Source organism: Paraeggerthella sp. LCP19S3_G8 (assembly GCF_052119225.1).
GTDB classification, from domain to species: domain Bacteria; phylum Actinomycetota; class Coriobacteriia; order Coriobacteriales; family Eggerthellaceae; genus Paraeggerthella; species Paraeggerthella hominis.
This window is the reverse complement of record NZ_JBQKFQ010000001.1, coordinates 56,911-172,253: the sequence shown is the minus strand read 5'-3', so window position 1 is coordinate 172,253 and position 115,343 is coordinate 56,911. Positions and strand designations below refer to the sequence as shown.

94 protein-coding genes, 7 tRNA genes and 1 riboswitch (2 of these 102 only partly in view) are annotated in these 115,343 nt (G+C 63.8%); of the genes, 27 read left to right on the top strand and 74 right to left on the bottom strand.

Going from position 1 to position 115,343, the window contains the following annotated elements:
- Positions 1-569: the 3' portion of an NAD(P)H-hydrate epimerase gene (locus ACTQZK_RS00770; protein ID WP_216528606.1), read on the top strand. It extends 1,468 nt beyond the left edge of the window; the window shows 569 of its 2,037 coding nt (coding positions 1,469-2,037); its start codon lies off the left edge, out of view; the stop codon is at positions 567-569.
- Here ACTQZK_RS00770 and ACTQZK_RS00765 read toward each other — a convergent pair.
- The 8 genes from ACTQZK_RS00765 to ACTQZK_RS00730 form a co-directional block, all read right to left on the bottom strand.
- The gene (locus ACTQZK_RS00765) at positions 559-1,014 is read right to left on the bottom strand and encodes a DUF3887 domain-containing protein (protein ID WP_216528607.1); all 456 of its coding nucleotides are present in this window, start codon (positions 1,012-1,014) and stop codon (positions 559-561) included. The two genes, ACTQZK_RS00770 and ACTQZK_RS00765, sit on opposite strands and share 11 nt — an antisense overlap.
- Positions 1,015-1,388: 374 nt before the next feature.
- Entirely contained in the window at positions 1,389-2,390 is a 1,002-nt protein-coding gene (locus ACTQZK_RS00760; RefSeq protein ID WP_114565840.1) for an NAD(P)H-dependent glycerol-3-phosphate dehydrogenase, read from the bottom strand.
- 86 nt (positions 2,391-2,476) lie between these two features.
- Entirely contained in the window at positions 2,477-3,136 is a 660-nt protein-coding gene (gene plsY, locus ACTQZK_RS00755) for a glycerol-3-phosphate 1-O-acyltransferase PlsY (RefSeq protein WP_216528608.1), read from the bottom strand.
- Positions 3,137-3,143: 7 nt separating this feature from the next.
- Positions 3,144-4,457, bottom strand: coding sequence for a ribosome biogenesis GTPase Der (gene der / locus ACTQZK_RS00750; RefSeq protein WP_114565842.1), 1,314 nt, complete (start codon positions 4,455-4,457; stop codon positions 3,144-3,146).
- Between the two features lie 24 nt (positions 4,458-4,481).
- Positions 4,482-5,819 carry a DUF512 domain-containing protein gene (locus tag ACTQZK_RS00745; RefSeq protein ID WP_441898218.1) on the bottom strand — a complete coding sequence of 446 codons (1,338 nt, stop codon included), beginning with the start codon at positions 5,817-5,819 and terminating at the stop codon, positions 4,482-4,484.
- A gap of 489 nt (positions 5,820-6,308) precedes the next feature.
- Positions 6,309-7,454, bottom strand: coding sequence for an Mbeg1-like protein (locus ACTQZK_RS00740; RefSeq protein ID WP_441897975.1), 1,146 nt, complete (start codon positions 7,452-7,454; stop codon positions 6,309-6,311).
- A gap of 408 nt (positions 7,455-7,862) precedes the next feature.
- Entirely contained in the window at positions 7,863-8,264 is a 402-nt protein-coding gene (locus ACTQZK_RS00735) for a hypothetical protein (RefSeq protein ID WP_225749290.1), read from the bottom strand.
- A 2-nt stretch (positions 8,265-8,266) separates the two neighbouring features.
- Entirely contained in the window at positions 8,267-10,708 is a 2,442-nt protein-coding gene (locus tag ACTQZK_RS00730) for a molybdopterin-containing oxidoreductase family protein (RefSeq protein ID WP_441897973.1), read from the bottom strand.
- A 229-nt stretch (positions 10,709-10,937) separates the two neighbouring features.
- Here ACTQZK_RS00730 and ACTQZK_RS00725 point away from each other — a divergent pair, with 229 nt between their 5' ends.
- The gene (locus ACTQZK_RS00725; RefSeq protein WP_418831766.1) at positions 10,938-12,845 is read left to right on the top strand and encodes an alkyl sulfatase dimerization domain-containing protein; all 1,908 of its coding nucleotides are present in this window, start codon (positions 10,938-10,940) and stop codon (positions 12,843-12,845) included.
- 200 nt (positions 12,846-13,045) lie between these two features.
- On the opposite strand, the gene ACTQZK_RS00720 is transcribed toward ACTQZK_RS00725, so the two are convergent.
- From ACTQZK_RS00720 to ACTQZK_RS00660, 13 genes are all read right to left on the bottom strand, one after another.
- Positions 13,046-13,522 (bottom strand): Crp/Fnr family transcriptional regulator, encoded by a 477-nt coding sequence (locus tag ACTQZK_RS00720; protein WP_225749293.1) that lies wholly within the window; start codon positions 13,520-13,522, stop codon positions 13,046-13,048.
- A 308-nt stretch (positions 13,523-13,830) separates the two neighbouring features.
- Positions 13,831-14,667 carry a 4-hydroxy-3-methylbut-2-enyl diphosphate reductase gene (gene ispH / locus ACTQZK_RS00715; protein WP_418831768.1) on the bottom strand — a complete coding sequence of 279 codons (837 nt, stop codon included), beginning with the start codon at positions 14,665-14,667 and terminating at the stop codon, positions 13,831-13,833.
- On the bottom strand, positions 14,664-15,551 hold the full coding sequence (locus ACTQZK_RS00710) for a lysophospholipid acyltransferase family protein (protein ID WP_225749294.1): 888 nt from the start codon (positions 15,549-15,551) through the stop codon (positions 14,664-14,666). The genes ispH and ACTQZK_RS00710 overlap by 4 nt, the downstream gene beginning before the upstream one ends.
- Positions 15,548-16,246, bottom strand: a complete 699-nt coding sequence (cmk, locus tag ACTQZK_RS00705; RefSeq protein WP_114565845.1) for a (d)CMP kinase — start codon at positions 16,244-16,246, stop codon at positions 15,548-15,550. Before cmk ends, ACTQZK_RS00710 begins: the two co-directional genes overlap by 4 nt.
- The gene (gene aroA, locus ACTQZK_RS00700) at positions 16,243-17,571 is read right to left on the bottom strand and encodes a 3-phosphoshikimate 1-carboxyvinyltransferase (RefSeq protein WP_441897969.1); all 1,329 of its coding nucleotides are present in this window, start codon (positions 17,569-17,571) and stop codon (positions 16,243-16,245) included. Before aroA ends, cmk begins: the two co-directional genes overlap by 4 nt.
- Positions 17,561-18,736 carry a prephenate dehydrogenase gene (locus ACTQZK_RS00695; protein WP_418831772.1) on the bottom strand — a complete coding sequence of 392 codons (1,176 nt, stop codon included), beginning with the start codon at positions 18,734-18,736 and terminating at the stop codon, positions 17,561-17,563. Before ACTQZK_RS00695 ends, aroA begins: the two co-directional genes overlap by 11 nt.
- Positions 18,737-18,849: 113 nt before the next feature.
- Entirely contained in the window at positions 18,850-19,668 is an 819-nt protein-coding gene (locus tag ACTQZK_RS00690; RefSeq protein ID WP_418831780.1) for a pseudouridine synthase, read from the bottom strand.
- Between the two features lie 93 nt (positions 19,669-19,761).
- Positions 19,762-20,583, bottom strand: coding sequence for an SMC-Scp complex subunit ScpB (gene scpB / locus ACTQZK_RS00685; RefSeq protein ID WP_418831774.1), 822 nt, complete (start codon positions 20,581-20,583; stop codon positions 19,762-19,764).
- A 1-nt stretch (position 20,584) separates the two neighbouring features.
- A complete protein-coding gene (locus tag ACTQZK_RS00680) occupies positions 20,585-21,376 on the bottom strand; it encodes a segregation and condensation protein A (RefSeq protein ID WP_114565849.1) in 792 nt (263 codons plus the stop codon).
- Positions 21,377-21,388: 12 nt separating this feature from the next.
- Positions 21,389-22,066 (bottom strand): site-2 protease family protein, encoded by a 678-nt coding sequence (locus ACTQZK_RS00675; RefSeq protein ID WP_114565850.1) that lies wholly within the window; start codon positions 22,064-22,066, stop codon positions 21,389-21,391.
- 630 nt (positions 22,067-22,696) lie between these two features.
- The gene (serC, locus tag ACTQZK_RS00670; RefSeq protein WP_114565852.1) at positions 22,697-23,779 is read right to left on the bottom strand and encodes a 3-phosphoserine/phosphohydroxythreonine transaminase; all 1,083 of its coding nucleotides are present in this window, start codon (positions 23,777-23,779) and stop codon (positions 22,697-22,699) included.
- 154 nt (positions 23,780-23,933) lie between these two features.
- Entirely contained in the window at positions 23,934-24,404 is a 471-nt protein-coding gene (locus tag ACTQZK_RS00665) for a tRNA (cytidine(34)-2'-O)-methyltransferase (RefSeq protein ID WP_441897966.1), read from the bottom strand.
- Positions 24,401-26,485, bottom strand: coding sequence for an ABC-F family ATP-binding cassette domain-containing protein (locus ACTQZK_RS00660; RefSeq protein WP_114565854.1), 2,085 nt, complete (start codon positions 26,483-26,485; stop codon positions 24,401-24,403). The genes ACTQZK_RS00665 and ACTQZK_RS00660 overlap by 4 nt, the downstream gene beginning before the upstream one ends.
- Before the next feature lie 173 nt (positions 26,486-26,658).
- Between ACTQZK_RS00660 and ACTQZK_RS00655 the strand changes: the two genes are divergently transcribed.
- On the top strand, positions 26,659-26,811 hold the full coding sequence (locus tag ACTQZK_RS00655; protein ID WP_181792503.1) for a hypothetical protein: 153 nt from the start codon (positions 26,659-26,661) through the stop codon (positions 26,809-26,811).
- A gap of 141 nt (positions 26,812-26,952) precedes the next feature.
- Positions 26,953-27,327: a MerR family transcriptional regulator gene (locus tag ACTQZK_RS00650; RefSeq protein ID WP_441897963.1), complete on the top strand. Its 375-nt coding sequence runs from the start codon at positions 26,953-26,955 to the stop codon at positions 27,325-27,327.
- A 99-nt stretch (positions 27,328-27,426) separates the two neighbouring features.
- Here ACTQZK_RS00650 and ACTQZK_RS00645 read toward each other — a convergent pair.
- Positions 27,427-27,501, bottom strand: a tRNA-Asn gene (locus tag ACTQZK_RS00645).
- A gap of 134 nt (positions 27,502-27,635) precedes the next feature.
- On the bottom strand, positions 27,636-28,682 hold the full coding sequence (trpS, locus tag ACTQZK_RS00640) for a tryptophan--tRNA ligase (RefSeq protein ID WP_225749298.1): 1,047 nt from the start codon (positions 28,680-28,682) through the stop codon (positions 27,636-27,638).
- A gap of 197 nt (positions 28,683-28,879) precedes the next feature.
- Between trpS and ACTQZK_RS00635 the strand changes: the two genes are divergently transcribed.
- Positions 28,880-29,392 carry a DUF6125 family protein gene (locus ACTQZK_RS00635; RefSeq protein WP_225749299.1) on the top strand — a complete coding sequence of 171 codons (513 nt, stop codon included), beginning with the start codon at positions 28,880-28,882 and terminating at the stop codon, positions 29,390-29,392.
- A 41-nt stretch (positions 29,393-29,433) separates the two neighbouring features.
- Here ACTQZK_RS00635 and ACTQZK_RS00630 read toward each other — a convergent pair.
- Positions 29,434-29,508, bottom strand: a tRNA-Val gene (locus tag ACTQZK_RS00630).
- A 204-nt stretch (positions 29,509-29,712) separates the two neighbouring features.
- Here ACTQZK_RS00630 and ACTQZK_RS00625 point away from each other — a divergent pair.
- Positions 29,713-29,787 (top strand) — tRNA-Ile (locus ACTQZK_RS00625).
- Between the two features lie 273 nt (positions 29,788-30,060).
- Positions 30,061-30,732, top strand: coding sequence for a LemA family protein (locus ACTQZK_RS00620; protein WP_225749300.1), 672 nt, complete (start codon positions 30,061-30,063; stop codon positions 30,730-30,732).
- 96 nt (positions 30,733-30,828) lie between these two features.
- On the opposite strand, the gene rlmKL is transcribed toward ACTQZK_RS00620, so the two are convergent.
- The 6 genes from rlmKL to metK all read right to left on the bottom strand — a co-directional run bounded on the left by rlmKL (position 30,829) and on the right by metK (position 43,908).
- Positions 30,829-33,156: a bifunctional 23S rRNA (guanine(2069)-N(7))-methyltransferase RlmK/23S rRNA (guanine(2445)-N(2))-methyltransferase RlmL gene (gene rlmKL / locus ACTQZK_RS00615; protein WP_441897960.1), complete on the bottom strand. Its 2,328-nt coding sequence runs from the start codon at positions 33,154-33,156 to the stop codon at positions 30,829-30,831.
- A gap of 213 nt (positions 33,157-33,369) precedes the next feature.
- Positions 33,370-34,605: an RNA polymerase sigma factor RpoD gene (gene rpoD, locus ACTQZK_RS00610; protein WP_114565859.1), complete on the bottom strand. Its 1,236-nt coding sequence runs from the start codon at positions 34,603-34,605 to the stop codon at positions 33,370-33,372.
- 131 nt (positions 34,606-34,736) lie between these two features.
- The gene (locus ACTQZK_RS00605) at positions 34,737-37,019 is read right to left on the bottom strand and encodes a bifunctional diguanylate cyclase/phosphodiesterase (protein ID WP_441897957.1); all 2,283 of its coding nucleotides are present in this window, start codon (positions 37,017-37,019) and stop codon (positions 34,737-34,739) included.
- 144 nt (positions 37,020-37,163) lie between these two features.
- A complete protein-coding gene (locus ACTQZK_RS00600) occupies positions 37,164-39,956 on the bottom strand; it encodes an ATP-binding protein (RefSeq protein WP_441897955.1) in 2,793 nt (930 codons plus the stop codon).
- A gap of 113 nt (positions 39,957-40,069) precedes the next feature.
- A complete protein-coding gene (gene priA / locus ACTQZK_RS00595) occupies positions 40,070-42,454 on the bottom strand; it encodes a replication restart helicase PriA (protein ID WP_441897953.1) in 2,385 nt (794 codons plus the stop codon).
- 188 nt (positions 42,455-42,642) lie between these two features.
- Positions 42,643-43,908: a methionine adenosyltransferase gene (gene metK, locus ACTQZK_RS00590; RefSeq protein WP_216528619.1), complete on the bottom strand. Its 1,266-nt coding sequence runs from the start codon at positions 43,906-43,908 to the stop codon at positions 42,643-42,645.
- An 8-nt stretch (positions 43,909-43,916) separates the two neighbouring features.
- A riboswitch (SAM riboswitch) is annotated at positions 43,917-44,009 on the bottom strand.
- 569 nt (positions 44,010-44,578) lie between these two features.
- On the opposite strand from metK, the gene ACTQZK_RS00585 reads away from it, so the two are divergent.
- The 6 genes from ACTQZK_RS00585 (at position 44,579) to ACTQZK_RS00560 (ending at position 51,094) form a co-directional block, all read left to right on the top strand.
- Complete coding sequence (locus ACTQZK_RS00585; RefSeq protein ID WP_441897951.1) at positions 44,579-45,949, top strand: carboxylate--amine ligase; 1,371 nt, start codon at positions 44,579-44,581, stop codon at positions 45,947-45,949.
- Positions 45,950-45,960: 11 nt separating this feature from the next.
- Complete coding sequence (locus ACTQZK_RS00580; protein WP_441897949.1) at positions 45,961-46,719, top strand: lipoprotein intramolecular transacylase Lit; 759 nt, start codon at positions 45,961-45,963, stop codon at positions 46,717-46,719.
- A 199-nt stretch (positions 46,720-46,918) separates the two neighbouring features.
- Positions 46,919-48,412, top strand: a complete 1,494-nt coding sequence (gene gltX, locus ACTQZK_RS00575) for a glutamate--tRNA ligase (RefSeq protein ID WP_441897947.1) — start codon at positions 46,919-46,921, stop codon at positions 48,410-48,412.
- Positions 48,405-49,502: a 4Fe-4S dicluster domain-containing protein gene (locus ACTQZK_RS00570; RefSeq protein WP_441897945.1), complete on the top strand. Its 1,098-nt coding sequence runs from the start codon at positions 48,405-48,407 to the stop codon at positions 49,500-49,502. Before gltX ends, ACTQZK_RS00570 begins: the two co-directional genes overlap by 8 nt.
- Positions 49,503-49,556: 54 nt before the next feature.
- The gene (locus tag ACTQZK_RS00565) at positions 49,557-50,609 is read left to right on the top strand and encodes a hypothetical protein (protein ID WP_441897944.1); all 1,053 of its coding nucleotides are present in this window, start codon (positions 49,557-49,559) and stop codon (positions 50,607-50,609) included.
- An 83-nt stretch (positions 50,610-50,692) separates the two neighbouring features.
- Positions 50,693-51,094: a PaaI family thioesterase gene (locus ACTQZK_RS00560; RefSeq protein WP_441897943.1), complete on the top strand. Its 402-nt coding sequence runs from the start codon at positions 50,693-50,695 to the stop codon at positions 51,092-51,094.
- A gap of 100 nt (positions 51,095-51,194) precedes the next feature.
- On the opposite strand, the gene ACTQZK_RS00555 is transcribed toward ACTQZK_RS00560, so the two are convergent.
- Positions 51,195-52,274, bottom strand: a complete 1,080-nt coding sequence (locus tag ACTQZK_RS00555; RefSeq protein ID WP_441897942.1) for a dipeptidase — start codon at positions 52,272-52,274, stop codon at positions 51,195-51,197.
- Between ACTQZK_RS00555 and ACTQZK_RS00550 the strand changes: the two genes are divergently transcribed.
- The 3 genes from ACTQZK_RS00550 (at position 52,164) to ACTQZK_RS00540 (ending at position 53,751) form a co-directional block, all read left to right on the top strand.
- Entirely contained in the window at positions 52,164-52,739 is a 576-nt protein-coding gene (locus ACTQZK_RS00550; protein WP_441897941.1) for a DUF1697 domain-containing protein, read from the top strand. The two genes, ACTQZK_RS00555 and ACTQZK_RS00550, sit on opposite strands and share 111 nt — an antisense overlap.
- A 96-nt stretch (positions 52,740-52,835) precedes the next feature.
- Positions 52,836-53,144 (top strand): autorepressor SdpR family transcription factor, encoded by a 309-nt coding sequence (locus tag ACTQZK_RS00545; protein ID WP_441897939.1) that lies wholly within the window; start codon positions 52,836-52,838, stop codon positions 53,142-53,144.
- Entirely contained in the window at positions 53,101-53,751 is a 651-nt protein-coding gene (locus ACTQZK_RS00540; RefSeq protein ID WP_441897937.1) for an SdpI family protein, read from the top strand. Before ACTQZK_RS00545 ends, ACTQZK_RS00540 begins: the two co-directional genes overlap by 44 nt.
- Here the strand turns inward: ACTQZK_RS00540 and ACTQZK_RS00535 are convergent.
- From ACTQZK_RS00535 to ACTQZK_RS00525, 3 genes are read right to left on the bottom strand one after another with little or no spacing between them, the layout of a single operon-like run.
- The gene (locus tag ACTQZK_RS00535; RefSeq protein WP_441897935.1) at positions 53,748-54,725 is read right to left on the bottom strand and encodes a DMT family transporter; all 978 of its coding nucleotides are present in this window, start codon (positions 54,723-54,725) and stop codon (positions 53,748-53,750) included. The genes ACTQZK_RS00540 and ACTQZK_RS00535 overlap by 4 nt on opposite strands.
- Positions 54,722-58,207, bottom strand: a complete 3,486-nt coding sequence (mfd, locus tag ACTQZK_RS00530) for a transcription-repair coupling factor (protein ID WP_441897933.1) — start codon at positions 58,205-58,207, stop codon at positions 54,722-54,724. Before mfd ends, ACTQZK_RS00535 begins: the two co-directional genes overlap by 4 nt.
- A 16-nt stretch (positions 58,208-58,223) precedes the next feature.
- The gene (locus ACTQZK_RS00525) at positions 58,224-58,550 is read right to left on the bottom strand and encodes a hypothetical protein (protein ID WP_441897932.1); all 327 of its coding nucleotides are present in this window, start codon (positions 58,548-58,550) and stop codon (positions 58,224-58,226) included.
- Between the two features lie 170 nt (positions 58,551-58,720).
- Here ACTQZK_RS00525 and nth point away from each other — a divergent pair, with 170 nt between their 5' ends.
- Positions 58,721-59,383 carry an endonuclease III gene (gene nth, locus ACTQZK_RS00520; RefSeq protein ID WP_441897930.1) on the top strand — a complete coding sequence of 221 codons (663 nt, stop codon included), beginning with the start codon at positions 58,721-58,723 and terminating at the stop codon, positions 59,381-59,383.
- Positions 59,384-59,441: 58 nt separating this feature from the next.
- Positions 59,442-60,584, top strand: coding sequence for an aldo/keto reductase (locus tag ACTQZK_RS00515; RefSeq protein ID WP_114565873.1), 1,143 nt, complete (start codon positions 59,442-59,444; stop codon positions 60,582-60,584).
- 19 nt (positions 60,585-60,603) lie between these two features.
- Here ACTQZK_RS00515 and ACTQZK_RS00510 read toward each other — a convergent pair whose 3' ends face one another.
- The 6 genes from ACTQZK_RS00510 to ACTQZK_RS00485 all read right to left on the bottom strand — a co-directional run bounded on the left by ACTQZK_RS00510 (position 60,604) and on the right by ACTQZK_RS00485 (position 64,101).
- Entirely contained in the window at positions 60,604-61,020 is a 417-nt protein-coding gene (locus ACTQZK_RS00510; protein ID WP_441897927.1) for a PaaI family thioesterase, read from the bottom strand.
- A 112-nt stretch (positions 61,021-61,132) separates the two neighbouring features.
- Positions 61,133-61,681: a flavodoxin domain-containing protein gene (locus ACTQZK_RS00505; RefSeq protein WP_114565875.1), complete on the bottom strand. Its 549-nt coding sequence runs from the start codon at positions 61,679-61,681 to the stop codon at positions 61,133-61,135.
- Positions 61,678-62,367, bottom strand: a complete 690-nt coding sequence (locus ACTQZK_RS00500) for a TetR/AcrR family transcriptional regulator (protein WP_441897925.1) — start codon at positions 62,365-62,367, stop codon at positions 61,678-61,680. Before ACTQZK_RS00500 ends, ACTQZK_RS00505 begins: the two co-directional genes overlap by 4 nt.
- Positions 62,368-62,541: 174 nt before the next feature.
- Positions 62,542-62,964, bottom strand: coding sequence for a DUF488 family protein, N3 subclade (locus tag ACTQZK_RS00495; RefSeq protein WP_441897923.1), 423 nt, complete (start codon positions 62,962-62,964; stop codon positions 62,542-62,544).
- 160 nt (positions 62,965-63,124) lie between these two features.
- Positions 63,125-63,676: a hydrogenase maturation protease gene (locus ACTQZK_RS00490; protein ID WP_258552546.1), complete on the bottom strand. Its 552-nt coding sequence runs from the start codon at positions 63,674-63,676 to the stop codon at positions 63,125-63,127.
- Complete coding sequence (locus ACTQZK_RS00485) at positions 63,673-64,101, bottom strand: viscotoxin-A3 (protein ID WP_441897922.1); 429 nt, start codon at positions 64,099-64,101, stop codon at positions 63,673-63,675. The genes ACTQZK_RS00490 and ACTQZK_RS00485 overlap by 4 nt, the downstream gene beginning before the upstream one ends.
- A gap of 97 nt (positions 64,102-64,198) precedes the next feature.
- Here ACTQZK_RS00485 and ACTQZK_RS00480 point away from each other — a divergent pair, with 97 nt between their 5' ends.
- Positions 64,199-64,756 (top strand): NADPH-dependent FMN reductase, encoded by a 558-nt coding sequence (locus ACTQZK_RS00480; RefSeq protein WP_441897920.1) that lies wholly within the window; start codon positions 64,199-64,201, stop codon positions 64,754-64,756.
- A gap of 119 nt (positions 64,757-64,875) precedes the next feature.
- Here the strand turns inward: ACTQZK_RS00480 and ACTQZK_RS00475 are convergent, their stop codons facing one another.
- From ACTQZK_RS00475 to ACTQZK_RS00465, 3 genes are read right to left on the bottom strand one after another with little or no spacing between them, the layout of a single operon-like run.
- Positions 64,876-65,574, bottom strand: coding sequence for a cytochrome b/b6 domain-containing protein (locus ACTQZK_RS00475; protein WP_114565880.1), 699 nt, complete (start codon positions 65,572-65,574; stop codon positions 64,876-64,878).
- A gap of 1 nt (position 65,575) precedes the next feature.
- Positions 65,576-67,222, bottom strand: coding sequence for a nickel-dependent hydrogenase large subunit (locus tag ACTQZK_RS00470; RefSeq protein WP_216528634.1), 1,647 nt, complete (start codon positions 67,220-67,222; stop codon positions 65,576-65,578).
- A gap of 6 nt (positions 67,223-67,228) precedes the next feature.
- Positions 67,229-68,440 (bottom strand): hydrogenase small subunit, encoded by a 1,212-nt coding sequence (locus tag ACTQZK_RS00465; protein WP_114565882.1) that lies wholly within the window; start codon positions 68,438-68,440, stop codon positions 67,229-67,231.
- A 360-nt stretch (positions 68,441-68,800) separates the two neighbouring features.
- Here ACTQZK_RS00465 and pheA point away from each other — a divergent pair, with 360 nt between their 5' ends.
- Positions 68,801-69,652 carry a prephenate dehydratase gene (gene pheA / locus ACTQZK_RS00460; protein WP_114565883.1) on the top strand — a complete coding sequence of 284 codons (852 nt, stop codon included), beginning with the start codon at positions 68,801-68,803 and terminating at the stop codon, positions 69,650-69,652.
- Positions 69,653-69,827: 175 nt separating this feature from the next.
- On the opposite strand, the gene ACTQZK_RS00455 is transcribed toward pheA, so the two are convergent.
- The 8 genes from ACTQZK_RS00455 to ACTQZK_RS00420 form a co-directional block, all read right to left on the bottom strand.
- Positions 69,828-70,409: a manganese efflux pump MntP gene (locus ACTQZK_RS00455; protein ID WP_216528635.1), complete on the bottom strand. Its 582-nt coding sequence runs from the start codon at positions 70,407-70,409 to the stop codon at positions 69,828-69,830.
- A gap of 273 nt (positions 70,410-70,682) precedes the next feature.
- The gene (locus ACTQZK_RS00450) at positions 70,683-71,561 is read right to left on the bottom strand and encodes an adenine glycosylase (RefSeq protein ID WP_441897917.1); all 879 of its coding nucleotides are present in this window, start codon (positions 71,559-71,561) and stop codon (positions 70,683-70,685) included.
- Positions 71,552-72,133 (bottom strand): RrF2 family transcriptional regulator, encoded by a 582-nt coding sequence (locus tag ACTQZK_RS00445; RefSeq protein WP_225749321.1) that lies wholly within the window; start codon positions 72,131-72,133, stop codon positions 71,552-71,554. The genes ACTQZK_RS00450 and ACTQZK_RS00445 overlap by 10 nt, the downstream gene beginning before the upstream one ends.
- A gap of 3 nt (positions 72,134-72,136) precedes the next feature.
- Positions 72,137-73,687, bottom strand: coding sequence for a ribonucleotide reductase subunit alpha (locus ACTQZK_RS00440; RefSeq protein ID WP_114565887.1), 1,551 nt, complete (start codon positions 73,685-73,687; stop codon positions 72,137-72,139).
- Positions 73,688-73,859: 172 nt separating this feature from the next.
- The gene (locus tag ACTQZK_RS00435; protein ID WP_114565888.1) at positions 73,860-74,651 is read right to left on the bottom strand and encodes an HAD family hydrolase; all 792 of its coding nucleotides are present in this window, start codon (positions 74,649-74,651) and stop codon (positions 73,860-73,862) included.
- An 85-nt stretch (positions 74,652-74,736) separates the two neighbouring features.
- Positions 74,737-76,620: an ABC transporter ATP-binding protein gene (locus ACTQZK_RS00430; protein ID WP_441897914.1), complete on the bottom strand. Its 1,884-nt coding sequence runs from the start codon at positions 76,618-76,620 to the stop codon at positions 74,737-74,739.
- A complete protein-coding gene (locus tag ACTQZK_RS00425) occupies positions 76,617-78,779 on the bottom strand; it encodes an ABC transporter ATP-binding protein (RefSeq protein ID WP_441897912.1) in 2,163 nt (720 codons plus the stop codon). Before ACTQZK_RS00425 ends, ACTQZK_RS00430 begins: the two co-directional genes overlap by 4 nt.
- Positions 78,770-79,321 (bottom strand): MarR family winged helix-turn-helix transcriptional regulator, encoded by a 552-nt coding sequence (locus ACTQZK_RS00420; protein ID WP_114565938.1) that lies wholly within the window; start codon positions 79,319-79,321, stop codon positions 78,770-78,772. The genes ACTQZK_RS00425 and ACTQZK_RS00420 overlap by 10 nt, the downstream gene beginning before the upstream one ends.
- Before the next feature lie 498 nt (positions 79,322-79,819).
- Here ACTQZK_RS00420 and ACTQZK_RS00415 point away from each other — a divergent pair.
- Together ACTQZK_RS00415 and ACTQZK_RS00410 are read left to right on the top strand one after the other, a co-directional pair.
- Positions 79,820-79,896: transfer RNA gene (locus ACTQZK_RS00415), tRNA-Asp, on the top strand.
- 20 nt (positions 79,897-79,916) lie between these two features.
- Positions 79,917-79,993: transfer RNA gene (locus tag ACTQZK_RS00410), tRNA-Asp, on the top strand.
- Positions 79,994-80,289: 296 nt separating this feature from the next.
- Here the strand turns inward: ACTQZK_RS00410 and ACTQZK_RS00405 are convergent.
- The 16 genes from ACTQZK_RS00405 to rlmD all read right to left on the bottom strand — a co-directional run bounded on the left by ACTQZK_RS00405 (position 80,290) and on the right by rlmD (position 98,746).
- The gene (locus tag ACTQZK_RS00405; RefSeq protein WP_216528670.1) at positions 80,290-81,009 is read right to left on the bottom strand and encodes a TIGR03936 family radical SAM-associated protein; all 720 of its coding nucleotides are present in this window, start codon (positions 81,007-81,009) and stop codon (positions 80,290-80,292) included.
- Positions 81,002-82,981: a TIGR03960 family B12-binding radical SAM protein gene (locus ACTQZK_RS00400; protein ID WP_216528671.1), complete on the bottom strand. Its 1,980-nt coding sequence runs from the start codon at positions 82,979-82,981 to the stop codon at positions 81,002-81,004. The genes ACTQZK_RS00405 and ACTQZK_RS00400 overlap by 8 nt, the downstream gene beginning before the upstream one ends.
- 85 nt (positions 82,982-83,066) lie before the next feature.
- Positions 83,067-84,152: a YcjF family protein gene (locus ACTQZK_RS00395; protein ID WP_216528672.1), complete on the bottom strand. Its 1,086-nt coding sequence runs from the start codon at positions 84,150-84,152 to the stop codon at positions 83,067-83,069.
- A gap of 14 nt (positions 84,153-84,166) precedes the next feature.
- Positions 84,167-85,357 (bottom strand): rod shape-determining protein RodA, encoded by a 1,191-nt coding sequence (gene rodA / locus ACTQZK_RS00390; protein ID WP_114567418.1) that lies wholly within the window; start codon positions 85,355-85,357, stop codon positions 84,167-84,169.
- 12 nt (positions 85,358-85,369) lie between these two features.
- Positions 85,370-87,544: a penicillin-binding protein 2 gene (gene mrdA / locus ACTQZK_RS00385; protein WP_114567419.1), complete on the bottom strand. Its 2,175-nt coding sequence runs from the start codon at positions 87,542-87,544 to the stop codon at positions 85,370-85,372.
- 12 nt (positions 87,545-87,556) lie between these two features.
- Positions 87,557-88,084 (bottom strand): rod shape-determining protein MreD, encoded by a 528-nt coding sequence (mreD, locus tag ACTQZK_RS00380; RefSeq protein ID WP_114567420.1) that lies wholly within the window; start codon positions 88,082-88,084, stop codon positions 87,557-87,559.
- Positions 88,084-88,980 (bottom strand): rod shape-determining protein MreC, encoded by an 897-nt coding sequence (gene mreC, locus ACTQZK_RS00375; protein ID WP_114567421.1) that lies wholly within the window; start codon positions 88,978-88,980, stop codon positions 88,084-88,086. Before mreC ends, mreD begins: the two co-directional genes overlap by 1 nt.
- Positions 88,981-88,998: 18 nt before the next feature.
- Complete coding sequence (locus ACTQZK_RS00370; protein WP_114567422.1) at positions 88,999-90,054, bottom strand: rod shape-determining protein; 1,056 nt, start codon at positions 90,052-90,054, stop codon at positions 88,999-89,001.
- Between the two features lie 581 nt (positions 90,055-90,635).
- The gene (locus ACTQZK_RS00365) at positions 90,636-91,928 is read right to left on the bottom strand and encodes a Ni/Fe hydrogenase subunit alpha (RefSeq protein ID WP_114567423.1); all 1,293 of its coding nucleotides are present in this window, start codon (positions 91,926-91,928) and stop codon (positions 90,636-90,638) included.
- A gap of 11 nt (positions 91,929-91,939) precedes the next feature.
- Complete coding sequence (locus ACTQZK_RS00360; RefSeq protein ID WP_181792598.1) at positions 91,940-92,725, bottom strand: NADH:ubiquinone oxidoreductase; 786 nt, start codon at positions 92,723-92,725, stop codon at positions 91,940-91,942.
- A 16-nt stretch (positions 92,726-92,741) separates the two neighbouring features.
- On the bottom strand, positions 92,742-93,653 hold the full coding sequence (locus ACTQZK_RS00355) for an FAD/NAD(P)-binding protein (RefSeq protein WP_216528675.1): 912 nt from the start codon (positions 93,651-93,653) through the stop codon (positions 92,742-92,744).
- Complete coding sequence (locus ACTQZK_RS00350) at positions 93,643-94,680, bottom strand: 4Fe-4S dicluster domain-containing protein (RefSeq protein WP_216528676.1); 1,038 nt, start codon at positions 94,678-94,680, stop codon at positions 93,643-93,645. The genes ACTQZK_RS00355 and ACTQZK_RS00350 overlap by 11 nt, the downstream gene beginning before the upstream one ends.
- A gap of 109 nt (positions 94,681-94,789) precedes the next feature.
- Positions 94,790-95,194 (bottom strand): nucleoside-diphosphate kinase, encoded by a 405-nt coding sequence (gene ndk, locus ACTQZK_RS00345; RefSeq protein WP_114567427.1) that lies wholly within the window; start codon positions 95,192-95,194, stop codon positions 94,790-94,792.
- Between the two features lie 78 nt (positions 95,195-95,272).
- A complete protein-coding gene (locus ACTQZK_RS00340; RefSeq protein WP_114567428.1) occupies positions 95,273-96,637 on the bottom strand; it encodes a tetratricopeptide repeat protein in 1,365 nt (454 codons plus the stop codon).
- Between the two features lie 39 nt (positions 96,638-96,676).
- Positions 96,677-97,210 carry a peptidylprolyl isomerase gene (locus ACTQZK_RS00335; protein WP_114567475.1) on the bottom strand — a complete coding sequence of 178 codons (534 nt, stop codon included), beginning with the start codon at positions 97,208-97,210 and terminating at the stop codon, positions 96,677-96,679.
- Between the two features lie 204 nt (positions 97,211-97,414).
- Positions 97,415-98,746, bottom strand: a complete 1,332-nt coding sequence (gene rlmD, locus ACTQZK_RS00330; RefSeq protein WP_441897907.1) for a 23S rRNA (uracil(1939)-C(5))-methyltransferase RlmD — start codon at positions 98,744-98,746, stop codon at positions 97,415-97,417.
- A gap of 65 nt (positions 98,747-98,811) precedes the next feature.
- Between rlmD and ACTQZK_RS00325 the strand changes: the two genes are divergently transcribed.
- A tRNA-Arg gene (locus ACTQZK_RS00325) sits at positions 98,812-98,887 on the top strand.
- A gap of 69 nt (positions 98,888-98,956) precedes the next feature.
- Here the strand turns inward: ACTQZK_RS00325 and ACTQZK_RS00320 are convergent.
- Both ACTQZK_RS00320 and ACTQZK_RS00315 read right to left on the bottom strand, forming a co-directional pair.
- Positions 98,957-99,376, bottom strand: coding sequence for a GtrA family protein (locus ACTQZK_RS00320; RefSeq protein WP_216529884.1), 420 nt, complete (start codon positions 99,374-99,376; stop codon positions 98,957-98,959).
- Between the two features lie 54 nt (positions 99,377-99,430).
- Positions 99,431-101,728 (bottom strand): ATP-binding protein, encoded by a 2,298-nt coding sequence (locus ACTQZK_RS00315; RefSeq protein ID WP_418831060.1) that lies wholly within the window; start codon positions 101,726-101,728, stop codon positions 99,431-99,433.
- Positions 101,729-101,881: 153 nt separating this feature from the next.
- On the opposite strand from ACTQZK_RS00315, the gene ACTQZK_RS00310 reads away from it, so the two are divergent.
- Complete coding sequence (locus ACTQZK_RS00310; protein WP_441897906.1) at positions 101,882-102,895, top strand: glycosyltransferase family 2 protein; 1,014 nt, start codon at positions 101,882-101,884, stop codon at positions 102,893-102,895.
- A gap of 199 nt (positions 102,896-103,094) precedes the next feature.
- Here ACTQZK_RS00310 and ACTQZK_RS00305 read toward each other — a convergent pair whose 3' ends face one another.
- Positions 103,095-106,685, bottom strand: coding sequence for a UvrD-helicase domain-containing protein (locus ACTQZK_RS00305; protein WP_441897904.1), 3,591 nt, complete (start codon positions 106,683-106,685; stop codon positions 103,095-103,097).
- A 3-nt stretch (positions 106,686-106,688) separates the two neighbouring features.
- On the bottom strand, positions 106,689-109,574 hold the full coding sequence (locus ACTQZK_RS00300) for a PD-(D/E)XK nuclease family protein (RefSeq protein WP_441897902.1): 2,886 nt from the start codon (positions 109,572-109,574) through the stop codon (positions 106,689-106,691).
- A 63-nt stretch (positions 109,575-109,637) separates the two neighbouring features.
- On the opposite strand from ACTQZK_RS00300, the gene ACTQZK_RS00295 reads away from it, so the two are divergent.
- A complete protein-coding gene (locus ACTQZK_RS00295) occupies positions 109,638-110,561 on the top strand; it encodes an EamA family transporter (RefSeq protein ID WP_418831065.1) in 924 nt (307 codons plus the stop codon).
- 151 nt (positions 110,562-110,712) lie between these two features.
- Here the strand turns inward: ACTQZK_RS00295 and ACTQZK_RS00290 are convergent.
- A tRNA-Glu gene (locus ACTQZK_RS00290) sits at positions 110,713-110,787 on the bottom strand.
- Between the two features lie 152 nt (positions 110,788-110,939).
- Here ACTQZK_RS00290 and ACTQZK_RS00285 point away from each other — a divergent pair.
- Both ACTQZK_RS00285 and ACTQZK_RS00280 read left to right on the top strand, forming a co-directional pair.
- Complete coding sequence (locus ACTQZK_RS00285; RefSeq protein ID WP_441897900.1) at positions 110,940-112,391, top strand: glycosyltransferase; 1,452 nt, start codon at positions 110,940-110,942, stop codon at positions 112,389-112,391.
- An 8-nt stretch (positions 112,392-112,399) separates the two neighbouring features.
- Positions 112,400-113,932 carry a DEAD/DEAH box helicase gene (locus ACTQZK_RS00280; RefSeq protein WP_114567436.1) on the top strand — a complete coding sequence of 511 codons (1,533 nt, stop codon included), beginning with the start codon at positions 112,400-112,402 and terminating at the stop codon, positions 113,930-113,932.
- A 116-nt stretch (positions 113,933-114,048) separates the two neighbouring features.
- Here the strand turns inward: ACTQZK_RS00280 and ACTQZK_RS00275 are convergent, their stop codons facing one another.
- Both ACTQZK_RS00275 and ACTQZK_RS00270 read right to left on the bottom strand, forming a co-directional pair.
- Complete coding sequence (locus tag ACTQZK_RS00275) at positions 114,049-114,420, bottom strand: DUF1667 domain-containing protein (RefSeq protein WP_418831068.1); 372 nt, start codon at positions 114,418-114,420, stop codon at positions 114,049-114,051.
- Positions 114,420-115,343, bottom strand: the end of a protein-coding gene (locus ACTQZK_RS00270) for an FAD-dependent oxidoreductase (protein WP_441897898.1). 2,040 nt of this gene lie beyond the right edge of the window; 924 of the gene's 2,964 nt are visible here — the last part of the coding sequence; its start codon lies off the right edge, out of view; it ends in the stop codon at positions 114,420-114,422. The genes ACTQZK_RS00275 and ACTQZK_RS00270 overlap by 1 nt, the downstream gene beginning before the upstream one ends.

Here is a 115,343-nt window from a genome sequence, read left to right as displayed (position 1 = left end):
ATGCCGAACCTGCGCGAACGGTTGCCATGAGCGTGTTCTCGCAGGCTGCCAAGCAGGGCCTTCCCCTTAACGTGCTCATCGCGCCCGATGCCGACATCCTGACCGATGCGATCGAGCGGGCGGACGTCGTCGTGGACGCGCTTCTGGGAACCGGGTTCGCGGGAGCCGAAGTGCGCGAGCCGTACGCGACGTGGATCAAGGCGGCCAACCGCAAGCGCTTCGAGGGACCGCGCGAACGGGGTCGCGGACGGCATCGCAAGCGCGTCTACGAGCAGGGCGACCACGCCCGGCTGCCCTACAGCCTTCCCACGAAGGCCAAAGGAGCGCCCTTCGCCGTGTCGATCGACGCCCCAAGCGGCCTATCGGCCCAAACGGGAGCCGCGGCCGCCCCCTGCTTCGCCGCCGACATGACCGTGACCATGTTGGCTTACAAGCCAGGACTCATCGCGCCCGGAGCCCGGCGATGGACCGGTATCGTCGCCCTTGCGAAGCTTGTGGACACGCGTCCTTACCTGGAGAAGCTTCGGCTCTTTGATGCAGAGCCGAAACCTGCGCCCCCTACTCTTTAGCTTTCAGGAAGTAGAAACCGGCCAGCGATCCGTCCTCGAAGAAGCTGATGCGGAACTCGGCGGAGCCGTTCTCGTAGGACGCCTGCTCGATAACGGTTGCATACGAGCGACCCTTGCTTTCGCCATGCAAAAACGTCTTGTCGCCGTACTCGACGAACGCGCCGTACTCGTCTTGCGCCGCGCTCAGGTTCTGGGAGAGCTGCTCGGCCGTCACGCCCGCGTCCTGATAGCGCGCGGCAAGCGCCTCGTAGTCGCGCGCATTGAACTCGTCGACCACTTCATGGGCCCAGACGGTCACGCCCTCCTCGGTCGCCCATGACGGCAGGCCCTTCTCGACCTGCGCGTCAGGCTGCGAACATGCCGTAAGCAGCACGCACGCAAGCAGCGCCGCTGCAAGCGTCAACGCGACGGCAAGCCGTCCCCGCCCCTGCCTCGATGCACTCATACCAGCCACGTCCTTCCCTGCTCGATTCGCATGTAGCGTTCGACCATTATACCGAAAGCCCTCCCAAAGCCCGGCGCGCATGAAAAAGCCCCTCTTCAACCGGGGGAATCGAAGAGGGGCTGCGCAATGCGCACCAAGGAGAAGGGGAAGGTGCGCATGTCCTGCGACCCGTCGCGAAGTTGAGAGAGATGAGGTTCACGCGAGTGACGAAGCGGCGGGTCTCGAATCGGTTGTCAAAGCCTTGCGCGAAGGCGCACAGCAAAGACTACCTTCGATGCCAGAAGGGCGCAACGAACTTGGACGTTCGGTGAACCCTTGGTCATCGCTTCGTTAATCAACTGTAGTTTTGATCATGCGACCGAAACTACAGCGCGCTACAACCCGTAGAATTCCGTGGTCAAAGGCCGGTTCGTAAGCGTATGGGCCACGTCGTGGGGGTCGGCCCCTTCCCACACGATGCTGCGCACCACGTCGGTGATGGGCAGCTCCACCCGGTACGCGTCGCCGAGCGTCTTGAGGGTCTTGCACGCCAGAGCGCCCTCGGCCACCATGTGCGTCTGCGCGGTGAAGTCGTCGAGCGTGGACCCTTCGGCCAGCAGCTTACCGAAACGGCGGTTGCGCGAATGCTCGGACGTGCACGTGGCGATCAGGTCGCCCGTGCCCGCCAGCCCCATGCACGTGATGGCCTGCCCGCCGCAGCGCACGGTCAAGCGGCTCATCTCCGCCAGGCCGCGCGTCATGAGCATGGCGGCGGTGTTGTCGCCGTAACCCAGCCCGTAGGACACGCCCACCGCGATGGCGATGACGTTCTTGAACGCAGCGCACAGCTCCACGCCGCACACGTCGTCGCTCACGTACGTGCGGAAACTCTCCGCCGCGAACAGCTCCTGGAAAAACGAGGCGGTATGCTCGTCGGAGCTGGCGATGACCGTGCCGGAGGGAATGCCCTTGATAACCTCTTCGGCATGGTTCGGACCCGAAAGAACGGCCAGGCGACCGGCGTTTCCCATCTCGGCTTCGAACACCTCGACGGGAAGCAGGCCGCTTCCCTCCTCCACGCCTTTCGAGCAGATGATAACGGGGAAGTCGGCATCGACCACGTCGGCGAGCGCACGCGCCACGCCGCGCATGAGGTTCGACGGCGTTACGATGACCGCGGCTTTCGCGCGCAGCAGCGCGTCTTGGTACGACACAGTGGCCACGATGTTCTCGGACAACTCCACGTCGCTCAAGTAGCGAGGATTGCGGTGCTCGGCGTTGATCGCCTGCACCACTTCGGGCTTTCTTGCCCACAAGCCCACGTTGTGGCCGTTTTCGGCAAGAACCTGCGCCAGCGCCGTCCCCCACGACCCCGCCCCGATAACCGCGATTTTCACGTAGGACTCCCTTCGAGCTTTCCTGTCGTTCGTAAAGCCAGCAAGAGGCGTCGGCATGTTCCGCTGCTCGACGGAACAGCGGAGCCTTACGCCTTCTTCTTGTCGCCGATGCGGCTTTCCGTCCCCGCGCGCAGACGCACGATGTTCTCGCGATGCGCCCACACCACGGTCAATCCGGCTATCGTGCACAAAGCGACCGCGGCCCAATCGCCCCAGAAGTAGTACAGGGAGAAGAACGGGCAGGCCACCGCCGCCGCGATCGAGCCGACCGACACGTACTTCGTGGCAACCACCAGCACGATGAAGATGGCAAGCTCGAGCCATGCGCCCACCCAGCCGAACACGACGAACAGGCAGCCCACGGCCACCGCGATGCCCTTGCCGCCCTTGAACTTGAGCCAGGGGCTGAAGATATGCCCCCACACGCAACCCAGGAACGCCACGGTCAGCATGGTGTCGTACGACACGAGCGAACCAGGCTCCAAGCCGCCGCCCGGCAGCAGGTACCACGAGAACGCCCAGGCCAGCACACCCGACAAAAGGCCCTTGCCGAAATCCAGCACGAACACCGAATAGCCGCCCACCTTGCCCATCGTGCGGATGGCGTTCGTGGTCCCGATGTTGCCGCTGCCGTGCTCGCGGATGTCGGTATGGTAGAACACCTTCGAGATGATCAGCCCGAAGGGAATGGAACCCAGAAGAAACGCCGCAACGAACAGCGCTCCTGCAACCAGCAAATCCTGCATCGTATGCTTAATCCTTCTTCTTGAATTTGAAACCGACCGGCGTGCCCGTCAGGTCGAAGCTTTCGCGCAAGCGGTTCTCGAGGAACCGCTCGTAGTTGTCGTTCACGAGGTCCGGACGGTTCGCGAAGAACGTGAAGCGCGGCGGGCAGGTAGACGTCTGCGTCACGTACTTCATGCGCAGCACCGCCTTGCCGTTGCTCACCGTATGGCCCGTTTCGCGAATGCCCGTAAGCCAGGTGTTGAGCTTGTTCGTGGGGATGGTCTGGCTGTAGTTCTCGAACGCGGAATCGATGGCGTCCCAGATGCGGTCGACCTTCTTGCCCGTAAGCGCGGAAATGGCGATGACGGGAGCGTAGCCCACGAATCCCAGGCGGTCGGCTATGCGCTCGCGGATCTCGGCCTTGGCCTCGGGGCCCTCGACGAGGTCCCACTTGTTCAGGACGATGATCATGGCGCAACCGCGATCCGCCGCGAATCCGGCGACGCGCTGGTCCTGGTCAGTCAAGCCCAGCGTGGAGTCGATGACCAGAAGCGCCACCTGGGCGCGATCGATAGCGCGCATGGCGCGCACGAACCCGTAGTACTCCACGTCCTCGTCGATCTGGCTCTTGCGGCGCAAGCCCGCCGTGTCCACGATGGTGTAGTGCTTGCCCTCGTGCTCGACCAGCGTGTCGATGGCGTCGCGCGTGGTTCCCGCCACGTCGGAGACGATGGAGCGGTCCCCCTTGGTCATCCGGTTCGTCAGCGAGCTCTTGCCCGCATTGGGGCGCCCGATGATGGCCACGTTGATGCCCGGATCATCCTCGACGTCCGGCACCTCGACCTTGCGCAGCTCTTCCACGATGGCGTCCAGCAAATCGCCGGTACCGTGGCCGTGCGTGGCCGAAACGGGCCACGGGTCTCCCACTCCCAGCTGGTAGAACTCCCACAGCTCGTCTTCGCTGCCGGGCGTGTCCATCTTGTTCACGGCCAGAAACACCGGCTTGGAGGTTCTGCGCAGAACGCGAGCCACCTCTTCGTCGTCGGCGTTGATGCCGGTCTTGCCGTCGACCAAGAACACGATGACGTCGGCTTCATTCGCACCGGCGAAGGCCTGGGAGCGAATGGACCCCTGGAAGGCGTCGTCGTCGCCCATCTCGATGCCGCCGGTGTCGATCAGCTTGAAGTCGCACCCGTTCCAGTCGGCTTCGTGATAGGATCGGTCGCGCGTGACGCCGCGCATTTCATGTACGATGGCCTCGTTGGCCTGGGCTATGCGGTTGACGAAGGTGGACTTGCCGACGTTCGGCCGTCCCACCACCGCCACGATTGGCAAAGGCATGGTGCAACCTTTCAGATTGATTCGTTAGCTTGAAGTCGGCGCGTTCTGCCCGACAAGGTCGATGATCTCGGAAAGAAAACCCGACGCGTTACAGGATACCACGGCAAGCGGCGCGCCCGCGCGCCTTCCCATATCCTCCAAAGTCATGTCATCGAGGGTCACCCCGTCGTCGTTGAACACGACGCTCGGAACCACGAACAGATCGCCGTCGTCGCACGCTTGGATCGCAGAAGCGATGTCGCACCCGCACAGCAGGCCCGTGACGTCCACGTTGCCCCCGAAGAAGTCGTTCTTCACGAACAGGGGCTCGAACCAGGGCGCGACGGCGCTGCGCGCAGCCAGCGGCCCGAGGAACTGGCGGGTTGCGAAACCGGCGACGTAGCGCACGCGCAGGCCGGCCTGCCCGAGCGCGTCCGCAGCACGAGCCACCGTCCCGTCGCGCTCGGCCTGCTCCCAGTCGTCCACGAACGACCGGATGATGCCCACGCCGTCCTCGAACATGCCGAAATCGCCGTAGTGCTGCGACGGAGGAAGGTTCTGCAGCAGCTCGGAGCCGTACGCGTTGTGGTAGAACTCGTCGGCGGCGAACGCCCACATGATTCCGCGTTCGGCGAGCGCGCGCGCCTGGAACGGCACGACCAGGTCCATGACCGCGCGCGACGACACCGGGTCGTTGAAACTGCGGTCGAAGCACGTCTGATGCTTGGTGAACCCGAGCGGCACGATGCAGACGTCCAGGATGCCCGGGCGCTCGTACGCCCAGGAAAGCGTGTCCTTCAGCACGGCCCCGTCGTTCTGATCGGGCACGAGCACGATCTGCGCATGGAACTCGATGCCGGCCGCGAGCAGGCGCTCGAGCACGTCGATGCCATGCTGCGCATGCTTGCCGATCATACGGCGGCGCACCTGCGGATCGGCCACGTGCAAGGACAGGCGCAGCGGCGAGATATGCTGCTCCACGATGCGCGCCTCGTCTTCGGGCGAAAGGTTCGTGAAGGTGACGAACGTGCCCGCCAGGAAGCTCAGGCGGAAGTCGTCGTCGCGCAGCGTGAGCGACGAGCGCATGTCGTCGGGAAGCTGGCGCATGAAGCAGAACGTGCAGGCGTTGCGGCATTGCTTGACGCCGTCGAACACCACGCCGTCGAACTCGAAGCCCCAGTCCTCCCCCGGTTCGCGTTCGAGTTCCACCTCGCCCGCCTCGCCGTCGAGGTCGACGTAGCCCAGCTCGATGACGTCGTCGGACGTAAGCCAGCGCCAGTCGATCACGTCGCGCACAGGAGCGCCGTTCACAGAGGTCACGTAGCAGCCCGGCTCGAACCCCGCGTCGTCGGCCGGGCTTTCGGGCGCGACGGCCGCCACCAGGGCGCGCGGAGGATCGCCCTTCCGGCGACACCCGTGCGACGCCGCAGCGCTGAACCCGCGCGCAGCGGACGAAGCGGAGCCTTCCGCCTCGCGCGCGATGTCCTTCGATGGGTACGTGCTCACCTGCCGCCTTCTCTGTCAGAATGGGCCTTTGTTTGGATCTAGAAAAATCCAGGGTCGACATATCGTCCCTTATCGTCTTGAGCATTCTACCCGTTAGGTATCCGTATCGCAATCAACAGGAGAGGGCGAGACCGCTAAACAGACCCCAAGCAGACGACCAGGAACTTGCAACAGGCACCAGTCTCGGGGAGTTATCGCAACGAGAGGGATCGGGATCAGAGCGCCGTTCTCGACGGCGGCGTCGCTCGACGTCCTGGAAGGAGCCCCACCGTATCCGAGCTACTACGCAACATATATTCAATGGTTCTCGTTCCGACTTTCAACAGCAGCCGCACTCCTTGCCCATGAACCCCGGCTTCGAGCAATTCATGACTTCTTCGGATGCGACGTCGTCAAAAATTCTCGAGCAAACTGCAACCTGCCAGCCAACTCTCGCCCCGCAGCATCCCCAAGGGAAGCAAGCGTCCCCAGCAAGAAACGCTTCGTGTCGGAATCGAGACGGCCGCTCTCCCCCACCATAGTGGCGATATTCGCGACAAGCTGCGATTGGAACTCAGCCCAGGTACTAGCCTCGGTCGCGCAAAGCATGACGAACGCCGCCTCCACAAACCGCTCGCACTCCTCCTTGTCCTTTGTTCGAATCCAATTCGAGAACACATCATCAATCAACATCGCGCCCGTGCTGAGATCTTCGAGATGCTTGAACCTCCCCTCTTCCACAATCCAACTAAAGGGATTGTGCTGAAACACAGAAAACGATTCTGCATCCACGACGCAAAACGACTCTCGATCCTCGTATACCATTCCAAACAGAGAATCAACCGGAACGGTTTTATGCAATTTGCAGGCGTATTCATCGGTTCGCATGCGAGGAGAAGGGTCTTCGGCGAATGAAGGGCCATCATGGTTGTATACGGAGAAGATGCGTTCGTACACTGGCTGGTCGGCATCGAGCGCGGCAAACTCAGCCAAGTGCCCGCCCTTCGAGTGGCCGCCGAGAAACAGGGGACCTGTTGTACCGGACGCAACTCCCGAAACATACGAGGCCGCAGAACGCTGGGAAGGAATCACCGGAAGAAAACTCATGTTGAAATCCTCTTTCCATCCGACTATCGTTCCGTCGGTTCCGCGAAAGGCAAAGTAGCATGCTCCAGAATCCAGAAAGAAGGTGATCGCACTAAACTGCTTTTCAACAGCCGACGAGAATTCGTCCACGAAGAAGCCGATCTCCACATATCGATACCTTCGAGACGCCATGATCGCATGCGCGAAATCAGAACTCCCTCCTTGATCCTCAAGCCAACATCCCGCAAACAAGTCGCACCAATCGCTCAAGGCCACCGCATCGTGGAGCAACACGCGTTCAGAGCCACAGGGCACCACAACACCAGCCTTCTCGAACCTGAAGTAGCACAGCGTCGACAGCACGAGACTGTCAACCTCATTGAAGGGGAACTCCGAGAACAAACGCTGTTCGGTCTCAAGATAAGTGATCAACGATCCCATAGCCATCCCACACCCCATCAATCAATAATCCGGCGCTTCCCTTACGTTTCACCGCAGCGAACGGAAACGGCCGGCCATGCGAGCATGGCCGGCCGTTTCCGTTCATAGCATCTTTGCGCTTTACGCCACCGGAGGCTTCGGAGCCGCAGGGGGCTTCGGGGCTGCAGGAGGCTTGGGGGCCGCAGGGGCCTTCGGGGCCGCAGATGCAAAATCGGCAGCAGTGGCACCGCAACCGGAGCAGACATCAGCGCTAGCGGGGTTCTTGGTGCCACACTTAGGACACTCGATATCTCCGCCGATTACAGCAGATGAGGGACGGAAGCACATGGTCATTCCTTTCGAATTCAGATCGGAACGCTGGCCCTCAAACGTTGCAGCACGTCCGAGGGCCAGCCGGAAAAGGGTCGGGGATCGTTATTCCTTAGAAGCGTAAACGATGCCTTCGCGAGTGCTTTCCCATGCAGGCAGCGAGAAGATGCGGAATCCCTTCTCGCGCAGGGCCTCGACCTCAGCATCGACGGCTTCGCCGGTGGTCAGCGCGCTGTTGGGGCAGCACTTCACGCAGAAGGGCTCCTGCCCCTCGGCCAAGCGTGGCGCGCACTTGATGCACTTCTTGGACCACACGGGCATCCACGACATGCTCAGGTTCGGCCACGTGCCGGCCGGACGATCGATGCCCTCGCCCGAGCCAAGCGTACGCACGGTTGCCCAGTACTCGTCGTCGGGAAGCTCGTTGACCACTTTGCAGGCAAGCGAGCAGGTCCAGCAGCCGGTGCAGCGCTGCAAATTCACCAGGATCCGAGTGTCTTGAGCCATGGCTACTTCACTTCCTTTCCGTCTTCGTCGAGATCGGCTGCGTCAGCGATCTTGCGAATGCTGCAAGCGCAGTCCCAAATGGTATCCCAAGCACCGGCGATGCAGCCTTCGGAGCCAGTAAAGAAGCCGCACTTAACCTGATTTTTGCCCAGCATCTCGTTCCACCAGTGCTCAGACAGATCGTCGAGCGTCTCGCGACTACCCAGCGGCACCAGCAACTCGGAATAGGTGCCCTCCTCGAATTGGCGCTTGCGCCAACCGAACCACACCTGAATGGTTCCCGGAGGAATCACTTCATCAAGACGGCACGGAGCAATTACGTGACCGCGCTGGTTGTAGACTTCCACCTTGTCGCCATCCTTGATACCCTCGCGCGCGGCATCAACCGGGTTGATGCGAGCGCTCGGCTTGCCGCCGGAAAGCTTCACCATGACGGGATCGTCGGTGTACAACGACTGCATGAAGAAGCGCTGTCGGCCGCTGAAGAACTGGTAAGGATACTCTTCGTTCTTACCTTCGGCCTTGCTCGCCTCGGTGGGAACCTCCATAGGCTCGGTATACATGGCAATCTGATGACCCGTAGGAAGCAGGCGCTCGCAATAAAATTCGAGGCGACCGGAAGGCGTGCTGAAATCCAAACCCAAGAACGGGTCCCAATGGAACGGCGGCGTTGCCAAGCGAACCATCTTCTCCTTCTTGAGCCGCTCCATGCTCACACCGCCCTCGATACCCGCGATGAACGGATAGTCAGAGTCGATGCGCACGCCGCACCACTCTTCAGCAGTCTTATCAAAGTACTCGCCCAGTCCCAAGCGCTGGGCAAGACCCGTAAACAGATCGGTAGGATCATGAACCTCCGCCGGCGGCTCGATTGCAGGCTCCTGCAACACGATATGGTTGTAAGCGGCCATATTGATGATGTCATAGCGCTCGAACGGCATGCAGTCCGGCAGGATGTAGTCGGCATACTCGCCCGTGTCGGTAATCCAAATGTCGAAGTCAACGATAAGCTCGAGCTTCGGGAACACGCGCTCAATCCAACGGGAACGGTTCGGGCAGTTATGCACCGGATTGCCCGAGATGACCATAAGCGCCTTGTAGGGACATTCTTCCACGCTTTCGGAATTCTCGATAGCTTCGAAGAAGTCGGCTTGACGAGCAGGCACGCCCTTGAAGCCCTCGATACCGTTAGGGGCGACAATGGGGGCGTCGTTAAAGAGCACGGGCCATGCACCGCCTAGGAGCTCGGAAGTGACACCGGCACCGGGGCGACCCAGATTACCGGTCAGCGAACCGAGCAGATAGAACGAGCGATAAATATCACCCTGGTTTTGGTAGCGAATACCCAAAGCGCCCAAGATGTAAGCGTCGGGAGCAGCTGCATATTCCTCGGCAATGCGCACAGCGTCAGCTGCAGGCACGCCCGTGATGGACTCCTGGTACTCAGGCGTGTACTTGGCAAGATGGTCTTCGAGAACGCAGAACACGGTTTTGCAAGGAACGCCGAACACGTCGAGCTCCGCCTTGAGCTCGAGCTCCGTAGCGCCCGCAATCTCCTTCACGCCAGGCTCCACGGCGATAACGCCATGCGTCTTGTCGATTACCATGCAGTTGCCGTCGCCGTCGCGCATGAATTCGCCCGTATCGCTACGAACCAGGAACGGTGCCACCGTATGATCAAGCAGGAAGTCCACTTTATAAAGATCGTTCTTCACAATGTGGTTTGCCATAGCCAGCGAAAGAGCAGCATCAGAGCCGGGTTTTACCGGAACGAATTCGTCCGCATAACCAGCAGTGCCGTCGAAGAGCAGACCGATGTCGACGATCTTGGCACCGTTGCTCTTAGCCTCAACGACATGCTTTGCGAAACGGTGCTGGTTTTCAACAGGGTTCGCGCCCCATACGATAACGTAATCGGAGTGATCGATGTTGCGAGGATCGGTATTGTAGTAACGATACGTGTTACCCAAGTCATAGTACGCCGCAAACAGAGGGCCGTTGTCGAGGCCGTATGCCTCCATGGGGAACGTTGCGCCGTACAGACCGCCAAAGCGCGTGTGCAGCACACCGGCAAGACCCATCGAGGGCGGATAGCTTGCAGTTAGATACCACAGGGCGAGCGACTGCGGACCGTACTTGTCACGCTGTTCGGCTAGCTTTTCGGCAATCTCATCGAGCGCCTGGTCCCAACTGATTTCCTCCCATTTGCCTTCGCCGCGCTCGCCGGCACGCTTAAGAGGCGTTGTCAGACGATCCTTGTTGTAAGGCTGTCGACATGCCATGACGCCCTTTTGGCATATATGGGCCTCTCCCACTTCGGCGCCGGTGTACTCGGCCGGTTCCGTACGGATGATCTTCCCGTCCTTGACAATAGTCTTCAACGCGCAGTACTCATGGTCACCCCACCCAGGGCACGCGGTATAGACAAAACTCTCCTCGGACATAAGATCCCCCTTTCCTTTTCAACTCGTCCTGAACAGCACTGCCGTCACTATAGGATGCAGGGAACCCCCCTCGCTGTAGCCTAGGTTACAAATACCTCCTCGCTGTAACCTGGGCTACAGCGAGGAGGTATTTGTAACTCGGGTTACCGATTCCTGCTTGCACGGATGCCTATACTTCCACGCGTCAACGCCGCGCGCCAATGCGCGGACAAGCAAAGGAGGGGTACTTATGCCAGATCAGATCACCTTGGAACGTCGTACGTTCCTCAGAGGAGCACTCGCCGCCACCGCCGCCGCAGCGCTTCCGCTTGGAATCATGACCGGTTGCTCTTCGCAGGGGGCCAGCGCAGCCAACGTCTCGATCAAAACAGGACTCACTGAAGAAGAGCGCGCGGCAGTAACGCCTGACCCATCCTACATGGGAGGCAAGACGAACTTCTGCGGCCAGGAAATAAAGATCGGCACCGGCGAAAACGGCGAAGCCGCCAACCAAGCCCTGCTCGACCAACAAGCCCATTATTCGCCCGCACATATGGTGAAGGTCACTGATCGCGTGTACAGCGCCATCGGAAACGCACTTTCCAACTCCACCATGGTAATCGGCGACACAGGAATCATCGTCATAGACACGGGCGAGTGCAGGGAGACCGCTGAACTCGACTACGAAATGTTCCGCACCGTCACCGACAAGCCGGTTGTCGCCGTCATCTACACGCACTGCCACTACACAGGAGGCACCACCGCCTACCTGCCGGCAAACAACCCCGACAACGTGCCCATCATCGCGCAAGAAAGATTCATGGAAGCGCTTCTTTCTCCGTTCACCGAGACCGCAACCAGCTATGTCGACCGAGCGCATACGATGTTCGGCGATTACCTGCCCATCGAGGGGGAAGATGGACGCACGAGCTGCGGAATCGGACCCTTCTACAGCAATCCTTACGTCAAATCCTTCACCCCGGGCTTCATTCCCCCCAACAAACTCATTCCGGCCGCCGAAAAGGAAGTCGTGGAGAAAATCGACGGGCTTACTTTCCACTTCTATCCCACGACCTCCGACAGCGCCGACAACATCAACATTTTCATCGAAGAAGAAAACACCATCGTCACGAACCAAGCATGGGGCGTTATGTACAATATGTACACGCTGCGGGGCGAGAAGTACCGCAACCCCGTGACCATGCTTGCCGCATTAGACGTACTGCGCGATCTCAAAGCCGACAACATGGTGCCAGTGCACGCGCTGCCGCTCCTTGGTTCTGACAAAGTCGCTGAAGAGCTCACCTTGCAACGCGATGCCATTCAGTTCGTCTACGATCAAACCATCCGTTACCTGAACAAGGGATATACGCCTGATCAAATTGTTGCAGCCGTTAGAATTCCCGAATTCATGGCAAGCGGCGACATCACCAAGCCGCTTTACGGCGAGTTCGAGCACTACGTACGCGGCGTATACAGCGGACTCATCGGCTGGTTTAGCGGCGACCCTCTGGAACTGCATCCGGTATCCAAAGAATACGAATCCGCATACTTCGTGCAACTTGCAGGAGGCGCCGATGCGCTCACTGCGGAAGCGCAAAAAGCACTTGACGACAATCAGTACGCATGGGCAGCAACGCTTGCCACGCACGTCTTGAACGCAAGCCCCGAACACAACTCCGCAAAAACCGTCAAGGCTCAAGCGTACCGAAAGATGGGACAGGTTTCGCAGGCCTCCAACACGCGCCACTGGTACCACACCGAAGCTTGGAAACTGGAAGGAAACCTCGACAAGAGCATGGTTCCAGCCGTGATCACTAAAGATAAGCTCATGGCCGCGCCTCGCACGCTCGTGCTCGACATGCTGCGCGTGAGCATCGTTCCCGAAAAAGCCGAAGGAATGAATGAGTCGCTGGTAGTCACCTACTCCGACGAGAACGCATCGACTTCGATGATCGTTCGCAACTGCATTGGACAAGTCAAGCAGGGTGCTATCGAAAACCCCAGTGTTGAAATAGTGCTCGCTTACACCGTCATGCTCGACATTGTCCTCGGTGTGAAATCGTTCGACGAATGCCTCAAAGCCGGAGATATCACCGTCAAGGGAGACGCAGCCAAGCTGGAGACCATCATGGGCGTCTGTGAAATGCAGCTTTAAACTGATTCGTCTAGCGTCGAAAGCAACGTTCGGTTTTCCGACGTAATTACGAAGAAAGGCCGGTGTCCTTGCCCGGCCTTTCTTCGTATGGCCGCCATGCAGTTTCGCTCGAACGATCAGTAGAGCGCTCCATGGTCATTCGCAAGCACAACTTGCTGGCTCGCAAGCCTTGACTCGCACTTTTCAGCCATACCTGGATCTCACCTTGCTGCACTTCCGTACCTTTCAAGCGCTTTGCTCATCAAGCGCGTCACGCTAACTCGATTCATGCATAAAAGACGCCCGATAAGATCATGGGTTATGCCGTTTATTCCAACCCCCGTGCGTTCCAACTCGTCAAGTAGCCAGACAATACGATCGACCCCTGACGATTCGGCCATCAAAGCCATATTCTGAAGCGCACCTCGATACCGATCCGTAATCTCGGATAGAACGACACGCGCAAACGCCGGATCATCTTCAAACGCCCGCCTCATGAGAGACAAGGGGATCGCACATCCTCGAAGATCGGTTAGCGCATACCCAAGGTGACTATCGTTGAACCCTTCATCGAAATGTCTCGTCGCTCCAGCGATCTTCATCGCGTTTATCAGACATCCGGAATCCGCAACGAAGAGCCCCTGGCTACCGCCTTTCTCAGTCGATAGGGCAACAGCAAGCACCCCCGACTTCACCACGAGCACTTCCTTTGAAAAGGAAACCGCAGAAACGGTTGAGCCCTTCGTTATAGAAACATGCCTCGCCGACGAGCAAAGCATCTCCCGCGTTCCTGTGGATACATCAGAGCAAAATGGGTTGATCCGCACCTCCGTGCATCTAAATCCTCCACGTCCGACGCCCCCCGAAGCATTGCCCATAACAAGCCTCCGTCGCATAGAATAAATCTCCGCATTCCACCCTGCGACTCAGTATACCGCATATAGAAGCAGACCCTCGCAGAAGACCATGCGCGGGCCCGTCGCCAAAACCCCATCCAGCCGTTGGCCTACCAAGCCTCCAGGCGCTCGACGACGGCGGCTATCTGGGCCTCGGGCGTGCTCGCCCCCGCGGTGACGCCCACGCTCTCGCAGCCCTCGAACCAGGCGGGATCCAGCTCGTCGGGCGCTTCCACGTGATGCGTGCGCGGGCACGCGGCCGCGCAGATCTCGGCCAGGCGCGTCGTGTTCGACGAGTTGCGCCCGCCGATCACCACGATGGCGTCCACCTCGTCCGCAAGCGCTGCGGCTGCTTCCTGCCGCTGACGCGTGGCGAAGCAGATAGTGTTCTTGACCTGCGGCTCGATGCCGCGCGCAACAAGCGCGTCCACCACGGCGTCAAGCGACTCGCGCGTCTGCGTGGTCTGCACGACGATGCCGACGGGAGCCGGAAGACCATCCGGCAGATCGGCGGGCTCGGTGACCACGGCCACCTGGCCGCCTGCCTCGCGCGCGCAGGCAACCAGCCCTTCCACCTCGGGATGCCCCGCCTCGCCCACCACCACCACGCGCCCGCACTGCCGCGCAAGCTCCGCAGCCGCCTTTTGAGCGCGCGCCACATGCGGGCACGTAGCGTCGATGATGGGCAGCCCGCGCTCCTCCACGCTGCGGCGCACGCCCGGCGTCACGCCGTGGCTGCGGATGATGACCGACCCGTGATCCACCGCGTCAGCGCTCTCGACCGCGCGTATGCCGCGCTCGGCCAGTTCGCCCACCACCTGCGGATTGTGGATGAGCGGCCCGAGCGTAGAGGCGCCCTCGGTGCGCTCGGCCGCCTCGAGCGCCATGTCGAGCGCCCGCTGCACGCCGTAGCAGGCGCCCGCGTGCTTGGCCTTCACCACCCTCATGCGCATGCTCCTTCCGCAGGTGCTTCCTTGGAAGCGCGGCGTTCCTTGGCGGCCTTCTTCTCCCTGATGGCGGCCACCAGCTCCTCGGTCGTGTGTCGCGCCACGCGATGCTCGGCGAACGCCGCCGTGAAATCACGGCCCTCCGGGAACAGCGCCGGCATGTCCACCTGATCGGCCGGCACGTTCAGCGACAGCGCGAAGCACTCGCGCATCGCGTACCAGGTGCAGCCGTCCAAGCGGTCTTCTTTCGGAAGAAAGTCGAAATCGCTCACCAGCAAGGGGTCCCCGTACTCGATGGTCACCTTGGGGAAGCGGAAGAACTTCCCCTTCTCCTTGATATGCTCGGCGTTGCGCACGGTCATGGGCAGGATGGGCGCATGACCCATCTTCGCGATGAACGCCGCCCCCGAATGGATCTCGGGCGTGCGATCGCTTTTGCCCCGGCGCGTTCCCTCGGGAAGAATGCCCACGATCTCGTCGTTTTTCAGCATGCGGGTCGCGCGCTTGATAGCCGTTCTATCGGCAGAATCGCGCTTGATGGGAAACGCGCCCACGCGCGACAGGATATGGCCCGCCAGGCCGTGCGCGTTGCCGAACAGGTTCTCGCGCCCCAAGAAGCGTATCCACTGGGAAGGGCGCGAAGACAGGTACATGAACACCACGTCCAGAAACGACGTATGGTTCGCCACCACCACCACGCCGCTTTCGCCGTCGAAGCCCCGCAGGCTTTGCCGGTTGTCCACGCGGTAGCGGAAGCAGATCTTGAACACGAAGGCCAAGAACCCGTAGATGACGTTGCCGACCAGGCGCGGAGCCTGCTTCTCGTCGGAAGCGCCGCCGTAGGGCATATCCCAGATCTTCTCGTAAGGCAGAATCAGGCTCATGCGCGCTCGCCTTCGCCGCCGTTCGCGCCCCTCTGACGGGCAAGCGCGCAGATCTCGTCGATCACGTCTTCGATGTAGTGCCCGGTCGAATCCAAATGCACGGCATCGTCTGCAGGCCGCAACGGCGACGTGGCGCGCGAGGAGTCCAGCTCGTCGCGTCGGCGAATGTCGGCAAGCACCTCGTCGAAGTCGATGGAACCTACGGCACGGTCGACGTTTTGACGAACCCGACGATGGGCCCGCTCTTCAGCCGAAGCGGTCAGGAACACCTTGACCGGGGCCTCCGGGAACACCGTGGTGCCTATGTCGCGCCCCTCCACCACGTAGTCGCCCGCACGGCCGATGCGCTGCTGCTGCTCCACCAAAGCCGCACGGACGGTCGGCGCAGCGGAGACGGGGCTCACGGCACGGTCGATCTCGGCGGTTCGGATGGCGTCGGTCACGTCGACGCCGCCGATGGAGACGCGGCGCGGAACCGGCTCGCCCGCCTCGTGCGCAAACGCGATGTCGTAGGTGCGCGCAAGGCTTCCCAGCGCGTCGCAGTCGTCGAGCGCCACGCCGTCTTGCAGGGCGCGCCATGCAACGGCTCGGTACATCGCACCGGTGTCCAGGCAGGAAAAGCCCAGTTCGCGCGCAACAGCTTTCGCAACAGTAGATTTACCGGCCCCGCTCGGGCCGTCAATGGCGATGATCATCGTGCCAACCTTTCGATATCGGACAGAAATTGAGGATAGCTGATCTTCACGGAATCGAAGTTCGCCACGCTCACGGACGAGCCGCCTGTCAGGCCGACGAGCGCCCACGTCATAGCCAGACGATGGTCGCCCTTCGAGTCGAAGGACGCCGCATCCGGCACGACCAGATCCGGCTGCCCCTCGATGAACAGGTCGTTGCCTTCGACCCACGTGTCCACGCCCAAAGAGGACAGGCCTTCCACCACGGCCTCCAGGCGATCGGTCTCCTTCACGCGCAGCTCCCCCACTTCGCGAAACACCGTGACGCCGCGCGCATGCGCCGCCACGAGCGACAACACGGGAATCTCGTCGACGATGGACGCGATCTTGTCGGCGGGAACCTCGCAGCCTCGCAGGTTCGGCGTGTAGTCGACGGAAACGGTCCCGTAGGGCTCCTTGCCCGCAGATCCCGTGCGACGCAGGTTCACGCACGCGCCCATGCGCTCGAGCGTGCGGGTGAAGCCGATGCGCGCCGGGTTCAGGCTGACGTTCTCGATATGCACGGAGCTGCCGGGCTTGAGCGCCGCGGCGCACGCGAGGAACGCAGCGGACGAAGGATCGCCCGGAACCTGCACTTCGCAAGCCTTGAGCGCGGCGGGGCCCGTGACGCTGGCCGTTCGATCCGCAGCCGTGGTGTCCACGCCGAACTCCGGGAGCATGAGCTCGGTGTGGTTGCGCGAAGGCGCGGGCTCGTTCACGGTGGTGGTGCCGCGCGCGTACACGCCGGCAAGCAGCACTGCGGTCTTCAGCTGGGCCGACGCCATAGGGGCATCGTAGACAAGAGGATGCAGGCCGCGCGTTCCGCACACGACGAGCGGCAGCGTTTCGCGGCCTTCGAGCTGAAAGCGAACCCCCATCTTCATGAGCGGCGCGGTGATGCGGCGCATGGGGCGCTTCACCAGGGACTCGTCGCCGGTCAGCTCCACGCGCACGTCCCACGGGGCGAGCACGCCCATGAGCAGGCGCGCCGTGGTGCCGGAGTTCCCGCAATCGATGGGACCCTCGGGTTGGGACGGCCCCTTCGCTCCCCAGCCCTCCACCACGCCAGCCAGGCTTTTGTCGGGCTGCAGCTCAAGCTCTACCCGCGCGCCCAGCTGGCGCACCGCCGCCATGGACGAGCGCACGTCCTCGGAATCAAGAACGCCGGTCAGCTTCGAGACGCCCTCGGCCATAGCCGCGAACAGCACCGCTCGATGCGAGATGGACTTGTCGCCCGGCACGGTGGCCTTGCCCCGCAACGGCGCGCGCAGAGGCTCGATGATGGTCGCCGCTGATTCAATCGACATGTATATGCTCCTTTGCCGCCAGAGGACTGAACGAAACCGAAAAACCCGCGTTGATAAGCTGCGCGGACAGCTGGCCGACGTCGCCTTCGTCGGTCAGCACCAAGCTGAGCACGGCGCTGTCCTCGGTGACGTGGTCTATCTCGATGGACTGGATGTTGCAACCGACCGAGCTGGTGACGGTGGTCACCTCGGCCACCACGCCCGTGCGGTTCTCCATGGGAATGCGAACCTCGAGCAAACGCTCGGTCGAAGGCACCCAGGCAACGGGCAGGGCCCGGCGAGCTTCCGCTGCGGAGGCAAGAAGATCCGTCAGCTGCGCGCGATTCCCCGATTCGAGCGCGCCGGAAAACGACGCGATGATCTCCTGCATCTCCGACAGCCCGTCGACGAGCGCGTCCTTGTTGTCGAACGCGATGCCGCACCACAGCTCCGGCGAGCCGGCAGCGATGCGCGTCGAGTCCTTGAACCCGCCCGCGGCCAGCCGCATAAGGGCCTGCTGGTCGTCCGCATGACGACTCGCCAGCTGCATGAGCGACGAGGCGACGATATGCGGAACATGGCTCACCACTGCAACCGCCTCGTCATGATCTTCGCGCGGCAGCACGATAACGCGCGCGCCCAGCGAGGTGATCAGCTCGTGCAGACGCGGAAAGTGCTCGGCGGGCGTGTTCGCATCGGGGCACAGAATCCAGTGAGCGCCCTTGAACAGGTCCGCCCGCGCTCCTTCGATGCCGTTTTTCTCCGAACCCGCCATAGGATGGCCGGGAACGTAGTTTTCAGGATGGGCAAGATGCGCGCAGGCAAGCTCCACGATACGGCTCTTCGTGGACGCGGTGTCGGTGACGATGCCTTGAAAATCCCATGCAGCCAGGTCTTTCAGGTAGGCTTCGACCGCTCCTACCGGCGTAGCCAGAACCACCAGGTCGCAACCTTCGTCCACGAACCGCCGAAACGCAGGATCGGCCGGAAGCGCGCCCTCGGTCGCCCAGCCGCGCTCGAGGGCCTGCGCAAGCGTGCACTGGTCGACGTCGACCGCGAGCACCCGCGCATCGGGGTGCGCGGAGCGAAACGCCGCGGCGAAGGACGCGCCCACCAGGCCGAAGCCCACGACCGCAACGCGATCGAATCCCGGCTCCGCGATATGGTCAACTTGTTGATGTGACATGAAACGGAAACACTCTCCCTGTTGCAAACATATTGACGTGCGCCGACAGACAATGCCGACGTGCGTATTCTAGCATTATCGGCCGAAGGATCGGCCGCCCGCGCCGCGCGTCGCTACGAACCGTCCTCCACGGCTCGCTTCAAAGCCGCAACCTCTTCGGGCGAAAGAATCCGCCACGAGCCGCGTTCGAGGTCGCCCAGCTCAAGCGGGCCGAACGAATCGCGATGAAGCGCCAGCACCGGATGGCCGATTGCAGCCAGCATACGCTTCACCTGGCGCTTTCTTCCCTCGCGAAGAACCACGCGAACGATGGAGCGGCACGCCGCGCGCTGCTTGCACTCGACGGCGTACTCGCGCGACGCCCGGGCGGGCACGGCCGGAGGCGCTTCGAGAACGCGCTCGGCGCGGCGAGCCGCCGGACCTTCCACAAGGCGGGCGTCGGCAGGGGCCGTAAGCCCGTCGTCAAGTTCCACCCCGCGGCGCAAGCGCGCAAGGTCGCGTTCGGCGGGCCGGCCCTCGACGCATGCCAGGTAGCGCTTCGCCACATGATGCTTGGGATGCAACAGGCCGTTGCCCAGGTCGCCGTCGGTCGAGAACAGTAGCAAGCCCGTGGTGTCGGCGTCGAGCCGCCCGATGGGGAACAGCCCCGGATACCGATCGACGGGGACGAGCTGCGCCACGGTGGGACGCCCCTGCGGATCGGACATGGTCGTCACGAATCCCGCCGGCTTGTGCAACATGACGGTCACGGGGCCGTCGGCCAGCCGAACCGCCACCCCGTCCACGGCAACCTGGTCCACAAGCGGATCCACCTTGCTGCCCAACTCGGTCACCACCTGGCCGTTCACCGTCACACGACCGGCCGTCATAAGGTTCTCAGATCCACGGCGGCTTGCAGCCCCCGCTCGCGCAAGGAACTTCTGCAAGCGCATGGGGACGACGCGGGGTGCTTCGTTGGTTTCTTCGGTCACAGATCCTCCAGGGTCGACGAGGGCTTCCGCCGTTCGACAGAACGGCGGACCCGCTTACTCGTCATCGGTTTCAAACGTCAGCTCGTCAAAGTCTATTTTCTCCACCAGGCCGAAGCCGGAAGCCATAGCCTCGGCCAGCATGCGCTGGGCGGCGTCCGACGCAGCCTCCTCGCGCGGGCTCTCGGCCACGATGACGCCGTCTTCGTCGTCGAGGTCGAACTGCACGCCCGCCAAGGGGTCGACTTCGTCCGGCCCCTCCCCCGCGGCCGCTTCCGCAGCTTGCGCGATGCGCACGTCGTCGCGCGTAGCGGACAATCGCTCGCGAATGAACGCGCGCGTATCGTCGTCGGGCGCGAACTGGTCCAGATCGGGCAGGTCGGCTACCGAGCGCAGCCCGAACTTCTCCAGGAAGGCGCGCGTGGTCGCGTACAGCGTGGGGTTCCCGGGCGCGTCGGCCACGCCCGCCTCGCGCACCAAGCCCTTCTCCACCAGCGAGTTGATGGAGCTGTCCGAGTTGACGCCGCGCACGCTGGCAACCCCGCTGCGCGTTACCGGCTGCAGGTACGCCACGATGGAAAGCGTTTCCATGGCAGCCTGGGAAAGCTTGCGGGTATCCCACGACAGCACGTACCTCTCGATCAGCTCGTGGTACGCGGGGTGCGTGTACAAACGCCATCCGCCGGCGACCTCGCGCAGCTGGATGCCGCGGTCCTCCCGCTCCAGCTGATCGCGCAGCTCCACGAGCGCACGCTCGACCTCGCCCGGTGCAACCTCCAGCATGTCGGCCAGGGCAAGCGTGCCCACCGGCTCGTCGGTTACGAAGAGCATGGCTTCGATAGCGCCTTTGATCTGGCCTTCCTGCAAACCTTGGAACATGTCAACCTTCCTCGACCGACGTAAGGACGTCCTCGCCTTCCAGCGAAAGATCGCCGGACCCTTCGATGTAGCGGATGTCGATGTCGCCGAACAGCTCGGCCTGCTCGATCTTCACCATGGCGCGCTTGTACAGCTCGAGCACCGCCAAGAACGTGACCACCACCACGGGCGTGGGCGTTTGCGCGTTGACCAGCTCCGAAAAGCGGATCTCCTTCTTGTTGCGGATGCGCTGATGAATGGCGCGCACGTGCACCTCGACGGGAATGGGCTTTGCTGCGATATGCTCCGATTCCAGCAGAAACACGTCGCGCCGAGCAAGCGCGCGCGCCGCCAAAAGCGCCAGCCCGTCGAGCGTGACGTCCTTCAGGTAGTCGGGCATGAGGTTCAAGAAGCACGCGTCGGGACCTAAGGGACGCGCATGCATGCGGCCTTCCGCCACGAACCGCATGTGCAGCGCGCTCGCGGCGTTCTTGTACTGCTTGTACGCCAGAAGCCGCTCGACCAGAATGTCGCGAGCCTCGCTGGGCGCAAGCTCCTCCAGCTCCTCTTGCACCGCATCGCGCTCGCGCGGCAGCAGGCTTTCGGCTTTGATTTCCAAAAGCGTAGACGCCACCAGCAGAAAGTCGCTCGCAACGTCCAGGTCAAGGTTGTCCATCCGGGACACTTCGGCCAGATACTGGTCGGCGATCTGGGTGATGGAGATGGCTCCGATGTCCACTTTCTGGCGGCTGACCAAATGCAGCAGCAAGTCGAACGGCCCCTCGAAGCTGTCTATGCGAACCTTGTACGCCATGCGCGGCCCCGCCTACCTGAACGGATACAGCAGGTTGAACACGTTTCCAGCCGTCGCGTCCAGATAGATGCCGATGGGATTGAAATGCAGAATGTACGGCACCAGGATAACGGCGATCATGAAGATGGGGAACGCGTACTGTTGCACCTTGTAGTACCGCGGCAAATACTTGGCCGGAAGCAGGAACGCGAAGATGGACGATCCGTCCAGCGGCGGAATGGGCAGCAAGTTGAAGAACATAAGATACAGGTTGATCAGCGAGAACATGGGCAAGAACAAGGTGAAGAAGTAGTAGAACACCATGCTTTGAGCCAGCTGGGCAACCGGCAGGACGAACAGGATAACCGCGTACACCGCCGCGCCCAGAACAGCCAGCGCCAAGTTTGCCGCAGGGCCAGCCAAGCCCACGATGAGGTCGCCCTTGCGAGGATCTTTGAAGTACGCCGGGTTGTACGGCACCGGCTTCGCGTAGCCGAACACCGGCATGTTCATGGCCATGAGCATGAGCGGCATGATGACCGTGCCGAAAGGATCCACGTGCTTGAGCGGGTTGAACGAAAGCCGTCCGGCTCGCTTGGCGGTAGGATCGCCCAACTTGTAGGCGGCAAAACCGTGGCACGCCTCGTGGCAAACGATGGCGGGCACGAAGCTCAAGATGGAACATATAAGGTAAGGCAGCGATATAGACATAATGCTGATCAGTCTACCGCAAGCACTCGGCCCGCCCGCCCCAAGAGGGAAAACTTCATAAACTCGCAGCGACGAGGAATCTCGTGGAATCTCGGGAATCTCGAGGAATCTCGGAGAGCGTCGAAAGAGGCCGAGCGAGGGTTTTTTTGGGCGCGAATCGGGGCCTGCGACACTTTCGCGAGCGCGCGAAGCCGCCGATCGGCCGCATCCCAAAACGCGACCATGCCTTTTGCCGACAAGGCGCTGCCGAAACCTGCATTCGGCAGCCCGCTCTCTGCCACAGGAAGGGTGCGGCAGTTTTCTTGGAGAACTCATGCGCCCAAAAACCCGAGGCGCTACCGCAACCTGCCCGCGAAGGGCTCGAAAATGGCAGAGATTCCGAGGTTTGCGGCTTTTGGCTCGTGACGTCGCGCACGAAAAGGGAAGATGAAATCTGCGACCAGGCATTATGCGATCACTTGTTCGCTATAAATGGAATATCTCGCGTTCAGGAGCCACAAACCTCCTAATCTCTGCCAAAAACGCATGTCCGCTGTTAACCTGCACCGCGGGCAAGCCGATCCCGCACGCGAAAAAGGGGCCGCGACTCAACCGCGGCCCCTTCGGGTTCATCGAGCAGCGCGCAAGAGACTACGCGTTGTCGGCTTCGAACTGCTTCATGAAGGCGACGAGCGCCTCCACGCCCTCGCGAGGCATGGCGTTGTAGATGCTCGCGCGCATGCCGCCGACGCTGCGGTGGCCCTTGATGCTCTCAATGCCGGCCTTCTTGGCTTCGGCCACGAACTTGGCGTCCAGCTCGTCGTTACCGGTCACGAACGGCACGTTCATGATGGAACGGTCCTCCTTGCGCGCCGTGCCGCTGAAGAGCGCGCTCTGATCCAGGTAATCGTAAAGGAGCTGCGCCTTCTCCACGTTGCGCTCCTTCATGGCCTCCAGGCCGCCCTGGGCCTTCAGCCACTTGAACACCTTCCCGCACATGTAGATGCCGTAGCACGGCGGCGTGTTGTACAGGCTCTTCGCGTCAGCGTGCGTGTCGTAGCGCAGCATGGTGGGCGTTCCGGGGAACACGTCGTCGCTGATCAGGTCTTCACGGATGATAACGATGGTCACACCGGCCGGGCCGACGTTCTTCTGCACGCCGCCGTAGATCAAGCCGTAATCGGACACGTTGACGGGCTCGGACAGGAAGCACGAGGACACGTCAGCCACAAGCGGCTTTCCCTGCGTGTCGGGCAGCTCGTGGTACACGGTGCCGTAGATGGTCTCGTTCTGGCAGATGTAGACGTAGTCGGCGTCTTCGGAGATCTCGAGCTTCTTCACGTCGGGCACATAGCTGAAGTTCTCGTCGTCGCTGTTGGCGATGCAGCGCGCGTCGCCGTAGAGCTTCGCTTCCTTCCATGCCTTCTTCGACCAAGAGCCGCTTACCACGTAGTCGGCGACCTTGTTGCGCATCAGGTTCATGGGAATCATGGCGAACTGCGTGGACGCGCCGCCCTGCAGGAACAGCACGCGGTAGTTGTCGGGGATGCCCATGAGGTCGCGCAGATCCTGCTCGGCCGTTTCGATGATGGACGCGAACGGCTTGGAACGATGGCTCATCTCCATGACGGACATGCCGCTGCCCTGGTAGTCGAGCATTTCGGATGCCGCCTCGGCAAGCACTTCCTCCGGCAGAACCGCCGGACCGGCCGAGAAATTGTACACACGAGCCATGGGGACCTCCTTGACGTTCTTTCAGACAATGCGGCCCAGTATACACGCTCGCAGCGCGCACAGGCCGCTTTATCCCGCTAAAGCGGCGAATAGGCTCCCGGACGGCAGAGGCGGATACGCTTCGGCCGCTTCAGGCCCGATGCCAAAGGGCAAGCTAGCCCAGCCCCGGATACCCTTGCTGGCGCAGGGCCTCGTAGGAGGCCACGGCTACGGCGTTGCTCAGGTTCAAGCTGCGCAGCCCCTCGCGCATGGGGATCCGAACGCAGCGGCTTGCGTAAGCCTCGATGAAGCGCAGGTCGAGCCCGCGGCTTTCGCGACCGAACACGAGAAAGGCGCCCTCGCCGTACGAAGCCTCGGCGAAGCTGCGGCGCGCCTGCCCCGTGAACAGATGCAGCTCGTCGTTTCCGTGCGCCTCGAAAAACGCATCGGCGCACGCCCAGCGCACGATGTCCACCTCGTCCCAGTAGTCGCATCCGGCACGCGACAGGTTCTTCTGCGTCAAGCGAAAGCCCATCGGCTCCACCAGGTGCAGGCGCGCGCCCACACATGCGCACGTGCGGGCGATGTTGCCGGTGTTCTGCGGGATCTCGGGCTCCACGAGCACGATGTTCAGCTGCTCGCTCACAGCGCCTCCGCCTGTTTCGCCATTTCCTCTTCCAGCTCCTCGGTGAGCAGGAACCACTCCTCCTCGGCGGCGGCAAGGCGCTGCTTGAGCTTGGCGTGCTCGGCCACGGCGTCCGAGGAAGCGTCCTCGTTCACGTAGAAGCCCGGGTCGGCCATGAGCTCGAGCAGTTCGGCCATGCGCGCGTTGTCGCGCTCCATCTGCTTGTCCAGCTCGGCTATGCGCTTGCGGTGGTTCTTGAGCGCGGCGTACGCGCGGTTGCGCGCCTCCGCCTCGCGGCGCTTCTGCTCCTTGGACTTCGGCGCGCTCGCGCGCGGCGCCGTAAGCTCGGTCTGCGCGGCACCGGACGCGGAACCCGCCTTGTCCGGCCGATGCTCGGCGCCGGACGCCGCATGAGAGCCGCCCTTTCCCTTCTGAGCGCCCTTCCCTCGCGGCGCGTCCTCGCCCATCACCTCGTCGACCAGCGAACGGTCCTCTGGCGCCGGGCCGTCCAACTGACCGCTCTTGAACAGGTAGTAGTCGTAGTCGCCGTCGTAGCTCGTCACCTTGCCCGGCTCGATCTCCACGATGCGGTTCGCCACGCCCCGAATCAAGTGCCGGTCGTGGGTGATGAACAAGATGGTGCCCTCGAAGGTTTTCAGAGCTTGCTCCAGGATGTCGGCACTGGCAATGTCCAGGTGGTTCGTCGGCTCGTCCAGACAGAGGAGCGGGCGCGGCGCCACCAGCATCTTCGCCAAAGCCAGGCGGCTCTTCTCGCCACCCGACAACACGCTCACCTTTTTATCCACCGCGTCGCCCGTGAACAGGAACGCGCCGAGCAGCGTGCGAACCTGCGATATCGACCAGCCCGGAGCCACGTGGTCGAGCTCTTCAAACACCGTGTTGCCGGGATGCAGCTCGTCAAGCTGGTGCTGGGCGTAATAGGTTTTGGAAACGTGAACGCCGTAGTCGATGCTGCCCGCATCGGGACTGGTGGCCCCCGCGATCATCTTCAGCAACGTCGACTTGCCCGCGCCGTTGGGTCCCACCAGGGCAATCTTGTCGCCCCGGTACATGGTGAAGTCGAAGCCGTCGTAAACGGTCTTGCTGCCGTAGCGCTTCACGAGGCCGCGAGCGCGCACCACCTCGTCGCCCGTGCGCGGCGGCTGCTTGAAGTTGAACTTGACGGTCTTCTTCTCTTCGGGAAGCTCGATGCGCTTGATCTTCTCAAGTTTCTTGACGCGATCCTGCACCTGCTTGGCCTTGGTGGGCTTGTAGCGGAACTTCTCGATGAACGCCTCCATGTGGGCGATCTCCTCGGCTTGCTTCGCCGCCTCGGCGCGCAGGCGCTCGAGCCGCTCTTCGCGCGACTTGAGGTAGGCGGAGTAGTTGCCCTTGTAGATGTTCACCTGCCCGTTGTCCACTTCGGCAACGCGATCGACCATGTTGTCCATGAACGCGCGGTCGTGGCTGACCACGACGACGGTCCCGGCGTAGCCGCGCAGAAAACCCTCTAGCCACTTGACGCTCTCCAGGTCAAGGTGGTTGGTGGGCTCGTCGAGCAGCAGCACCTCGGGGTTGCGGATGAGCAGCTTCGCCAACGCGATGCGCATCTGCCAACCGCCGGAGAACTCGGTGGTGGAGCGAGCAAGATCCGCCTCTTTGAAGCCCAGGCCGAAAAGCACGCTGCGCACTTTCGCCTCGATGGTGTAGCCGCCCAGCACCTCGTAGGCATCGCGGGCGCGCCCGGCGGCCGCCAGCTGCTGATCGGTCGGATTATCGCCCAGCTCGGCCTCCAGCTTGTGCAGCCGGCGCTCCGCTTCGAGCACTTCCACCTGCGAGGACATGACCTCTTCGAAAATGGAGCGATCCTCCATCTCGATGGCCTCCTGCTCCAGGTAGCCGACGCGCGCACCCTTCGCAAACAAAACGCGCCCCTCGTCGGCGTCCTCCTGACCGGAGACGATGTTCAAAAGCGTGGTCTTGCCCGCCCCGTTCGGGCCGACAAGCGCCAAGCGCTCGTATTCCTCCAAGCGAAACGTCACGTCATGGAAAAGCTGACGCCCCCCGAACGATTTCGATATGTGCTCAAGCTGCATGATCATAATGCGAACGCGCCTTCGGTTCTCGTACTGGCAAAAAACGGCGCGCGCTCATCGCGAACGCCAACCGTCTATGATAACCGAAGATGCCGTTTACGGCGATGCGCTTCCTGGATCGCGAGCCAACGCCTATACTGAAGCCGAACGAAACCACGTCGACAAGGAGGACGATCGCCATGACCATGAACCCCAACACGCGCGTGTCGGACATCCATGCCGACGAGAAGTCGCTCATTCTCCGTCGGGCCGAAACCGCCACGATCGGCTCGCTTTTCGCCGCCGCCTTCATCATCGTGGTCACGTTCATTGCCCGCACGTTCTACGAATAGCCTCGGGCGAAGCCCCGTCCGAAGAGCCGACCAGGCCCAAACGTCAGGATCCCTTGCCTAAAAACTTGACTTGGAGCGCACTCCACGTGCTTCAATGCAAGACGGCATGCGCATGCAAGCCGCAAGACGAAAGGATCCCTCATGAAGATAGCCGAAGTAAGCAAGCTATACGACCTTTCAGCCGACACGTTGCGCTACTACGAGCGCATCGGGCTGCTTTCCAACATAACGCGCAACGCAAGCGGCATGCGGGACTACAGCGATCAGGATTGCGCGCGGGTGCAGTTCGTCAAGTGCATGCGCAAAGCGGGCGTGTCCATTGAAGCGCTCATCGAGTACATGCGCCTGTTCGAGCAAGGCGACGACACGATTGCGGCGCGCAAGGCGCTGCTCGAAGAGCAGCGAGACCTGGTGCGGAAGCGCATCGCCGAAATGCAGGCAGGCCTCGACCGCCTTGACTACAAGATAGAACACTACGAGCAGACTATCGTGCAAGCCGAGAAGAAGCTGCGCTGAGATCGCGCTGCGAAGATCGGGAAGGACCCTGGACAAGCGCCGTCCGCATCACATCAAAAAAAAGGCCGCCAGTCGTTTGACTGGCGGCCTGGCGTTTCATGGCTCCCCGGGTAGGATTCGAACCTACAACCCTCCGGTTAACAGCCGGATGCTCTGCCGTTGAGCTACCGAGGAATGAGGAGCGCTCCGTTGCGCGAGTAAGTATTATACCGGAACCAAAACTTTGCGCAAGACCGTTTTTTCAAAATTTGGGCACGTGCCCGAAAATTGTTCTCCGCAGCGCCGGTTCCAGCAATCTACCTGGTGCGTTAGTACACCATGCCCATCGTTTCGCGCACTTGCGCAAGCGTGGCCTCGGCAATTTCGTTCGCCTGACGGTTCCCGTCGTGCAAGACGTCCTTGATGTAGTCCATGTCCTGCATGAGCTCTTGACGGCGTTCGCGAATGGGAGCCAAGAAGCCGTTCACGCTTTCGGTCACGTACTTCTTGAGCGCTCCCGATCCCCCGTCGCCGATTTCGGCGGCAATCTCGAGCTCGGTGCGGCCCGTGCAAAGCGCGGCCGTCGTCAGCAGCGCGGACACGCCGGGGCGGTTCTCCTTGTCGTACGTGATAACGCGGTCGGCGTCGGTCTTGGACTTCTTGATGAGCTTCGCCGTCTCTTCGTCGGTAAGCGACAGGCTGATGGCGTTGCCGTAGCTCTTCGACATCTTGCGCCCGTCAAGGCCGGGAATCTCCACGGCGTCGTTGAGCACGCCCTCGGGCTCGGGGAACACCTGACCGAACCGTTCGTTGAAACGGCGGGCGATCAAGCGCGTCTGCTCGATGTGCGGCAGCTGGTCCTTGCCCACCGGCACGATGTTGCCCTTGCAGAACAGGATGTCGCACGCCTGATGCACGGGATACGTAAGCAGAAGGCCGGTGAGCGCGTGGCCGGAAGCCTCCATTTCGGACTTCACCGTGGGGTTGCGCTGCAGCTCGGCTTCGGTCACGAGCGAGAGGAACGGAAGCATCAGCTGGTTGAGCGCGGGAACGGCCGAGTGCGTGAAGATCATGGTCTTCGCCGGGTCGAGGCCGCATGCCAGGTAGTCGATCACCATGTTGTACACGTTGTCGCGAATATGCTCGGTGGTGTCGCGGTCGGTGATCACCTGATAGTCGGCGATGATGACGCGCGTCGTCACGCCCAGGTTCTGCAGAGCCACGCGCTCGCGAATGGTGCCGAAGTAATGGCCCAGGTGCAAGCGGCCGGTCGGACGGTCGCCGGTGAGCATGGTGTAGTTCTCGGGATGGACGGGCAGATCTGCGCGGATCTCGTCGCTGCGCTTCTTGCTGGCTTCAAAGCTATCGGTGCTCATGATGTTCCTATCGCGAAATCGTTGTGTCGGACCGTTCGGCGCCGCGAGCCAAGCCGGGCACCGCGCATGCGTTGACGGCCAAGCCTTGAATCGCACGCGCATCGCAACAGTATAGCCGTTTTGGGGTGCGCACGGCACATCGGGCCGCTTTGCCGCGCGCTATAATCGTGAACCGTATCGCACCCTGAGGAGGATTCATGAACGACGCGCTGAAAAACCTGACGAAAGAAGAGCTGCTCGAACTGCTCGAGATATACGCGAAGAACCTGATCGCGCTCGACGGAACGTGGTTCCAATCGATCGAGAAGGACGACGGCATGGACGCAGCCATGCACCATGACGTGGAAGCATGGCGACGGTTCAGCGTTTCTGAGGGCCGCCGCATCAAGGCGTTTCTCGGACTGGACGAGCATCCGGGCATCGAAGGGCTGGCGAAGGCGCTTTCGCTGCGCTGCCAATCGGCCGCGAACGTCGACGAGATAACCGTGAACGGCAACGAGCTGACGTACCGCATCGTCGATTGCCGCGTGCAGAACGCCCGCGAGCGAAAGGGCATGGGGTTCCATCCGTGCAAGAACGTGGGAGTAGTGGAGTATGCGGTGTTCGCAACCGCTATCGACGACCGCATCGTTTGCGAATGCCTGAGCTGCTTCCCCGACATCGTGGACAGCACCTGCAACTGCGCTTGGAAATTCACGTTGAACGCCTAGGACAGCGAAAAAGCCTTCCCGAAGGAAGGCTTTTGAATTCATGGTGGTCGCTACAGGATTTGAACCTGTGACCCCCGCCGTGTGAAGGCGATGCTCTCCCGCTGAGCCAAGCGACCGTGCTTGTTGCTTCGTTCGCAACGCTGAAATATTGTACCGGTAGTTTTAGGCGCGCGCAAGCCCCTATTTTCAATTTTTTGAGAATAGCGTTGCCGACGGGTTTGCGAGGATTCGCGGCAAGGATTCTAAGCGGCTTGCGCAAACTACCCGTTTCCCTCTTTGCACAAGCGAGCATTTTGGGATAGAATAGCGGGACGCTTTACGGGCCTATAGCTCAATGGTGGAGCAGGGGACTCATAATCCCTTGGTTGCAGGTTCGAGCCCTGCTGGGCCCACCAGCAAACACGCAAAGGCTGCATCGGTTTCGGTGCAGCCTTTTCCATGCCCGCATGAAGCCGCCCATCCAGAGGCTGCCGCACGCCCACCCGCTCCCCCTTCCCAGCGCAGCGTCCGAAGCAGCCCGCAAACGCGGCGCTGCACGCATGCCTCTACCACCTTCCGAGGGAGGTGCGCACCCGAAACCATACTTCCTGCGGTATGGAACAGAGCAGTCGAGCGACCCTACAATAAGGACGGTTCCCGCTGCGGCCCTCCAACCGAAGGAGCACGCCTTGACGTTGCTTATCCCCATCGCCTTCCTTCTTGCCGGCACCTTCGCCGTCATGACCATCCTGGCGCGCAACCTTGCCAGCCTTGGTCGAGAGTCGGACGCCATGTGGGAGCAGCTGCAAGCGACCCGCCGCAGCCGAAACGACGTCATGGCGCGGATAGCCGACGCCGCACGGGCAAACGGCGTGGACGACCCCTTCGCCCTGCAAGCCGTCGAGCGCGCCTTTGCCGATGCGCAGGCCGCCGAAGACCCGACGCGCGCCGCAGAAGCCGACGATGCGCTCTACGTGGCGCATCGCAACCTGCTCGACCTTATCGAAGGGCACGCACCCGCCCTGCTCGAGCGCGCGCCGTTCGCGCTTCTCCTAGAAGAGCTGGGAAAGCTTGAAGATCGTATGACAACCCATAAGGGACTCTACAACAACCGCGTCACCATGTACGGCAACGCGGGGCGCACGTTTCCCACGCTGCTCATCGCCAAGCAGCGTGGCTTTGCGCCCCGCAAACGCTACCTGCCCCGCGAAGCGTCCGACCCCCTTGCCGTGGCCGCCGCAAGCGGCTCCACCGCGCTGGCGGAAGCTTCGCCCCGCATCATGAACGCCTACATGCTATGGGCCATCGGGCTATCCGACACGGTGCTCGAAGAAGCGCCGCAGCATCGAACCGGGCGGTAGCGCGCGCAACCGCCCGACCCGTCCCTTCCCCACCGCGCAAAAAAGCCGCTTGCCGAGTGGGCAAGCGGCTGCAAGCGAGCAATGCGAGCGGCGCCGTTACGCGCGGCGCACCAGGTAGCACTTGTGGATGCGCGGGTTGCGCTCGAAGTCGTGCGGGATGGTTTGCGCGGTGATGTCCTCGATGATCACGCCGTACTTCGCAAGCGCCTCCTCGTCGGGCTTGAAATTGCGCAGGTTGCACGAGAACACGGCCTCGCCCTCTTCGGCCAGCAGGCGGGTCACGCCGATAAGCAGCTCCACATGATCGCGCTGGACGTCCCACGTGCGCTTGCCCATGGCCTTGGAATTCGAGAACGTGGGCGGATCGACGAAGATCAAATCGAACCTGCGCGGCGTGCGGCGGCACTCCGTTATCCACGTCATGACGTCCGCACGCTCGAACGCATGCGCTTCGCCCGTAAAGCCGTTCTGCTCCATGTTGCGCGCGGCCCAATCCAGGTACGTTTGGGAAAGGTCGACCGTGCACGTGGACTCCGCCTGCCCGCCCGCAGCGTGCACGGTAGCCGTGCCCGTGTACGCGAACAGGTTGAGGAACCGTTTGCGCGCGGCCCGCGCGCCCACCAGCTCGCGCGTCAGGCGATGATCCAGGAACATGCCCGTATCCAAATAGCCGGACAGATCGACTTCGAGCAGGTACCCGTCCTCCTGTACGTGGGTCACGTACGAGCGCCTTCCCGCCCCGCGGTACTGGCTGCCCCCCTTGTCGCGGCAGCGAACCTTCGAGAACACGTGGTCGGGACGCACGCCCAGCACCACGGGAGCCAGGGACAGAACGTCGTCGAAGCGCCGTTGCGCCTTCGAGGGGTCGATCGTGGAGGGCGCAGCGTATTCGGCTATATGCACATACGTGTTGCCCGACGCCTGGCCCGCGCCCGTGTACAGGTCGATGGCGACCGCGTAGTCGGGCAGGTCGGCATCGTAGATGCGATAGCACGACACGCCCTCGCGCTTCGCCCATTTGCGACGCTCTTTCGCCACCTTGCGAAGACGCGAAGCGAACTGCTCGGACGAGGACTCGAACACCTCGACGCGATGCTCGGCCCCGCCTGCGGAGTCAGGCACCGTCACGATCACGGGCTCCACCGGGGGCTCGTCGAACACGAGCACCTCGACCGACACCCGACCCGCGCCGAGCGTCGCCCGCTCGAAAGGCTCCACGCCGAACCGGGACTCGATGCCCTCGCCGCCCGCCACTGCGAACGTCGCGCCCGAACCCGCCGCCGAAGACGCGCGCGAGAAGGCGGCCGATTCGGCCTGCTGCCGCGCCTCCGATTGCGCGCGATCGCCGGTGGGCAGCACGCTTGCCACCAAGAACCCGGAAGCCTGCATGCCGTCCGCGCCGCTGTCGGCCATCGCTTCGCGCAGTGCGCGCGCCGCCGCCGATCCCACGCGTTCCACCAGGTCGGGAGCGCTTTGGGCATCGCCCAACTCGATGCTCACAACCTGGCGCAGCCCTGCGCGCTTAGCGCGCTGACGGGCGCGCGCGATAGCGGGCGACGACGTGGTCGCCCCGGCGAAGCGCACGTACGCCAAATCGGGCGGCGCCGAAGGATCCTGCGTATCGCACGCCGCTACGCGCGCCAGCCCCGCTTCGAAGCGCTCGTCGGCCTCGGCAAGAAGATCGCCCCACGCATCCTCGTCCGCCTCCGCCCAGCCGAAGAACCCCCAGCGCGAGCGAGCAAGGCCGGGCGCGAGGTCGCATGCGACCGACGCGGCCTCGATGACGAGCGAGCCGTCCGAGCACGTCGGATCAACGCATGCGGCGCCCGATGCCGCTATGTCGTGCCAGCCGGCCAAGGCCAGCAGGCCCGCAGCCTGCGCGCACTCCAAAGGAGCGTCTGGCCCGTCGTCGGCCGTCAAGTACGTGCGCCGATACAGGGACTCTCCCGACAAATCGAGCGAAATAGTCGCTCGCCTTTCGCGAATGCGCACGTCGAGCACGACGTCGGGCTGATCGGTGTCCACATCGGGACGCTCGCCGCGCATCTCACGCAAGCGATCGCACACCGCGTCCTTCACCTTGAGCGCGGTAAAGCGGGTATTGCGCAGCTGGTCGTTCATGCCGTGCGCCTGCACGGCCATGCTCGCCCCCGAAGCGATGACCCGCTCCCACGGCAAGCGACGCGCGCCCTCGTACAGCAGGTTGGCATCGGATGCGTTCACGCGACCGACCACGAGCGTCACGCGCGAGGCAAGCCGCGACCACAAGCACGCTTTGAGCGCGCCGCGCATATCGCAGAAAAAGGCAACGCCCCCGCCAAGGGGGCGCACGCGCTTAGCTCCAAGCGACTTCAGCTCGTCGGCCAACGGCTTTTCCAATCCGGAAAGGCAGCTTGCGAACAACTCGAGGTTGTATTTTTCCATACGTGACGTCCCATCGTAAAATCGCAGGTTGGAGCAGCGCGCCGGCAAAGAGGCCCCGCGACGCCCGTCGCCTTCCGCCCCGCAGCCCGCATGCCGTGCGACATGCGGAAAGGGCAACAAGGCGAAAACTCGGACATCGCGGGGCCTCGTCGGCAAAACCGGTCCGCGCTACGGCGTCGAACGTCTCGGGCGGCGCTCGAGCCGCCCGAGCCCTTAGTCTTCCAGGTAATCCTTGAGCTTCGAGGAGCGGGACGGATGGCGCAGCTTCGCCAGCGTCTTGCTCTCGATCTGGCGAATGCGCTCGCGCGTAACGCCGAACTCGCGTCCGACCTCCTCGAGCGTGCGAGGATGGCCGTCTTCCAGCCCGAAACGCAAAGCGATGACCTTGCGCTCGCGCTCCGCCAGCCCGTCGAGCACCTTCGACAGCTGCTCCTGCAGCATGCTGAACGATGCAGCGTCGGGCGGCACCACGGCGGCGTCGTCCTCGATGAAATCGCCCAGCTGGGAGTCTTCCTCTTCGCCGATGGGGGTCTCCAGGCTCACGGGCTCCTGCGAGATCTTCTGGATCTCGCGCACGCGCTCGGCGGGCAGGCCCATCTCCTTGCCGATCTCCTCCGGCGTTGGCTCGCGCCCGAGCTCTTGCAGAAGCTGGCGCTGAATGCGGACCAGCTTGTTGATGGTCTCGACCATGTGCACCGGGATGCGGATGGTGCGCGCCTGGTCGGCGATGGCGCGCGTGATAGCCTGACGGATCCACCACGTGGCGTACGTGGAGAACTTGAAGCCCTTCGTGTAGTCGAACTTCTCGACCGCGCGGATCAGGCCCAGGTTGCCTTCCTGGATCAGGTCCAGGAACAGCATGCCGCGGCCGACGTAGCGCTTCGCAATGGACACGACCAAGCGCAGGTTCGCCTCGATGAGCTGCTGCTTGGCGTCCAAGCCCACCTGCTCGATGCGGCCGAGACGGCGCTTCTCGCGGCGCTCGAGCTCGATGCCCTCGTCTTCGGCCTTGTCCAGCTCTTCGCTTGCAGCGACGCCGGCCTCGATCTTCATGGCCAGGTCGATCTCTTCGGCTGCGTTGAGCAGCGGAACCTTGCCGATTTCCTTGAGGTACATGCGCACGGGGTCGCCGGTGAGCATGGTCACGGACGCATCGGCGTTGCGCTTGCGCACCGACGAGCGAACGCGGCCGCTCTTGGCCCCCACCTTCGGCAGCTGCACTTCGCTGACGGCCTTGAGTTCTTCTTCGGGAATGCCCGCAAGCAGGTCCTCGTCCTCTTCGCCGTCTTCGGACAGGGGCGTTTCGAGTTTGTCGTCTTCGAGCGTATCGGTAGCGCTTACGTCCGGTTCGACGTCGAGCGCGTCGTCGTCAAGCATCTCCTCAGATTCAATCGGGGCTTTCGCTTGGTCATTCGCTTGTACCGGCTGTTTCTTAGAGGCTTGGGCCACGTGATCTTCCTTTCCAACAGGATGGCGCACAGGGCATGAAGACATGCACGCTCTAGGCGCAAAGATACAGCCGAACACTATATCACAAGGTGTTGGCGCTTAGCAAGAAACGTCGGCGAATCGCAACCAAACTAGCGCGCGGGACGATCAGGGCCATCGTCGTCCGACGCTCCCGTCGACCCCGTGCGCCCGAACGTCATCTTCTCGAACAGGTCCACGGGAACCGGCGCGGAGAACACGTAGCCCTGCACGGCGTCGCATTCGGTGCTGCGCAAGAACTCCACTTGGGGAATGGTCTCGACGCCCTCGGCGATGGTTCCCATGTTGAGCTTCTTGGCCAAGTCGATAACCGACCCCACCACCACTTCGGAGCGGCTTTCGTCGCCCAGGAAGAACTGCCGGTCGATCTTGAGCGTGTCGACGGGAATGTCCTTCAAGACGTTCAGCGACGAGTACCCGCTGCCGAAATCGTCCATCGAGCAGCGAAAACCCAAGGAGTGGATGCCCAGGACGGTTTCGCGCAGAAGGTCAAGGCTCTCGAACGCCACGCTTTCGGTAAGCTCGAACTCCAAAAGCTCGGCAGGGACGTCGTAGCGCTTGCGGATCTCCTCGAACGCGTCCAGGAAGCGATCGTCGTGCAGGTGCAGCGGCGACAGGTTCACCGAAAGCGGCAAAGGCTCGATGCCCGCATCGATCCACGAGCGGATCAGCTTGCACGACTGCTCGAACACGGCAAGGTCGATCTTTATCACGAAGCCGTTTCGCTCGAAGAAGGGAATGAACTCGCCCGGAGGCAGCAGGCCGCGCTTCGGCGAATCCCAACGAACCAGCGCCTCGGCCCCGATGGTCCGCCCCGACTCCAGGCATATCTTGGGCTGCAGGAACAAGATGAACTCGCCGCGCTCGAGCGCTCGGTCCATCTCGTTTTCCATTTCTTTCTCGCGGATCAGCCGTTCGTGATCCACGTCGCTGAAAAACGAGCAGCGGCACAGGTGCCCGCCCGCCGCAGCAGAGGTTTTGCGGGCAGTGTTCGCCCGGTCCCTGATGGTGACGATGTCGCACGGCCACTCGACGGCGCATGCCCCACAGTTGAGCTTGACGAAGTACGGCGCGTTGTTCTCGCGGTTGAACGCGTTGAGGCGCTCGGCCAGCTCGTGGAGCCATGCGCGCACAAGCTCCGGATCGGTGTCGTCGAGCATGACGTTGAACAGGTCGGCCGTCACGCGAGCGGAGGCTTCGCCCTCGCGCAGGCCGTCCGCAATGGCCTTGTGCAGGTACCGCAGAAGCTCGTCGCCGCGAGCTTTGCCGAAGCTGTCGTTGACCAGGCGGAAGTCCTCTATGTCGAGCGCGACCAAAGAAAACGGCGACCGATCCTTGATGCGCTCGGTCACCAGCATGTCGAACCGCGCAACCGTATGCCCGCCCGTCACCGGGTCGACGAACGCCAGCCTGCTGATCTCGCGGTTCTTGCGCGATGTGGCCCAAGCCAGGCAGCCCCCGAACGCGCCGAAGGAAACCAGGGCCAAGACCGTCGTTCCAATGATGGCCAAGGTCGAATAATCCGAAACGGACGTGGCGTACAGCGAAGGCGGAACCACCGAGATGGCGTACCAGCCTCCCAGATCGAGCGGGTAGTAGTTCACTTCGCGCAGCTGGCCGTCCACCGTGTAGCCCAAGCAACCGCTCATCCCCCGCTGCATGTCCTGCGCCATGCGAGCGATATCGTCTTCGGATGCCACGGCCTCGTTGCGCAGGCCGTCGAAGAAGTTGCGGTCCTCCCCGAGCGAGTTCGCATTCTCGGAACGCAAGATGAAATCCCCGTCCGACGACACGATATGGGCGAATCCCACGCCGTCGGCCGTATCGGTGTTGTAGAGCAGCTTCATCGAATCGTGAGCGACCCACCCTACCACGGCCCCCAGGCCATTGGGGCCGACGGCCGGAACCGCGTACAGCGCGCCCTTGCCCGGGCTGAACTCGGGCACCTCGACCAGATCGCCTTCGACGCCGGCCTGCCCTCCGATTGCGTCCATGACCACGCGGAACCCTTGCGCGTCGACCGCGCCTGCGCCGGGAACGGTCAAGGTCCCGCTTCGGTCGGCGTACCCGACCCAGCTGAAGGGCCCGCCGTCGACCAACGTCTCCGTAAGGGCCGCGCGGCTTTCGTCGTCGCCGTCGATCACGCTGAGCTGCCGGCCAAGATGCTCGAGAAGCTCCACGTTGAAGCTCATGCGCTGGTTGATCTTGTACGTAGTTTGCTGGGACAGCTCGGCAAGGTAGCTTTCGGTCTCCTCCATGACCACCTGCTCGCCGCGCACGAGCGTGATCGCGCACACCGCGCCCGTCGCAAGCGCCACAACCGCGAACACGGCAGCGAACACGCGCAGGTAGCTCCCTTGCAGGATTGCTTTCACGATATCCCCTTTTAACGGTGAAGCGCGCCTTCGCAAGACCCCGGATTCAAGTGAGCGCGCCTTAGCAACTTCCGTTGACCTAATTCCCCATTATTGCAAAGCGAGCCGCAGCGTGCAAGGCGCAATCGCAGGACCGAAGCATGCCTATCGGCTCAGGAAGACGCGCAGCGCATCGTAGAGCTGGTTGGCGTCGAACGGCTTGGGCACGAAGCCGTCCATGCCGGCGGCGCGCGCCTCCTCCCGATCCTCCTGGAACGTGTTGGCGGTCAAGGCGACGATGGGAACCGTCCGCGCGTCGGCACGGTCAAGCGACCGGATGGCGCGCGCGGCGGCCAGCCCGTCGAGCACCGGCATCCTCACGTCCATGAGCACGAAATCGTACGTTCCCGTTTTCGAAGCCTCGAACAGGTCGATCGCCTCGCGCCCGTCCGCCGCTCGATCCACCGACACGCCCTGCATTTCAAGCAAAGCCGCCGCAATCTCGGCGTTCAGATCGTTGTCCTCGGCCAAAAGGACGTGCGATCCCTTCAAAGCAGGGGCGTTCTCAGGCGACAGGACAGCCTTGCCCAGCGGAGCCTGCCCCTCTTCGGCAAGCGGCAGATCGATCGTGAAGAAGAACTCCGACCCCCGTCCGAAGCTACTTCGAACCTCGAGCGAGCCGCCCATAAGGCGCACGAGGCTGCTGCTGATGGCAAGTCCCAGGCCGGTTCCCTGAGCGTTGCGACGGTTCTCGGCGGCCTGCTCGAACGAATCGAAGATACGGCCCAGATCCTCTTCGCGAATGCCCGCGCCGTCGTCTTTCACGCTGAAGCGAAGGCGCACGCTCGCGTCGTCTCGGCGCAGCTCCTTGATGGAAAGCTGGACGAAGCCGCCGCTGTCGGTGAACTTGAACGCGTTCGACAGCAGGTTCGCCAGCACCTGCTGAAGACGCACGTCGTCTCCTACCACGCCCTCGTCCACGCCGCAGCTAACCTCGAAGCGCACGCCCTTCTCCTCGGCCTGCATGCAGAACATGCTCTCCAGGCGCTCGGCCAGACAGCGGAGGCGCATGGGAGCGACCTCGATGCGCATCTTGTTGTTGTCGATCTTCGACATGTCCAGGATGTCGTTGACAAGCGAGAGCAGGAACTGGGCCGACGTGTTGATCTTCTCAAGGCTGGAGCGGATGGCGGGCGTGGCCTCCCCCGACAGCGACGCCACGCTGGAAAGCCCGATGATGGCGTTCATGGGCGTGCGTATCTCGTGCGACATGCGCGAGAGGAAGTCCGCCTTCTCGCGACCGGACTCCTCCGCTTTCTCCAGCTTGATCGCCATCACGCGGGCGCGCACCTTCGACAGCGACACCACAACGCCGATGGCCCCCAAAAGCAAGGCGAACACAAGCACCATGGTGACCACGAGAAAGGGGTTTTGCGCCACGAACGACTCGATGGTGGCGCGATGCGAGGTCACTGGCGTGGAGTTGCGGGACACGATGGCGTCAAGCTCGTCGCTCGACAAGCTGTTCACGGCCTTGTTCAGCACGGCGTACAAAGACGCGTCCACGGGCTTGGGCAACGCCACGGAGAACACGGCGTCGTCGTGCTCCGACGTTGCCGGGGCAACGTTGGCGTACGAACGCTCGACGAACAGGCTCTCGGCGCACGAGGCGGGCATGCTGGTTAGGTCGGCGCGCCCCTCGTTCACGGCCGACAAGCACTCTTCGTACGTCGCATAGCGCACCACGCGCGCCACGTCGAGGCCCTTCGGGTCGGCAAGCCCCTCCAGCTGCGCGAACACCAGGCCCTCGCTTCGCTGGGACCCCGCCTTGCTCCTGAGCACCACTCCGTCCAAGGATGCATAGCTTGCCGTCAGGGCCAGACCGCGCTCGGATGCAGTGCGCTCGTCGCCCTGGAATCCGCCCAGCACGTCCGCTTCGCCCGACGCCACCAGCTCGAGCGCGGCTTCGTACGTGCTTGCGTGGACGAACCGAAACGTCAAGCCCGTCCGTTCGGACACCAGGCCCAAGACCTCCTTCACCACGCCTCGGTACGATCCCTCAAGGTCGTAGTACAAAGGATACTGCCCCGCCACCACGGCCACCCTGACCTCGCCCCGGCCCGCAACGTACGCGCGGTCGTCGGCGGAAAGCTCAAGGGGGAACCGGTACATCTGGGGAAAATAGGCGTCGTGAAGCTTGGTGGCGAACCCGGGGTCGGCTGCGTACACCTGGGCCATTGCGGCATCGAGCTCGGGCAGCAGGTCGCTTCCCTTCGCAAGGGCGAAGTACTGCGGCTCGCCGCCGAACGACGCGACGACCTTGCAGTTGCCGGGAAGATCCGTGTCCCCGGTCAGCATGACGTCGGCCGTGCCGTCGTCGAGGCAGCTTTTGTACGAAGCGTAGTCAAGCGGAAGAAGCGTGCAGGAAAGGCCGTTCAGGCTCAGGAAGCTCTCGAGCCGCTTGTTCTTGTCGACGGCTTTCTCGTACACGCCGATCGTCGCGCCGTCCAGGGTGCTCAAGTCGAAGCTCGCAACGGCGTCGTTGTCCTGCGCGCACGCCAGCAGCGAGCGGTTCGAGCCCATGCTGTAGGTCGAGTAGTCAAGGGAGTCGGCAAGCTGCTCGCGCACGAACATGCCGCCCACCAGGTCGATTTCGCCATCGCGCAGCCGATCGATCAAGTTGTCGATGTCTCCGTCGACGAATTCGTATTCCCAACCGGTGTACTTCGCGATCTCGGTGAGCCAGTCGAAGAGCACCCCGCTGCGATTCCCCTGGTCGTCCACCATGCTCAAGCCCTCGGACGGAGGAAACGCCACCTTCACCACGCGCCCGCGAGACGACGAAGTCCGCTCGTCGGCAACCGCAGGAGCAGCGAACGCGACGGCCAGCATCGCCGAGAGCACCAGTGCGCACGCGATGCGCTTCGCCCATTTCCCCACGGCTCGAACCTCCTCCATCGCCTGCGGTACCGCTTCCAGTCGAATCAGCTGTAGGGCACCCAGAATACCACGACAAGGGAAGACGCAGCTGAAACTGTAAACCTACGAGCCGCGCGGCTGCGAAAGGCCGCCTACAGCAGATCGTCGGGATCCACGTCGATCGCTACGTTCGCGTCCTTGTCGGGCTTGCGGTGCCTGAAGTACGGAAGAAGCACGGCCGAGAGGTCGGCCTCCGGCGGGCACTTCACCACGATGTGCCAGCGATACGTGCCCCGCAGCTTCGCGAGAACGCACGGCGTAGCGGGCAGGACCGTCCAGTCGTCACCGCCGAAATCGCGCACGACCTGCTCGATCCCCTGCTGCAGCTGCTGGGCCGCCCCGCGCACCGCCGCTTCGTCCTTGCCCCAGATCAGCACGTTCGCCATGCGCACGTACGGCGGGTACCCCAACAGGCGCCGCTTCGGCAGCTCGTCGCGCAGAAACAGCGCGCGGTCGTACGACGCCGCGGCCCGGATGGGGGCGGCGTCCGCCTCGTAGGTCTGCACGAGCACGCGCCCCGGCAGCTCGGCGCGCCCCGCGCGTCCGGCCACCTGCTCCACAAGGTCGAACGTGCGCTCGGCGGCTCGATAGTCGGGAAGCTTCAGCATGGTGTCGGCGTTGATGACGCCCACCAGCGTGACGTCTTCGAAGTCAAGGCCCTTCGCGATCATCTGCGTGCCCAAAAGCACAGCGGCGTCGGCGGCGGCAAACTCCTCTAAAAGCCGCTGGTGGGCGCCCTTGCCCGACGTCGTGTCGGCGTCCATGCGCACGATGGGAACCCCAGGGCCCACCCCGGGGGTCTCGTCCAGCAAAACCCGCAGATCGGCCTCGACCCGCTGCGTTCCGGCACCGAACTTCTTGAGATAGGGGCTGCCGCATTCGGGGCAGACCGGGGGCACCGCGATGCGGTAGCCGCAGTGATGGCAGATGAGGAAGCTTCCCCGCTCGTGATAGGTCAGCGATGTGGAGCAGGACGGGCATTCCGGCACGAACCCGCACTCCCGGCACAGCAAGAACTTCGCGAATCCGCGCTGATTGAGCAGCAGGACCGCCTTTCGACCAGCGGAAAGCTCTTCGGCAAGCGCACGGGAGAGCGCGCCCGAGAACATGGAGCGGGAGCCTCCGCTGAATTCCACCGCCATGTCGACGACGCGAACGGCGGGCAAGGGCTTGCCGTTCGCGCGCTCGGGCAGCTCGACATGATGCCATCGGGGATCCTTCGCGCACGCGTGAAGCGCCTCGATGGAAGGGGTGGCCGACCCGAGCACCACGGCCGCGCCCGCGCGGCGCGCCATCCATACAGCCACGTCGCGCGCGTGGTAGCGCGGCGAGCTGTCCTGCTTGTAAGAGCCCTCGTGCTCCTCGTCGATGACAAGGAGCCCCAGGTTGGAAAGCGGCGTGAACAGGGCGCTTCGAGCGCCCACCACCACGCGCGCCGCACCCGAGCGAATGAAGTCCCACTGGTCGTAGCGCTCGCCCTGGCTCATGCGCGAGTGCATGACGGCCACGGTGTCGCCGAAGCGGCCGCGGAACCGGCCCACCGTCTGCGGAGTGAGCGAGATCTCGGGCACGAGCACGCACGCCGTGCGCCCCGCGGCGAGCGTCGCCTCGATGGCCTGGAGATACACTTCCGTCTTGCCCGACCCGGTCACGCCGTCCACCAGCACGACCTCGCCCGCGCCGCGCTCGCGCGCCGCATCGATGATGGCGAGCGCCGCCGCCTGCCCCTGCGTGAGCGGCGGTTTGGGAGAAGGGGCGAAGCCGCTCGCAGGCTGCATGCCCGCAGGTTGGCGCAGCGGGTCGGCAAGGGCGTTCGCAGCGTTCGCAGCGCCCGCAGGCTCCGACGGAGCTGCGAAGCCTCGCATGCGGCGACGATGCTCGATGCGCACGACGCCTTGCTTCTCGAGCGTCTTCAACGGAGCCGACACCGCGCCGAACTCGGCCGACAGCTCGGCTACGCGCAGCTCGCCCGCGCGCAGGGCCTCCACGATGGAAGCCTGCTTGACGGCGTTCTTCCGAGGCTCGAACGTGTCGAAGGCCGCACCCGGCAGCACCCAGCGATCGTCCACTTCCCCCACGGCGGGCTCTTCCAGGCGCCAGTAGCCCTCGCGCGACCGCACCATGCGCGGCACCCCGCCCGGCGGGGTGAACAGGCGCACGCACGACGAGAGCGGAGCGATGTAGCGCTGCGCCAGCCACTGGGCGCAGGCGGCGCCCTCTTCGTGGAAATACGGGCGGCTCACCGCTCGCACGATAACCTTGAGCTTGGCGGGGTCGAGCCCTTCGGGATAGTCGCCGTCTTCGCGTTCCTCGATGCCGATCACGAAGCCGATCGCACGCCGATGGCCGAACGGCACGAGCACAGCGCAGCCCACCTCGACAGGATGGTCGCCGCTTTCGTCCTCGGGCACGGCATACGTGTAGGGCGCGTCGAGCGCTTGCGTGGGTATGTCCAGGATGATCGATGCGAGTTTCATATCTTCAGTATATCCTATGTCCTCGTTCACTCCGAAACGCGCCTGCGCCCTTCCCTATTCGCTAGCCCATGCGCTCTCGACCGGCTCGATCTCCTTTTATAGCTCGATCGCCTCTTACAATAAGAAGAGGCCGCCCTCGCGCATCGAACCGCGCAACGGGCGACCTCTTTCCATCAGCGAAGCGCAGGCTATGCCAGTCCGCAGGCTTTCCGCAGCTCGTCGGCTTTATCGGTGCGCTCCCAGGTGAACTCGGGAAGCTCGCGGCCGAAGTGGCCGTAGGCGGCCGTCTTGCGGTAGATGGGGCGGCGCAGGTCGAGCGCGTCCACGATGGCGCCGGGGCGCAGGTCGAAGGTCTGCTCGATCGCGGCCATGATGTCGGCCTCGGGCACCGCGTTGGTGCCGAAGGTGTCCACCATCACCGAGACGGGCTTGGCCATGCCGATAGCGTAGGCGACCTGCACCTCGCAGCGGCGCGCGAGGCCCGCGGCCACCACGTTCTTGGCCACCCAGCGCGCCGCGTAGGCAGCCGAGCGGTCCACCTTCGTGCAGTCCTTGCCGGAGAACGCGCCGCCGCCGTGGCGGCCCATGCCGCCGTAGGTGTCGACGATGATCTTGCGGCCAGTCAGACCCGCGTCTCCCATGGGGCCGCCGATGACGAAGCGGCCGGTGGGGTTCACATGGATCTCGGCGTCGGCGGCCAGCTCCACGCCCTCGTGCGCGAACACCGGCTCCACCACGTTCGCGATGATCTGCGCGCGCAGCTCGTCATGGGCGATGGCCTCGGAGTGCTGCGTGGACACGACCACCTTCTCCACGTTCACGGGACGGCCGTCCTCGTAGCGCACGGACACCTGGGTCTTGCCGTCGGGGCGCAGATGCGGCATGACGCCGCTCTTGCGCACCTCGGTCAGGCGCTCGGCCAGGCGATGCGCCAGGTAGACGGGCATGGGCATGAGCGTGGACGTCTCGTCGCACGCGTAGCCGAACATCATGCCCTGGTCGCCCGCGCCGATGCGCTCGTATGGGTCGTCCTCGGCCAGGCCGTGCTGGGCCTCCCAGCTTTCGTCGACGCCCTGGGCGATATCGGGGCTTTGGTCGTGGATGGCGTTGAGCACGCCGCAGGTATCGCAGTCGAAGCCGTACTTCGCGCGGTCGTAGCCGATGTCGCGCAGCACCTCGCGCACGATGGCGGGCACGTCGACGTACGCCTGCGTGCGGATCTCGCCCGTGACGATGACCATGCCGGTGGTGGCCATGGTCTCGCAGGCGCAGCGCACCTGCGCGGGATCGGCGGGCTGCCCGCTGGGGGCGATGTAGCCCTGAGCCGCCAGCTCGATCTCCTTGGCCAGGATGGCGTCGAGCACGGCATCGGATATCTGGTCGCACACCTTGTCGGGATGACCCTCGGTGACGGACTCGGACGTGAACAGGTACGTAGAACATTCTTCGGCCATAAGTTCCTCCTTCATCGCTGTAGGCCGGACCACCTTGGCGTATCCGCCAGGTTGGTGTCGGGATCTCAGAGCCAACTCTCTCCCCCGACTCTTGATAAAACAGAGAACCGCGCACATGGCCGGAATCCCCGTGAAACCCTGCCGATGGTACCCTGAAAGCACTATTCGCGCAAGAGGAGAAGACCCCGCCCCGCGGAGTCCCCACGGAATGAACCGCCAGCCCCGCTCCCTTGCCGCGCGCGGGCGCGCGAGCGCAGCCCCGAACCGCGCCCTCGCCCCGTTGCGCACGAAAAACCGCCCTCCGTGGCAGGTTCTGACGGTTTGAGGTCGTTGGAGGCCCCCTTGCCTTTAGCGGCAATCGAGCAGTCCCGCATTGCACCAGTTCAGAAAGCTATAGAAAATTGTTAGGTGTTCAGGCGCGCCTCATCGTGCTTCGGAAACGACCTCAAACCGTCAGAACCTGCCAGCAAACGCGGTTTTTCGTGCGCAAGGCTATGGGAGGGGTCGGCGGGGTGCGGGGCTGCGGAACCAGCCCCGGCCTCGCGCCGCCGCCGTTCCTGTGGCGATACGGCAACCGCCTCGATGCGGGCGATCGGCTCGTGCTACACTTTTTTCCAAACGTGAACCCCCTGCCCGACGCTTCCACGGGCGGGTCTGCGAAAGGATCGCCATGCCAACCAACGCCGAATACACCCGCGAGTACTTCGACATCCTCGAGCGCCTTGACGGCGACGTAGCCGGCCGACGCGCCGCGTACAGCTACATGCAGAGCTCCACCGCCATCGTGCACCACCGCGTTGTGGCCTGCTCGTACGTCCCGCGCCTGTTCAACGCGCAAACGTACCGCACCATGAAGGAAACGGCCGAAACCTCGCACCGCATCCTGTGCAAGGTGATCGCGCGCTATCTGGAAGACCCCGAGTACCGCCGCGTGTTCGACTTCGATCCGCGCCTTGAAGAGCTCATCCTGCTGCCGCGCGGCTACGACTCCCTGCTGCCCTTCGCGCGCGTGGACACCTTCCTGAACGAAGACGACTACCGCATGGAGTTCTGCGAGTTCAACGGCGACGGGTCCTCGGGTATGAACGAGAACCGCGAGATCACGAACTCCATCGCGAGCTCTCCCGCATTCGAAGCGTTCTCCCGCAACCACCGCGTGGAAGGCTGCGAGCTGTTCGAGTCTTGGGTCGACGCGTTTCTGTCCATCTACGAAACCTACGAGCACAAGGTGGACAACCCCCGCTTCGCCATCTGCGACTACCTGGAAAACGGCGTGGTCGACGAGTTCCACATCTACGCCGAGCTGTTCAAGCGCCGCGGCATGGACTGCGTGGTGGCCGATGTGCGCGACCTGAGCTTCGACGGCGAAACGCTGCGCGACGCCGAAGGCAAGCCCGTCAACGCCATCTGGCGCCGCTGCGTCACGAACGACGTCATCGACCATTGGGACGACTCGCAGCAGCTCATCAACGCCGTGCGCGCAGAGAAGGTGGCGCTCATCGGCAGCTTCGCCGGGCACATCGTGCACGACAAGCAGATATTCAAAGCTCTGTTCGACAAGCGCACCATCGAGTTCTTGGACGCCGACGAAATCTCGTTCGTCGAGAGAACCGTGCCCCTGACCGCGTTTTTGGACGACGACCACGTCAACGTCGATCAGATCCGCGCGAACAAGGACGAATGGATCATCAAGCCCACCGACCACTACGGAGCCGACGACGTCTACGCAGGCTGCGCCGTTTCGCCCGAACGCTGGGAAGAGCTGGTCGACCGCTTCGCGAACGGACGCGCGGGCTACCCCTTCATCGTGCAGCGCTACATCCGCCCCTTCAAGACACTCACGCTGCCGCCGGACACGGGGATAGACGGGCTTTCCGACGACCAGGTGCCCTTCGATCCGCAGATGTACAACAACCTGAACGGCCTGTACCTGTACGACGGCGTGTTCCAGGGCGTGTTCAGCCGCTTGGGGCCCCTGCCCACCATCTCGAAGGACATGCAGGGCATGACCGCCGCCACCATCTGGGTTGACAAGGACTAAGGGAGCCGAAGATGCCATCGCACGAAACAAGGCGCGGGGCCAAGCACGGCCTTGCGCAGGGGATTGCCGCCATCGCCCTAGCCGTCACGTTCGTAGCGGCGGGGCTCGGCGCGTGCTGCTTGCCGCAAACCACCGGCATGCTGGCCGGCATGTTCAGCGGCGCGGACAACCCGTCGACGCCGTTCTCGCACGACGACCTGGTGCAAGCCGCCGTCGCGACGCGCGACTACACCGTGGGGTCGAACGACCGGGAAGCCGTGTTCGCCATGCTGCGCGACGTCAACCGTAACGCGCAGACGCCCTACGCCGAAGCCGACGAAACGGCCCTTGCCGCCGCGCCCGACGCCTACACGCTCAACCCCGAAGCGCTCTCGCACCTCGACGACGTGCACCGCGTGATAGCGGCAGCGGGCGTCGCTTTTGCCGCCGTTGCCCTCGCCGCTGTCGCGTTCTGCGTTTACCTGGGCATACGCGCTGGCAAACGGGCTGTGGGCGGCGCGCTGGCCTGCGCGGGGATCGTCGTGCTGGCCGTGTTCGCCGCGCTGGCCGCCTGGGTGGTCGTCGACTTCAACGGCTTTTTCGCCGCGTTCCACTCGCTGTTCTTCGCCGATGGAACCTGGACGTTCTCGTACGAGTCGCTGCTCATCACCATGTACCCGCCCGCATTCTGGATGGGAATGGGGGCCGTCTGGCTGACGGTCACGGGCGCGCTGTCCCTGATCGCCGTGCTCGCGGGAACGGCGCTGCGGCGCCGGAGCCTTCCCCGTTAAGAAAGCGGACGGCGAGGTTCTCGGCGCTGCGCGACCCGTGCGCGAGCAGCTTCCTGCTGCTGCTCGGTCGAGCATTTTGAGTGAGGATGGGCCAGCCGCGGTTTGCTCCGGCCTTCGGGTTGTCTATACTTGCAAGCACCGCCGAAGCCCGCGCTTCGGCTTGAACATGACGTTATTCAACTGGAGGATTACCACGGCTATGACAGACGAGAAGAAAGTTCGCGTTCGATTCGCCCCGTCGCCTACCGGGCGGCTGCACGTAGGCGGAGCCCGTACGGCCATCTACAACTGGGCGTTCGCCCGCGCGATGGGCGGCGACTTCATCCTGCGCATCGAAGACACCGACCCTGAGCGCTCCACCGAAGAAAACGTGCAGGTCATCCTCAATGCCATGAAGTGGCTCGGCCTTGACTGGGACGAAGGCCCCGAGGTGGGCGGCCAGGCCGGACCGTACTTCCAAACCCAGCGCATGGACACGTACGCCGCAGCGCTCGAACTCATGAAAGAGCGCGGCAGCGTGTACCCCTGCTTCTGCACGAAAGAAGAGCTCGACGCCAAGCGCGCCGCAGCCGAGGCGAACGAAGGCGGCTACGCCGGCTACGACCGCACCTGTCGCTGCATCGACCCCGCTGACGCAGCTGCGCGCATCGCCGCAGGCGAGCCGCATGTGTGGCGTTTGCGCGTGCCCGAGAACCACGGCCCCATCGAGTTCGACGACGCCGTGTACGGCCACGTGAGCTTCCCGGCCGAAGTGATGGACGACATGATCGTCGTGCGCACGGACGGCTCCCCCACCTACAACTTCGCTGTGGTGTGCGACGACGCGAACATGGGCGTCACTCACGTCATCCGCGGCGACGACCACCTGTCCAACACGCCGCGCCAGATCCTCATCTACGAGGCGCTCGGCTTCGACGTGCCCACGTTCGCGCACCTGTCGATGATCCTGGGGCCGGACGGCAAGAAGCTGTCGAAGCGCCACGGCGCGGCCTCGGTCGAGGAGTTCTGCGAGCGCGGCTACCTGCCCGACGCCATGGTGAACTTCCTGGCGCTTCTGGGCTGGTCGCTCGACGGCGAGACGACGCTCATCGACCGTGCCACCCTGTGCGAGCTCTTCAGCCTGGACCGCGTGACCAAGAAAGACGCCGTGTTCGACGAGACGAAGCTGGACTGGATGAACGGCCAGTACATCAAGGACATGGGCGCGAACGCCTGGGTGCAGGCGTCGCTTCCCTGGCTGCTGGAGCTGGGCGCCACGCCGGAGGACATCTCTGCGCGCGCCGAGTTCTACCTGGGGCTGTATCCCCTGGTGGCGGAACGCCTGACGCGCCTCGACGACGTGGTTTCCAAGCTGGGCTTCATGTTCTGGGGACCCGAAGTGCGCGAGCTTGACGAAAAGAGCGTCAACAAGGTGCTCAAGAAGGAGGGCGCTCGCGCCGACGAAGCTCTGGCGGCCTGCCGCGGCGTGCTTGCCGACCAAAGCGTGGCCTGGGAAGCCGAAGCGCTGCAGGGAGCATGCCGCGCCGTGGGCGAGCAGCTGGAACTGAAGCCGAAGCTGCTGTTCCAGCCCCTGCGCGTGGCCGTATGCGGCAACATGGTGTCGCCGCCGCTGTTCGAGAGCATCGAACTTCTGCCGCGCGAGGACGTGCTTGCGCGCATCGACCAGGTGGCAAGCGAGGCGTTCGGTGGCTGAGGTCGCCGACAACACGCAGGATGAGCGGACCGTGCACCCGCAGCGCATTCTCGTGCTGCGGGATTTCTGCACGCGATTCCGGGGCTCGGCATGCGATCGCTGCGCGCGCGCATGCCCCCACGGCGCCATTGAATTCAGCTCCGAGGAACTGCCCGTCATCGATGCGCAAGCCTGCACGAACTGCGGCATCTGCCTGGGAATCTGCGACGCGTTCACCTCCACGCGCGTGACGATGATCGACCTGCACGCCCGTGTGCGGCGCATCGCCCTGCGCGGCGAGGACGTGGCGATCACCTGCAAGGAGAACATCTTCCCCGGATTTCAGCCTGCCGCCAACGTGGTGGTGCTGCCCTGCCTGGCCACGCTTTCCCCGGAGTTCTGGACGCTCGTTTTGGCCGAGAACATCCCCGTGAGCATCGCGGGGGACCTGGCCTACTGCGCCGACTGCGACCGGGCGGGAGAGTTCGGCGAAATGCTGTTCACGCACGCCATTGCCACGGCGGAGCAGTGGACGGGACGCAAGGTGGGCTACCTTGAAACAATCCCCGAAAAGGAGAACCTGGTCAAAGATCTGGCGAATCCCGAAGGGGTCGATCGACGCAGCGCGTTCACGAATCTGGCGGCCGACGTGGCAGACGTCGCTTCGGGCAAGCGCCGTCTGCGCAACTCGGACGTTTTGCAGCAATTTTACGAGCGCAAGGAGCGCGCACGGGCGCGAGCGCGGCTCAACCTCAACGAAAGCCCGCAGTTCAACGACTTCGCCCCCGAAGGACACACGAAGCAGACCATGCATCCCAAACGGCGCATGCTGCTCGAAGCCATCGACCGCGAGCCCGCCATCGCCCCGAACGTACCGGTTGTCATATCCTGCACCGACCGTGCGCTGTGCACGAACGCGCTTGACTGCGCGGCCGTCTGCCCAACCGGCGCGCGCTACCCAGACCCCGCAGACGGGACGCTTGCTTTCGATGCACGCTACTGCATAGGCTGCGGCCTGTGCGTAAGCGCCTGCGCGCAAGGAGCCGTGCAATTGATCGAGGAAAGCGCCGAAGTTTTCCTTACCGAAGAAGCTGGGTGCGAACAAGCCTAGCAAAGCCCGCGACACGTCACCGCACGCCGCAACGAAGAGTTTCAGGAGGGTCACATGAACGAACCCGAGCGCCCCGAGGGCGACCAGCAAAACGACCAGCCCGCGCCGCCTTATGGCCAGCAGCCCTACAGCAGCACGAGCCAGCCGCCGCAGCCCCCGGCATACGGCGGCCCCCAGCCGCAGCAGCCGCAATCCCCCTACGCCGGCGCGCCCTCGCCGCACTACGCGTCGGCGGGCCAGCCGCCGCAGCCGCAGCCCCCGTACCCCGTGCAGCCTCCCTACCCGGCCTACCCGGCCGCCGCGCAGCCACCGCAAAAGAAGAAGGTATGGCCTTGGGTGCTCTGCGGGTGCCTGCTGGCGTTCGTTTTGGGCATTGGCGGATGCGTCGGCTGCGTAGCGTGCGGAGCCCTGTACTTCGATCGCAGCTACAACGATTCGTTCGACCCTCGCTACGACGGACCGGGATACGGGTACAACCATTCCTACGAAAACGGCAACCCGGACGACTACGGCACCAGCCGCTACGAAGGGCTTACGCTCGAGGATATCGAGAAAGCGGTGGGCGATCTTCCGAGCACCGTCGAGGACGGTCGCTGCACAGCCGGCGTGTACCAGATAGGCCCGGGAAAGGACATCGAGCCGGGACTCTACTTCCTCGAAGGAAGCTCGGATGCCGAGGGCACCTACTACGTGTTCGATCGCGACGACGACACGGGAACCTATTCGCTTGAGCTGGCGGTCTCGTATTTCGGCAACTACTTCGCACAGCTTGAGGCCGGCGACGCGATCGCCTTCCTGCCCGGCAAAGACGAACTGCGCATGTACCCGAGCAAGGCGGCGAGCTTCGCCCCTGCGGCTCCCTACGAGAACGGGCTGTACCGCGTGGGAGTCGATATCCCCGCCGGAACGTACACCGTCACGGTGAGCGCCGATGCGTCCGCGAGCGCATCGCAGGACAGCGCGGCGTTCGTCATGAAGGATCTCGACTTCGACAGCGATTCCATCACGCAGACGAAGTACGTGATCGCAGGGGGATCCCAAACCGTTACCGTGACGGACGGCGATTACCTGGAGCTGTACGCCGCCGTTGCAACTCCCGCGGAATAAACCCGACCGCACATTGACGCAACCTCGCAACGCCCCGGCTTCGTCGGGGCGTTCGCATCGAGCACCCGGAAAAGGAGACGCCCATGCTTTCCGAAAACCCTTCCCTTGAAGAAATCGCAGCCGTGTTCGAGAACGATCGCTTCGCCACCCAAGCAGCTGGCTGCCGCGTGGTCGAAGGATGCAGGGGACGAGCCGTGTGCGACATGGAGCTGTCGGACGTGCACCGAAACGCAATGGGAAGCGTCATGGGCGGAGCCATCTTCACGTTGGCGGACTTCACCTTGGCCATAGCCTGCAACATTGGCGAAAAGCCCACCGTTTCCGTAGACCATGCCATCAGCTTCCTCCGCTCGACGAAAGGGTCGAAGCTGACCGCGACTGCCACATGCGACAAGCCAGGCAGTCACCTGGCCTTCTACACCGTTGTCGTCGAGGACGACCTGGGCAAGCAGATCGCGCGCATGACGGCTACGTGCTACCGATAAGCAAGCGCGACCGGAAGCCACGGAAGCGCTCGGAATTCGGGCGCACCACCAGAACGCTACTTATCCGAAGATAATCGAACCGGCGTTTCGGGCGGGGCCGCTACTCCATGCGGTCGAAGAAGGCGCGCGCGTTTTCGAAGAACACCTTGTCGGCAACGTTCGGCCCGAACTGTCGCTCGAGCAGCGCGTGCAAGTCGGCGACGCGATCGCATGGATCGAGCCAGCTGGGCACGTCGCAGCCGTCGTAGTCGCTACCGAGCGCAAGCACGTCCTCCCCTGCCGTTTCCAAGATGCGATCGACGTGACGCAGCACGTCGTCAGGCGAAGGATCGGCATGCAGGTCCGATAGGAAGTCCCGGCAGAAATTCAATCCGACGATGCCTTGGCAGTCGGCAATCTCGCGCAACTGCCAATCCTCCAGGTTGCGCGGATGGTCGCATATCGCCCGCGCGTTCGAATGCGAAGCGGCGAAGGGTCGGGAAGCTATCGCGCATACGTCCCTGAAACCCGCCTCGTTCAGATGGGAAACGTCCACCACGATGCCGCGCGCTTCCAATTCGCGCACGCACGCGCCCCCGAACGAAGTTAATCCGTCAAGCGTTTCGTTGCCGCTTCCCAACGCATTCCGGCCGTTCCAGGTAAGGGTGACCATGCGCACCCCGGCTTCCGCCAACGCGTCAAGGCGCGCCGACGCCTTTCCGTCATCCTGCAGAAACGACGCGCCCTCCACGGTGAGCATCCCGGCGGTCTTGCTCGCCGCAAACGCATCCTCGATCTCGCGCACGTCGCGCACGCGCGCGATCGCATCGCGATGGCGCTCCAAAGACGCCTCCCAAAACCTTCTCACGCGCTCGAACAGCGCCCACGCTGCATCGCCTTGCAGCTGGTCGGGGACGAACACTGCAAAGCACTGGCACCAAGAAAACGGCGCGGTGCGCGCAAGCGAAACATGGGCGGCGTTGTCCTCCAGCGAGCTCATGCGCGAGCGAGGGATTGCCGCATCATGCTCGGCGAACCCGCCCGGAACCCCGGGATCGCCCGAAAGCGCCAGGCGATCGAGCGTATCGCAATGCAGGTCGAACACGCGCAAGCGATCAGGATTCGCATCCTTCGCTTGTGGGAAGACGTCGTCTCCCCACAGCTTGGCAGCCTCCTCAGGCGAAGCATCTCCCAACGTCATGAACAGCCCCACGGCCGCGCTCCTCTCTCGCGAATCGCATCAAAGCCTTGCTATTGTACCGCTGCAAAGCCCCTTGCGCGCACGCTTTCAATAGGCAACGATCGAATCGAGACGATGATGCGCAGCTGCTTTGGCTTCGCTATCCCCGTCCTTTGCATGCCCAAAGAAGCCCTTGAGGATATTCTGCAAAACGCGCCTGCCTGGTGGGGCGGCGCGGATAAAGAAATCTACGATAACTTGATCTTCATCATGCCGCCCGCCGCGTTTTCCGACGTCCTCCACGAAATAGGAGAGCCCAAAGAAGGGCTGGAGCGGATAGAGCATTACCGGAACGCTATCTTTTGGTCCTTCGATCGCAAAGAGTACCGCAAGACCAAGTGGTGGTCGAAGACCGCGAGTGCGCGCATAGGCGGCAAGCTGACGATCAGGACGGCGAACACCGTCAGGAAACTGGCCGGGATGTGATTGCTTTCCCGCATTATCACCCGCCCTCTTGCACGCGCCCTCTTAACATGTAACAATTAACTTATATGTTATGCGTTAGCGATAAGAGGTTTAGGCATGGGAATCCAAGAAACGCTCAAAGCGTTGTCAGATCCGGTGCGGCGTACGATTCTCGAGCACCTGAAACAAGGCCGGCTGCCAGCCGGCCAAATAGCTGAACTATTCGACATCTCCCCTCCCGCCGTATCCCGGCATCTCTCGGTGCTGAAAGACGCAGGCCTTGTACGCGACTATCGGGAGGGTAAATTCGTATTTTACGAACTGAAAGCCTCGGTGCTCGAAGAAACACTCTTATGGATGATGAATCTGAAGGAGGCGAGCAATGAAGAGACTCTACACAGCAACGTACATCCTGACGGCGTGTAACGTCCTGGTTGCCTCTGCGCTCATCTACTTTATGCCCGACCAGGTGCCGGTGCACTTCAACGCGATGAACGAGCCCGACCGCTTGGGTAGCAAGTACGAGTTTCTGGTGGCGATCGTCTTTCCGCTTTGCGGCATGCTCGTCGTAATGGCCTCCAAGAACGCGCCGCTGGGCAAGGAGCGCCGCTGGGCGTGGGGCGCTGTGGCCTTCGAGGCGTTCGTACTGGGGTGGATACTGTTCTTCCTCACGAAGGCGCTCCTTTACGACGGCGCACCACTGCCCAAGCCTGATCCGAGCGCAAGCCGCTGGGCAGCCGTCGTCGGCGGCGCGCTCTGCGTCGTGGCGGGAAACCTCATGCCAAAGGCGGACCGCAACCCCTTCTTCGGCCTGCGCACGCCGTGGAGCGAGGCCAGCCCGGAAACCTGGCGGCGCAGCCAGCGCTTCGGCGGGTACGTGGGCATCTTCATGGGCATCGCGATGGTCTCGCTCGGACTGGTGCTTCCCGCGCACCTCGTAACCCCGGCAGTGCTGCTGGTGCTGCTGGCGGGATTCGTCGCCGCCATCGTCGGCTCCTACGTCATCTATCGCCAAGAGCTGAAGAAGCGCTAATAGGGCGTATCAGCTGCTTCGCCCTTCGGTTGCGGCTTCTCGCCCGTGACCAGGAAGATCATGGCTATCATGAGCACGAAGCCCGCCCAATCGGCGCCCGTGAACACCGTCCCCAGCCAAAGCGCCGCGAACACCGTAGCGCCCAGCGGCTCCATCGTCCCCAGCAGGCTGCCCTTCACCGGACCCACCACCGACACGCCATGCAAATACAGACCGTACGCCGCGAACGTGCCCACCGCGATGATCGCCGCGACAACCGCCCAGCCGGCCGCGTCGAAGCCGGGAACGACCGGCGGCTGGCCCCAGGCCGCGCCCGCCAGCCACATTCCAAACGCCGCTAACCCGCCCGCGAACATGCCCAGCCCTGTTACGGGCAAGCTTCCCCATTGCGCGAACAGGCGCTTCGGGTACACGATGTAGAACGCGACCGCCAAGCCGTTGGCAACGCTCCACAGCAGGCCCTCAACCGGCACCGCGAACGCTCCGGGATCGGCCTGCGTGGCGATAAGCCACGTTGCCGCCATCGCCAAAACCAAACCGGTCAGCTCGCGCCGCTGCGGCAGCTTCCTTGCAGACAAGCACGCATATAGCATGACGAACACGATGCCCATGCATTGCAGCACGGTAGCCGTGCCGGCATTCGTGTACTCGACGACGATCGTGTACGTGATCTGAGAAGGATACAGCCCCACCACGCCCAGCACCGCCAAACGCGCCAAGGTCACCCGATCGCGCAGCATCGTCAGAACGTGCGCGCGTTGGCGAACCAGCAGCACCGCCAAGAACAGCAAGCCCGCTCCCAGCATACGCGCCGCCGTGATGAACGCGGGAGAAGCCCCGTACCCCGCGATCAGAAACTGCGCGCACGCCCCCGAGAACCCCCACAGCGACGCGCCCGCCAAAGCAGCCGCGATCCCGCGCCAGAAACGCTGGCGAAAAAACGCCTCGCCCGCCCGCACGGCCTCGCCCGTCACTTCGCCAGCTCTTTCAGGAACTCGGCGACCGGCCCCAGAAGGTTGTCGCCCTCGTCAAGCTTGAAATAGCGCAGGGGCAGTTGGAGCTTGCGCTTGTCGGCCAGGTAGCGTCCGCCCGCACGGCGCAGCGGCGTCATCTGGTCGCGCGACACGTCGATCGGCTCCACTACCAAGCGACCCGCCGTCACCGAAACGGTCCTGATGTGGTGCTCGTTCGCAAATGCCTTGATGCGCGCCTTCTCGAACAGGTTCTTCGCGGCCTGCGGCATATCGGGCCGCTTGTCGGCCATATCTTGGTACACGTCCTCGACGGCCTGCTCGGTCGCCGCCGACGCGATCTTGCGGTACCACAGCACGCGCTCGTCCGCCTCCGGCACGTAGTCCTCGGGCAGGTAGGTATGGCCCGGCACGTTCACCGTGATGTCGGACAAGGCCGGCGGCAGCTGATCGACGGCCTTCAGGTCGCCCTCGCGCGTAGCCGTCACGGCTTGAGCGAGCATCTGCGCGAACAGGTCGAAGCCGACGGCGGACATGTTGCCCGACTGCTCGGCACCCATGAGGCTGCCCGCTCCGCGTATCTCCAGATCGCGCATGGCAATGCGCATGCCGCTGCCCAAGTCGGTATGCTCGTTCAACGCCGTCAGGCGCGCGGCGGCCTCCTCGGTAAGCTCCATGTGCTCGGGGAACATGAAGAAGGCGTACGCCTGCGTGGACGACCGGCCCACACGGCCCTTGAGCTGGTACATCTGCGCCAAACCCAAGCGCTGCGAGTCCTCGATGATGAGGGTGTTCGTATGCGGGTTGTCGATGCCGCTCTCGATGATGGTGGTGGCCACCAGCACGTCGAGCTCGCCAGCGCTGAAGTCCTCCATGACGCGCTCCAGCTGCTCGCGCGTCATCTGGCCGTGAGCCACGCCCACGCGCGCCTCGCCCGCGGCAGCCGTCACGCGGCGCACGGCCTCGTCGATCGAGCGCACCCGGTTCGACACGTAGTACACCTGCCCGCCGCGCGCCAGCTCGCGCCGAATAGCGGCGCTCACCACGTCGGGGTCCCATTCGCCCACGTGGACTTCGACGGCGCGCCGCTCATCGGGCGGCGTGAGGATCAGGCTCATGTCGCGAACCCCCGAAAGCGACATCTGCATGGTGCGCGGAATGGGCGTTGCCGAAAGCGTCAGCACGTCGATGGATTCGCGCAGGTTCTTCATCTGCTCTTTGTGGCCCACGCCGAAACGCTGCTCCTCGTCGATGATGACCAGGCCCAGATCGTGCGGGTTCACGTCGCGGGAGAGCAGGCGATGCGTTCCCACCAAAACGTTCACGCTGCCGTCGGCGAAGCCCGCAAGCGCCGCCGCCTGCTGGGCCGGCGTGCGGAAACGCGAGAGCACTTCCACCGTCACGCCAAACGGCTCGCAGCGCTCCTTGAAGTTGGTGTAGTGCTGCTGCGCCAAAATGGTGGTCGGGCACAGCACCATCACCTGCTTCGAATCCTGAGTCGCCTTGAACGCGGCGCGCAGGGCCACCTCGGTCTTGCCGAAGCCCACGTCGCCGCACACCAAGCGATCCATCGGCTTGGCCGACTGCATGTCGGCCTTCACGTCGGCGATGGCGGCAAGCTGGTCGGGAGTCTCCTGGTACGGGAACGCCTCCTCCATCTCGCGCTGCGCCAGTGTGTCGGCCTCGAAACGGTAGCCCTGCACCGTGGCGCGGCGCGCGTACACGTCCACCAGATCGAAGGCGAGCTTCTTCGTGGCGGCGCGCGCCTTCTTCATGGCGCGCGACCAATCGGCCGTGTTCAGGCGAGTAAGCCGCGGACTCGCCCCCTCCGGACCCACGTAGCGCGTCACGCGGTCCAACTGCTCCACCGGCACGTACAGCTTGTCGCCTTCCGAATACTCCAACAGCAGGTAGTCGCGCGCCGTGCCGTCCACGTCGCGGCGCACAAGCTCCTTGAAGTGGGCTACGCCGTGGGCGGCATGCACCACGTAATCGCCCGGCTTGTAGGGAAACGTGATCTCCGTGATGTCGACGTGCCTGCTCGGACGCGCCGTCGACGCGCCCTGCGTATCGGACACGCTGATCACCGCAAGCTTGGCCTTCGGTATGATCATGCCCAGCGGCACGTCCACGTCCACCACGTTCACCACGCCGCGGCGCAACCGTCGCTTGGCCGCGCCTTCCGTCTCGTTCGGATCCTGCTCGACGTCAAGCGTCTCCTGGATCGGCAGGCCGTGGTCCACGAACGCCAGCTTCATGTCCTGGCGCGCCCGGAAGTTCGGCGCGCTGAACACCGTCGTGTAGTCGGTGTCCACCAAGCTGCGCAAACGCCCGAACAGCTTGTCGGGATGCCCCGCTACCTCCACGCGCTTCACGGGAAGCTCGTCGTCCACGTGCCCGCCCACGCGCATGATGGATACGTAGGTTGCGCGCTGGCCCTCCCCGAAGCTGACCGCGCCGGGTTCGGCGTACAGCCCCTTGAGGGCGATGCCCGTGCCCTTCGCGCGACCCGTGATGTCGTCGTAGGCATGCGTCATGTCGTCGAACAGGGAACGCGGCTCCACCAGCACCGAAAGCGCGTCGCGACGAAGATAGGCGCCCAGCGTCACGGTCTCGTTGTACAGGTAGGGCAGCAGCATGTCCGACCCGTCGAAGCGCAGGCCCCCGTCCAGCTTCTCCAGCGCATCGCGTAAAGCGGCATTCGTCTGAGCTGGGCGTTCGAGCTTCTTGCGGGCTCGGGCAAGAGCGCTTTTCGAGCACGAGAACTCCATCACGGGATACGCCTCCACGCGCGCAAGCGCCTGAATGGTCTGGCCCGTGGAGGGTACGATGCGCCGCACCTCGTCCAGTTCGTCGCCGAAGAAGTCCAACCGAACCGGGTACACCAGGTTTCCCGGGTACACGTCGATCGTGCCCCCGCGAACGGCGAAAGTGCCCGGCCCGTCAAGCTCGCCGGTGTTGCGGTACCCGCGCTCCTCCAAAGCGCGCGCCACGTCCTCGAAGGAAGCGATGCCCGCCGCGTCGGCGCCCTCCATAGCGCCCAGCTCCTTCCCGGCCTCGAACACAACCGGCGTCGCAACCGACGAGCCGGCCGGAGCCAGCATGCGCACGAGCGAGCGGGCGCTTGCCACCACCACGACCGGCCGTCCGGTCGAAAGCGCATGCACGGCCTCCATGCGGCGCGCCACGATGCTCGCGTCGCTGGGCTTGGGATTGAACGGATAGTCGGTTCGCTCGGGAAAGCGGACGACACGCTCGTCGCCCAGATAAGCCGCCACGCTGCGCGCGAACGACACCGCCGCGTCTTCGCCCGCCACCACGACCAGGGTCGTTTGCGGTTTGTGCGCGAAACGGGCGGCAATCAGGAAGGGGCGCGCCGAGTTCGCCACGCCGAGCGCGCCGTCCTCACCCGCATCCAGCTTGTCCCAAAACGCGTCAAGGCACCCGGATTTCTCCAATGCGAACGTGAGCGAGTCGATGAGCATGGTCGTTCCCTTTTCTCTATCCGAGCAGCACGAAAAGCCGCGATGGGCGGCTTGCAGCTTTGTTGCGTATGCGCCCGTCGCACAGCGCGCGCACGAGCGTCGACCAGTGTACCTTAAAGCCCGCGCGGAAGGCGCGGGCAACCGGCCGCAACCGAACAAAGAACATCGACGCAAGCCGCAAGCCGCTCCCGTTCGCCTGCCGTTCGCCCGCCCGCGAACAGGTCGACCGCACCGGCGGATCGAACCGCTGCCAAATTGAGCGAGTTTTGCGGCGGTTTTTCGCCTTCCTGAGCAAAATGATCGAGGGACGTTTTTCATCATGCCTGGTCAAAGACTTGTCCATCCGCTTTATTCTTGATTGAGGACCAGCAAAACTCGTTCGATTTGACACGATCTCGAAACCAGCCAGCCAACGAAGCCAAAACACCCGCAGCCCGTCTTGCAAGCAGACACCAACCCGAAAGTTCACTATACTTGACCGCATCCGAATCGCATCCTGCAAAGGAGGATCCCTTGCCCCGCGAAACCGTGAAAGCGAAGCGCGAGCGCGCCATCGAAATCGCGCAGCGCATGAACGAGCACTACCCCGCCGCCGAATGCGCGCTGCATTACTGGGGCGACCCGTTCAAGCTGACCATCGCCGTGCTGCTGTCCGCCCAAACCACCGACAAGGGCGTCAACAAGGTAACGCCGGCGCTTTGGGAACGCTACCCCACCGTAGCCGACCTGGCGTCCGCCAACCCAGCCGACGTCGAAGAGATCATCCGCACCATCGGGTTCTACCGCACGAAAGCCGCGAACGTGGTCAAGTGCGCGCAGCTGGTGGTGTCCGAGTACGGCGGCCAGATCCCGCGCGACATCGACGAGCTGCAGAAGCTTCCCGGAGTGGGCCGCAAAACCGCGAACGTCGTGCTCAACGAGGCGTTCGGCATTGTCGAAGGCATCGCCGTGGACACGCACGTGTTCCGAATCGCGCACAAGCTCAAGCTTGCAGGACCCTCCGCCGACACGCCCGCGAAAACCGAGGACGCGCTGCTCAAGCTGTATCCTCGCGAATGGTGGGGCCCCATCAACCACCAGTGGGTGCTGTTCGGCCGCGAAACCTGCATCGCACGGCGGCCGAAATGCGGCGAGTGCTTCATCTGCAACCTTTGCCCCAACTGCGGCAAAGCGTAGGCTCGGGCGGACGGGAAACGACGCCCGAAAAGGAATCGAGCAACAAGGGGGAAACCACATGCGCTATCGCAAACTGGGCAACACCGGCTTGGAAGCGAGCGAGATCGGGTTCGGAGCGGAGTGGATGGAGCGCAAGTCCGCCAGCGAGGTGCGAGCCGTCGTCGACGCCTGCATGCAAGCCGGCATCAACATCCTGGATTGCTGGATGGCCGAGCCCGCCGTGCGCAGCAATCTGGGAAAGGCCATCGCAGGCAACCGGAATCGCTGGATCATCCAAGGCCACATTGGATCCACCTGGCAAAACGGGCAGTACGTGCGCACGCGCGACCTCGACCTTGCGCGCAACGCCTTCGAAGACCTACTCGCGCGCCTGGCAACCGATCACGTGGAAGTGGGCATGATCCATTACGTGGACGACCTTGCCGAGTTCGACCAGATCATGAACGGACCGTTCTTCGCCTACGTGCACGAGCTCCAGGAAAGCGGCGTCATCGGCCATATCGGACTGTCCACACATCGCCCCGACGTGGCGCAGGCGGCGGCGCGCTCGGGCAAGATCGAGGTCATCATGTTCAGCGTGAACCCGGCTTTCGACCTTTTGCCGGCCACGACCAGCCTGGAAACGGCATTCGCCTTCGACTATGACGACGCGCTCGAAGGCATGGACCCCGTTCGAGCCGAGCTCTACGCGCTTTGCGAACGGAAGGGCGTGGGGCTCACCATCATGAAAGGATACGCAGGAGGGCGCCTGTTCAGCGCCGAGGCTTCGCCGTTCGGCGTGGCCCTCACGCCCATCCAGTGCATCCACTACGCGCTCACCCGGCCCGCCGCAGCCAGCATCCTAGCCGGATTCGACACGCCAGCGCACGTTGCCGACGCCGTGCGCTACGAAACCGCGAGCGACGCCCAGAAGGATTACGCGACCGTTCTGGCAAGCGCTCCCAAGCATGCCTACTACGGCCAGTGCACCTACTGCGGACATTGCGCCCCCTGCCCCTCCGACATCGACATAGCCATGGCGAACAAGCTCTACGACCTGGCGACCGTCCAAGGCGAGGCCCCTGCATCGGTCAAGGCGCACTACGACGCCCTCGACGCCACGGCTGCGGACTGCATTGCCTGCCGCGCCTGCGAGCCCCGATGCCCCTTCGGCGTGCCGATAGCCGAGCGCATGGAGAAGATCGCGCTCCTCTTGGGGTAGCGCCCGGATGCTCGGACCGCTATGCCCGCTCAAGCGGTCCGAGCACGAACAGCGTGAACGTGGCCTCGCACACCAACCGCCCCTCGGGCGTTTCGGCCCGGCAATGCGCGATCACCGTGCTGCGACCCTCGTGGGACGTCTTCGCCCTTACGACAAGGGAGCCGACCCCCACCGCTTTGACGAAGTTGACCGAGCTCGTCAAAGCCACGTTGCTCACGCCGCACGAATACGTGGCCATGCCTGCGGCGATCTCGCACAACGTCGCCAAAAAGCCGCCGTGGATGGTGCCGTGATAGTTCAACACCTCCTGCGGCACGTCGAGCCGAAACGCCACGCGCCCCCGCTCGGCTTCGAATATCTCCAGGCTCTCGAGTTCTTTTTGAGCCGTTACGTTCACCATCATCGCATCCGCGATAGCCGCATCGTATCGAACCATGCGCACGCTCCTTTCCGTCCGGCCCATTGTACGGCGGCCGGCTAAGCGCCACGATGGGCAATCCCGCGTCGGCGTGGCACAGCGCGCAGCGCGCGCACCGCACGGAGCGGCGCTACGGTCGCACCGCCTCGTCCAGCAGCGACCTCGCGCAGGCAACCACGGGGACGATGGCATCCCGATCGGTGCCGTCGAAGCCCTCGCGCATGCCCTCCAGCATCGCAGCGGCTCGCTCGTCGCTTTGCGCCGCCTTCTCCTGAGCCTTGAGAAACAGCTTCATCATAAGCTTGTCGCGTAGGCCCAGCTTGGCGTAGTCGAAGCCTCCGCGCAGGTAGAAGCGCGGCACGTCGTCGAAGTCCGGCGAAGGCAGCGCGCGGGCCAAGCCCTCTTCCACCTGATCGGTCCACTCTACAGGAGTCGCGCCCACGCCAAACACGACGAAGCGGACGTTCGGATGAGCCTTGCGCATGCGCTTCAGCCACGATCCTCCGGCAAGCGAGGCCGCATGGAACCACCCTCCCATGACCACCACGTCGCACGCCGCCACGTCTTCGTCGGTCGCCTGACCGTACGCAACGGCCCGGCATTCCAGATCGTCCGCGATCCACTCGGCGTACGCGCGCGTGAACCCGGTTTGAGATGCGTATGCCACCAAGCACGTCATGAGCGTCCTCTTTCATCAGCTGCTTCCGAAGAACCCGAAGGCGCAGCGGCGCCCGCAGGAGCCTTCCCCGCCGCGCCGTAGCGCCGCAGGAACGACGCCAGGAGCGCGCTCACCTTCGGTTTCGCTTCGTCCCAGGTCATGCTAGCATGCAGCATGAGAAACACCGGGCCTTGAAACTCCAGTGCCATCCGTGCGGCGTCGTCGCGCAGCAGGGTCCCCGTTGCCATTCCATGTTCGAAAGCCGACCGCTGCAAGGCAAGCGGGCGCTCGATGAACACAAGGCGGTACGCCTGCGCAGCGTCCTCGCTCTCGAACTGGCTGATAACGAGCAGGCGACGCAGCTGCCGCAGCGAAGCATCTTCGAAAAACGGCCTGACGGATTCATGCACCTGCCTCTCAAGCGCACGGGGATCGGACGGGTCGTATTCCCGCGGGTCGTCCTCGACGTCGAACAGGACGCCCTTCGGCTGGAACATCGCGCGCAAACGGTCGAGCTCGCGCGCGATGATCGCGTCGAACAGGGCTTGCTTTCCAGGAAAATGGTTGTACAGCGACGCGTCCTTGATGCCCGCGGCCGCCGCGATGTCCCGAACGGAAACCGCATGGAACCCGCGATCGGCGAAAAGCCCGAACGCCTCGTCGAGTATCCGGTCGCGCGTCGGCGCGCCCCGCTTGCCTTCCGGCATGATGATCTCCCCTCAAGTAAAACTAGCACTTGCTAGTATAATACCAAGCAAGTGCTAGTTTTACAAGAAGACGGATTGGATGAAGCGGCAGAGGGGTGCAGCCGTCGGGACCGATCCGCACGCCGACCCCAGAACCGCGCCCTTTCCGCGCCAAGCCGAACGGCGCATGGGCGCCTACGATTCCAAAACCTCCCGAAGCATGTCCGCAAGCACTTCGGTATGGGAGCGGCGCTTGCGCGTAGCCGTGCCGACAAGCGCAACCGATTCGAAATCGCCGTACCGTTCGAAGAACCGCGCGACCGCCGCGCGCTTTTCCATGTCGGCTCGATAGGCGCTCGCGTAAGCTTCCCACCCTATGTTGCCGTTGAGGTAGCGCTCGAGCATAGTGGGAGCCGGAGCGAACAGCTTGTCGTGCGCATACTGCGCATGCGCCACTTTGTCAGCAAAAAACGCCAAGTCATCGCGTTTAGTGAAACCGGAAAGCTGGTTCGTGTTCTTCAGGCGCGTATCAAGCAGCATGTCGACCCGCCAGTCGGCCAAACGACCGAAAAAATCCTCTGCCGAAGTTTCGTACGCGCTGATCGTGTGAATAAGCATAGACGTGCATCTCCTTCTAACCGCGCAGCGCGCGATCCTACCGTTTCTCGAAAACGATAGCGCGCATCCCCGCACGCAGGAGAAGCACCAGGCGACCGTCACCGAATCGAAGATGCCGCGTTGACGCGCCGCCACCCCGCAGCGATGCGCAGAATGAACGCTAGCGGAGCGTCTTCGGAGAAAGCGGCGAGCCCAAGCGCGCAAGCTCCCCCGCCACGGTATCGACCAGAAGCGGCAGGGCCGCATGCACGCGCGGCGTCAGCCCGATGGTCACCACGGCGGGCGAGGCGTTCTCCACCTGCATGCCCAAGCACAGGCCTTCCGCCCGGTATCCCAGAAGCGCAGCGGAATCGAACAGGTCGATCAGCTTGAGGTCGTGCAGCGATGCGCTGGCTCCGCTTCGGCGCGCCATGGCATCGGGCTCGAAGCGAAACACCGTGCCCGGCTCGGCATCGGTGCCGTCCACGGCGTCCACCGTGATGATCATGTCGAACGCGCGAACGGAATCGAGCATGTCAAGGCTGAGGCACCCCAAATCGAACAGCTGCACATTCTGGGGAATCTCGTAGCGCTCGATCAGCTCCTCGTATACGGCAGGCCCCACGCCGTCGTCGAGCATGAGCTTGTTGCCCACGCACAGAACCGCGATGGAACGCAAAGCACGGGCGTCGTCGCAGCCCTTCGCAGCATCATCCGCCATCACAGCCGTCACGCCCCTATCGTCGGACGCACGACCAGGTTGTAGTACGTCGCCGCAGCCAGCATGCACAGCCCAACGATCACGCTCGCAACAGCCCAAACGCACTCGCGCTTCAAGTACGCTTCCTTGTCGACGCCCCGTTTGGCCGCCCGATGCGCAGCGAACGGCTGGGCCACGATGGAAAACGCCACCGTCCCGGCCGTCAACGTCAGCAGCACCAGAACCGCAACGCCGATGGCCAAGGGAGTGCGCTGCGCGAACGCCGCATAGAACGTGTTGTCCGCGAACAGCCAGAGGGGGTAGAACAGAATAGTGGCCCACATGCCGTGCGCCGGCCCCCAGATGGGAGGAAGGAACAACGCGCCCACGTTGACGCGGGGCACGCCTTCCAAGAACTTCTCTTCTTGCGCGATTTGCTCTTCGGTTAATTCAGCCACAGTTCGGTATCCTTTTCGAAACCTTGATGATTCCCTGCCATTATAGTCTAGGAAGCACCCTTCTACGGGAGGGTCCGGCAAAGCGGAAGGAGAGCACATGAACGTACTTGCCATCGTAGGGTCGAGACGCGTGGGCAGCTACAATCTCCAAGCTGCGCAGGCGGCGGGCGAACTGCTGAAACAGCGACGCCCCGACGTAACGTTCACCATTCTGAACTGGGACGACGTCCCCTTTATGAACGAAGACTCCGAGCACCTCGAGCCTCCTGCCATCGCTCGCGTACGGCAAGCCGTTCGCGACGCCGACGGCGTGTGGCTGTTCAGCCCCGAATACAACCACGCTATTCCCGGGCCGCTCAAAAACCTCCTCGATTGGCTCTCACGGCCGGTCAGCGCAACGGAAGGGCCGGTCATCGTAGGCAAGCCCGTAGCCCTTTCAGGAGCCAGCATCGGCATGAGCGGCGCCGAGCATGCGCAAGAGCAGCTTGCCGGCATGCTGAACTACCTCAACGCGCGCGTCATGAACAAGCCCCGCCTCTGCATACCGTACGTTGGCTCGCAAGCCCAAGACGGCGTCCTCAAGCTGGACGCGTCCGCTCCTTACCTGGAACGACAGGCAGACGCCTTCGTCCGCTTCATCGAAGCCGCGCGGTAAGCGCAAGCACAAGGACGAGCACGCACACGCGAGAAGCCCGCCACCGATGAAAAACCGGGCCGGACCCCTCGAGGGATCCGGCCCGGTTCGTACGTCATACCGCTTTCGACAAAGAGCGCTTACGCCTTCTCTTTGTGATGCAGGTCGTCCTCGCCCACGATCGTGTGCTTCTCGGGATCGTAGACCAAGCCGCCGTGCTCTTTCCAGAAGAACATGAGCAGCGTCGGGGAAATACCCTCGATGTTGGCCAGGTACATGTGGATGAGCATGAAGCAGATGAAGATGTACATCATGAAGTAGTGGATGATGCGCATCGACATGAGGCCGCCCACCAGGTCGGTGCCAGCCGCGAAGAACCCGAGGTTCATCGTAGGAGCCCACAGGGCAAGGCCCGTGTAGAACATGACGATGATAAGGATCGGGATCATCAGGTAGCTGATCTTCTGCGGCACGCCCAGCTTGGCGCCCAGCGGATGGTCCTTCTTCAGGAACAGGTAGTACTTGATCCACGCGCCCAGCTGGTGACGGTTGTCAGCCTGCGGCAGCCACGTCTTGTAGTCCGTAACCTGATAGCGCGTACCGCCGTCCGGAGCGGACTTGACGAAGAACGCCATCAGCACGCGCACGATGCAGTTGATGAACAGCACGAAGCCGCAGAACACATGCACGCCGCGGGCAATGCCCATGAAGAGCGGCCAGAACGGGAAGTGGATAGCGAAGCCGGTGACGATCAACAGGACCATCGCAACCAGGTTGATCCAGTGCGTGATGACGAAGGGCATCGGATGCGCTTCGCGATAATGTGCCAAGTGCGCCATGTTACTTCACCCCCCACGGGCTCGTGACGGTTTCGAAGCTCTTGCCCGTGGCCGGCTCGGTGACGTGCACCGCGCATGCCGTGCAGGGGTCGAAGCTGTGAACCGTGCGCAAAGCGTTGATCGGCTTCTCCACATCGCCCACGGGCACGCCGATAAGCGCCTGCTCCAGCGGGCCCTTCTCGCCGTTGCCGTTCATGGGAGCCAGGTTCCACGTGGACGGGATGATGATCTGGTAACCATCGATCTTGCCGTCCTTGACGGTCTCGCTGTGATAGAGCGCGCCGCGCGGAGCCTCCCAGAAGCCCGAGCCGGCGCCGGTGATGGTGGCGGGCTCGCGGAAGTACTCGCTGTCGCCGCTCTTGACGGCCTCGACCAGCTCGTCGGTCCATTCCTTCATGAGGCCGGCGATGTAGAGCGTCTCGATCTGACGAACGGCGGTACGGCCGAGCGTGGACTGGGCAACGCCGATCTGGCCGGGAGCGCCCAGCGCTTCGAGCAGACCGTCGACGTGCTCCTTGACGAACGGCACGTTGCGCTTGTACGCAGCCAAGATACGGGAAAGTCCGCCGGCCTCGTAAGCCTTGCCGTCGTACGCGGGGCACTTGACCCACGTGTAGCGGTCGTTCACGTCGTAGGACGTGTACTCCGGCTCCGTAACGAAGTACGGAGACGTCATGGTCGCGTCGCCCTTGTACCAGGAGCGGCCCATGTACTCGGTGATGAGGTTTTCCTGCACGTCGGACAGGTTGAGCTTGTCGTCGACGACGCCCATGGGCAGATAGCGATCCGCCATCTCCATGCTCTTGTTCTCGAACACGCCCCAAGCGATGTAGCGACCGCAGCCCTTGCCCCAGGTGAGCGCATCCATGTAGTACGGAGCGATAGCCAAGGTGTCCGGGATCATGGTGGTGGCAACCCAGGTGTAGATCTCGTCGACGAGGCCCTTGAGGTCGTCGAGCTTCTGATCGGTGGGCACGAATGCGGTGCCGCCGGGGATGATCGTCATGACGTGCGGCATCTTGCCGCCCAGCAAAGCGGAAACCTGCGAAGCCTTCGCCTGCATGGTCAGCGCCTCAAGATAATGGGCGGTGCAGATGAGGTCGAGCTCGGGCGGCAGCTGATAGGCGGTGCCGTCCTCGGCGTCGAACCAGTTGCCCGAGAAGATGGACAGCTGGCCGTTGTCGGCGAAGTTCGTCAGGCGCTCCTTCAACACGTTGAAGTCGCTGTTGATGGACGTGCCGGCAGCCTGCGCCAAATCGTACGCGTCGGCCGCATCGGCCTTGAGCGCGTTGAGCGGGTTCACGTAGTCGAGCGCAGCCAGGTTGTAGAACCACAGGATGTGGCTGTGCAGGAACTGCGCGCCCTCGATCAGGTTGCGGATGATGCGCGCATTGTTCGAGATTTTGATGCCGTAAGCCTTTTCGGCGGCAATGGCGGACGCGTGAGCGTGCGACACCGGGCACACGCCGCAGATGCGCTGCACGATCTGCGCCGCATCTTCGGGCGTGCGATCCTGCACGACGAGCTCCATACCGCGGAAGCAGCCGCCGGACACCCAGGCGTCGGAGACCTTGCCGTTCTCGACTTCCATCTCGATGCGGAGATGGCCCTCGATACGGGTGACCGGGTCGATGACTGAACGGGTCATGTAGGCTTACCTCCCTTCCTTATCGTCGTACTTGCCGATGGACTTGTCGGGGTGCTTGGCATCCCAAGCGCGCACCTTCTCGAAGTCCGCACCGCCGTCCATGCGTCCGGACAGCTTCATGCCGAAGCCGTGCACGACCAGGGCGCCTGCCAGGAAGCAGGTGATGCCCAAAGCGATGGTGCCGGGCTGGACCATCCAGTCGCCGATGCGCAGGTCGCGATGGCGCTTGTAGAACGGGGTGTTGACCTCGACCCAGTTCTGGCCCGGATCGTTGGGGTTGGCCTCGCAGCATCCGATGCAGGGAGAACCGGCCTGGACGCACCAGCTGCGACGGTCGTTCCACAGCACGACGCCGCAGTTGGACTTCGTCTGGGGACCACGGCATCCCAGCGGGTACAGGCAGTAGCCCATGGCTTCTTCCTTGGAACCGAACTGGTACACGAACTCGCCGTTCTCGAAATGGCCGCGACGCTCGCAGTTGTCGTGAATGGTCTGGCCGAAGATGCCGACGGGCTTGTTCTGGCTGTCAAGCGCGGGCAGCGTGTTGTCCATGAGGACGACGTCCACCAAAACCGACACGAGCCACTCGGGGTTGGCCGGGCAGCCGGGGATGTTCACCACCGGAACGTTGATGCCGGCCTTCTCCAGATACTGCTGAACGCCCAAGGCGCCCGCGGAATTGGGATGCGCGCCCATCCAGCCGCCGTTGACCGCGCAAGATCCCAGCGCGATGACCGCGTTGGCGTTCGCGGCAGCCTCCTCCAGATGATGCGTGCCCGGAGCATCGGCGACGCGCAGAGCCTGGCCGCCCCATCCCTCCAGCACAGCTCCCTCGTAGATAAGGATGTAGTTGCCAGCTTCGATCGTCTGCGCCTTCGCCTCTTCGACGGAATGACCGGCAGCGGCCGAAAGCGTCTCGGAATAGTTGAGCGAGATCATCTCGAGCACGATCGTAGCCGCGCTCGGCGTCTCAACTTGGGCGAACGACTCAGTACAACCCGTGCACGACGCGCCTTCAATCCAAATGACCGGGTACAACTTACCCTTCGTTGCGCCGATCACGGATTTTTCGAGAGCCTGCGCTATCTTCGGAGCAGCCAGTTCGGACAGCCCGGCGGCAACTGCGACCGCGCCGCAAAGCTTCATGAAATCGCGGCGGCTTACTCCTCGAGCCGCCAGCATATCCTGAAACTCAGATACGGTGGCCTCTTTTCCCATGTGCACACCTCCTCAGGTGCTTCTCGTCTTGCTTACCTGCTTATGCATTCTCCACGACGGTTATGCAAAAATGGAGAAAAGGTGCGCGAGCGCAACGTTTAACCCGCAAATGGCGCGAAAGTGTTACCGCCGTCCGAAGCCGTAACAAACAGTATTCACCATTTCGGCTCATGCTTGCATTTTGATGCAGCATTTGCCGGGTTTCGCCCCCCGCTATGCAAACAGTCCGACGCAAGAAACCAGCCGTAAATCGACGCAAGCGACCGTTCGGTTTCTTGTCGTGCACCACTTCTCCCGTCGCAAAACGGGTATGATAGCACACGATATGCAATGAGAGCCTGAGAACTAGAAGGATTCAATATGACGCTGACAGAAGCTTCTTTCGCCTACCTGGGACCCGCCGGAACGTACAGCGACGAGGCCGCGCGGTCCTTTGCCGCGCGCCTGGGAATCGACGAGCCGAACCTGGTGGAATGCCCGTCTTTCAGCGAGGTGTTCGACTGCGTGGATCGCGGCCGCTGCACCTACGGCGTCGTAGCCATGGAAAACGCCCTCGAAGGTCCGGTGACGGCCACGCTCGACAACTTCGCGTTTCGCAGCTCGGCCACGATCCTCGGCGAAGAAGTGCTCGACATCCACCACTGCTTGCTGGTGCATCCCGAAAGCGACCTTGCGCGCATCAAGACGGTTGCCTCGCATCCGCAAGGCCTCGCGCAATGCCGACGCTACCTGAACGAGCAGCTTCCGGGGCGCGCCACCATCACCACGTCCTCCACCGCGGAGAGCGCGCGCCTAGCCGCATCCGATCCCGAAGTGGCCGGCATCGGCAACTCGTTCGCCGCACAGCTGTACGGAGCGCGCGTGGCCGAGGCGGGCATCGAGGACCACTACGGCAACCAAACCTCGTTCGCGCTCATCGGCCGCCAGGGGCATCCGCCGGTTTTCGAGGGAGAGCGCTTCAAGACCTCGCTCGCGCTGTTTCTGCAAGCGGACAAGGCGGGCGCGCTGCTCATGATCCTGTCCGAGTTCGCCTACGCGGGCATCAACCTAACCAAGATCCAGTCCCGGCCCACCAAACAGGCGCTTGGCGAGTACATGTTCTTCGTGGACCTGGAAGGCAGCGTGAACGACCTGCCCGTGCAAACCGCGCTCAACTGCCTGCGCCTCAAGCTGCGCGAAGTGAAGGTGCTCGGCAGCTACCCGATCGGATAGCGCATCAACCTATGGGAACCGGGGCTGGGGAAGAGACCCGATCGCTCAGACAGTCCTCGCTTCGCTGCGGAACTCGCTTGGCGGACCTCTTCCCCAGCCCCTCCGCCGATCGCGGCCATTCCACCGGGCAGCTCTTCGCTGGCCCGGGTTCTACCTGGAAGGTTCTCGGGAATCGTTAGAACGCCAGTACTCCCAGGTGCTCGAGCAGGATTTTCAGGCCGATGAGAATGAGGACCACGCCGCCTGCGATGGTGGCCGTTTTTTCGTAGCGCGCGCCGAAGCGGTGCCCAACGGCAACGCCGACAAGGGAAAGCGCGAACGTGGTCACGCCGATGACGACCACCGAAGCCACGATATCAACGCGCAGAAACGCGAACGTGATGCCCACGGCCAAGGCGTCGATGCTGGTAGCCACCGCCATCATCGTTAGTTCGCGCAGGTCAAGCCGCCCGTCCACCGCGCAGGACAGCTGCTCGTCATCGTCGCCGTGAAACGAGTCCCACAGCATCTTCGCGCCGATGATCAGCAAAAGCCCGAACGCGATCCAATGATCAACCGGCGTGATGAACTGCTCGAACTGGGTGCCCAACGCCCAGCCGATCAGAGGCATGAGCGCCTGGAACCCTCCGAAGAACAACGCGATCACCAACGCCTGACGCATGTTCAGGCGCTTCATGCACAGCCCCTTGCACACGGAAACCGCAAACGCGTCCATGGACAAACCTACGCCCACCAGCAGCAATTCGACAAAACCCACAGCGCAATCCTCTCGTCCGCCTTCGACCCCAGCAAACCCCGTGCGGCCTCTTCCCCGCATCAGGGCATAAAAATACCGGCGCGCGCCGGTTGCGGAAATGCACGGTGCGACGCCTTCGTCACACCGCGAGTCTTGTCATTTAATGCTGGCCAGCTTCGTCCGAAGCAGTATGTTGACCCAGCCACGCCGTACGGCGCCGACTACTCCCCCACGGGATTGAGGTATTTTACCACAGAGACCCGCTCGCGCGCCCGTCTTTTAGCGGACCGCGCGCTACGCCCGGAAGACGCCTTCTTCTTGGCGGAAGAACCCTTCTCGCATCAGGTCGTTTACGATGGACTCGAACGTCTCGGCATCCACGCCGTCGCGGCCCGCCGCGCGCTCGAACGCATCCAGGCGAGCGGCCAGATCGTCGAAGCCGATGCCCGGCTCGGCCAACACCACGCGCACCAGCTCGGCGCGCTTCTGACGGCGCGACCCGTCGAACGTCGATTGCCGCGCGTAATGGGTGCTACGCCGCGAGGGATTGGCGACAAGCGTTTTCAGATGCGCGCCGTAATCCAGAAGCGCGTAGTACCAGGCGCGCGCATCGTCTTGCGGGCACGTAGCGGCCACGAGCGGCGTCAATTCCCGATCGGACACCTTGTCGCGCTGGGGGAACACCTCATGCAGAAACACCGTGCGCACGTTCGTCTCAATGTAGATCGAAGGCTTGCCGAACGCGAACGCCATGACGCCGGCCGCCGTAGCCGGGCCGATGCCGGGAAGCTGCTGCAGCTGTTCGGCCGTGTCGGGAAGGGCGCCGCCATGGGTGGCGGAGCATTCCTCGCACGCGCGCTTGAGAGCAAGGGCGCGCCGGTTGTAGCCAAGCCCCTGCCATTGCGCCAGAACATCGGCGGTGCCGGCCGCAGCCAGCGCGTCGACCGTGGGAAACAGCGACATCCAGCGCTCCCAATGCTTCAGCACGCGCGTCACTTGCGTCTGCTGAAGCATGACCTCCGAAACCAAAACCGCGTAGGGATCGTCCAGATAGCGCCAAGGCAGCTCCCGATAGCGCAGCGCGCCCTCTTCGCGAACCTTGGCCTCGAACGCCTCGCGAGCTAACGGAGCGTCGGCGGGCCACGAAGGCGAATCGAAACCCGCTACGCGCACGGCTGCGGGCTTTCCGGGTTCGCGTCGTCCGGAGCCTCGACGGTCAGATGAGCGCAGGAAACCGAGCAGCTTGCCACCCTGCACGCCTCGGGCCGAGCGTCGGCTGGCGCATGCGCGGGAGCCTCCTTGCCGCGAGCCTTCGCAAGAGCCGCCTCCACCACGGGATGCGTTGCCCCCAACTCGATCAAATCCTTGAGCGTAATGGAGCCGAAGTAATCGTTGAGCAGGCGATCCGCGCCCTGCCACAGCTTGTTGTACGCACAGGATTTCTGCTTCTCGCAATACTCGGGGTCCAGCACGCACAACGACACGCTCACCGGACCCTGGATAGCCTCCAGGACCTCGAGCAGCGTGACCTCCGCAGGATCGCAATTGAGAGCCAGGCCGCCGCGCGCTCCGCGCACCGTTTTGATAAGCCCGCCCTTGACCAAGTCGTGCTGAATGCTGCGCGCGAACGCGTAAGGGATGTCCTCGTCTTCGGCGATATCGGACACCGACACGTAAGCGTCGCCGCTTTTATAAGCGGCACGAAGTATCCTGCAAGCGTAATCGCAGCGTCGCGTGATGTCCATCGATTATCCCTCTTCCCCTTTCAGCAGGTCCTCCAAGTGCTCGAGGTCGCGGCGAAAATCGCTGATCACCGCGTTTTCAAGCGCACGGTATTCCTCCGAATCGAGCGGCTGGTAGGCCGCCATCTTGTCGAACAGATTGTCCGCCGTCACCGGCACGTAGCGCCGCGCCATAAGGCTTGCCTTGTAGGCTTCCTCCACGGCCTCCCGCGCCGCCATGTAGATGTCGTAGCGAGGCATCTGGGCAGAATAGCGCACGAGGGCCGCCTGGTCGACGCCGCGCAGCGAAGGATGCTCGCGCGCGATCTCCATCCAGATGTCCGCGCGCTCCGACGCCGTGGGAAAATCGATGTCGACGATGGACAGCGGCTCCAGAAGATCGTAGAAGAACGGTTCGATCTCCCCCGCTTCGGACGCAGACGCCAGCACGAACACGTCGGGGTTCTCGACAGCCGAGCGTATGAGGTTGATGGCCTCGCGCGCGCCGCGGGACAAACTTGCCATGAGGAAGCCGCCGAGATCGTCCCCCGCAGGCTCGGACACCGGCGACGCCCACAGGTCAAGATCCTCCAGCAGCAGAACGCCCGCGCCTTCGAAGGCGTTGCGAGCCGCGTTCAACTGGGGCTGGCGGTCGGCCTGGGCCATCACGCACAGGACGGGCATGCCCTGCAGGTTCTCCTCCATGCGCATGCGCAGCGCAGGCAAGCCCAGCTCGCCTAGCGTGGCAACCATGAACCGGTTCGCATCCTCGCGCGCCGGCGAGCGGAACAGCAGCGCGTCGGCGGCGGGCATGCGATCCAGCCCGTGCCGCGCGTTCAGCTGCCTGACCAGCTCTTGGAACTGGGGGTCGCCCTGCATGCCCACCCCGAAATCGCGCATGAGCGCCACTGTTCGATCGTATCCCACCAGCTCTCGATACGTGATGCGCTCGAGCGTGGAAAGAACGGCCGCGCTGTCGGCGTCATGGCCGGTCGCATCCGCGCTTTCCTCCGACGCCGCTTCGACCTCGCCGGAAGAAGACGCGTCTTCGGAACCTGCCGACGCATCTTTTTCGGCGGGCACGGCCGCTTCGGGAGCGTCCTTCGCCTTCCCGGCGCGCTGCGCCGGGGCGGTCACGTGCTCGACGCGCAGCAGGCGCGCGCCGTCAAGGCCCAGAAAGTCCTGCGAGATGAGGTCCGTCATGTCCTCCAGGTCCTCGCGTGAAAGGCCGAACTCCTGCAGCTTGTCGAGAGCCAGGCCCTGCAGCTGCTCGGCGCAGGAGACCGTTTCGTCGGAAGACAGGTACGGCTCCAACCGCTCGAACACGTATTCGGCAATCGAGCGCTCCTTGAGCGCGCAGGCAAGCGCCCACGCCTGCTTGAGGCCTTCGAGCGCCGCCTCGTCGGGCGCCGTGCCGTCGGTGCGGCGCGCCTGCTCGAAAGCGGCAAGGTACAGGTGCATCCCCAGCACCGCATCGCCCGCTGCGCAAGCCTGCGCGGCTCGGCGAAGGTACTCGCTGGATGAATTTTCGTGCTCGTCGTTTTGGCTGGGCGAGCTGTTCGCGTCGTTCTCGAGCATGTACCCAACCTCCTTTGCGTATGGTATCTGCACATCGTGCGCAAAAATGACTATGTTGAGGTCACATTTTACCCGATAGAGACGCATGCGGCGCGGCATGCACTCAAAACCCAAAAACACTGCGGCTGGGAATCAAGGGGCGGGCGAACCGAAAACGCCGAAACCCAAGAGGCTACCAGTCGAGGATGCTCCATCCGCACGCGCGCGCCGTACGGGTGAGCGGGCGGTCCGGCGTGACGGCGAACGCCTGTTTCGCGGCGCCCAAAACCACGCGGTCGGAATGATGGTCGCCGTACGCGGCAGCCAGCTCCCACTTGCCGGGGCCGAAATGCTCGTCGCCGAAGCGCTGCACCGCAGCCAGCTTCTCCTCGCCTTCGACCGGAAGCCCCTCCACGCGGCGCTCGTAGGTGCCGTCAGGAGCAACGCACATGCGCGTGGACACCTGGTGCGCGAAGGGGTGGTGCTCCATGGCGCGCAGGATAATGGGTTCGAAGGTGGCGGAAACCACCAGCACCACGTCGCCCGCTTCCGCATGGGCGCGCATGGCGGCGTCGGCCTGCGGACGGAAAATCGGCGCAATGCTGTGGTCGTAGAAGTCGGCCAGAAACGCGTCGACTTTCTTGGCAGGCCAGCCCTCGAAAGCCGTGAACACCAGCCCGCGCACGCGCGCCTCGTTCTGCGGAAGGCGCAGCTTGTAGGCAGCCGCCCATAGCAGGATGCGCGAGACCACGCGCTTGCGCAGAAGGCCCAGCTTCATGAGATGGGCGACCAGCAAGACCGGGGAGTTGCCGTCAATGCTCGTACCGTCGAAATCGAACACCGCCAACTGCACGGGCGCGTCGGAATCGGTCGACCCCGTTTGGCCGCGCACGCCTGCGGGTGCAACAACCCCCGCGCCCTCCTGATTCGGCTTCGCTTCAACGTTCGGTTCTACGTTCGCGCTCTGATCCCCGCTCCGGGACATGGCATTCCATTCTCATCGTGTCGACGGAGCCGCGCCCTTGGCGCGGCGGACGGGAGCTCGCATGCAGGCCCCCGCCCGCCGCGCGCTACCCCTCGCTCCCGTCGTTGCATGCAACGAATTGAGAATTATACAACTCTGCGTAGAAACCGCCAAGTTCCAGCAATTCATCGTGCGACCCCTGCTCCACGATATCGCCGTCGCGTATGACCAAGATGAGGTCGGCGCGCTTGATGGTGGACAGCCGATGCGCGATCACGAACGAGGTGCGCCCGCGCATGAGGTTGTCCATGGCCTTCTGGATGCGCTCCTCGGTGCGCGTGTCGACGCTCGAGGTGGCTTCGTCCAAGATGAGCATGCGCCGGTCGGCCAAGATGGCACGCGCGATGGTCAGAAGCTGGCGCTGGCCTTGGCTGATGTTGCTGGCGTCCTCGTTGATCTCGGTATCGTAGCCCTGGGGAAGCGTCTGGACGAAATGGTGCACGTACGCAGCCTTCGCTGCCGCCTCCACCTCTTCGTCGGTCGCGTCCAGGTTGCCGTAGCGGATGTTCTCGCGAATCGTCCCGTTGAACAGCCACGTATCCTGCAGCACCATCCCGAACAAGCTGCGCACGTCGTCGCGCGCGAAGTCGCGAACGTCCACGCCGCCGATCCGTATCGCGCCGCCCTGAACGTCGTAGAACCGCATGAGAAGCTTCACCATGGTGGTCTTGCCCGCACCCGTAGGCCCTACCAGCGCGACGGTCTGCCCCGGAGCGACCTCGGCCGAGAAGTCCTTGATGACCGGGTTCTGGGCATCGTAGCCGAAGCGCACGTGATCGAACGACACGCGGCACTCGACGTCGGCCGTGCGCGCGGACACGTGCTCGGGCTCTTCCTCAGGCTGCTCCAGGAACCGGAAGATGCGCTCTCCCGCCGCCGCCATCTGCTGCAGCACGTTGGACACCTGCGTCAGCTGCGTGATGGGCTGCGTGAAGTTCTTGACGTACTGGATGAACGCCTGGATGTCGCCCACCGTGATAACCCCTTGCACGGCCAGAAAGCTGCCGGCCACGGCCACGGCCACGTAACCCAGGTTTCCCACGAAGTTCATGATGGGCTGCATAAGGCCGCTGATGAACTGCGATTTCCACGCCGACGCATACAGCCGCCCGTTCGTCTTGTTGAAGCTTTCGAGCGCGCCTTGCTCGCGGTTGAACGCCTTCACGATGGCGTGCCCCGAGAACGTCTCCTCCACCAAGCCATTGATCTCGCCTAACGTGTTCTGCTGAGCCACGAAGTACTTCTGCGAACGCTTCACCACAACCAGGATGAGCACTACCGACACGGGAAGGATGAGCACCGTGATCAGCGTCATAAGCGGGTTGATGCTCAGCATCATGACCAGCACGCCGATGATGGTCGTCACGGACGTGATGAGCTGGGTCACGCCCTGGTTCAGGCTCTGCCCCAGCGTGTCCACGTCGTTCGTGATGCGCGAAAGCGTATCGCCGACCCGCGTACGCTCGAAGTACCCCATGGGCATGCGATCGATCTTTTCGGCAATAGCCCGGCGAAGCTGGTAACACGTACGCTGCGAGATCGAGCTCATCATCCAACCTTGGACGAACGAGCACGCTGCCGACAGCAGGTACAGGCCCAGCGTGAACGCCAAGATGCGCGCGATGGCGTCGAAATCGATCCCGCCCGAACCGTCGATCTTGGCGACGATGCCGTTGAACAGCTCGGTCGTCGCAGTGGAGAGCACTTTCGGCCCCACGATATTGAAGACGGTCGATCCGATGGCGAACACGACCACCACCACGAGCGCCGCCTTGAAACGCCCCATGAACGAGACGAGCTTGCCAAGCGTGCCCTTGAAATCCTTGGGCTTCTCGCCGGGCATCATGCGCCCCGCGGGCCCGTGACCGCCGAAGGGGCCACGGCGCGGCGCCTCGGCCTGCTGCCGGTCGGAAGGCTTCCGTTCGCTCATGCGGCATCACCTCCGTTCAGTTCCGCTTCGGAAAGCTGCGACATCGCGATCTCCCGGTACTCCTCGCAAGACTCCATCAACTGCTCGTGCGTGCCCTTGCCCACCACGCGGCCTTCGTCGAGCACCACGATCGAATCGGCGTTCAAAACCGTCGAAATGCGTTGCGCCACGATGACCACCGTCTTGTCGGACAGGCGCGCCGCCAGCTCGCGACGCAAAGCGGCGTCGGTTTTGTAGTCGAGCGCCGAGAAGCTGTCGTCGAACAGGTAGGCGCGCGCATCGGTTGCCAAGGCGCGGGCGATGGCCAGGCGCTGTCGCTGCCCGCCCGACACGTTCGTTCCGCCCTGCGAAACGCGGGCGTCCAACCCTTCCTCTTTGGAGGCGACGAATTCGCCGGCTTGGGCGATGGAGGCAGCCGTCTCGATGCGCTCGGGGGGCATGTCCTCGTTGCCGTACGCGATGTTCGAGCCGATAGTGCCGCTGAACAGGAACGACTCCTGAGGAACGTAGCCCAACTGAGCACGCAGGCAGTGCTGGCTCACGTGGCGCACGTCAACGCCGTCCACCGTAACGGATCCGCAGGTCGCATCGTAAAAGCGCTCGATCAGCTTGATAATCGTGGACTTGCCCGATCCCGTGGAACCTATGATGGCCGTGGTCTTGCCCGGCTCGGCCACGAAATCGACGTGCTCGAGCACGCATTCCTTGGAGTCGCCGTACTTGAAGCTCACGTCGTTGAATGCGATGGCCGCCCCGCCGGTACGCGCGGCCAGACGCTGGTCGCAGGCTTCGTCGGCGGGAGGGTCGCACACGGTCGGACGCGCATCGAGCACTTCGTTGATGCGCTGCGCGGCTACGTCGGCGCGCGGAAGCATGATGGATATCATGCCGATCATGAGAAAGCCCATGATGATGACCATCGAATAGGTGATGAACGCGATCAGGTCGCCGGTTTGAATGGCACCCGTATCGATGTAGCTGCCGCCCACCCATACGATCAGCACCGACACTACGTTCATGATCAGCATCATCAACGGCATCATGAACGTCATGACGCGGTTCGTGAACAGCTGGGTCTTCATCAGGTGCGTGCTAGCCTTGTCGAAGCGGGCCTCTTCGTACTCCTGGCGGTCGAACGCGCGAATGACGGGCAGCCCCGTGAGCATCTCGCGCGACACCAGGTTCACGCGATCGACAAGCGTCTGCATGATGCGGAACTTGGGCAGCGCCACGCGCATGAGCACCATGATGACCGCGAAGATGACCGCCACGGCCGCAACGATGATCCAGCTCATCGACAGGCTGGTGCGCGAGATCATGATGATGCCGCCTATAGCCAGGATGGGAGCGTACAGCACCATGCGGAGCAGCATGACGATCACCATCTGCACCAGCTGGACGTCGTTGGTCCCGCGGGTGATGAGCGACGCGGCCGAGAAGCTTTGCACTTCGGCGTCCGAGAAGCCGACCACCTGGCGAAACAGCCGGGAACGCAAGCCCGCAGCCACCTTCGCGGCCGTGCGAGAGGCGATGAAGCCCACGCATACGGCGGCGACCATGCCCACGGCAGCAAGGCCCAGCATCAGCAGGCCCACGCGAATAAGATAACCCATCTGCATGTCGGACAGGTTGTAGCCAAGGCTTTCGTATTCGGCTTTCGCGGCGGCGATGGCCTGCTGCTCGACGATGGCCTGGCCCTTGTCCCCTATCTGCTGTTCGGCTTGATCGCGCAGCGAAAGAACCTGGTCCTTCGTGACGACCCCCTCCCGATAGGCCTGCAGAGCCTGATCGAGATCGAAGTCGGGGATCTTGTCGGCGTAGTGGGCGATCACAAGCGGAACGGACACCATCTTGTCGAGCGCGTCGATCTCCTTGCGCCCCTGGTCGTTGAGCCTGTACGTACCCTGCTCCGTCTGGTCGTAGGCAGCGCGGAACACCTGCTCGTCGTTTTCGGGCAACAGCATGGCTACGGCATCATGGGTCTTCGCGGTCATCTCCTCGGTCGCCGCATGCTCCACGCCCGACTGCTGGATGCCCACGTCCACGATCTGCGACGTGTAGTTCGGCAGGGCCAGATCGGTGGCCGCTTGGACGACAAGCAGGCACACGATGAGCGCCACCGCGAGTTTGCAGTTTTTCAGATAGCGAATTATGCGCACGAAACGTCGCCGCCTTTCGCATCGGCAGGATGGTCCTCCCGCGCGTCATCGCAGAAAGGGCGGGATGCGCATCCCTCGCATGCCGACGCAGCTTCCAAGCCGCTGTGCTGCTCGCGGAACTCCGCCATCTTGCCCAAGATGCGCACCAGATGGCGCATGTCCTCTTCACCGACATGGGCTATGGCCCGGTCGATGTACTCGTCGCGAAGGCGCCTTCCCTCTTGCGCGAGGCGCTCCCCGTCCTGTGTGAGGCTGACGGTGACGCCCCGATAATCCCCGCCCAGACGGCGGCGCTCTATAAGGTTCTTGTCCTCAAGCGAGCGAAGCGTCTGCGACAGCGCGCTGGGCGTCGTGCGCACGAACTCGGCCACGCGATTCGGCCGCGCCTCTCCGTGGCGGCGAACCATCTCGTCTACAGCCATGATCGTGCGCGCTTCCGAGGGCGTCATGCCATCGGGGGTCGGCGGCGTGAAGCTGCCGTGCCGCATGCGTCCCATAAGCTCGAAAAGCTCGCTTCTGATCTGTCCGAACGAATCAGGCATATCGTTCCTCTCATGCTGGGGAAGATTCCGCGCAACGCAGGCGGCGCACCTTCCCATACCCCTGTAATTTAGCTGCTAAACTTTAACACGAGTTAAATACTGCGTACCGAAATGTTTATTTGAACACAGAACCTGCATGCACCGCGAACGGGGCATGAGGACGGCGGCTAGCTGCGGGCTGCCGCACGCGCCTTGATCGCCCCGGGATCGCGGAGTACGACTTGGCGCGAGCACCTGTCCGCCCCTTGGTTGCAGAGCGCGGCCTCGCGGACGCCTCGGTCGCCTCCTGGTTGCACGGCCGCGCAATCGTGCGAGTCCCTACGGGGCCGCAAAATCGCACGGGTGCTTCGCCCACCGCTGGGAACCGTCCGCCCCGTTCCGCACGAGAGCCCTCCCTTCCCCCTCGCACGCGGGAACACACGAGAATCAAAAGTTTTTGAAATTAGGTATTGCGCGATTGGAAAACACCCGGTAGAATAATCCGCGCTGCTGAAGCAAGGGGTGTTAGCTCAGTTGGTTAGAGCGCCGGCCTGTCACGTCGGAGGTCGCGAGTTCGAGTCTCGTACATCCCGCCATTTACTTCACTGCCGCACCTGGGGTGTTAGCTCAGTTGGTTAGAGCGCCGGCCTGTCACGTCGGAGGTCGCGAGTTCGAGTCTCGTACATCCCGCCATTTACTTGCAGAAGCCCGCTTTCGCGGGCTTTTTTGCTGTCTGGTCCCCCGCTCTGTCAAAACGAACGAGTTTTGCGGCGATTTTCGACCCCTTGCAGGCGAAGCGCTCGAGCACGTATCTCATCGTACCAGGTCAGACGATCGACCTTAGCCTTTATCCTGATTTGAGGACCAGCAAAACTCGTTCGTTTTGACAGAACCGGAAGCTCTCCACCGCGCCAACAGCGCTCGAAACCAGGTACAAAAAACGCGGACGCACGAAGCGCCCGCGTTTGCACCGCGAAAACCTGCCGGACTCAAACGGCCCGCTGGTCGATGCGGGTCGTAGTGACGACGCGCAGGATCCGTCCGTCGTCGCACGGATCCTCGTCGACCAGCGACGGCTCGCCGTTCTCCACCAAAAACGCCAGAGGCGCCGCGCAGCAGCCATCATCTTCGGAAGCGTTCGCCTGCGCGCAGCAAGCTTGCAGCAGCACGTCGGGACGCAGCGACCCCGTAGGCTTCGACTCCAGCGAAAACGTCAGGACGGCTCCGGCAAGCTCCATCTCTCCCACCAGGAAGTCAGAAACCCGCAGAACCTTCTCCTTCTTCTTGCGAATCACGGTGATCTCTTCGGGCACCGGCAGCTGGGCGGGGGCGCAAGAGAGCAGCACCCGGTACGTGCCGATCGGATACGCAGCCGAAGCCGCCGGCGTGCGCGCGTCGATATAGACGCAATCCTTCACCATCAGGTCAGGGACGCTTGCATCCCGCAATGCCTCCAATGCCTCGTCAGGCGCTACGTAGCGCGTCATTTGCAAGTCGAACAGCTCGTGCGTGCCCCCTACGCCCACCGGAAGCGCAGCGCCGAACGCAATCTTCATGTGGGGAGAGAATCCCTGGCTCACGGCAAACGGCAGTCCCGCGCGACGCACGGCGCGCTCGAGGGCGCGCGCCACCTCCAAGTGGGAGAGCAGCGCCAAGCGCCCCTGCTTGCAAAACGTCACGCGAAGGCGAAACAGGTTCGGATCAGACATGAGCTTCCTCCTGACATTCGTCGGAGGCCGCCGGGGCATCCTCCGGAGCGGCGGCGTGCGCGCGAAGATCGGAATCCGGCGACTCCGGCTGCGCATTGGACCCGCTGGCCACGCGCGGCCGCGCCAGCTGGTTGTCCGCGCCAAGCGAAGGGCATGCGCCGCACGCAGAGCACGCCCCGAACGTACAGTCGGGCGTCGTGCGCTCCTGTTCGGCAAGCTTGCGCTCGCGCGCCAAAAAGCGCTCGGACACACCCGTGGTGATATGCGACCACGGCATAACCCGATCGGTGGGATAAGCCGTTTGCGCGATCGCTTCGGGATCGATGCCCACCTCCTGCGCGGCATCGCGCCAAGCCTGCGCGTTGAAATGCTCGGTCCACGCGTCGAACCGCGCGCCGCGCCGCCAGGCCGCCTCCACCCACGCCGCGGCTTCGCGTCCGGCACGGCTCATGACGGCCTCCACGAAGCTGGTGGAGGGATCGTGCCAATGCACGTCGATCGCACGGTACTTGATCGAGTTGCGCAGCAGGTTCACGCGTCGCAACGCTTCCTCGGGAGGAATCTGCCCGTCCCACTGAAACGGGGTCTGGGCCTTCGGAACGAACAGCGCGCATGAAACGCTCATGCGCAAGCTGCCGCGCTGCTCGGGCGGCGTCGCGGCCTTCATGCGGTCGTACGCGCGCTGCGCCAAGCTGGCGATACCCTTGATGTCCTCGTCAGTTTCGGTAGGCAGGCCGATCATGAAGTAGAGCTTGCAGCGACGCCAGCCCGCCGAGAACGCGGCGTCGAGCGCGCCGAACAGGTCGTCCTCCGTCACGTTCTTGTTGATAACGTCGCGCAAACGCTGGGTGCCGGCCTCCGGCGCGAAGGTGAGACCACCCTTCTTCTGGCCCGCCACCAGCTCGGCCATGTCCACGCCGAACGAGTCAAGGCGCTGCGAAGGCACCGAGATGCGCACGCCTTTCCCGTCGCACGCACGGTTCAGTCGCGTAAGAATGTCGGCGATCTGCGAATGATCCGTCGAGGAAAGCGAGGTCAGGCTCACCTCGTCGTAACCGGTTTCGGCCAGACCCGACACCACCGAAGCCACCACGTTGTCCGCCGATCGCTCGCGCACGGGACGATACATCATGCCTGCCTGGCAGAACCGGCACCCGCGCGCGCAGCCGCGCAGGATCTCGACGTTCAGACGATCGTGCACCACTTCCGTGAACGGCACGACGCACGGTTCCCAACCGGGGCTTTCGGCAAAGCCTTCGAACAGGCGCTTGTCGATGCGCGCGGGCGCCTCCACCTCCAGCGGCTCGATCCACGAACCCTCCTGCTGCGCCGTCGCCTCGTCGCGCCAACGGTACAGCGAGGGCACGTAGCAGCCCGGCTGCTGGGCAAGCGTGCGCAGAATGTCGGCACGCGCCGCGCCTTCCGATCGCATGCGCCTGACAATGGCCAAGTATTCCGGCAACGCCTCCTCCCCTTCCCCGATACTGAGGAAGTCGAAGAACGGGGCGTACGGCTCGGGATTGAAGGCGCAGGGTCCGCCGCCCATCACGAACGGATCGTCTTGCGCGCGATCCTTCGCATGCAGCGCGATGCCCGCTAGGTCGAGCGTCTCCAGCACGTTCGTGGCGGCAAGCTCGTGCGGCAGCGTGATGCCCACTGCGTCGAACGACGCCACCGGCGCGCAGCTCTCGATGCTGAACAGCGGCAAGCCTTCGGCGCGCAGTGTGTCGCACATGTCCGAAGCCGGAAGGAAGGCGCGCTCCGCAGCCATGCCCTCCTGGGCGTTCACCGCGTTCACCAGAATGCGCAGCGCCTGGTTGGCCTGGCCCAACTCGTACGTGTCGGGATACACCATGCAGAAGCGAAAGTCTGCTTCGGGCTTGTAAACGCAGCCGTACTCATGGTTTAGATAGCGAGCAGGACGCTCTGCATGGACAAGCAGCGGCTCGAGCTGCGGCCAAAGATCCTTCATCGGAATTTCCCCTCTTCGAATGCGGGATGAGCAAAAACAAGCAGAACACCGGGGACCGAGCAGGCCCCCGGAACAAAAGTGCGAACTAGCGGCCCTTGACCGCGCCGCCTCCCGGGCGCACGCCGCCGACCGCCTGCGCGGCTTTGGCGCGCACGGCCTCCACGGCCTTGGCACCGGTGGCCTGCGCCTTCTGAGCCGCGCGCTTCGCGGCGGCTTGGACCACCTTGTCGCGGGCGGAAGCCACGGCATCGGTCAGCCTACCCAAGTTCGGGCCGCCTTCGTAGTATTCGATCGCGGCACGGCCCATAGCCTGCGTGCCCGTGTACCCGATCGCCGCCTTCACGGCCCAGCCGAGCGCGGGAACGAACGCCACCAGCTGACGAGCGACCGCGCGGCACGCGAACGCGCCGCCCACCAACGCCGCCAGCTCCTTGACGCGCTCCATGTTGAGCTCCTCGCCATAGGCGGCGGCTATCATGAGCAGCATCTTCGCCTGGTTGAGCGTCATGACGGGCATATCGGCACCCGGAATGATAACCAGCAAGCCCACGCCCGCGTTCTGCAAGGACGTCGCGTTCACGGCTTCCATAGACAGCGGCTTGCGCACGAACGGGAACGCCAGCGCACAGGCAAGGCGCTTCTCGTTGCAGGCATCGATGACCCAGCCCCCCATGCGCTCCGAAAGCGACGCGGCCCTTGCGTCGTCGAGCGCGTACGGCTCGGTCAAAGGCTGCGCGGCAGACGGGTCCTCTCCTTCAGCGGGCAGCTGCTTGGGCTGCACGATCTTCGGCGAAACCACATCGCCGTCCGGAATAGGGAAGCCAGAGGCCCGCGCTATGTCGGAAACCAGCTCCGGCAACGTGGTCACAACCATGACCGGCACGCCGACCGCGCGCACGTGCTGAGCGCACACGCCCACCTGATCGCCCAGTCCCGCCACGATAACCGCCATGTCGTCGCCCGCGTACGGCACGAACGGACGGCCGTCCAGGTACGTCAGCGACACGCGCGCATGCGCGGACGCGCTGGCGAACGCCTGGCGTACGTGCGCCTGCACGTCGCCGGGAGCGGTGTCGTCCAGGTACACGCTCACTGAAATGGAAGTGCGACGAGCCTCGTCGATATTGGTGGCCTCGTCGATAACCGCCTTGACGTCAACGGGTAGCTGCATAACCGCCTTCTTCCCTAACGCTTGCTTGCCATGTTGTGGGTCCACACCGATCCGATCATACCCACCATGATAAAGTTGACCATCATGAACGACGACCCGTAGCTCATGAACGGCAAGGGGATGCCCGTGATGGGCATGAGCCCGCAGTCCATGCCGATGTTCTCGAGAATCTGGAACAGCCACATGCCCACAACGCACATGACGATGGTCATGCCGAAAAGGTCGCTGGCCGCCGCCGCAATACGGAAGCTTATCAAAACAAGCGACGCGTACAGCGAAAGCAGCACCATCACACCGAAAAACCCAAGCTCTTCAGCCAAGACGCAGAAGATGAAGTCGGTTGGAGCTTCAGGCAGAATGCCCAGCGCATGCTGAGTGCCCTGGAACAGCCCTTTGCCGAACAACCCGCCCGACCCGATGGCGATCTGCGCCTGGCGCAGGTTGTAGCCTTCCCCGTTGGGGTCGAGGCCGGGATCGAGAAACACCAGCAACCGGTTGCGCTGGTACTGCTTGAGCAACTTGTATTCTCCCGTTGACCCCTTGATGACCTCGTCGATGGCAAACACGGCCGCCACCGCCACAATGCCGGCCGCCAACGTGATCAGCAGGTACTTCGGGCGCGCGCCGCCCACCACCAGCGCCACGGCGCCGATGAACAGGTACACCAGGCCCGTACCCAGGTCGGGCTGCGTCATGATGCACGCGAACGGCACCAGCATAAGGCCGAGCGCCTTCAGGTACTCGCGCGGGTCGTCAAGCCGCCCTCCGTAGCGCGCCATGATACTGGCGTCCAAAAGGATGACCGTCACCTTGGCGAACTCGCCCGGCTGAATCTGTATGCCAACGTTGATCCACGACGTGGCGCCCATGGTGTTCACGCCGATAACGGGTAGGTGAGGCGACAGAATGAGCACCACGTTCACGATAAGGAACAGCGTGGTGTAGTCGGACAGCCTTCGGTAATCGAACTGCCAGACCAGCACCATGGCTATCGCGCCGACGGCCACGCCCATAAGCTGACGCGAAAAGCTGTAGTCGGGATCGTTGAGCACCGCCGAATAAACGATCACCAGCCCGTAGCACACCAGAAGCGCCACCACGATGACGAACGGAAGGTTGAGCCAAGGGAAGCGTCGCGTTCGCGTGGCTTGCGTTACGGCCCTGTCGGGAGCCTTGACCGAGTTGATCTGGGGCAGCTGCGCCATGACGCCTCCTTTCTAGTCCGTTCGTCCGCTTGACGATCCCTTGTACTCGACCGCTTTGCCCGTCGAGCCGGCGATCTTTCCCATGTCGGCGTACGTGCCTGCATCGTAATCGAGCACGGCAGCCAGAAGCTCCGCGCCCAGAGGAGCGCCGACGGCCGAACCGCCGCCGCCTTCCTCCACCACGCAGGCCACCACGTACTTGGGGTCGTCGTAGGGGGCGTAACAGGCAAACCACGCGTAATCGTCCTTGCCCGCCATTTCGGCGGTACCCGTTTTGCAGGCAACCGTGGCCGGATCGATGCCCCGATCCTGAAACAACGGCGCGATGTCGGCGTTCTCCACGGTCACGCCCTTGAGCGCGTCGCGCACGAACGCAAGGTCCTTCATGGGAACGTCGGGCTCCGCCACCACTTCCGCCTTCGCGGACAGCGCCACGTCGCCTCCCGCGTTGCGCACCTCTTTCAACAGATGGGGCTTCATGATCTTACCCGTTGCAAGGCCGCCGTACGCCACGGCGATCTGCAAAGGCGTGGCCAGCACGTAGCCCTGGCCGATGACCATGTTGGTGGAGTCGCCGCCCTTCCAGGCCGCCTCTTCGGGCGTGTCCTTGAAATACTCGGCCTTCCATTCGGGCGTGGGAACACGACCGGCCTCCTCGGCGGGCAGGTCGATGCCCGTCCGCTCACCGAAGCGGTACTTCTTTATATAGTCCTGCATGGCCGTATCCGACACCGTAGCGGGACCGCGCCCGAGCGAGCTATGCTCAAAGAAGTTGTACGCTATGTCGTAGAACACCACGTCGCACGAGTTCACGATGCCGCCGCGCAGGTCGAGCGTCCCGTGTCCCGAGCGCTTCCAGCACTTCTGCACGTCGCCCGAACCCCAGCCGTCCCACGAACCGGTACAGGTCCACGTGCGCGAGGTGTCCGCGAACCCGTTGGCCAACGCCGCCAAGCTCGTGAACGCTTTATAGGTGGAAGCAGCCGGGTACGTGCCTCCGATCGCGCGGTTCAGCATGGGCCGATGCGCGTCGTCGGACTGGTACACGTCCCACACATCCTGCGAGATGGAACCCGAGAATACCTCCGGTTCGAACGTCGGATAGCTGGCCAGGGCCACGATGCCGCCGTCGCGCACGTCCATGACCACGGCCGCGCCGGCCGTGCCCTTGCCCGTGCCGATGGTGCCGTCCTTGGGCGCGATCAGCTCCGCAAGCGCGCGGTCGCAGGCGTACTGGACCGGCCCCTTGATGGTCAGATAGACGTCGGACCCGCTCACGGGCTGCGTTTCGCTCACCACGTCCACCACGTTGCCGTGCGTGTCGGCAACCACCTTCTTTTCGCCGTGATCCCCCGCCAGCATGTTGTCGTACATCAACTCCACGCCCGCCTTGCCCACGGAGTCGCCGGACTTCACCACGCGGCCCTCAGGCGGGTTCTTCAAATCATCCTCGCTGGGAAATCCCGTATAGCCCACCGCGTGCGCCGCAAGCGCGCCGTAAGGATAGTCGCGCACCGCACGCTCGTCCACCGTAATGCCGGGAAACGCGTCGGAATGCTCCATGATGAACGCGACGTCGCGCATGCGCACGTCGCTGGCTACCACGCGCTGACTCTGCGCGCCGCTCGAAGCGTCGAGGATGCGCTTGCGCACCACGTTGTAGGGCACGCCCAGGGTGGCGGACAGGCGCTGGACCACGTCGCGGTCGTTCGCCACGTCCGGGTCGGCCAGCACCGTCAACGACGAGCGGTTCTTCACAAGCGGCAGTCCGTCGGCATCCAAGATGCGGCCGCGCGGCGCCGGCTTGTACACGATGCTGTACTGGTTTTCGTCCGAAGCGCTGCGGAACTCGCTCTGCTCGAGCACCTGCATGCTCCAGATCTTCGCCGTCAGCGACCCGAACACGCCGGCGGCCAGCACGCCCATGGCCACGAAGCGCGACTTGAGGTTGCCGGACGGATTCGGAGCGGCCTGCTGCACGCCGGTCGCATGCCCGGAGCCGGAACCGGCCACGCGCTTAGCGGAATCCGGCAGCGTGGACGACACGCCCACCGAGCTGATGGAGCGCACGTCTTTCTTGACGCTGACGTTGGACGACGAGCGGCCTTTCACGATGGAGAACGTGATGGCTATGGCCGCAATGGCCACAATGGCCGCAACGACAGCTGCTATGATGGCGACAAGCATGCGGATCGCCTCCTAGCGCAGCCGAGGCGTGCGCAGTCCGCGGTCCTGGGAGCCGCCGACCATCAGGCGCGCCATGATCAGGTACAGCACCAGGCCGACGATGCAGTCGTAAAGTCCGCACGGCAGCGCCCGGTACAGAAACGCGTCGAGTGCGCTGGCGGAAAGCCCGGTTGTCATGAGCAGTCCGCCGTACAGCATCTCGACCGCAAGAACGCTCACTGCGAAGATGGTCAACGGCATGAACAACGTATCGTTGTCCAGGATCGCGAACGCGCGGGAAGCGACGAACGAGAAGAGCACGAACAGGAACGCCATCGCGCCCACCGGCCCGGAACCCGTCAAATCGTACACGAGCCCCAAAACGAACGGCAGGACGGGTCCCGCCTCGTTCGGCCTCACGATCGCGACCACCAGCACGTACGCCAAAAGGAAATTCGGCTGAGCAGAGAACAACGCTATATTGGGAGCCACGACGATCTGGAGCAAAACGGCCACAACCGCGCCGACCGCAACCACGGCATTGCTGCGCTCAGGGCCCATTACGCATCGCTCCCTTCGTTATCCGCATTCGAAGACCCCGACGAAGCGTCCGATCCGTCGGAGCCCACCCCGAACACCACGAGCACCTCTTCAAGCGAAGAAGCCTGATCGTTCGGCGAGACCACCGCACGTCGCGTCGCACCGCCCTGCTGGGAATCGACCTTGACCACCGTGCCGATGACCAGGCCCTTCTGGTAGCTGCCGCCCAAACCCGACGTAACCACAACGTCGCCCGGATTCACCGTCGCGTCGGCATCAAGGTTTTCGAGGTACAGCAGCCCCTCCAGGGAGCCGCGAACGATGCCCTCGGCGCGGCTCGACTGCACGAGCGCCGCCGCCCCGGATTTCGGATCCGACAGCAGGCGAACCTTGGCGGTGTGCTCGGTCGTCTCGAACACCTGTCCCACCACGCCCGATGCGGCCATGACGGTCAAACCGCTGTCCACGCCGTCAGCCGATCCCTTGTCGATGGTCACCGTCTGGCTCCAGGCTTCGGAGCTGCGACCGATGACGCGCGCGCCCACCCCGTCGATGCCGGCCGTATCCTTGAGATCGAGCAGCTGGCGCAGGCGCTCGTTCTCCTGCCGGTACTCCTCCATCTGGGCGTACTGCTCTATGAGCTCGGCGTTGTACTCGCGCAAGCCCGAAAGCGTCGATTCGTCTGCAGTGGCGTTCTCGATGCCCTCGCCCGCGGCGCTCGCAGCCGAACCGGCAGCGGCGCCCACGAACCTAAGCGGCGCGACCGCGTTCGACACGGCTCCCTGCACAGCATGAACAGGCCCGTTCTCCCCTTCGCGTGCATATACCGCAACCAGCACGATCGACGCCACCAGGAATGCAACGAGCAGAACCCGGCGCAGAAACGCCGAGTTTCTTTGTTGGAAGTTAAGCGCCATAAGAAAGCCGGCTCAACCCTATTTCGACCGCATGAGGGTCTGCTTGAGCGCCGTCGGCGTCTCGAGCACCTTGAGGCAGCCCATAACCACGTTGGTGAGCGCCGTTTCGCTTGTCCATACGGGAATCTCCAGCTTGTCCGTCAGGTAGCGATCGAGGCCGGACAGAAGTCCGCCGCCGCCCGTCAGCAGGATGCCGTTCTGGATGATGTCGGAGGCCAGGTCCGGGTTCGTCTTCTTGAACGTCTCCTTGATGTGCACGACCATCTCCTCGCACGGGGCGATGAGGGCCTGGCGCACGTCCTCGGACTGAATGGTGACCTCTTTCGGCTGCTCGGTGATGACGTCCTGGCCCGAAATGATCATGTCGCGCTCGCGACCGTCTTCGAACGGCAGGATGGAGCCGATCTTGATCTTGATGATCTCGGCCGTGCGCTCGCCGATCTTGATGCCCAAAAGGTCGCGCAGGTGCATGGCGATGGCCTCGTCCATACGGTTGCCGGCCAAGCGCAGCGAAGACGACGTGACGATGCCGCCGAGCGAGATGACCGCAACCTCCGTCGTGCCGCCGCCGATGTCGACGACCATCGAGCCCGTCGGCTCGGTAACGGGCAGGTCGGCGCCCATAGCAGCAGCCATGGGCTCTTCGATGAGGTACGCCTGACGAGCGCCCGCCTGCACGGCCGCCTCGAACACGGCGCGCTTCTCCACCGACGTGGCGCCACAGGGGATGCAGATGACGATGCGGGGCTTCGCCTGCCACGGATACTTGCGCGGAGCCGCCTTGTTGATGAACGCCGAGATCATAGCCTCGGTCACGTCGTAGTCGGCGACCACGCCGTCATGCAGCGGGTGCTCGGCCGAAAACGCCTCCGGCGTGTGGTTGATCATGTTCTTGGCCTCGTGGCCGACGGCGAGCACGCGATGCGTCGCCTTTTCGATAGCCACGACCGAAGGCTCGTTGACGACGATGCCTTCGCCCGGAATGGCAACCAATGTATTAGCAGTTCCGAGGTCGATAGCCATGTCCGTGGACATTTGACCCGTCAAACCCGAAAACATATCTAAGAAGGACATACGGGCAAACCCCTTGTATCTCGTTTCTACGTGAAACTGAATTCTAGCACAGGGGGTTTTCCCCGCGCGAAAATCCACGAGGGACACAACTAGCCCGCCCAATGACGCAGAGGAAACGAGTGAAACCAAGGAACGGTCCCGGCACCGCGCTCGCGCCGCCTTATGCGCGCACGAGAAAACGCTCCCGCTGGCAGGTTCTGACGGTTTGAGGTCGTTTGGCCGAGCCCTGCTCGCGCCGCAGCTTTGCCCGTTTTTCGTTTTGCCTGGTCACAGCTCTGGGCTGCTAGGCCGTTCTTTCGTAGGAGCTTGCTTCGCCGCCTTCAACGACCTCAAACCGTCAGAACCTGCCAGCGACAGGGGTTTTTCGCGCGCAAGCCGGCCAGCGCACCGCATGCCGCCGCAAGCCCGTACGCGAAACCAGCAAGCTGCAACCCGCGGCGACATCCACAAGAAAGCCCCGGCGCCTCGCGAACGCTCCCCAACTAAAAAACGGGCTTGCGACGCGAAGTCGCAAGCCCGTCGGGTCGCATATCTCGAAACAGCCGCGCGTCTCGAACAGACGGCCGAACCGCTGGCCTCGCCTAGTGGACGCTGCAGGAGAGGCAGGGGTCGTAGGCGCGGACCAGCTTCTCAATGTCCAGCTGGATGGCGTCGCGATCCAAGCCCTCGGACACCAGCTTCTCGGCCAGAAGGCGCATGTCGGCTTCGAGGTTCGCCACGTTCTGAGCCGTAGGCGTCATGATGGACGCATGCACCACGCGGCCCTCTTCGTCCAGCTCCAGCTCATGGAACAGCGCACCGCGCGGCGCTTCGGTGAACCCGGTGCCGCGACCCGCCTTGACCTCGAACGAAACCGGCTCGCTCGATCCCTCGAAGCCGTCCGGCTCCGCCAGGCGACGGCACAGGGCGGCGCAGCGCTCCAGCGCGTCCACCAGCTCCACCGCCTGCGCCACGTTGTTCAAATACGGATTGCGCTCGGGCGGGCGCAATCCGGCCTTTGCCGCCGCCACCTTCGCATCCTGGCTCAAATGCTGCCACGAGGCGTTGATGCGGGCGAGCGCGCCCGTGAAGAAGGGCTTGCCGGTCGAGCGCACGCGCGAGAGCAGCGCGGCCGAATGGGGAACCGCGAACTCTTCCAGCTCGTTGGTCGCCTCATCGGCGTCGAACGTCAGGTCCGCATCCAGAAAGCGCGCCGTGCGCGAATCGCACACCGGGTAGCGGTCGGGAGCCACCATGGCCAGCATGTCTCCCGCGGTCTGGATGTCCGGCACCTCGAACGAATCGAACAGGTCGACCGTCGCCGACGCGAACGCGCGCGCCTCGTCCATCTTGTCGGCAAGCTCCCGGTACTCCCCCGCTTCCAGCTCGTGCGTGAAGCCGCCGACCACCGCCGTGATGGGATGGATGCTGCGACCTCCGACGCGCGTGCACAGCTCGTTGCCGAGCGCCTTGAGCCCCAGCGCCTTCTCGAACAGCTCAGGGTTCGTCTCGGCCAGCGGGAACACGCTCTTCATGCCCACAAAGTCCGGCGCGGCGAACACGAACAGGTGCGACGCGTGGTTTTGCAGGTAGGACCCGTACACCAAAAGCTCGCGCAAGGCGTTCGTGCGATCGGTCACCTGCACGCCGAAGATGCGCTCGATGGCAAGCAGGTCGGTGACCACGTGGCTTGCCGAGCAGATGCCGCAGATGCGCGAGGCAATGTAGGGGATCTCCTCGAACCGGCGGCCGCGCACCATGCTCTCGAACAGGCGGGCCGGCTCGACCACGTTCATCTCAACGGTCTTCACAACGCCGTCCTCGATGACCACGTGCACGTTGCCGTGGCCCTCGACGCGGGCGATATGGTCGACGTGTATAGCGGTTTTCGTCATGGGATGCTTCCTCACTCGCTCGCCGCAAGGGCGGGGTTTACCTGATTGAACATCTCGAGCGCCTGGTCGAAGTCGGCCACGGAAACGCCGTAGCGCGCCACCGCCTCGCGAGCCGACGCCAGGTTGGCATCGGGCGAAAGGCCGCGGCACCCGTTGCAGGGCCGACCCAGATTCACGCACTTCGCGCCGCAGCCGGCTACGGTCACCAGCCCCAGGCACAGCGTTCCCTTCCCGTAGAAACAGCTGGACTCGTTGCGTTTGCAGTCGCCGCACATGGTCTTCGTGGGGAATCCCTTGTTCGACCCGTACAGGGCGCGCTGCAAAACGTCCAGGAAGTCAAGCGTGTCGATCGGGCAGCAGCGCACCTCGTAGTCCACGTCCACCACCGCGCTGATCGGCCGCGGGGCGATCATGTCGCCGCACGCGTCGGGCAGGCGATCGTACACCTGGCCGGGACGCTCGAGGAAATGGTCGGCCGCCATGCCGGGGATGCCGGCCGTGGTGGCGCACGCGCCGATGGCGATCACCACGCCGGCGCGCTCGCGCAGCATGCGCACGGTAGCCTCGGCTTCCTCCGTGGTCACCGCGCCCTCGATGATGGCGACGTCGAAATCGTCGGGCATAGGATCGCTCGAGGCCAGCTGCCAATAGCGCAAATCGATCTGCCCCAGCACGTCAAGCAGATGCGCCTCGGCGTTCGTGATCTGCAACTGGCACCCGAAGCAGCTGGCCAGTCCGGCAACCACGACGCGCGGCGCAACCGGCTTCTCCTGACAGGCAATGCAGTTTCCGCTCATATTGCTCCCGTTCATCCTACATCGACCCCTGAATGTTCTTGGCTTCCCAATAGTTGAACACGGGTCCGTCGATGCACACGTACTGATGGCCGATCTGGCAATGGCCGCACTTGCCCATGCCGCATTTCATGTGACGTTCGAAGCTGCAGTAGATATGGTCGTAGCTGATGCCCTTCTTGCGCATCTCGTCGATGACGAAACGGTACATGACCGGCGGCCCGCACAACGCCCCGAACGTGTTGTCGGGATCCACTTCCAAATGTTCGAACGGCTTCGTGACCAGGCCCACTTCCCCGTCCCAGGTATCGTCGGGGTTGTCGACGGTCAAATACAGGTCGAAATCCTTGCGATGGCGCCACATCTCGAACTGGTTGCGGAACATCACCTCGGAGGGGTTCTTCGACCCGTAGATGATGGTGACCTTGCCGAACTCGCTGCGCTCGTCGTGGATGTTGTTGATGAGCGAGCGCAAAGGCGCGATGCCCAAGCCGCCCGCAACCAGCAAGATGTCGTGGCCCTTCATGTCCTCGAAGGGGAAACCGCGGCCGAACGGCCCGCGCAAGCCCACGATGTCGCCGCACTGCATCTGGTGCAGCACCTCGGTGAACTTGCCCGTGCGGCGCACGCACAGCTCGATAAAGCCGTGCTTGGACGGCGAACTGGAAATGGAGATGGGGGCCTCGCCCACGCCGAAGATGGACACCTCCACGAACTGTCCGGGCTCGTGATGGAACGCATCGCGAATGCGCTCGTCGATCAGGCGAAACTCGAACAACTTCTCGGTTGCAGTCAGCTCCGTGATGGACGTGATGCGCGCCGGCCAGGGCCGGTACGGGTTCGACATCATCATCTCGGTCCCCGAAAGCGGAGCGGGACCGCCCGCGAACGGGCGCACCTGCACGGTGGACACAGCGCAGCTACTGGGCATCCTCGGCCCCCTTCCTCTCGAAGAACTCCAGCACCTCAATGGGATTGATGTTCGCCTTGCACGCCTTCACGCACCGGCCGCATCCCACGCAGAGCATGCGGTCGTGGTTCGCCAGAAAGCCGTTGAGCTTGTGGTACATGCGATGCCGTACGCGCGTGCGCCCGTCGCCGCGGAAGTTGTGGCCGCCGGCCACTTCGGCGAACTGCGGCGCCGTGCATGCGTCCCACACGCGCTCGCGCCGCCCGGTCTTGCCGTCCGGGTCGAACGTATCTTGAATATCGAAGCAGAAGCACGTAGGGCACACTGCCGAGCAAGCCGTGCACGAGAGGCACCGACCGCCCAGCTCGTCCCAGTACGGGTCCTTATGGAACGCGTCCATGAGCATGGCCACGTCGGTGATATCGGGGATCGAGCCGTTGAAGGACTCCTGGCGCCGACGCGTGGCCTGACGGAACTCGAAACGGTCCTCGTCGGTTGCGACGCGCGGGTTGCAGGCGGCCTCCAAAATGTTCGCAGCCTCGACGCTCGAAATGCTCACCAGGTACTTGTCGCCAAGATCCTGCAGGAACAAGTCGTATCCGAAGCGAGCTTCGTCGGCGTCCCATAAATGGCAGAAGCATGTGGCGGTGGGCATGCAGCTGATGCCCACGATGAGCGTCGCGTTGCGGCGAGCCACGTAGTACGGATCAGGGTAGCGACCGTCCTTGAACACCAAATCCAAGCGGTTGATGGCGTTGATGTCGCACGCATGGGCCCCGAAGATGACGCGCGGCGTGATCTCCGCCGCGAAGTCGGTGACCGAGTTGTCGGCAACATCGAACGTCATAAGGGTCTCGACCGGCGGCAGGAAGTACTTCTTCGGCGACGCGATGGTGGTCTCGTAGGCCAACTCCACGTCATCGGGCGAAGCGATGGCCTCGAAGGAATAGCCCTGATCGCTTTTGACCGGGGCCACCACCTCATAGGATTCCATGAACGCCGACACGAGCGCTGGCAACTCGGTTGCATCGATAACACGATAGAGCATGCTCTCGTCCGTTTCTCGTCTGGGTGAGCAGATGTATCGGGCATGGAAAGGCCCCTTCGTCGTTACCGAGCGAAGGGGCCTTTGGCGTTACCGGTCGTTCTCGACCCGCTTACGCAAAGAAGATGCCGATCTCGCGCTCGGCGGATTCAGGGGAATCCGATCCATGGATGACATTCTCGTCCATGATGAGACCGAAATCGCCGCGAATCGTGCCGGGGGCTGCTTCCGCCGGATTAGTGGCACCCATGAGCGCGCGGCACTTCGCCACGGCGCCCTCGCCGGAGATGACCATCTTGACCACCGGGCCGCTGGTGATGTAAGAGATCAGACCGTCGTAGAACGGCTTGCCCTCGTGCTCGGCGTAGTTAGCCTTCGCCTGCTCGTCAGTCACCATACCCAGCTCCATGCGCTCGACAACCAAGCCCGCGCGCTCGAAGCGGTTGACGATCTCGCCGATGTGACCGTTGCGCACGCCGTCCGGCTTGATCATGCTGTACGTCTTCTGAACTGCCATATTGTTCCCTTCTCTATCATGCATTATTGCAAACGTGAAGAAGGCGCGCGCGAACGCACGCGCCTTCGGTGAACCCTGTTAATTCTGACTGGGGAAATACAGATCAACGCTGGAAACCTTCCAGCCGATCGCATCGCGCACGAGCGACACCTTGTACTGCATGGCGCCGCCCTCGGCGGTCTTGGCCGTCACGTACACGGTGGAATCGCTCATGGACTTGTTCATGCCGTCGATAGCGGGATTCGCATCCTGCACGACGGGCTCGACCATGGAAGCGGCCTTGCTGGAATCGACTTCGCTCGAGAACACGGTGCTCACCGCGTTCTGAGGATCGGCGAACAGCTGCTTGACCACCGTCTCCTGCGTCGGGTAGCCCCAGCCCTGCGTGTACAGGAACACGGCGCCGCCGAACGCGACCAGAATCAGCAGCACGATGGTCACGAGGATCTTGAGACCGACGTTGCGGCGCTTGCGATCCTGCTTGGCCAGGCCCTTCGACCACTGCTCGAGCTCTTCGTCGCTTGCGTTGAAGAAGCGATCGTCTCCGCCCGCAGCCCCGTAAGGGCTCGGCTGGGCGTAAGGGTCCGCGTAGTAGTACGGGTCCTGCTGCGCGCTGGCGTACGGATCCTGCTCCACGTACACCGCGGTTCCGTCGGCAGCCACGTCAAGGCCCGACATGTCGGCGACAGCCGGAACCGGAGCCATGACCTGCGTGATTTCCGACGTGCCCTGAGCCACGGCGGCTACGGCACGCTGGTAGTCAACGCTGGCGGAGTCGGAGAGGAAGTACGTCTTGTCGGCGATGGCCTCTTCGAAGGCCGCGGAGGCCTTCTGCATCTGGCCGCACGCCACGTACGCCTGACCGAGGTTCGCGTACAGCTTGTTGCGCGTGTCGGATCCCATGTCGAACTGCAACGCGCTCTCGTAGGACGCCACGGCATCCGACGGCCTGTCAAGCGCCATGAAGCACACGCCCAGGTTCAGAAGCGCCTTGGTGGGATCGGGGTTGCCCTCGTCGAGCGCCGCCTCGCGAAACGCCACGCCCGCCTCGGCGGACTTGCCCAGCTTCATGAGCGCGCTGCCCATGCCGCTGTACGCTTTGTACGAAGCATCGTACTTCGCATCGGAAACGGCGATCTCGAAGTGCTTGACCGCGTCCTCGTAGTCATGCAGCGCCGCGTAGGCCATGCCCAAGTTGTAGTTCACCGCGCCGCACGCGTCGTACGCGGCATCGGCCGTGGCCTGCGTGTACGCATGGATGGCCTCGTTGGGATTGCGAAGCTTGATCAGGCAGTTTCCAATCTGATGGTACAGCTGGCCCATCTCGCCGGGGGCAAGGGGGCTGCTGGCATCCTGCAAGCACTGCGCATACGTGGACAGAGCGCTCTCGTAGTCTTTGCGCGCATACGCGGCGCGGGCTTGTTGGAATAACTCGTTGTTCATCTGATTCCTTCGGTCTTGGCGAAAACGCGCGAACGACGGTTAGTCGGCCACGTTCTCGATCTCGATGCCCAGGATCTCGTCGCCTACGCGCAGCTGGCCGATAACGTCCATGCCGTCGACCGTCTGGCCGAACACCGTGTAGCCCGAGTCCAGCATGGGCTGAGCTCCCAGGCACAGGTAGAACTGCGAACCGGCGGAGTTGGGATCCTGCGAGCGCGCCATGGCGAGCGCACCGTCAGCATGCTTGTTGTTGGGGTTCGTGGAGAATTCCTCTTTAATGGTGTAGCCGGGGCCGCCCGTGCCCAGACCGGCGAACGGATTGCCAGCCTTCGCCACAACCTCGTCGCAGGAGAGGTCGCGCGTGTTCGGGCAGCCGCCCTGGATGACGAAGCCCGGAACGTGACGGTGGAACTTCAGGCCGTCGTAAAAGCCCTTGCGAGCCAGTTCGACGAAGTTGCCCACATGGATGGGGGCGTCGTTGCCCGCCAGCTGGACGCGAACGTCGCCCTTCGACGTCTTGATGACGGCGACTTCTTCGCCCGTCGGCTGGTATTCAGGAGTGTACTGCGCCATGTCGGCTCCTTCTATCTCGTTCGTCACGTTGTCGTGCATCCGCATGCAGACCGGATGGTTCGTTGCATACCAAAGGAGAAGTTTAGCAGGTCAACCGGCCATGCAGGCAAAAATCTTATAACATCCATGCGGTTTCAACCAGCGGTTGCCGCCCGTTTGCCCTTTTGTCAACCTCGAGCCCCGGCAAGGCGTCGGCCGCGTGCGTCAGCAGCCGACGCGGTCGAACACGCTGACCACTTCCACGTGGTGCGTCTGCGGAAACAGGTCGACGGGCTGCACCCGGCACAGACGGTAGCCATTAGCCTCGAAGCGCTGCGCGTCGCGCGCCCACGTGGCGGGATTGCAGCTCACGTACGCGACCTTCGCAGGCGCGGCGGCGGCGATGCTCTCGACCACGCCGTCGGCGAGCCCCGCGCGCGGCGGGTCCACCACCAAGGCGTCAAGCTCGCCCAGCTCGGGCAGCTCGCGGGCTGCGTCGCCCCCCACCACTTCGATGTCCACGCCGTTCATGTCGCCGTTGCGGCGCAGGTCGCGCACGGACGATCCGGCCGACTCCACCGCGATCACTTCGGCTCCCGCAAGCGCCAGCGGAACGGAGAACGTGCCGCCTCCGGCGTACAGGTCGGCTACCAAGGCGCCGTCGAGGGACGCCTGCCCGCCCAAACCGTCGATCACCTCGGCGATCAGCTTCTCGGCCTGCGCGGTGTTCACCTGGAAAAACGAAGGGGCGCTCGTCAAGAAACGCGCACCGGCCAGCTCCTCTTCCCAGCAGCCCTTCCCGTCCAAGGTCTCGACGCCCTTGATCTTGCGGGCCTTGCCGGGATCGGCCATCACGCGAACGATGCTCGTGGCCTTGAGCGCGCTTTTGAGCATCTTGGCCATGTGGGCGCGCGGAAACGCGCCGGGCTCGGTCCACAGCGCTATCTCCACGTCGCGCGTCCGCATGCTCGCGCGTACGCCCACGCGGAATATGCCCAGGTCCGACGACCCCTGCGCGAATCGCAGCGCGCCGCGCAGCGATTTGGGCGCCTTCTCGATGGCCTTGGCAGCCAGAGGACAGGTTTCGGGCGTGGCTATGTCGTGCGTTCCCTCGCGGTGAAAGCCCAGCAGAAACGTGCCGCAATCGTCGAACCGCGCGCCCAGCTCCAGCTTGTTGCGATAGCCCCACTGGCGCTTGCTGGGCAGACAGGGCCGTACCAGCTCCTCCGCGCGCTCGCGATCGACGTGCGCCGTGCGCACGAGCGCCGCCGCCACGTTGTCCCGTTTGGCCTTCAGCTGCGCCTCGTAAGACAGATGGGCCCAGGCGCACCCCCCGCACGAAGCAGCGTGCGCGCAGACGGGCATCTGGCGCGCAGGCGACGCTTCCTCGATCGTCAGGATGCGCGCGCGGGCGAACGCCGGCTTCTCTTCCGTGATCTCGATGGTGACCACATCCCCCGGCGCACCGCCTTCGACGAATACCGTTTTCCCGTCGTCAAGACGGCCGACGGCCTCGGAGCCGTAGCCCATGCGATCGATAGCGATGGTTTGATTCATGTTCGTGAGAATTCCTTGCATTGTTTTTCCGATTTGCATCATCATAGCGTATAATCAACCCCCGTGCCCTTGTAGCTCAGGGGATAGAGCGTCTGCCTCCGGAGCAGAAAGCCGCAGGTTCGAATCCTGTCAAGGGCACCAGTTGAATCATCGGGTCAGGCCATGTGCCTGGCCTTTTTCGTTTTCCGCAGCCCGCCGCGCAGGCGCACCTTATTCCACGTCGGCCAAGATCTCGCCAGGCTCGTCGCCGGCGTCGAGGAATTTCTTGCGCGTGACGAAGTTCCACACCATCACGACGAACGTGGCTCCTATCTTCACCACCAGGTAGTGCACGCCCAAAAGCTCCACGCCCGCCCACATGCAGAAGTTGTTGATGCCCAGGCCTATCACCGACAAGACCACGAATATGACGAACTCTCGACGACGGCTCATGCCTTCTTTGTGCTTGAACACGTAGCGCATGGAGGCCACGTAGTTGAACACCACGGACACCGTGAACGAAACGGTGGCGCTTACCAGGTAGTTGACGCCGAACGCCTCGGTGAGCAGGGCCAGCAAGCCGTAATCTATGACGAAGGCGATCACGCCCACCACGCCGAACTTCATGATCTGAGCGATCAGCTTCTTCACGTTCCGCCGTCCTTCCGTCCGCCAGGGCCGCGTCTCGCAAGAGCCGGGACCAGCCTAGGTTGCCGCGCCGCCTTCTTTACGCGCCCTCTTCAAAAACTTGTCCATTGTGGCATAAACCCGGCGGATATCAAGCGGCTTGCTCAGATGTCCGTCCATTCCGCTCAGTCGGCTGCGCTCCTCGTCCTCCACGAAAGCATTGGCGGTCATGGCAAGAATGGGAATGCAACGAGCGTCGGGGCGGTCGAGCTCGCGAATGGCGCGGGTGGCCTCGTATCCGTCCATCTCGGGCATCTGCACGTCCATCAACACAAGGTCGAAGTAGCCCGCCTCGGATTCGGCGAACACGGAAACCGCGCGAGCGCCCGTTTCGGCCGTGACCGCGCACGCGCCCGCCATCGACAGAATCTCGATGGCGATCTCGCGGTTCAGCTCGTTGTCTTCCGCCACCAGCACCCGCGCGCCGCCGAAGTCGTACGACGAAGATTCCGAAAGCCCGCTGTCAACCGAGGACGAAGCCGACCCCTTCCCGGACGCCTGTCCCAGCGGAAGCTCGACCGTGAACACCGACCCCTTCCCCAGCGTGCTCCGAAGCCCCACGCGACCCCCCATCATCTCGGCGAACCGCTTCGTGATGGCAAGGCCAAGCCCCGTTCCGCCATGCGCCCGAGCCGTGCAGGGGTCTCCCTGCTCGAACAGCGAGAATATGCTCTCGAAATGCTCCGGCCCGATGCCGCAGCCCGTGTCGATGACCGAGAACCGCACCCATAGAGCGTCGTCGCAAGCAGCGCGGGAACGTCCCGAAGCGCTATCGTCAGGACCCTCCTGCGCCAGAAGCCCCGAAGAACGGTCTTCAGGGCCCGTCATCCGCTCGATCAGCAAGGTCACGCTGCCGCCTTCGGGGGTGAATTTGAAGGCGTTGCCCACCAGGTTGTACGCAATCTGGTTCAGCCGCAACACGTCTCCCGTGGCGAAATCGGGCAGATCGCCGGATTCGCGCGTGGCGTAGTTCACCCCGTTTTCGGCGGCCTGCTCTTCGAACACGGCCGTGAGCGCGCTTGCGAACGCGCGGAAATCGAACGGTTCGTCTTTGATCTCGATCTTGCCGCTTTCGATCTTGCTCATATCCAAAATGTCGTTGATGAGCGCCATCAGGTGGCGCGAGGACATGGTGACTTTTTCCAGGCAAACGCGCACCTTCTCGTCGTCGCCCATGTGCTCGAGCGCGATAGAGGTCATGCCCATGATGCCGTTCATCGGCGTGCGGATCTCGTGGGACATGCGCGAAAGGAACTCGCTTTTCGCCTGGTTCGCGCGTTGCGCCTGGTCGAGCGCGCTTTCCGCGCGCGCCTTCTCGTCGGCCAGCAAGCGCGTGTTCCGGCGCGCTAGCAGATAGTACACCAAGAAGATCGACCCGACGGCCAGCGCCAGCGCGCCGCCCATGATCACGGCGTTTTGCTGCAGCACGTCGCTCAAAGACGCAATGCTGTCGTCCACCGCCCCGTAGAGCATGGTGGTGCACAGGTACGTGTCGCCGCCCTCCATGGGCTTCAAGTACAGGTAGCGGTGCCCCGATCCTTCGGCGGACGTGAACGGCACAAGGCACGACCGCCCGTTCTGCACGGCCTCGCGCACATCGTCGATACCGTAACCGTCCTCCAGGCTGGAAAAGCTGCCCAGCTGGTCGAACAGGTTGCTCCCGTCCTCCAAGCCGCCCGGGTCGCCTCCGATAATGCAGGTTCCGTCCGTCGTGATCACGCTCGACCGCGAGCGCCCGTTCGTCATGCCGAAGTCGATCCGATCGAACAGCCGGGAAGCGTCGAAGCTGGCGATGGCCATCGTGTACGTGACCGAACCGCAGGTGATGGGAGGTATGGCGTCAACCAAGATCACCGCGTCGTCGCGCATGATCGTGATGGACCCGCTGTCGTAGGTGCGCAGCTCTGAAATGCTCTGCGTAGCGGCGGTACCCGCGGCAAGGCTGTCGCAAGCCCCTTGCGCGGTGCAGTAGCTTCCATCGCTGGCTCGAAGCGCAAGAGAAAGGTACTGGTCGTTTTGCTGCTGGTCGGCAAGCACGGCGGCCACCTGATCCGCGGTTTCGGGGCGAAGGAGGTCGAGCGAGGTGCCCAACGTGTCAAGCTGGGCGAACTTGCTCTCGATGCTGGCCTCGTAATGAGCGGCCACGCGGTCGCTCAACTCCTCAAGGTACACCTCGCTCACGGACCGAATGGCCGCATCCGTAGCCGAGCGCGAAGACACGACCGTATATGCAAGAGAGCACGCGAGCACAAGAACCAGGGCGAGGGCCAAGAGGGCGACGCCCCTGCGTTCGCTCGAGCGTTTAAGCAGCTCCATGAGGAAATACGCCACCTATCGGAATCGTTGAGAGTTTCCGCATTCTAGCACGCAGAACCCCGCGCTACCTTACTGTTGGGAAACAGCTTGCCAACCGTGTTTCATCCGGAGAATCACAAGGGCATCTGGCGCGCCGCGATGGTTTCGGGTAGGATGATCGACAATTCAACCGAGGAGAAGACCGTGCAGCAAAACACCGCCACCCAGACGACCGCCGAGCGCGCAACCGTAGCCGTGCTCATCCCCTGCTACAACGAAGCCGTGACCATCGGAAAGGTGGTCGACGACTTCAAGCGCGTCCTGCCGGACGCCGACATTTACGTGTACGACAACAATTCCTCCGACGACACGGCCGCCATCGCGCGCGAGCACGGAGCCATCGTGCGCACCGAGCGCCGACAGGGCAAGGGAAACGTCGTGCGCCAGATGATGCGCGACATCGATGCGGACTACTACCTCATGGTGGACGGCGACGACACGTACCCGGCAGAAGCCGCACCCGCGCTGCTCGCCCCGCTCATGAACGACGAAGCCGACATGACCGTGGGCGACCGCCTGTCCAACGGCACCTACGGCGAAGAGAACGATCGCGCCTTCCACGGATTCGGCAACGACCTGGTGCGCGTGCTCATCAAGTGGATCTACGGGTTCAAGTTCTCGGATGTCATGACCGGGTATCGCGCCTACAACGCCGTGTTCGCGAAAACCATGCCGGTGCTCTCCCCCGGCTTCGAGATCGAAACGGAGCTTTCCATTCACGCCGTGGACAAGCGCTGGCGCATCGTCGAGGTGCCCATCGACTACCGCGACCGGCCCGAGGGGTCGGAGTCGAAGCTCAACACCTTCTCCGACGGCATGAAGGTGCTGCTCATGATCTTGTCCCTGTTCAAAGATTACCGCCCGCTGGCCCTGTTCAGCTGGCTGGCCCTGCTGTTCTGCGTCCTGGGACTCATTGCGGGCGTGCCGGTCATCGTGGAGTTCGCGCAAACGGGCCTTGTTCCCAAGCTTCCCTCCGCGCTCTTGGCGGTGGCGCTCGTGTTCGTGGGCATCCTGGCCTTTGCAAGCGGCCTTATTCTGGACACCGTGGTCAAAGGCACCCGCAAGGAGTACGAACTGCAGGTGACGGCGGCTTACGAGCGCCTGGGACGCCACAACCGCCAGGCATAGAGGCTCGGGGCGCTCGTCGATCAAGACCGCTGCATCTCTCCCTTCGAACGCCGCCGAGCCGCCCTATCGTAGCAAATATTATATTAGTTTTTTAGTCATGGTTTTCAGGCGGACTTCCTGCCATACTAGAGCTTTGCCGAAACTGCTTCGGGCTTGAAAAACGCCCGTCGCGCCCGAAGCAGTTCGCGACAACCGCCGCTCATCCCCGTGCAGAAAGCACTGCTTGCGCAAGATCGCTTCGATCCTTGGCCGAGAAGCGGTATGAAATCTCCTGCGGCTGCCCCTGCGCATCCGCGCGCTCAACGCGCACGAACCTCAGCTCCACATCGCGATACCCCTGGCAAAGCAGGGCGTACGCGTAACACTGCGCTTGAAGCAAATGCCGCTCCCGCACCAGATCGAGCGGCTCTTCGTCCCTGCCGCCCGTCTTGTAGTCGACCACCAGCGCGCGGTGCGCGGCGCCCTCAGGCTCGTCCGTGCACAAAAGGTCGATTTCGCCTTCGAGAAAACCCTCCCCCACGCGCTCGAAGAACGGCACCTCGGCGCGGCGAAGCGGCCAAGAGGAAGCCTCGGCGTACGTGAAGCTGCCAAACCAGCAGGCGCACGCAGAGCGCAAGCGCTCCTTCTGGCAAGGCGTCAGTCCGAAGGCGGCGGCGAAGACGTTCAGGCGGGCTTCGTCGGGAACGCGGCCGGTTTCGACGGCGAACTGGGCCGCACGGTGAAACGCGCTGCCCAGCCCCGTAGCCTTATCGGCGTCGAGCGACCGTTCGGTCGCGTCCCCATCTTCCCGCATCAGCTTGCCGTCGGGACAAACGTCCCCATCGCCCAAGCCCGAGCGCTCCGATGCAGGAAGAGCCGGGGCCGTCGGCTCGCCTTCCCGAGCCAAGGCCGAATAGGAGAAGACGTCGCCGCGCCCGGCGCTCCACGGCTCGCACGCAGGTGCGTCGACGGGCGGCGACGGCACGACGAAGACGGCTTGCTCGGGCCGATCCCGCAAAGCGCCCTCTTCCAAGGCATCCGGCTGCACGAGCACCCGCTCGAACCGCGCGGGTTCGCTTCCGCCATACGGAAGCTGCGCCGATCCTTCGGGGAAGTCGGCGACGCCGCACAACGCGCTGCGCACGTCGTCTACGAGAGCCGCGTACGCAGGCGACTTGCCCGCCGATGGAGCCTTCGCGTCCATAACAACCACAAGGGATTCGCTTGCGCGCGTAAGCCCCACGTACAGCTTGCGGCGCGCTTCGGCCAGCTCTTCGTCCGCCGCGCGCTGCGCGAGCGTCGCGCGGTAGGCGGACTGCGTGCACGAGCCGCTTCGGCCCTCGGCGCACGCGAACCCGCCGCCCTCGACCAACGCGCGGGCCGCGTCAAGGTCGGCGCTTTCCTCCAAGTCGCCCGCAAGCGGCATCTTGGACCGGCTCTTCACCTGCTCGAACGCATCCAAAGATGCGCCGGGAGCAAGCGAAGCCCGCGCCACGGACCCGCAAGCCTCCACCAGCAGCTTTCCCGCGCCCGCGCGCCCGTCGGCGAAATCCGCAAGCGCCACGATGGGGAACTCGAGGCCCTTCGAGGCGTGAATGGTCATGATCTTCACCACGTCGCCGCCAGCGCCGGACAGGGCGCCGGGCGACTCCTTCAAGCCAACCGACAGCTCTCCGGCGAAGATGCGGGCCGTCGAAGCCAGGCCGGCATGGTGCTCGGCCTCCACGGACTCTATGAGGCGAACGGCCTTCAGCACGTTGGCCGCGCATGCCGTTCCCACGGCCCCCTGCTCTTCGAGGCGCGCCATCCAGCCGCTTCGAACCACGGCGTCGCGCACCACGGCGGACGCGGGAAGGACCCGCGCCAAACGCTGCGCGCGGTCGAAGAGCCGCACGGCATGGGCCAGCCGGGGAGCAAGCTCGTCCGAGCGGGAAGCCAACCGCGCGAAGCCCCGATCGAGGTCGCGACGGCGCACCCTGCCCGTATCCGGGTCCTCCTCGGTAGCCAGCTCCAAAAAATCGTCGGCCGAAAGACGAACCATGTCGCTTGTCAGCACCTCGAACAGAGCAGCGGTGTTCGCCGGATTCGCAAGCGCCTCCAGCAGTCGCGCCACCACGCGAACCTCAGGCGCCGAAGCGAACTGCGATCCGCCCGTCACCACGCATTCGAAGCCCTCGGCGCGCAGCGCTTCGGCGTACACGCCCGCACGGCTCATCTTGCCCAACAGCACCACCATGTCGCCCGGAGCATGCCCGTCCTCGCGCAAAGACGCGAAGCGTCGGGCGATCTCCCGCGCACCGGCGCGCTTGACGTCGTCGATGCCCACGCCCGTGCCGCGCCCCGCCGGCTGCACGGCCAGCACCAGGTCGATGCGCGGTGCGCTCCCCCGGTAACGCGACGGGCGCGCATCGTGGGGTTCGAGCGACATGAACGCGTCGCCGAAGACCTGGGGCTGCTCGAACACGCGATCCACGAACGAGAGCACGTCGGCGTGACTGCGGAAATTCTTGGCAAGCTCCACGTAGAGCGCATTCACGTCGGCCGAGCGCATGACGCGTTTGTGGGCCTCGTACACGTTCACGTCGGCTCCGCGGAACCGGTAGATGGACTGCTGCGCGTCCCCGACCGTGCACAGATGGGCGAAGCGCGGGCCGGACAGGCGCGCGATCATGTCGATCTGCAACTGGCTGGTATCCTGAAACTCGTCCACCATGACCAGCTTGAAGCGGTCCTCGTAACGGCGAGCGATGTCGGGATGCTGCTCGAACGCAGCCAGCGTGCGCGTGAGCAGATCGTCGTTGTCCAGCTTGCACAGCGCCTGCTTGGATTGCTCGTAGCGCAGCGACACCTCGCGCGCAAGCTCTTTGAGGTCGGCCGCCAACGGGAAAGCCAGCCCCAGCGCGATCTGTCGAGCCGCGTCCTCGTACACGGCCTGGTACGCTTTGACCGCCTCTTTCACGGTAGCCTTGAAATTGCCCCCGATGCGCGGGTACCCTTCGAGCGCGCCCGCCAACGCGCGCAGGGCCGCAGCGTTGTCCGCTCCGGCGGCAGGCCCCGCAACGGAGCCGTAGCGGCGAAGAAATGCCTGAAGGGCCTCGATCGCGTCCGCGGCCTGCCCGCGCGCACGCTCGGCCGTAGCGCTGCCGCCCGCCTGCTCGAGGGCGGGCTGCACCGTTTCGTACGCGAGCAGAAGCTCGCGCGCAAGCGCAGACGCGCATGCGGGCTCGGGTCCGAAGTCCACGGCGTCAAGGCCTCCGCGCATGCTGGCGGCCTTGTCCAGCAACGTCGCCAGCATGGAGGCCACCGACGGAGCCGAGGACAAGGACGACCGCGCGGGATACTCGTCGAACAGCGCCGCATAAGACCCGCGCGCGATGATGTCGTTGTCGTCGCCGAGCGCCGCGTCGATGGCGTCGGCCACCAGATCCGCGCGCTCCGCGTCCCCCACAATGCCAAACGCAGGGTCTATCCCCAAATCAAGCGCATGGGTGCGCAGGATGCGCGCGCACATGCTGTGAATGGTGGATATCCAGGCTCCGTCCACTTTGAGCGCTTCTTCAACCAGGCCTTCCGCGCGCAAGGTGCGCTTGACGCGCGCTTTGATCTCGGCCGCCGCCTTCTCGGTGAACGTGATGGCCAGCACTTCGTCCACGCCGCCGGCTGCCGGACCGCTTTCCGGCAACAGCGCGTACGCAATGCGCTGCGTGAGCGTGAAGGTCTTGCCCGATCCCGCCCCCGCAGACACGAGCAACGGTCCTTTCACGTGCTCGATGCTTTCGCGCTGACCGGGCGTGCAGGTACGCAAGTCCATGGATCAACGCCTCCTTTCGCACGTGAGGACCGGACAATGGCCGCAGGGGTCTTCGCCGCGCGGATCAGGCGCGATATCCCCGCGGGAAAGCGTGCGAACAGCCGCTTCGATACGCTGCTCCACTACGTCAAGAAGCTCCTGGAACGTCGCCGCGCCCACAGCCTCTCCCGCCGGGCCCGGAACGCCGCACGCCTGCATGTCGAGCCCCGGAACATCCGACTCGCCCACGACACTGCGGTCCACGGCGCCCGCCACGCGAGCCGCCTTGCCGTACGACACGTACAGAGCGCCCACAACATCCAAGCCCAGCAAACGTCGCGCAACCTGCGCGTACGCAAGCGACTGAATCTTGTGCGGGAGCACGGCTCCGCCCGCCTGCGCCGCCTCCGACGCTGACGCGAGCGCGTAGTCGCCCGTGAGCGACCCCTTGTAGTCGATGACCACCGCTTGACCTCGATCGTTCACGTCAATGCGGTCGATGCTGCCGCGCAGCAGGCATCCCGCGTACGCGAACGGCTCGGCCTCGCCGAAATCGAGCTCGAAGCAGGTCGGCTTGAAGCCGGGAAGCAGAAGCGCCTCCCGATCAAGGTAGCCCAGCAGCCTTTTGCGCAGATCGGCCACTTCCGATTCCTCGAACTTCGTCCGAGGAATTAGCGGATTGCGGTTGCGCTTGAGCTCGCGTTGAAAGCCCAGGTGCCGGTCGAACGTAGCGCCCAGAAGCTCCCGTGCGCGCGCCAGGTTGTCCTGGGTCACTTTAGCGTTGCCCGCTTCACGGAAGCGCTCGTAGAAGCTTTTGAGCACCCCGTGAGAGAAGCTGCCCATCTCAAGCGGCCCGAACCCCGCGTCAGGCTCCGACAGGCGCAACCGGCGCAGAGCGAACCATTTGTACGGGCACTCCAGATAGCTTTCCAGAGCAGACGGCGAAAGGGCCGGTCGGTCGTCGCCGCCCGCGCCCCGCGGAACCACGATGTGCGAACGCAGGGGCTCGGACACCTCGCCGGAAGCGGGGACAGGCCACGCCAACGGCTTTCGAGCATCGCCCGCCGGCCGGGGCGCGAGGTTCGCGTGCAGCGCCTCCTCTCCCGCGCCGCGCGCATGCGGAACAAGGCTGCAAGGAAGTCCCGTGGCGCGATCCGAGGCCCCGTCCTGACCGTCGGACGCCCGGTAGCAATCGAGCAGTTCCTCGTACATGACCGCAGGGTACGCCTCGTCCGCGTCCTCGGTGTTGAGCGGGCGCTCCAAGACCGCAGCAGAGCACGCGCAAGACAGCGCGCGGAAAAACGTCCGGCGACCTTGCGCCAGCGCATCGCGGCAGCGCCCCAAGCCCAGCTTGTCCAGCAGCAAGGTCGCACCGTCTTCGTTCGCCCGCACGGGATAGGAACGCGCGTCCATGTCGCACAGCACAAGCGTCGAGCACGAGCACGCCGCGCGCTCGGCCACGTCGGCAAGCGAAAGAAACATCGCTTCGGGCTGCCGCTTCCCTTCAAAGGAAGGGTCCGCCGTTCGAAGGCTCGCGCGAACCATCGCGCGTTCCAGAAGCGGGCGCGCCGCCAAGGCGTCGGAGCCGGTGCGAGCGCATGCAGCCGCAAAGGAGCGAGCCGCCGAAACGGCAGCAAGCTGCTCCGAGCGAAACGACGCGTCAAGATCGATGCGACGGCGAAGGCGATCCTCGAAGCACGCAAGCGCACCGTCGACGTCGCCGCGCCGAAGCGCGGCCAGGGCGCACGCCGCAACCTCGCTCGCGTCCGACAGATCGCGCACGACGCGCTCCCGATCCGTTGTCCGATCGCCGCGCCACGCCGCATCGAGTTCGCACGCCGCGCGCCTCCCCAAGCCCGAAAACGCGCTGAACGCGAAATCGGAAGCCAGGGTCAAGCGGCAAGAATCGTCGCTCGCAAACGCCCACAGCGCCAGAAACGAGCGCCCGAACGCCGTATCCGCGAACGACCGGCGCGAAGACGCCGCCGCGCATATCCCGCTGACAGCCAAAGGACCCGCCAGCTCGTCGAAAAGGGCGCGCGGATCGCGAGCGGACACGACCACCGGCAGCGGCGCGCGCCCTTCCTCGCGCGCCGCTGCGCGCTCGGCGGCAACGGCCTCGGTCACGCACGAGAGCACCAGCCCGCAAGCCGCATAACGGCCAGCCGGTAACAGGAAGCGCACGGCGCCCGTCGGCTCGAGCGGACCCTCCTCCTGCGACAAGAACAACCGGTCGAGCAGCGACGTCAATTCGGGCGAACGGCCAAGCGACGACGACGGCGCACGGCACCCGTCGTCAAGGCGCACGACGTCGCCCCGCTCGGCAAGCGCGTCGAACAGCTCGCCGTACGCCTGGCCGATGTCGTCGAATCCCGCCAAAACAAGCGGAGGGAACGCGCAATCGCACCTGGAAAGCGCGCAAGCCGCCTGGGAGCGTTCGCACAGCGACAGCTCGTCGAGCAAGCCGGCGTAGCGCCCGAGTACCGCGAGCGCCCCGCGCTGCGCTGCGCTCAGCTCGCGCTGGCGCTCGTCGCACGCAAGCGCATCCAGCAGAGCCGGGAGCGATTCGCGAGCAAGCCCCGCCAAAAGAGAGACCGTGCCCGGCGTGGGCTCCACGGCATTGCCGCGTGCCCGCATCTCAAAGCAGGCTCGCTGCATCAGAAGGTCGCGCTCCCCGCCCTGCACGAGGGCGCGCCCGTCTCCGTAGATCTCCCATTGGTCCGCCACCCAGGAGTCGGGGGTTTCCACGCGCACGCCGAACGAGCAGGAGCCGTCCGCAAGAACGCGCCGCAACCGCAGGACCGCGGCGGGCGTCGGCGCCAACAGCACGGGCACGCGCCCTGCGGCGCACCACGGAGCGAGCGTTTCGGAAATCGCGAAAAGCACGTCTTCCGCGTTGTCGAATGTCATGTGTTGGTAAGGCATGCCGTCATTGTAGCGCCCGAGCGCCCCTGCATGCGCTAGAATGGCGGCATGCAGAAGAACACCTTGAAATACTCGACCCTCGTATTCCTGGGTGGAGCGAGCTACGGCGTCATGGCTGCAACGGTCAAGATGACGTACGCCGCAGGTTTTTCCTGGACGCAAGCGGTGGCAAGCCAGGCCCTGTTCGGCACGCTCCTATTCGCCATCGCGCTTGCCGTGTCGCTCGGGCGCGGACGCAAACCGGCGCCCCTGACCCCGAAGCGCATCCTGTCGTTGATGGGACTGGGCCTGAACACCTGCGCCACGTGCGTGCTCTACAACCTCTCCCTCACCATGCTTCCGGTTTCGGCCGCTCTTACCATGCTGTTCCAATTCACGTGGATCGGCATTGTCATCCAGGTAGCAGTTACCCGGCGCAAGCCGCAGGCAGCCGAGCTGGTGGCCGCAGCCGCCATCCTTGGCGGGACGCTTTTCGCAAGCGGGATGTTCTCGAGCGCGGTCGGGGATCTGAATCCGATCGGCATCCTCTGCGGACTGGGATCCGCCGTCAGCTGCGCGCTGTTCATGTTCTTCTCGAGCCGCGTGGGATGCGGCCTTCCGCCTATCCAGCGAGGGCTCGTGGTCTGCCTGGGTGCATGCGTACTCGGATTCGCCTTGTGCCCGGACTACTTCGCCAGCGGTGCGATTCAAGCGGGCATTTGGAAGTACGGGCTGGTGCTGGGGCTGTGCGCGCTGTTCGTCCCCGTCATCTTGTTCGGCATCGCCACGCCCCATCTTTCGACGGGACTCTCCACCATCATGGCTTCGTCCGAGCTGCCCTGCGGCATCGCCATTTCGGCGGTTCTCGTTGGCGAGTCGGTGGACGCCCTGCAGCTTTTCGGGGTGATCGTCATCCTGATCGGCGTCGTGGTGTCGCAGCTTCCCAACCTGCTTCCCGCGAAAACGGCGGCAGAGCCGCAATCCCCGAACTAGCCCGAGCGGTCCCGCCCCGACCCTGCGGGCAACCCGGATCGAAAACATGGGCGCGACACGAAAAAGCGCGAACCCCCGATGGATTCGCGCTCGATGAATTGTCGTTCAAAAAAGGAAACCACCCCGGAAGGTGGTTTGCCTGTATCTACGATGGTGCCCCCAACGGGAATCGAACCCGTGTCTCAGCCTTGAAAGGGCCGCGTCCTGACCTCTAGACTATGGGGACGGTTGCGTTTTCGTCTCCGAAAAGCAGCCTGAATATTATTGCAAAAGTTTTCTCAAATTGCAAGAGAAAATTTTGGAGGAATATTTCAGGGCTTTTTCTCCTGCGCGCCACGGCGTCAACGAAGCGCGGCCGTTTGCGGTATGATAGACGGCATGGACAACGAAACCAAGTCAACACCCCCGTCGCCGGACGTCGAGAAACCCGGCGCATCCTCGGACGAGGCCCTTGAGGCGCGCGCTGGGCAATCGCTCGAAGCCGAAGCGGAGCCGGCAGCCGACGCTGCACTCGCCCCGGTGGAGCCGGAATCCGAAGAGCCTCGCAAGCCCCTCGTCATCGTCATGCACGCCTCCGTCGGTTCGGGGCACCGTAGCGCCGCGAACGCCGTGGCTCAGGCGTTCGACCTCATGCGCGACGAGCGAAACGCCCATGTCCGAACGGATGCCGACCAAACCGACGAGACGCTCGCCAGCCTGGTCCCCGAGGATCTGGAAGTCGAAGTGCTCGACGTGCTCGATTTCGGCCGCGTAGTGTTCGACGGAAACAAGGCGGCATCGCTGTTCACGGGCGCAACGCGACCCATCTACGACCTCACCTGGCGCTTCACGCTGACCGGCCGCCTTCTTTGGGGCGGCGGAACTATATGGAACCATCTCATGTACGGCGCGTTCACCGACTACGTGGAGAAAAAGCAGCCGATCGCGGTGGTCTGCACGCATATCACCGCAGCCAACGTCGCAACGGCCGCGCGCATGCTGACCGGGCAGCGCTTCCCCATCGTCTGCGTTCCCACGGACTACGAGACCGAAGGCCTTTGGCCCCATCGCGCCGCCGACCTGTTCTGCGTGGCGAACGAATCCATGGCCGAAACGCTGCGCCCGCGCAAGGTTGCCGAAGATCGCATCCTCATCACGGGCATCCCCACGCGCGACGATTTCCGCCGCGACTACGATCGCGTCGCCACGCGCGAGCGACTGGGGCTTCCCCAGAACAAGCGCGTCGTGCTCGCGCTGGCCGGCGCGTACCTGCCGCAGCCTTACGTGCACTTCCGTACCGCGCTCGACAAGCTGCTGCCCTACCTGCACAGCCTGAGCAGCACGCTGCACTTCGTGTTCATAGCAGGAAACGACGCCGAGTACGCACGGCATCTTCGCCAAGAGTGCCAGGAACTGAGCATCGAAAACGTCACGGTGCTCGATTACGTAGAGGGAATGGCCGCGCTCATGGCTGCAAGCGACCTGGTCATCTGCAAGTCGGGCGGCCTTACGGTGACGGAATGCCTGTGCTCGCAGGTGCCGATGATCCTTCTGGGCCGCGCGTACGGCCAAGAGAAGGTCAACGTGCAAATGCTCACCTCGCTCGGCGCGGCCATGCACGTGACCACGGCGCGCGAGCTTCTTGACGCTTTGCGCCACATCGCGAAGAACCCCGACAGCGCCCGCGCCATGCTGGTCAACGGAAGCTTCCTGCGGCGGCCGAACGCGGCCCGCGACATCGCAGCAGCCACGTTGCGCCTGGCCGCTGCGCCGAAAAACGGCGACGACCCCATCTATCGCAAGCATTTCCTACATTTCTACTGGGGCGACAAGCCCGCACACATTCGCTAAGGAGAATCATGTTGCAATTCAACGAACTCGGCCTGTCCGACCAGGCCCTTGAAGCCGTCGCGCGCCTGGGCTACGAAGCCCCGACGCCCGTTCAGGAACAGGCCATTCCACTCGCGCTGGAAGGACGCGACCTCATCGCTGCGGCCAAGACCGGCACCGGCAAGACCGCTGCGTTCTCGCTGCCCTCCCTCGACCGTCTGGAACACGCGAAGGGCGGCCAGGGCCCGCTCATGCTGGTGGTCACGCCCACGCGCGAACTGGCGCAGCAAATCGGCGAGGTGTGCACGGCCATCGCCACCTCCACGCACCATCGCATCCTCACCGTGGTGGGCGGCCTGTCCTACGAGCCTCAGATCAAGAAGCTCAAGCACGGCGTTGACGTGCTCATCGCCACGCCCGGACGCCTGGTGGACCTCATGGAGCAGCAGGCGGTCCGCCTGGGAGACGTGGAAGTGCTCGTGCTCGACGAAGCCGACCGCATGCTGGACATGGGCTTTTGGCCCGCCATGAGAAAGATCATCGGCGCTACGCCCACGACGCGCCAGACGCTGCTGTTCAGCGCCACCATCGACGCCTCCATCAAGAACAGCGTGGGAAAGCTGCTGCACGACCCCGCTTTCGTAGAGATCGCGCACAAGGGCGAAACGGCCGACACGGTGGATCAGTACGTCATCCACGTGCCGCAAGCCGTGAAGCCGGCGCTGCTCAAAGCCGTGCTCGCCGAGAAAGGGGCCGATCGCGTCATCGTGTTCGCCCGTACCCGCAGCCGCGCTGACGCCACCTGCCGACGTCTCAAGCGCGCCGGTTACTCGGTCGAGGCCATCCACTCCGACCGCAGCCAGAACCAGCGCCGCCGCGCGCTCGACAACTTCGCCGCCGGAACGACCGGGATCCTCGTGGCCACCGACGTGCTGGCACGCGGCATCGACGTGGAGGAAGTCGAGTACGTGGTGAACTACGACCTGCCCACTCAGCCCGAGGATTACGTGCACCGCATCGGCCGCACGGGTCGCGCAGGCGCCGCAGGCTACGCGGTGTCCTTCGTCAGCCCCGAAACCGTCGATGCGCTGCGCGACATCGAAAAGCTCATCAAGCGCCCCATTCCGGAAATGCAGCTCGCCTCGTTCGACATGCAGGAGGCCGAGGAAGACGCCGTTGCCAAGGCGCAGCGCGCCGACGCCCGCCGAGACCCGGAGATCAAGCAGGCGGCCAAGGAGCAGGCGGCTCGCGAGCGCAAGAAGGCGAAGGCGCGCGAACAGGCTCAAACGGAATCGACGCCGAACGCCGGCGGGCCGAAGCGCCGCGGCGGCAAGAAGCCAGCAGGAACGCAGGGAGCGCAGCCGAACAGGCAAAACCCCGGACAAGCCAAGTCTCAGCGCGCCGGCGGCAACGCCGCCAAGCCCGCCGGGCGCAGCACGAGCAGCGGGCGTCCGACCCAAAGCGGCTCGCCCAAGCGCACCGGAGCCGACCTGCGCCCGGGACGCGCGCATCGCGCCGACGTTGCCCAGCAGCGCTCCAACGGACGCGGCAAGCGTCGCTAGCCCGCACACCGCACACCGCACACCGCACACCGCACACCGCACACATTGTCGCCCGAAACGCACGGTTTTCCTTTCAATTCCGTACGTTTCGGGCGACAATTCGTTTTACGTCGCCGTTACGGCACGCTTTTCGTGGCGATCACCGCCACGCCGGTGCCGCAAGCATCTTCGATCAGCACCGCGCCGGCCGAAACAGGAGCCTCCAGCCGCAGCGCGCCAAGCGCGGCCAGAACCTCGGCCATGCGGTCCTTCGGCACCGGTTGCGCGGTCTTTACGCTCACCGGCTCCAGACAACCCGCAACGGGAAGCACCGCGGTCACCATCCGCTCGGGGCTGACGGCCTCCTGCGCCGCGTACTCGGCTCCGCGCCTGCACGTGTGGCCGGACACCTCGGCCACGGTTCCGTCCTCGGCAAACGACACCTCCACCGGGCACCCCAGCGGGCAGCGAATGCACGTGAACACGGCAACGTCGGTCGCGAACTGCATCAGTCGGCACCTCCCCCGGTCATAGACGGGACAGAAAGCGCTCGATCCCCGTCGCCTGCGCCCTCGACGCGCACTCTCACGCTCTCCCAACGAACAAGCTCAGCCGCGCTCACGGGAATCTGGACCATCTCGGCAGGCACGGCGACCATCGTCTTCGCTCGCTTGACCGTATGCGCGCGCCCGTGCGCATCGACTCCCTCCACGACGAATCGAGGATTGCGAACGGAGCGCGAAACCCGCAGAGAAAGCGCCACGTTGCCGCTCGGGGAACCCGCCGCGTCCACGGCATGGGGAACCACGTAGCGCACGCCCTGAGCGGCCAACACGGGCACCGACGCGCGCCGGCGCTCGCGGCGCGCGTCGACCTCGCCAAGCGCGTAAGCCGCAGCGGAAGCGCCGGCAAGGTCGCCCTCGGCAGACGCATGGTCCGCCAAATCGTGCACGTGCAGCGCGTTTCCGCACGAGAACAAGCCCGCCAAGTTGGTTTCCAGCCGACTGTCCACGCGCGCGCCGCCGGTGACGGCGTCCAGTTCCACGCCGGCCGTCCGAGCCAGCTCGTTTTCGGGAAGCAGCCCCACCGACAAAAGCAGCGTATCGCACGCCACCCGCTGCTCGGTACCGGGAATCACCTGCACGGTATCGGGATCCACGTCCGACACGTACACGGCGCTCAACCGGCCTTCGCCCTCCAAGCGCGTGACCGTGCGGCTCAGGAACAGCGGTATGCCGAAGTCGTCCAGGCATTGGACGACGTTGCGACGAAGCCCCGACGGATGGGGCATGAGCTCGTAGACGCCCGCCACCTCGGCCCCTTGCGAAACCAACCGTCGCGCCATGATGAGCCCGATATCACCGGACCCCAAGATGACCGCGCGTTTTCCCGGCAAGCACCCTTGCAGGTTCATGAAGTTCTGGGCGCTGCC

Coding starts and splice junctions, on each gene's coding strand:
- ACTQZK_RS00440 (WP_114565887.1), bottom strand. CDS start 73,687: ATGCTCGAGAACGACGCGAACAGCTCGCCCAGCCAAAACGACGAGCAC.
- aroA (WP_441897969.1), bottom strand. CDS start 17,571: ATGTCGATTGAATCAGCGGCGACCATCATCGAGCCTCTGCGCGCGCCG.
- ndk (WP_114567427.1), bottom strand. CDS start 95,194: ATGGCAGTTCAGAAGACGTACAGCATGATCAAGCCGGACGGCGTGCGC.
- ACTQZK_RS00540 (WP_441897937.1), top strand. CDS start 53,101: ATGAAGAGACTCTACACAGCAACGTACATCCTGACGGCGTGTAACGTC.
- ACTQZK_RS00545 (WP_441897939.1), top strand. CDS start 52,836: ATGGGAATCCAAGAAACGCTCAAAGCGTTGTCAGATCCGGTGCGGCGT.
- ACTQZK_RS00550 (WP_441897941.1), top strand. CDS start 52,164: ATGCAGGTCGAACACGCGCAAGCGATCAGGATTCGCATCCTTCGCTTG.
- ACTQZK_RS00650 (WP_441897963.1), top strand. CDS start 26,953: ATGAAGATAGCCGAAGTAAGCAAGCTATACGACCTTTCAGCCGACACG.
- ACTQZK_RS00315 (WP_418831060.1), bottom strand. CDS start 101,728: ATGGAGCTGCTTAAACGCTCGAGCGAACGCAGGGGCGTCGCCCTCTTG.
- ACTQZK_RS00480 (WP_441897920.1), top strand. CDS start 64,199: ATGAACGTACTTGCCATCGTAGGGTCGAGACGCGTGGGCAGCTACAAT.
- ACTQZK_RS00585 (WP_441897951.1), top strand. CDS start 44,579: ATGCCAACCAACGCCGAATACACCCGCGAGTACTTCGACATCCTCGAG.
- ACTQZK_RS00680 (WP_114565849.1), bottom strand. CDS start 21,376: ATGGCGTACAAGGTTCGCATAGACAGCTTCGAGGGGCCGTTCGACTTG.
- ACTQZK_RS00690 (WP_418831780.1), bottom strand. CDS start 19,668: ATGCGCTTGCAGAAGTTCCTTGCGCGAGCGGGGGCTGCAAGCCGCCGT.
- plsY (WP_216528608.1), bottom strand. CDS start 3,136: ATGCAGGATTTGCTGGTTGCAGGAGCGCTGTTCGTTGCGGCGTTTCTT.
- ACTQZK_RS00465 (WP_114565882.1), bottom strand. CDS start 68,440: ATGGGAAAAGAGGCCACCGTATCTGAGTTTCAGGATATGCTGGCGGCT.
- ACTQZK_RS00510 (WP_441897927.1), bottom strand. CDS start 61,020: ATGGTTCGATACGATGCGGCTATCGCGGATGCGATGATGGTGAACGTA.
- ACTQZK_RS00695 (WP_418831772.1), bottom strand. CDS start 18,736: ATGTCACATCAACAAGTTGACCATATCGCGGAGCCGGGATTCGATCGC.
- ACTQZK_RS00395 (WP_216528672.1), bottom strand. CDS start 84,152: ATGCAGCTACCCGTTGACGTCAAGGCGGTTATCGACGAGGCCACCAAT.
- ACTQZK_RS00725 (WP_418831766.1), top strand. CDS start 10,938: ATGCCAGATCAGATCACCTTGGAACGTCGTACGTTCCTCAGAGGAGCA.
- ACTQZK_RS00505 (WP_114565875.1), bottom strand. CDS start 61,681: ATGACGTGCTTGGTGGCATACGCATCTCAAACCGGGTTCACGCGCGCG.
- der (WP_114565842.1), bottom strand. CDS start 4,457: ATGCCTTTGCCAATCGTGGCGGTGGTGGGACGGCCGAACGTCGGCAAG.
- ACTQZK_RS00350 (WP_216528676.1), bottom strand. CDS start 94,680: ATGCTCTATCGTGTTATCGATGCAACCGAGTTGCCAGCGCTCGTGTCG.
- ACTQZK_RS00470 (WP_216528634.1), bottom strand. CDS start 67,222: ATGACCCGTTCAGTCATCGACCCGGTCACCCGTATCGAGGGCCATCTC.
- metK (WP_216528619.1), bottom strand. CDS start 43,908: ATGGCCGAAGAATGTTCTACGTACCTGTTCACGTCCGAGTCCGTCACC.
- ACTQZK_RS00275 (WP_418831068.1), bottom strand. CDS start 114,420: ATGCAGTTCGCGACCGACGTTGCCGTGTTCACGTGCATTCGCTGCCCG.
- pheA (WP_114565883.1), top strand. CDS start 68,801: ATGACGCTGACAGAAGCTTCTTTCGCCTACCTGGGACCCGCCGGAACG.
- ACTQZK_RS00710 (WP_225749294.1), bottom strand. CDS start 15,551: ATGAGCCTGATTCTGCCTTACGAGAAGATCTGGGATATGCCCTACGGC.
- ACTQZK_RS00675 (WP_114565850.1), bottom strand. CDS start 22,066: ATGTCTATATCGCTGCCTTACCTTATATGTTCCATCTTGAGCTTCGTG.
- rodA (WP_114567418.1), bottom strand. CDS start 85,357: ATGGCGCAGCTGCCCCAGATCAACTCGGTCAAGGCTCCCGACAGGGCC.
- ACTQZK_RS00295 (WP_418831065.1), top strand. CDS start 109,638: ATGCAGAAGAACACCTTGAAATACTCGACCCTCGTATTCCTGGGTGGA.
- rlmD (WP_441897907.1), bottom strand. CDS start 98,746: ATGAATCAAACCATCGCTATCGATCGCATGGGCTACGGCTCCGAGGCC.
- ACTQZK_RS00635 (WP_225749299.1), top strand. CDS start 28,880: ATGAACGACGCGCTGAAAAACCTGACGAAAGAAGAGCTGCTCGAACTG.
- gltX (WP_441897947.1), top strand. CDS start 46,919: ATGACAGACGAGAAGAAAGTTCGCGTTCGATTCGCCCCGTCGCCTACC.
- ACTQZK_RS00555 (WP_441897942.1), bottom strand. CDS start 52,274: ATGACGTTGGGAGATGCTTCGCCTGAGGAGGCTGCCAAGCTGTGGGGA.
- ACTQZK_RS00660 (WP_114565854.1), bottom strand. CDS start 26,485: ATGATCATGCAGCTTGAGCACATATCGAAATCGTTCGGGGGGCGTCAG.
- ACTQZK_RS00495 (WP_441897923.1), bottom strand. CDS start 62,964: ATGCTTATTCACACGATCAGCGCGTACGAAACTTCGGCAGAGGATTTT.
- ACTQZK_RS00435 (WP_114565888.1), bottom strand. CDS start 74,651: ATGTCCCGGAGCGGGGATCAGAGCGCGAACGTAGAACCGAACGTTGAA.
- mrdA (WP_114567419.1), bottom strand. CDS start 87,544: ATGCTTGTCGCCATCATAGCAGCTGTCGTTGCGGCCATTGTGGCCATT.
- ACTQZK_RS00500 (WP_441897925.1), bottom strand. CDS start 62,367: ATGCCGGAAGGCAAGCGGGGCGCGCCGACGCGCGACCGGATACTCGAC.
- ACTQZK_RS00565 (WP_441897944.1), top strand. CDS start 49,557: ATGAACGAACCCGAGCGCCCCGAGGGCGACCAGCAAAACGACCAGCCC.
- ACTQZK_RS00515 (WP_114565873.1), top strand. CDS start 59,442: ATGCGCTATCGCAAACTGGGCAACACCGGCTTGGAAGCGAGCGAGATC.
- ACTQZK_RS00600 (WP_441897955.1), bottom strand. CDS start 39,956: ATGGAGGAGGTTCGAGCCGTGGGGAAATGGGCGAAGCGCATCGCGTGC.
- ACTQZK_RS00370 (WP_114567422.1), bottom strand. CDS start 90,054: ATGTCCTTCTTAGATATGTTTTCGGGTTTGACGGGTCAAATGTCCACG.
- ACTQZK_RS00335 (WP_114567475.1), bottom strand. CDS start 97,210: ATGGCGCAGTACACTCCTGAATACCAGCCGACGGGCGAAGAAGTCGCC.
- mfd (WP_441897933.1), bottom strand. CDS start 58,207: ATGCTCATCGACTCGCTCACGTTCGCATTGGAGAAATCCGGGTGCCTT.
- ACTQZK_RS00525 (WP_441897932.1), bottom strand. CDS start 58,550: ATGGACAAGTCTTTGACCAGGCATGATGAAAAACGTCCCTCGATCATT.
- ACTQZK_RS00580 (WP_441897949.1), top strand. CDS start 45,961: ATGCCATCGCACGAAACAAGGCGCGGGGCCAAGCACGGCCTTGCGCAG.
- ACTQZK_RS00355 (WP_216528675.1), bottom strand. CDS start 93,653: ATGCCCAGTAGCTGCGCTGTGTCCACCGTGCAGGTGCGCCCGTTCGCG.
- ACTQZK_RS00405 (WP_216528670.1), bottom strand. CDS start 81,009: ATGTCTGATCCGAACCTGTTTCGCCTTCGCGTGACGTTTTGCAAGCAG.
- rlmKL (WP_441897960.1), bottom strand. CDS start 33,156: ATGGAAAAATACAACCTCGAGTTGTTCGCAAGCTGCCTTTCCGGATTG.
- serC (WP_114565852.1), bottom strand. CDS start 23,779: ATGGCTCGTGTGTACAATTTCTCGGCCGGTCCGGCGGTTCTGCCGGAG.
- ACTQZK_RS00420 (WP_114565938.1), bottom strand. CDS start 79,321: ATGCCTGATTCGTTCGGACAGATCAGAAGCGAGCTTTTCGAGCTTATG.
- ACTQZK_RS00365 (WP_114567423.1), bottom strand. CDS start 91,928: ATGACGAAAACCGCTATACACGTCGACCATATCGCCCGCGTCGAGGGC.
- ACTQZK_RS00280 (WP_114567436.1), top strand. CDS start 112,400: ATGTTGCAATTCAACGAACTCGGCCTGTCCGACCAGGCCCTTGAAGCC.
- ACTQZK_RS00340 (WP_114567428.1), bottom strand. CDS start 96,637: ATGAACAACGAGTTATTCCAACAAGCCCGCGCCGCGTATGCGCGCAAA.
- ACTQZK_RS00445 (WP_225749321.1), bottom strand. CDS start 72,133: ATGGACATCACGCGACGCTGCGATTACGCTTGCAGGATACTTCGTGCC.
- ACTQZK_RS00430 (WP_441897914.1), bottom strand. CDS start 76,620: ATGAGCGAACGGAAGCCTTCCGACCGGCAGCAGGCCGAGGCGCCGCGC.
- ACTQZK_RS00560 (WP_441897943.1), top strand. CDS start 50,693: ATGCTTTCCGAAAACCCTTCCCTTGAAGAAATCGCAGCCGTGTTCGAG.
- mreC (WP_114567421.1), bottom strand. CDS start 88,980: ATGGCGCTTAACTTCCAACAAAGAAACTCGGCGTTTCTGCGCCGGGTT.
- ACTQZK_RS00305 (WP_441897904.1), bottom strand. CDS start 106,685: ATGGACTTGCGTACCTGCACGCCCGGTCAGCGCGAAAGCATCGAGCAC.
- ACTQZK_RS00310 (WP_441897906.1), top strand. CDS start 101,882: ATGATCGACAATTCAACCGAGGAGAAGACCGTGCAGCAAAACACCGCC.
- ACTQZK_RS00765 (WP_216528607.1), bottom strand. CDS start 1,014: ATGAGTGCATCGAGGCAGGGGCGGGGACGGCTTGCCGTCGCGTTGACG.
- ACTQZK_RS00300 (WP_441897902.1), bottom strand. CDS start 109,574: ATGACATTCGACAACGCGGAAGACGTGCTTTTCGCGATTTCCGAAACG.
- ACTQZK_RS00740 (WP_441897975.1), bottom strand. CDS start 7,454: ATGGCTATGGGATCGTTGATCACTTATCTTGAGACCGAACAGCGTTTG.
- ACTQZK_RS00730 (WP_441897973.1), bottom strand. CDS start 10,708: ATGTCCGAGGAGAGTTTTGTCTATACCGCGTGCCCTGGGTGGGGTGAC.
- scpB (WP_418831774.1), bottom strand. CDS start 20,583: ATGTTCCAAGGTTTGCAGGAAGGCCAGATCAAAGGCGCTATCGAAGCC.
- ACTQZK_RS00655 (WP_181792503.1), top strand. CDS start 26,659: ATGACCATGAACCCCAACACGCGCGTGTCGGACATCCATGCCGACGAG.
- trpS (WP_225749298.1), bottom strand. CDS start 28,682: ATGAGCACCGATAGCTTTGAAGCCAGCAAGAAGCGCAGCGACGAGATC.
- ACTQZK_RS00285 (WP_441897900.1), top strand. CDS start 110,940: ATGGACAACGAAACCAAGTCAACACCCCCGTCGCCGGACGTCGAGAAA.
- ispH (WP_418831768.1), bottom strand. CDS start 14,667: ATGAGGGTGGTGAAGGCCAAGCACGCGGGCGCCTGCTACGGCGTGCAG.
- priA (WP_441897953.1), bottom strand. CDS start 42,454: ATGAAACTCGCATCGATCATCCTGGACATACCCACGCAAGCGCTCGAC.
- mreD (WP_114567420.1), bottom strand. CDS start 88,084: ATGGGCCCTGAGCGCAGCAATGCCGTGGTTGCGGTCGGCGCGGTTGTG.
- ACTQZK_RS00475 (WP_114565880.1), bottom strand. CDS start 65,574: ATGGCGCACTTGGCACATTATCGCGAAGCGCATCCGATGCCCTTCGTC.
- ACTQZK_RS00360 (WP_181792598.1), bottom strand. CDS start 92,725: ATGAGCGGAAACTGCATTGCCTGTCAGGAGAAGCCGGTTGCGCCGCGC.
- cmk (WP_114565845.1), bottom strand. CDS start 16,246: ATGATCATCGCCATTGACGGCCCGAGCGGGGCCGGTAAATCTACTGTT.
- ACTQZK_RS00400 (WP_216528671.1), bottom strand. CDS start 82,981: ATGAAGGATCTTTGGCCGCAGCTCGAGCCGCTGCTTGTCCATGCAGAG.
- ACTQZK_RS00735 (WP_225749290.1), bottom strand. CDS start 8,264: ATGGCTCAAGACACTCGGATCCTGGTGAATTTGCAGCGCTGCACCGGC.